At 47.1% G+C, this 115343-nt stretch carries 106 protein-coding genes, 1 tRNA gene, 1 rRNA gene and 1 riboswitch (2 of these 109 running past the window's edge); of the genes, 75 read left to right on the top strand and 33 right to left on the bottom strand.

The window, feature by feature from the left end:
* The 7 genes from hutW to SPSPH_RS21000 form a co-directional block, all read left to right on the top strand.
* On the top strand, positions 1-577 hold the end of the coding sequence (gene hutW, locus SPSPH_RS21030; protein WP_075756155.1) for a heme anaerobic degradation radical SAM methyltransferase ChuW/HutW. It extends 830 nt beyond the left edge of the window; 577 of the gene's 1407 nt are visible here — the last part of the coding sequence; the start codon falls outside the window, past its left edge; its stop codon occupies positions 575-577.
* 94 nt (positions 578-671) lie between these two features.
* Positions 672-2654 (top strand): TonB-dependent receptor plug domain-containing protein, encoded by a 1983-nt coding sequence (locus tag SPSPH_RS21025; RefSeq protein ID WP_075756154.1) that lies wholly within the window; start codon positions 672-674, stop codon positions 2652-2654.
* The gene (locus tag SPSPH_RS21020; RefSeq protein WP_083945550.1) at positions 2651-3541 is read left to right on the top strand and encodes a ChaN family lipoprotein; all 891 of its coding nucleotides are present in this window, start codon (positions 2651-2653) and stop codon (positions 3539-3541) included. The genes SPSPH_RS21025 and SPSPH_RS21020 overlap by 4 nt, the downstream gene beginning before the upstream one ends.
* Before the next feature lie 119 nt (positions 3542-3660).
* Positions 3661-4590, top strand: coding sequence for an ABC transporter ATP-binding protein (locus tag SPSPH_RS21015; RefSeq protein WP_075756153.1), 930 nt, complete (start codon positions 3661-3663; stop codon positions 4588-4590).
* Positions 4590-5339, top strand: coding sequence for an ABC transporter permease (locus SPSPH_RS21010; RefSeq protein ID WP_075756152.1), 750 nt, complete (start codon positions 4590-4592; stop codon positions 5337-5339). Before SPSPH_RS21015 ends, SPSPH_RS21010 begins: the two co-directional genes overlap by 1 nt.
* 31 nt (positions 5340-5370) lie before the next feature.
* Positions 5371-6609, top strand: a complete 1239-nt coding sequence (locus SPSPH_RS21005; RefSeq protein ID WP_075756151.1) for a DUF445 domain-containing protein — start codon at positions 5371-5373, stop codon at positions 6607-6609.
* Positions 6606-7865: a DUF445 domain-containing protein gene (locus tag SPSPH_RS21000; RefSeq protein WP_075756150.1), complete on the top strand. Its 1260-nt coding sequence runs from the start codon at positions 6606-6608 to the stop codon at positions 7863-7865. The genes SPSPH_RS21005 and SPSPH_RS21000 overlap by 4 nt, the downstream gene beginning before the upstream one ends.
* Positions 7866-7914: 49 nt before the next feature.
* Here the strand turns inward: SPSPH_RS21000 and SPSPH_RS20995 are convergent, their stop codons facing one another.
* Positions 7915-9300: a PhoH family protein gene (locus tag SPSPH_RS20995; RefSeq protein WP_075756149.1), complete on the bottom strand. Its 1386-nt coding sequence runs from the start codon at positions 9298-9300 to the stop codon at positions 7915-7917.
* Positions 9301-9630: 330 nt separating this feature from the next.
* Between SPSPH_RS20995 and SPSPH_RS20990 the strand changes: the two genes are divergently transcribed.
* From SPSPH_RS20990 to SPSPH_RS20970, 5 genes are all read left to right on the top strand, one after another.
* Complete coding sequence (locus tag SPSPH_RS20990; RefSeq protein ID WP_075756148.1) at positions 9631-10320, top strand: NAD(P)-binding domain-containing protein; 690 nt, start codon at positions 9631-9633, stop codon at positions 10318-10320.
* Positions 10321-10446: 126 nt separating this feature from the next.
* Positions 10447-12057, top strand: a complete 1611-nt coding sequence (locus SPSPH_RS20985; protein ID WP_269147940.1) for an IS1182 family transposase — start codon at positions 10447-10449, stop codon at positions 12055-12057.
* Between the two features lie 290 nt (positions 12058-12347).
* Positions 12348-13607, top strand: coding sequence for an MFS transporter (locus tag SPSPH_RS20980; protein ID WP_075756147.1), 1260 nt, complete (start codon positions 12348-12350; stop codon positions 13605-13607).
* Positions 13608-13810: 203 nt separating this feature from the next.
* Positions 13811-15769, top strand: coding sequence for a methyl-accepting chemotaxis protein (locus tag SPSPH_RS20975; RefSeq protein WP_075756146.1), 1959 nt, complete (start codon positions 13811-13813; stop codon positions 15767-15769).
* Positions 15770-15950: 181 nt separating this feature from the next.
* Entirely contained in the window at positions 15951-16229 is a 279-nt protein-coding gene (locus SPSPH_RS20970; protein WP_075756145.1) for a hypothetical protein, read from the top strand.
* A 191-nt stretch (positions 16230-16420) separates the two neighbouring features.
* Here the strand turns inward: SPSPH_RS20970 and hsp18 are convergent, their stop codons facing one another.
* The 4 genes from hsp18 to SPSPH_RS20950 form a co-directional block, all read right to left on the bottom strand.
* Entirely contained in the window at positions 16421-16858 is a 438-nt protein-coding gene (gene hsp18, locus SPSPH_RS20965) for a heat shock protein Hsp18 (RefSeq protein WP_075756144.1), read from the bottom strand.
* Positions 16859-16923: 65 nt separating this feature from the next.
* Positions 16924-18537 carry a chaperonin GroEL gene (gene groL, locus SPSPH_RS20960; RefSeq protein ID WP_075756143.1) on the bottom strand — a complete coding sequence of 538 codons (1614 nt, stop codon included), beginning with the start codon at positions 18535-18537 and terminating at the stop codon, positions 16924-16926.
* 19 nt (positions 18538-18556) lie between these two features.
* Complete coding sequence (gene groES / locus SPSPH_RS20955; RefSeq protein WP_075756142.1) at positions 18557-18841, bottom strand: co-chaperone GroES; 285 nt, start codon at positions 18839-18841, stop codon at positions 18557-18559.
* Positions 18842-19197: 356 nt separating this feature from the next.
* Complete coding sequence (locus SPSPH_RS20950) at positions 19198-20910, bottom strand: GGDEF domain-containing phosphodiesterase (RefSeq protein ID WP_075756141.1); 1713 nt, start codon at positions 20908-20910, stop codon at positions 19198-19200.
* Between the two features lie 158 nt (positions 20911-21068).
* Here SPSPH_RS20950 and SPSPH_RS20945 point away from each other — a divergent pair, with 158 nt between their 5' ends.
* The 8 genes from SPSPH_RS20945 (at position 21069) to SPSPH_RS20910 (ending at position 28936) form a co-directional block, all read left to right on the top strand.
* Complete coding sequence (locus SPSPH_RS20945; RefSeq protein ID WP_075756532.1) at positions 21069-21908, top strand: ABC transporter ATP-binding protein; 840 nt, start codon at positions 21069-21071, stop codon at positions 21906-21908.
* Positions 21908-23329 (top strand): CCA tRNA nucleotidyltransferase, encoded by a 1422-nt coding sequence (locus tag SPSPH_RS20940; RefSeq protein ID WP_075756140.1) that lies wholly within the window; start codon positions 21908-21910, stop codon positions 23327-23329. Before SPSPH_RS20945 ends, SPSPH_RS20940 begins: the two co-directional genes overlap by 1 nt.
* Positions 23330-23407: 78 nt before the next feature.
* Positions 23408-23548: a hypothetical protein gene (locus tag SPSPH_RS20935; RefSeq protein WP_158027068.1), complete on the top strand. Its 141-nt coding sequence runs from the start codon at positions 23408-23410 to the stop codon at positions 23546-23548.
* Between the two features lie 273 nt (positions 23549-23821).
* Entirely contained in the window at positions 23822-24919 is a 1098-nt protein-coding gene (gene serC, locus SPSPH_RS20930) for a 3-phosphoserine/phosphohydroxythreonine transaminase (protein WP_075756139.1), read from the top strand.
* 78 nt (positions 24920-24997) lie between these two features.
* A complete protein-coding gene (locus SPSPH_RS20925; RefSeq protein ID WP_198930928.1) occupies positions 24998-25648 on the top strand; it encodes a histidine phosphatase family protein in 651 nt (216 codons plus the stop codon).
* Between the two features lie 296 nt (positions 25649-25944).
* Positions 25945-27027 carry a tetratricopeptide repeat protein gene (locus tag SPSPH_RS20920; protein ID WP_075756138.1) on the top strand — a complete coding sequence of 361 codons (1083 nt, stop codon included), beginning with the start codon at positions 25945-25947 and terminating at the stop codon, positions 27025-27027.
* A gap of 10 nt (positions 27028-27037) precedes the next feature.
* On the top strand, positions 27038-28045 hold the full coding sequence (locus tag SPSPH_RS20915; RefSeq protein WP_075756137.1) for an aldo/keto reductase: 1008 nt from the start codon (positions 27038-27040) through the stop codon (positions 28043-28045).
* Positions 28046-28069: 24 nt separating this feature from the next.
* A complete protein-coding gene (locus SPSPH_RS20910; RefSeq protein WP_075756136.1) occupies positions 28070-28936 on the top strand; it encodes an NAD(P)/FAD-dependent oxidoreductase in 867 nt (288 codons plus the stop codon).
* Positions 28937-29040: 104 nt separating this feature from the next.
* Here the strand turns inward: SPSPH_RS20910 and SPSPH_RS20905 are convergent, their stop codons facing one another.
* Entirely contained in the window at positions 29041-29709 is a 669-nt protein-coding gene (locus tag SPSPH_RS20905) for a uracil-DNA glycosylase (protein WP_075756135.1), read from the bottom strand.
* 211 nt (positions 29710-29920) lie between these two features.
* Between SPSPH_RS20905 and SPSPH_RS20900 the strand changes: the two genes are divergently transcribed.
* The 10 genes from SPSPH_RS20900 (at position 29921) to feoB (ending at position 41394) form a co-directional block, all read left to right on the top strand.
* Positions 29921-30505, top strand: a complete 585-nt coding sequence (locus SPSPH_RS20900) for an HD-GYP domain-containing protein (protein WP_075756134.1) — start codon at positions 29921-29923, stop codon at positions 30503-30505.
* Between the two features lie 379 nt (positions 30506-30884).
* Complete coding sequence (serS, locus tag SPSPH_RS20895) at positions 30885-32153, top strand: serine--tRNA ligase (RefSeq protein WP_075756133.1); 1269 nt, start codon at positions 30885-30887, stop codon at positions 32151-32153.
* Positions 32154-32650: 497 nt separating this feature from the next.
* Complete coding sequence (locus tag SPSPH_RS20890) at positions 32651-33160, top strand: FMN-binding protein (RefSeq protein WP_075756132.1); 510 nt, start codon at positions 32651-32653, stop codon at positions 33158-33160.
* The gene (locus SPSPH_RS20885; RefSeq protein WP_075756131.1) at positions 33160-34884 is read left to right on the top strand and encodes a methyl-accepting chemotaxis protein; all 1725 of its coding nucleotides are present in this window, start codon (positions 33160-33162) and stop codon (positions 34882-34884) included. The genes SPSPH_RS20890 and SPSPH_RS20885 overlap by 1 nt, the downstream gene beginning before the upstream one ends.
* A 334-nt stretch (positions 34885-35218) precedes the next feature.
* Positions 35219-35402, top strand: a riboswitch (cobalamin riboswitch).
* A gap of 110 nt (positions 35403-35512) precedes the next feature.
* A complete protein-coding gene (gene cobI / locus SPSPH_RS20880) occupies positions 35513-36235 on the top strand; it encodes a precorrin-2 C(20)-methyltransferase (RefSeq protein WP_075756130.1) in 723 nt (240 codons plus the stop codon).
* Positions 36232-37287 carry a FecCD family ABC transporter permease gene (locus SPSPH_RS20875; RefSeq protein WP_075756129.1) on the top strand — a complete coding sequence of 352 codons (1056 nt, stop codon included), beginning with the start codon at positions 36232-36234 and terminating at the stop codon, positions 37285-37287. Before cobI ends, SPSPH_RS20875 begins: the two co-directional genes overlap by 4 nt.
* Positions 37288-37298: 11 nt before the next feature.
* The gene (locus SPSPH_RS20870) at positions 37299-38060 is read left to right on the top strand and encodes an ABC transporter ATP-binding protein (RefSeq protein WP_075756128.1); all 762 of its coding nucleotides are present in this window, start codon (positions 37299-37301) and stop codon (positions 38058-38060) included.
* A gap of 18 nt (positions 38061-38078) precedes the next feature.
* Complete coding sequence (locus tag SPSPH_RS20865) at positions 38079-39029, top strand: ABC transporter substrate-binding protein (RefSeq protein WP_075756127.1); 951 nt, start codon at positions 38079-38081, stop codon at positions 39027-39029.
* Positions 39030-39249: 220 nt separating this feature from the next.
* Complete coding sequence (locus SPSPH_RS20860; protein ID WP_075756530.1) at positions 39250-39468, top strand: FeoA family protein; 219 nt, start codon at positions 39250-39252, stop codon at positions 39466-39468.
* A 78-nt stretch (positions 39469-39546) separates the two neighbouring features.
* Positions 39547-41394, top strand: a complete 1848-nt coding sequence (gene feoB, locus SPSPH_RS20855) for a ferrous iron transport protein B (protein WP_075756126.1) — start codon at positions 39547-39549, stop codon at positions 41392-41394.
* Positions 41395-41695: 301 nt separating this feature from the next.
* Here feoB and SPSPH_RS20850 read toward each other — a convergent pair whose 3' ends face one another.
* Positions 41696-42067 (bottom strand): P-II family nitrogen regulator, encoded by a 372-nt coding sequence (locus SPSPH_RS20850; protein ID WP_075756125.1) that lies wholly within the window; start codon positions 42065-42067, stop codon positions 41696-41698.
* A gap of 40 nt (positions 42068-42107) precedes the next feature.
* On the bottom strand, positions 42108-43520 hold the full coding sequence (locus SPSPH_RS20845; protein WP_075756124.1) for an ammonium transporter: 1413 nt from the start codon (positions 43518-43520) through the stop codon (positions 42108-42110).
* Between the two features lie 361 nt (positions 43521-43881).
* Here SPSPH_RS20845 and SPSPH_RS20840 point away from each other — a divergent pair.
* Positions 43882-43978: transfer RNA gene (locus SPSPH_RS20840), tRNA-Sec, on the top strand.
* Between the two features lie 269 nt (positions 43979-44247).
* Here the strand turns inward: SPSPH_RS20840 and SPSPH_RS20835 are convergent.
* The 5 genes from SPSPH_RS20835 to SPSPH_RS20815 all read right to left on the bottom strand — a co-directional run bounded on the left by SPSPH_RS20835 (position 44248) and on the right by SPSPH_RS20815 (position 47624).
* Positions 44248-45213 carry a helix-turn-helix transcriptional regulator gene (locus SPSPH_RS20835; RefSeq protein WP_075756123.1) on the bottom strand — a complete coding sequence of 322 codons (966 nt, stop codon included), beginning with the start codon at positions 45211-45213 and terminating at the stop codon, positions 44248-44250.
* A 102-nt stretch (positions 45214-45315) separates the two neighbouring features.
* The gene (locus tag SPSPH_RS20830) at positions 45316-45783 is read right to left on the bottom strand and encodes a hypothetical protein (protein ID WP_075756122.1); all 468 of its coding nucleotides are present in this window, start codon (positions 45781-45783) and stop codon (positions 45316-45318) included.
* Between the two features lie 66 nt (positions 45784-45849).
* Positions 45850-46263, bottom strand: a complete 414-nt coding sequence (locus tag SPSPH_RS20825; protein ID WP_075756121.1) for a DUF3788 domain-containing protein — start codon at positions 46261-46263, stop codon at positions 45850-45852.
* 60 nt (positions 46264-46323) lie between these two features.
* The gene (locus SPSPH_RS20820) at positions 46324-47085 is read right to left on the bottom strand and encodes an MBL fold metallo-hydrolase (protein WP_075756120.1); all 762 of its coding nucleotides are present in this window, start codon (positions 47083-47085) and stop codon (positions 46324-46326) included.
* 41 nt (positions 47086-47126) lie between these two features.
* Positions 47127-47624, bottom strand: coding sequence for an AAA family ATPase (locus SPSPH_RS20815; RefSeq protein WP_075756119.1), 498 nt, complete (start codon positions 47622-47624; stop codon positions 47127-47129).
* A gap of 478 nt (positions 47625-48102) precedes the next feature.
* On the opposite strand from SPSPH_RS20815, the gene ettA reads away from it, so the two are divergent.
* Positions 48103-49773 carry an energy-dependent translational throttle protein EttA gene (ettA, locus tag SPSPH_RS20810; RefSeq protein WP_198930936.1) on the top strand — a complete coding sequence of 557 codons (1671 nt, stop codon included), beginning with the start codon at positions 48103-48105 and terminating at the stop codon, positions 49771-49773.
* Between the two features lie 516 nt (positions 49774-50289).
* On the opposite strand, the gene SPSPH_RS20805 is transcribed toward ettA, so the two are convergent.
* Genes SPSPH_RS20805 through SPSPH_RS20795 form a run of 3 tightly spaced genes read right to left on the bottom strand, consistent with a single transcriptional unit; the run spans position 50290 to position 53948 of the window.
* Positions 50290-51147, bottom strand: a complete 858-nt coding sequence (locus SPSPH_RS20805) for a 3-hydroxybutyryl-CoA dehydrogenase (RefSeq protein WP_075756117.1) — start codon at positions 51145-51147, stop codon at positions 50290-50292.
* 39 nt (positions 51148-51186) lie between these two features.
* Positions 51187-52368, bottom strand: coding sequence for an acetyl-CoA C-acetyltransferase (locus tag SPSPH_RS20800; protein ID WP_075756116.1), 1182 nt, complete (start codon positions 52366-52368; stop codon positions 51187-51189).
* Positions 52369-52397: 29 nt separating this feature from the next.
* Positions 52398-53948, bottom strand: coding sequence for an acyl CoA:acetate/3-ketoacid CoA transferase (locus SPSPH_RS20795; protein WP_075756115.1), 1551 nt, complete (start codon positions 53946-53948; stop codon positions 52398-52400).
* Positions 53949-54305: 357 nt separating this feature from the next.
* On the opposite strand from SPSPH_RS20795, the gene SPSPH_RS20790 reads away from it, so the two are divergent.
* From SPSPH_RS20790 to SPSPH_RS20740, 11 genes are all read left to right on the top strand, one after another.
* Positions 54306-55781 carry a HAMP domain-containing histidine kinase gene (locus SPSPH_RS20790; protein WP_075756114.1) on the top strand — a complete coding sequence of 492 codons (1476 nt, stop codon included), beginning with the start codon at positions 54306-54308 and terminating at the stop codon, positions 55779-55781.
* 4 nt (positions 55782-55785) lie between these two features.
* Complete coding sequence (locus SPSPH_RS20785) at positions 55786-57186, top strand: sigma-54-dependent transcriptional regulator (protein ID WP_075756113.1); 1401 nt, start codon at positions 55786-55788, stop codon at positions 57184-57186.
* A 398-nt stretch (positions 57187-57584) separates the two neighbouring features.
* Complete coding sequence (locus tag SPSPH_RS20780; protein ID WP_075756112.1) at positions 57585-58907, top strand: TIGR00366 family protein; 1323 nt, start codon at positions 57585-57587, stop codon at positions 58905-58907.
* Between the two features lie 145 nt (positions 58908-59052).
* Positions 59053-60006 carry a 3-hydroxyacyl-CoA dehydrogenase family protein gene (locus SPSPH_RS20775; RefSeq protein WP_075756111.1) on the top strand — a complete coding sequence of 318 codons (954 nt, stop codon included), beginning with the start codon at positions 59053-59055 and terminating at the stop codon, positions 60004-60006.
* A gap of 191 nt (positions 60007-60197) precedes the next feature.
* Positions 60198-62165, top strand: coding sequence for a methyl-accepting chemotaxis protein (locus SPSPH_RS20770; RefSeq protein ID WP_075756110.1), 1968 nt, complete (start codon positions 60198-60200; stop codon positions 62163-62165).
* 219 nt (positions 62166-62384) lie between these two features.
* Positions 62385-63524 carry an acyl-CoA dehydrogenase gene (locus SPSPH_RS20765; protein WP_075756109.1) on the top strand — a complete coding sequence of 380 codons (1140 nt, stop codon included), beginning with the start codon at positions 62385-62387 and terminating at the stop codon, positions 63522-63524.
* Between the two features lie 20 nt (positions 63525-63544).
* On the top strand, positions 63545-64330 hold the full coding sequence (locus SPSPH_RS20760; RefSeq protein ID WP_075756108.1) for an electron transfer flavoprotein subunit beta/FixA family protein: 786 nt from the start codon (positions 63545-63547) through the stop codon (positions 64328-64330).
* A gap of 13 nt (positions 64331-64343) precedes the next feature.
* The gene (locus SPSPH_RS20755) at positions 64344-65540 is read left to right on the top strand and encodes an electron transfer flavoprotein subunit alpha (protein WP_075756107.1); all 1197 of its coding nucleotides are present in this window, start codon (positions 64344-64346) and stop codon (positions 65538-65540) included.
* A 47-nt stretch (positions 65541-65587) separates the two neighbouring features.
* Positions 65588-66373, top strand: a complete 786-nt coding sequence (locus SPSPH_RS20750) for a short-chain-enoyl-CoA hydratase (protein WP_075756106.1) — start codon at positions 65588-65590, stop codon at positions 66371-66373.
* 140 nt (positions 66374-66513) lie between these two features.
* Entirely contained in the window at positions 66514-66666 is a 153-nt protein-coding gene (locus SPSPH_RS20745; protein ID WP_158027067.1) for a hypothetical protein, read from the top strand.
* 249 nt (positions 66667-66915) lie between these two features.
* Positions 66916-67353, top strand: a complete 438-nt coding sequence (locus SPSPH_RS20740) for a VOC family protein (RefSeq protein WP_075756105.1) — start codon at positions 66916-66918, stop codon at positions 67351-67353.
* Positions 67354-67721: 368 nt separating this feature from the next.
* Here the strand turns inward: SPSPH_RS20740 and SPSPH_RS20735 are convergent, their stop codons facing one another.
* Both SPSPH_RS20735 and SPSPH_RS20730 read right to left on the bottom strand, forming a co-directional pair.
* Positions 67722-68672, bottom strand: a complete 951-nt coding sequence (locus SPSPH_RS20735; protein WP_075756104.1) for a 3-hydroxyacyl-CoA dehydrogenase family protein — start codon at positions 68670-68672, stop codon at positions 67722-67724.
* A 13-nt stretch (positions 68673-68685) separates the two neighbouring features.
* Positions 68686-69510: a 3-keto-5-aminohexanoate cleavage protein gene (locus SPSPH_RS20730; protein WP_075756103.1), complete on the bottom strand. Its 825-nt coding sequence runs from the start codon at positions 69508-69510 to the stop codon at positions 68686-68688.
* A 284-nt stretch (positions 69511-69794) separates the two neighbouring features.
* Here SPSPH_RS20730 and SPSPH_RS20725 point away from each other — a divergent pair, with 284 nt between their 5' ends.
* From SPSPH_RS20725 to SPSPH_RS20715, 3 genes are all read left to right on the top strand, one after another.
* Positions 69795-71330: a sigma-54 interaction domain-containing protein gene (locus SPSPH_RS20725; protein ID WP_198930927.1), complete on the top strand. Its 1536-nt coding sequence runs from the start codon at positions 69795-69797 to the stop codon at positions 71328-71330.
* 259 nt (positions 71331-71589) lie between these two features.
* Positions 71590-72921 (top strand): short-chain fatty acid transporter, encoded by a 1332-nt coding sequence (locus SPSPH_RS20720; protein WP_075756102.1) that lies wholly within the window; start codon positions 71590-71592, stop codon positions 72919-72921.
* Positions 72922-73020: 99 nt separating this feature from the next.
* The gene (locus tag SPSPH_RS20715; protein WP_075756528.1) at positions 73021-73854 is read left to right on the top strand and encodes a methyl-accepting chemotaxis protein; all 834 of its coding nucleotides are present in this window, start codon (positions 73021-73023) and stop codon (positions 73852-73854) included.
* A 77-nt stretch (positions 73855-73931) separates the two neighbouring features.
* Here the strand turns inward: SPSPH_RS20715 and SPSPH_RS20710 are convergent, their stop codons facing one another.
* On the bottom strand, positions 73932-75032 hold the full coding sequence (locus SPSPH_RS20710) for a glycerol dehydrogenase (RefSeq protein WP_075756101.1): 1101 nt from the start codon (positions 75030-75032) through the stop codon (positions 73932-73934).
* Between the two features lie 358 nt (positions 75033-75390).
* Here SPSPH_RS20710 and SPSPH_RS20705 point away from each other — a divergent pair, with 358 nt between their 5' ends.
* The 3 genes from SPSPH_RS20705 (at position 75391) to prfH (ending at position 78230) form a co-directional block, all read left to right on the top strand.
* Complete coding sequence (locus SPSPH_RS20705) at positions 75391-76209, top strand: EFR1 family ferrodoxin (protein ID WP_075756100.1); 819 nt, start codon at positions 75391-75393, stop codon at positions 76207-76209.
* Positions 76210-76557: 348 nt separating this feature from the next.
* On the top strand, positions 76558-77625 hold the full coding sequence (locus SPSPH_RS20700; RefSeq protein WP_109298210.1) for an RNA ligase RtcB family protein: 1068 nt from the start codon (positions 76558-76560) through the stop codon (positions 77623-77625).
* Positions 77622-78230: a peptide chain release factor H gene (gene prfH, locus SPSPH_RS20695; protein ID WP_198930926.1), complete on the top strand. Its 609-nt coding sequence runs from the start codon at positions 77622-77624 to the stop codon at positions 78228-78230. Before SPSPH_RS20700 ends, prfH begins: the two co-directional genes overlap by 4 nt.
* A 141-nt stretch (positions 78231-78371) precedes the next feature.
* Here the strand turns inward: prfH and SPSPH_RS20690 are convergent, their stop codons facing one another.
* Complete coding sequence (locus SPSPH_RS20690) at positions 78372-79376, bottom strand: WYL domain-containing protein (protein WP_075756098.1); 1005 nt, start codon at positions 79374-79376, stop codon at positions 78372-78374.
* Between the two features lie 14 nt (positions 79377-79390).
* Complete coding sequence (locus SPSPH_RS20685) at positions 79391-80644, bottom strand: WYL domain-containing protein (RefSeq protein ID WP_083945548.1); 1254 nt, start codon at positions 80642-80644, stop codon at positions 79391-79393.
* Between the two features lie 132 nt (positions 80645-80776).
* Between SPSPH_RS20685 and SPSPH_RS20680 the strand changes: the two genes are divergently transcribed.
* Together SPSPH_RS20680 and SPSPH_RS20675 are read left to right on the top strand one after the other, a co-directional pair.
* The gene (locus tag SPSPH_RS20680; protein ID WP_075756096.1) at positions 80777-82012 is read left to right on the top strand and encodes an RtcB family protein; all 1236 of its coding nucleotides are present in this window, start codon (positions 80777-80779) and stop codon (positions 82010-82012) included.
* A 67-nt stretch (positions 82013-82079) separates the two neighbouring features.
* A complete protein-coding gene (locus SPSPH_RS20675; RefSeq protein WP_075756095.1) occupies positions 82080-82868 on the top strand; it encodes a nucleotidyltransferase domain-containing protein in 789 nt (262 codons plus the stop codon).
* A 64-nt stretch (positions 82869-82932) separates the two neighbouring features.
* Here the strand turns inward: SPSPH_RS20675 and SPSPH_RS20670 are convergent, their stop codons facing one another.
* Entirely contained in the window at positions 82933-83442 is a 510-nt protein-coding gene (locus SPSPH_RS20670) for a metallophosphoesterase family protein (protein WP_075756526.1), read from the bottom strand.
* Positions 83443-83930: 488 nt separating this feature from the next.
* Here SPSPH_RS20670 and SPSPH_RS20665 point away from each other — a divergent pair, with 488 nt between their 5' ends.
* From SPSPH_RS20665 to SPSPH_RS20645, 5 genes are all read left to right on the top strand, one after another.
* Positions 83931-84623, top strand: a complete 693-nt coding sequence (locus SPSPH_RS20665; protein WP_233138980.1) for a Crp/Fnr family transcriptional regulator — start codon at positions 83931-83933, stop codon at positions 84621-84623.
* A 115-nt stretch (positions 84624-84738) separates the two neighbouring features.
* The gene (gene asrA / locus SPSPH_RS20660) at positions 84739-85761 is read left to right on the top strand and encodes an anaerobic sulfite reductase subunit AsrA (RefSeq protein WP_075756094.1); all 1023 of its coding nucleotides are present in this window, start codon (positions 84739-84741) and stop codon (positions 85759-85761) included.
* Entirely contained in the window at positions 85748-86542 is a 795-nt protein-coding gene (gene asrB, locus SPSPH_RS20655; RefSeq protein WP_075756093.1) for an anaerobic sulfite reductase subunit AsrB, read from the top strand. The genes asrA and asrB overlap by 14 nt, the downstream gene beginning before the upstream one ends.
* A 15-nt stretch (positions 86543-86557) precedes the next feature.
* Positions 86558-87520 carry a sulfite reductase subunit C gene (gene asrC, locus SPSPH_RS20650; protein WP_075756092.1) on the top strand — a complete coding sequence of 321 codons (963 nt, stop codon included), beginning with the start codon at positions 86558-86560 and terminating at the stop codon, positions 87518-87520.
* A 184-nt stretch (positions 87521-87704) separates the two neighbouring features.
* Positions 87705-88370, top strand: a complete 666-nt coding sequence (locus tag SPSPH_RS20645; RefSeq protein WP_075756091.1) for a YkgJ family cysteine cluster protein — start codon at positions 87705-87707, stop codon at positions 88368-88370.
* Between the two features lie 108 nt (positions 88371-88478).
* On the opposite strand, the gene SPSPH_RS20640 is transcribed toward SPSPH_RS20645, so the two are convergent.
* From SPSPH_RS20640 to SPSPH_RS20615, 6 genes are all read right to left on the bottom strand, one after another.
* Positions 88479-89423 (bottom strand): tripartite tricarboxylate transporter substrate binding protein, encoded by a 945-nt coding sequence (locus SPSPH_RS20640; protein WP_075756524.1) that lies wholly within the window; start codon positions 89421-89423, stop codon positions 88479-88481.
* Positions 89424-89657: 234 nt separating this feature from the next.
* Positions 89658-90602 (bottom strand): tripartite tricarboxylate transporter substrate binding protein, encoded by a 945-nt coding sequence (locus SPSPH_RS20635; RefSeq protein ID WP_075756090.1) that lies wholly within the window; start codon positions 90600-90602, stop codon positions 89658-89660.
* A 90-nt stretch (positions 90603-90692) separates the two neighbouring features.
* Positions 90693-92192 (bottom strand): tripartite tricarboxylate transporter permease, encoded by a 1500-nt coding sequence (locus tag SPSPH_RS20630; protein WP_075756089.1) that lies wholly within the window; start codon positions 92190-92192, stop codon positions 90693-90695.
* A gap of 15 nt (positions 92193-92207) precedes the next feature.
* A complete protein-coding gene (locus SPSPH_RS20625; RefSeq protein WP_075756088.1) occupies positions 92208-92627 on the bottom strand; it encodes a tripartite tricarboxylate transporter TctB family protein in 420 nt (139 codons plus the stop codon).
* A 21-nt stretch (positions 92628-92648) separates the two neighbouring features.
* Positions 92649-94073 carry an ATP-binding protein gene (locus tag SPSPH_RS20620; RefSeq protein WP_075756087.1) on the bottom strand — a complete coding sequence of 475 codons (1425 nt, stop codon included), beginning with the start codon at positions 94071-94073 and terminating at the stop codon, positions 92649-92651.
* A gap of 170 nt (positions 94074-94243) precedes the next feature.
* On the bottom strand, positions 94244-94540 hold the full coding sequence (locus tag SPSPH_RS20615) for an SH3 domain-containing protein (RefSeq protein WP_075756086.1): 297 nt from the start codon (positions 94538-94540) through the stop codon (positions 94244-94246).
* Between the two features lie 177 nt (positions 94541-94717).
* Here SPSPH_RS20615 and SPSPH_RS20610 point away from each other — a divergent pair, with 177 nt between their 5' ends.
* From SPSPH_RS20610 to SPSPH_RS20600, 3 genes are read left to right on the top strand one after another with little or no spacing between them, the layout of a single operon-like run.
* Positions 94718-95008 (top strand): hypothetical protein, encoded by a 291-nt coding sequence (locus SPSPH_RS20610; RefSeq protein WP_075756085.1) that lies wholly within the window; start codon positions 94718-94720, stop codon positions 95006-95008.
* 50 nt (positions 95009-95058) lie between these two features.
* Complete coding sequence (locus SPSPH_RS20605; protein ID WP_223226109.1) at positions 95059-95637, top strand: ECF transporter S component; 579 nt, start codon at positions 95059-95061, stop codon at positions 95635-95637.
* An 18-nt stretch (positions 95638-95655) separates the two neighbouring features.
* Positions 95656-95892, top strand: coding sequence for a DUF1653 domain-containing protein (locus SPSPH_RS20600; protein ID WP_075756084.1), 237 nt, complete (start codon positions 95656-95658; stop codon positions 95890-95892).
* A gap of 54 nt (positions 95893-95946) precedes the next feature.
* Here SPSPH_RS20600 and SPSPH_RS20595 read toward each other — a convergent pair whose 3' ends face one another.
* Both SPSPH_RS20595 and SPSPH_RS20590 read right to left on the bottom strand, forming a co-directional pair.
* Positions 95947-96504, bottom strand: coding sequence for a guanylate kinase (locus SPSPH_RS20595; protein ID WP_075756083.1), 558 nt, complete (start codon positions 96502-96504; stop codon positions 95947-95949).
* Between the two features lie 83 nt (positions 96505-96587).
* Positions 96588-96773: a YjfB family protein gene (locus SPSPH_RS20590; RefSeq protein ID WP_075756082.1), complete on the bottom strand. Its 186-nt coding sequence runs from the start codon at positions 96771-96773 to the stop codon at positions 96588-96590.
* 661 nt (positions 96774-97434) lie between these two features.
* On the opposite strand from SPSPH_RS20590, the gene SPSPH_RS20585 reads away from it, so the two are divergent.
* Positions 97435-98199: a tRNA threonylcarbamoyladenosine dehydratase gene (locus tag SPSPH_RS20585; RefSeq protein ID WP_075756522.1), complete on the top strand. Its 765-nt coding sequence runs from the start codon at positions 97435-97437 to the stop codon at positions 98197-98199.
* Positions 98200-98296: 97 nt separating this feature from the next.
* Here SPSPH_RS20585 and SPSPH_RS20580 read toward each other — a convergent pair whose 3' ends face one another.
* The gene (locus tag SPSPH_RS20580; protein ID WP_075756081.1) at positions 98297-98491 is read right to left on the bottom strand and encodes a hypothetical protein; all 195 of its coding nucleotides are present in this window, start codon (positions 98489-98491) and stop codon (positions 98297-98299) included.
* Between the two features lie 624 nt (positions 98492-99115).
* Between SPSPH_RS20580 and nifH the strand changes: the two genes are divergently transcribed.
* From nifH to SPSPH_RS20525, 11 genes are read left to right on the top strand one after another with little or no spacing between them, the layout of a single operon-like run.
* A complete protein-coding gene (nifH, locus tag SPSPH_RS20575) occupies positions 99116-99943 on the top strand; it encodes a nitrogenase iron protein (RefSeq protein WP_075756080.1) in 828 nt (275 codons plus the stop codon).
* Between the two features lie 30 nt (positions 99944-99973).
* Positions 99974-100300 carry a P-II family nitrogen regulator gene (locus tag SPSPH_RS20570; protein ID WP_075756079.1) on the top strand — a complete coding sequence of 109 codons (327 nt, stop codon included), beginning with the start codon at positions 99974-99976 and terminating at the stop codon, positions 100298-100300.
* A gap of 15 nt (positions 100301-100315) precedes the next feature.
* Entirely contained in the window at positions 100316-100723 is a 408-nt protein-coding gene (locus SPSPH_RS20565; protein ID WP_075756078.1) for a P-II family nitrogen regulator, read from the top strand.
* A 27-nt stretch (positions 100724-100750) separates the two neighbouring features.
* On the top strand, positions 100751-102364 hold the full coding sequence (gene nifD, locus SPSPH_RS20560) for a nitrogenase molybdenum-iron protein alpha chain (RefSeq protein WP_075756077.1): 1614 nt from the start codon (positions 100751-100753) through the stop codon (positions 102362-102364).
* A gap of 1 nt (position 102365) precedes the next feature.
* Positions 102366-103754, top strand: coding sequence for a nitrogenase molybdenum-iron protein subunit beta (gene nifK, locus SPSPH_RS20555; RefSeq protein WP_075756076.1), 1389 nt, complete (start codon positions 102366-102368; stop codon positions 103752-103754).
* A 20-nt stretch (positions 103755-103774) separates the two neighbouring features.
* A complete protein-coding gene (nifE, locus tag SPSPH_RS20550) occupies positions 103775-105130 on the top strand; it encodes a nitrogenase iron-molybdenum cofactor biosynthesis protein NifE (RefSeq protein WP_075756075.1) in 1356 nt (451 codons plus the stop codon).
* Position 105131: 1 nt separating this feature from the next.
* A complete protein-coding gene (locus SPSPH_RS20545) occupies positions 105132-106463 on the top strand; it encodes a nitrogenase component 1 (protein WP_075756074.1) in 1332 nt (443 codons plus the stop codon).
* Between the two features lie 25 nt (positions 106464-106488).
* Positions 106489-107730: a nitrogenase cofactor biosynthesis protein NifB gene (gene nifB, locus SPSPH_RS20540; RefSeq protein WP_075756073.1), complete on the top strand. Its 1242-nt coding sequence runs from the start codon at positions 106489-106491 to the stop codon at positions 107728-107730.
* A gap of 33 nt (positions 107731-107763) precedes the next feature.
* Positions 107764-108378, top strand: a complete 615-nt coding sequence (locus tag SPSPH_RS20535; RefSeq protein ID WP_158027066.1) for a Fe-only nitrogenase accessory AnfO family protein — start codon at positions 107764-107766, stop codon at positions 108376-108378.
* Between the two features lie 4 nt (positions 108379-108382).
* Positions 108383-109459: a homocitrate synthase/isopropylmalate synthase family protein gene (locus SPSPH_RS20530; protein WP_075756071.1), complete on the top strand. Its 1077-nt coding sequence runs from the start codon at positions 108383-108385 to the stop codon at positions 109457-109459.
* On the top strand, positions 109446-110300 hold the full coding sequence (locus SPSPH_RS20525) for a homocitrate synthase (protein ID WP_075756070.1): 855 nt from the start codon (positions 109446-109448) through the stop codon (positions 110298-110300). The genes SPSPH_RS20530 and SPSPH_RS20525 overlap by 14 nt, the downstream gene beginning before the upstream one ends.
* Before the next feature lie 209 nt (positions 110301-110509).
* Here the strand turns inward: SPSPH_RS20525 and SPSPH_RS20520 are convergent, their stop codons facing one another.
* Both SPSPH_RS20520 and SPSPH_RS20515 read right to left on the bottom strand, forming a co-directional pair.
* Positions 110510-110671, bottom strand: a complete 162-nt coding sequence (locus SPSPH_RS20520) for a hypothetical protein (protein ID WP_158027065.1) — start codon at positions 110669-110671, stop codon at positions 110510-110512.
* 26 nt (positions 110672-110697) lie between these two features.
* On the bottom strand, positions 110698-110868 hold the full coding sequence (locus SPSPH_RS20515) for a hypothetical protein (protein WP_158027064.1): 171 nt from the start codon (positions 110866-110868) through the stop codon (positions 110698-110700).
* Between the two features lie 160 nt (positions 110869-111028).
* Between SPSPH_RS20515 and SPSPH_RS20510 the strand changes: the two genes are divergently transcribed.
* The 4 genes from SPSPH_RS20510 to SPSPH_RS20495 all read left to right on the top strand — a co-directional run.
* Entirely contained in the window at positions 111029-111547 is a 519-nt protein-coding gene (locus SPSPH_RS20510) for a hypothetical protein (RefSeq protein WP_075756069.1), read from the top strand.
* Positions 111548-111575: 28 nt separating this feature from the next.
* A complete protein-coding gene (locus tag SPSPH_RS20505; RefSeq protein WP_075756068.1) occupies positions 111576-112217 on the top strand; it encodes a lactate utilization protein in 642 nt (213 codons plus the stop codon).
* Positions 112218-112363: 146 nt separating this feature from the next.
* Positions 112364-113623, top strand: a complete 1260-nt coding sequence (locus tag SPSPH_RS20500) for a L,D-transpeptidase (protein ID WP_083945546.1) — start codon at positions 112364-112366, stop codon at positions 113621-113623.
* Between the two features lie 604 nt (positions 113624-114227).
* A 16S ribosomal RNA gene (locus SPSPH_RS20495) occupies positions 114228-115343 on the top strand (it continues 439 nt past the right edge of the window).

Below are 115343 nucleotides of genomic sequence, written 5' to 3'. Positions count from 1 at the left end.
ACTGCCGCCGGCAGCTACCACCGCCGAGCAGGCCGAAATGTTTGCCCTGGCTGAGGCCAATTTGTCGGCCGGTATATTTTCCCGGCTCAGCAACTGCCATTGGGGAAAAACCACCCGGGAGCGCAGCCTGTACAATACCCTTACCAAGGCGGGACATAATGTCATTCCGTTTGGCGCCGGAGCTGGCGGCAATGTCGGCGGCGTAACCATGTTTTTGCACCGGAATATGGCTGCTTATATCAAGAGTATTGAGGAAGGGCATAAGCCTGTTGCCGCGATGGCGCTGCAGCCTGACGGCAGTGAGCTGCATAATATGGTTGTCGGCCAGCTGGAGCGGGGATATTTAAGTCTGCCTGTCCTGGCAAGGCACTATGGGGCCGTTGTCTGGGAATTGGAAGCCCTGCTGGATATTTGGGAGTCACGCGGCCTGATTACGCGCCGGGCCGACCTTGTCCGCTTAACGGTAGCCGGACAGTTCTGGCATATGAATATTACGCAATCGGTATTAGAATGCCTGCACGCCCTGCTGGACGGAGTCCATTCGGTGGAAGTGGAACCTATCGCCGCCCAGGGCTGATACCGGGAACATAAGAGAGCCTGTGAGCTCCATGACGGTTTATATCGCATGGAGTTTTATTATTTTTATTCTAATTATATGAGGAGTTGTGGTGATGAAAAACGTGTTTACAAGCCCCAGGAAGCTGACGCTGCTGAGCCTGTCGATATTAACCGCACTGGCTATGCCGGTCTATGCGGAGGAACAGGCCGTTGATACCCGCAATGTAACGATTACAGCCACCAGAACCGAGCAGGAGATTAAAGAAACCCCGTCGGCTGTTGAGGTCATTACCAGGGAGGATCTAGACAAAATCGGGGCGCATAATTTGGCCGATGCCTTGCAGATGGCTACCAGCATCAACGTTTCCGCTCCGGCGATGGCTGGCAGTAATATAACCGTACGGGGGATGTCGACACGACATTCACTGATTCTGATCAATGGCAAACGGTTGGTTTCAGAAGGCAGTTATTCGACTGCCAATTCCTATGAACTGGAACGGATTAACATGGAGAATGTTGAACGGATTGAGATTGTCCGGGGACCAGTCAGTTCTATGTACGGGTCAGATGCCTTGGGAGGTGTAATTAATATCATAACCCGCAAACCAGAGAAGGAAGAGTTTACTTTTTCCCTAAGCCCCCAGCGCTACAGTGATAAATTTAGTGTCGGTAATGAAAATTATTTTCTTCGCTATGATAGTGGCAAAAATAGCAAATGGTCCTGGATTGTCAGTGCCGACCGGACTGAGACCGATGCTTATACTAATGATGATGGTACCGCTGAAAATCAATTCGGGCAGCGCGACAATTTTAACCTGGAAGGTACCTATGATTTATCTGACGATACCTTCCTTGATGTCTCTATTAATTTATTGCGCGAGGATTTAAAGGGACGCACAACCGAAACCTCAGGGGCTCTTCGCAATGACACTTATGATAATACCCGGGACCAATTCAGCCTGGGGCTGCGCGGTAAGGCTAAAAATGGTGATTATCAAATACGGACTTATTATGGGGAACATGAAAAAATTAATAAAAGCTTTTTAGATAGCACCGGACAACTAACAGACTTTGATGTTTCCAAGCGTAAAACCTGGACCCTGGAAGGACATCTTTCAACGCAGATTGCTGATAACCATTTACTGACAACAGGCGGTGAAATTCGAAAGGAAGAATACCGGGGAACGCGAATTGGTACCGGTAATAATATTTTTGACATTACTTACGGCAATATTACCAAACAAGGTTCGGAAGCTGATATGGATTATTCGGCCATCTATGTGCAGGATGAGTGGCTGGTCAATGACCGTCTGCTGGTTATTCCTTCGGTGCGGTATGACGACAGCAACCGCTTTTCCGGCAATGTCAGCCCCAAACTGGGTATGACTTACAAAATGAACGACAATTCCCGTTTAAAGCTAAATGTTGGTAAGGGTTTTAAAGCACCTACTCTGGATGACATGTATATGGAAATGACGAAAAGAATGGCAGGTATGACTGTACATGTAACCGGCAATCCTGATTTGAAACCGGAGAAATCCACCAGCTATGAGCTGGCTATCGAAGGGGAGAGAGGCAACACTTTTGGCAAATTATCGTATTTTGTTAATGATGTGAAAGACCTTATATCTACGAATACAAAGGTGTCTTTTGTTCCGGGGGTAGGAATGCGTGCCGATTCAAAATATTTAAATGAGGACAAGGCCGACATTGACGGTGTGGAGTTTGAAATTGGCCGCAAGCTGACGGACAAGCTGACGCTGAAGCTCAATTACACCTATCTGGATGCCACCGGGACGACCGGGCAGCGGCTGGAAGGCCGGGCCAAGCAGCAGGGAACGGTACAACTACATTATGATGACAACCGGGAAAATGGTATCAGTGCGGTGTTATGGAACGAGTGGAAGAAAGATTATTTGTATTCCTCTAATGATGATATTCATAAAACCTATGCCTTGTGGAATGTATCGGTTAATAAAAAGTGGAATGAAAATTTCAGCAGCCAGCTTGGTGTAAAGAATATCTTTAATAAGAAGGATGCAGAACTTAATTTGATGGGATCCATGGTCCATGCCGGCATGACCTTTACATTATGATGAGTATAATAAAATATATTGTGGCGGTGATAGTGTTGCTGACAATGCCCAATGCTGTGCAGGCGGCTCAGGCCGATTACCGGATTTATACCGTCGCCGGCCAGGAGACGACCGTCGAAGCGATGGCCGGACTCATTCAGCAGTATGATGTCCTGGTGTTCGGGGAGTATCACGATAATGCGGTTTTGCATGCACTGGAGCTGGAACTGCTGCAACGTACCTTTGCCCACCAGCCCGGGCTTGCTGTATCTTTGGAAATGTTTGAGCGTGATGTGCAAGGCCAGCTTGACGACTATCTGGCAGGCCAAATTACAGAACAGGAGTTTCTGGCCAAGTCCCGTCCGTGGAATAATTATCAGGAAGCCTACCGGCCGTTAGTGGCGTTTGCCGGCGTTAACTCGCTGCCGGTTATTGCGGCCAATATTCCCCGCACACTGGCGGCGCAGTATGCCAAAACCGGGTCGCTGACACAAATCGCACCAGAGATGACGGGTTACCTGCCGCAGCTTCATCTTACCCCGGACGGGGAATACCGGGAACGGTTTCTCGCCCATATGACTGAAATCGGTAAAGCGGGAACAATGCCGGTCAGCCCGGATAAACTTGAGGATTATTATAAGGCGCAGTGCCTGAAGGATGATACGATGGCAGAGAGTATTGCCAACTACCGTCAGGCCCATCCTGAGTATAAAATTATCCATTACCAGGGTGATTTTCACAGTAAATGGCGGCTGGGAGTTGTGGAAAAGCTGCAGTTGTTACAGCCGGATTTGCGGATAGCCGTTATTACGCCTGTTTATCTGGAGGATTCTGCTGATATACCCGACTTGCTGAAACAACATCAGCAGGCCGGCGATTGGATTGTGTTTGTACGCCGGCAGTCTTGAGAGGCAATTATAATTGGCAATGTTAGTAAGTAAAACCGGCATAGTGTGGTGAATTTTTGAGAGCAGTGGTATTATTAGAATAATACCACTGCTCTTTTTCTCTATGGAAGGATGATAGCATGAATGAACAAATTGTCAGGGCCGAAAACCTTGGCAAAACATATGGCAGCTTTCGGGCGCTTAAAGGCATTTCCTTCAGCATTCAGGCCGGAGAGTGCTATGGCTTTTTAGGTCATAACGGTGCGGGTAAAACTACGACCATGCGCATGATGTATGGCATGTCCACGGTAGAGGAGGGCCGGCTGTGGCTGTTTCGAGAGCCGGTCAGACTGACGCCGCCGGCGATTAAGGCCCGGCTGGGTGTTGTGCCCCAGGAGGACAATTTGGACGTGGAATTGACTGTCCTTGAGAATCTGGAGGCTTATGGCGTGGTTTTTGGCCTTACCCGCACCGAGTCCAGGAAGCGGGGACAGGAGCTGCTCAATTTCATGGGACTTGAAGATAAGCAGCATAATAAGATCGAAAGCTTGTCAGGCGGCCTGAAGCGGCGGCTGGTCATTGCCCGGGCTCTGATAAACCAGCCGGACATTGTGATTCTGGACGAACCGACCACCGGGCTTGATCCTCAGGCCAGGCATTTGGTGTGGCAAAAGCTCCGCAGCCTTAAAGCCAGTGGTGTGACACTGATTTTGACGACCCATTACATGGAGGAGGCGGTACAGCTATGCGACCGGCTGGTCATCATGCATGAGGGTATTATTTTGGCCGAAGGCAGCCCGCATCATTTGATTGAAACCTATGTTTTGCCTGACGCGATTGAGGTGCATCTGCCGCTAAGCGAATTGCCGGCCGGTTTGGCGGAGAAGGTTACGGCCTGGGGCGGTCAGGTTATCCAGGTGGTGGATGGTCTCTTTTTATATGCTGCCGACGGGAAGGCCTTGTGGCACAGCCTGGAAGAGTGGGGGCTGCCGCAGCATGCCTGCCTGCTCAGACCGTCCAATCTGGAGGATGTGTTTTTGAAGCTGACCGGCTCAGGGGGCGAAGCATAATGGCCATTTTGCGGATTTTTGCCCGCCACCTGGCAGTGTTTAAAAAGATATGGTTTACGAATGTAATGTTCAATTTTATTGAACCGCTGCTCTATCTTACGGCTATGGGGTATGGACTGGGGAGCTTTGTCCGGGATATCGACGGGTTGTCCTATATCCAGTATATTGCGCCAGGAATGGTGGCTTCTTCAGCCATGTTTGCCGCTTCGTTTGAGTGTACGTATGGCAGTTTTGTCAGACTCCATTACCAAAAGACTTTTCATGCTATGCTGGCCGGTCCGGTTACTGTCCGCGATATTGTTGCCGGCGATGTTTTGTACGGCACCTGTAAGAGCATGCTGTTTGGGCTGGTTATTCTGACAGTCATTACCGCCCTGGGGCAAGTCCAGTCCTGGTGGGCATTATTGATTCCGTTGTTTTTGGCTATTCCGGGGCTGGCATTTTCCCTGTTAGCCATTTGTTATACCGGTCTCATTGAGAATATTGATAAATTTAATTACTACATAACCTTGTTTTTAACACCGGCTTATCTCTTTTCCGGCGTATTTTTTCCCATCCATTCCATGCCGGGATGGGCACAGGCGGTAGCCTGGTTTAATCCGATTTATCACAGTGTGGAAGTATGTCGGGCGCTGGTTTTGGGAAACAGTAATCCCAGCCTGCTGGTGCATGCCGGGGTGCTGGTGCTGCTGGCGGCTTTGTTAATGCCGCTGGCCGTAAAGCTCATGACTAAGCGGTTGATTTTATAATTGTTAAATAACTGTAAAGGACGGGAATCGCTTGCGTATTGACAATAGCAGTAAAGCAGGCTTAACCCTGGCTGCTGCCGCTGCCGGGTTTTGCCTGAGTTATCCCTGGCAATACAGTTTTTGGGGCGGGCTGGTGCATAGCGGCTTTGGTGCGGCTATGGTCGGGGGCCTGGCTGATTGGTATGCAGTAACCGCCTTGTTTCGCCGGCCGCTGAATATTCCATTCCGTACCGCCATTATCCCCAAAAATCGTGAACGCATTTTTAGCGCCATTGTTGCTATGGTAGAAGAAGAAATTATTACTGCCGCCAATATCAAAGACACGCTGGCCAAAGCCGGACTGGCCCGGCTGCTGCTGAGCTGTGCCAACAGGCCTGAGGCCAGGCAGCAGCTGCAGGTATTAACTGAAGATGTGCTGCGGGAGGCGGCAACCGGCATCCGGGCAGCAGAACTGTCAGCGGCGCTGGACAGGCTGCTGGCAGAGCACCCGGGGCGTGTGCAGGCAGCACCGCTGGCCGGTCAGGCTTTACGTTGGTCGATAGAGCATGGCTTTGCGGATAAATGCATAGATTTTCTCATTACTGAAGGGAAACGCTTGCTGGGTGAGCCGTATATGACCAAGCTGATTGCCGATATATACCGCGGCGCGCTGAATTCCTATGCCGCCAGGCATGGTGAGCGCAAGCTGGTAAAATGGATATTGCAGGAATTATTAAAGCTTGATCCGGTTAACGTTGCCGTCATCATTCAGAAAAAAACGGCGGCATGGTTGGAAGCAATATACGACCAGGAGCATCCGCTGCGTGAGCGGTTGCGCGACTGGGCGGTCACCCTGGCCGATGGTTTGCAGACAGATCCGGTGTTGGCTGAGAAGGCTGAAATGGAACTCCGCCCACTGGTGGTAAGGATTGCCGGGCAATTGGCAGAACTGCCGGCTTCTCAGCCGGAGATGCTTGCCGGCGGCAGTAAGTGGGCGGTTAGGCAGGCGATGAAGCTGGCCGATGAATTTGTTGGCGACCCGGAGCGTCAGGCCGGTTTTGATAATTACCTGGCTGATTGGATCAGCCGCTGGGTCGGCCAAAATCATGGTGAAATTGGCCGGATTGTCAGCGCTTATTTGGAAAGCTTCAGCAATGATGATCTGGTGCACTATATTGAAGATAAAGTTAAGGATGACTTGCAAATGATTCGCATTAATGGTTCGGTTGTCGGGGGCTTTGTGGGCATGATCTTATTTGTGATCGCCTATGTGGCAGGAGTGACGCCATGAGGCCGGTTAAGCGGCAGGCCAATACGGTACTTGCGGCAGCAGGCGGTTTGTTTGCCGGTGCGTTGGCGTTAAAGTATCATTATCCCGGCAATGAGCTGGCAGCCGCCTTGTTAACGATCAGTGAAGCCAGTCTGGCCGGTGGTGTTGCCGACTGGTTCGCCGTTACGGCATTATTTCGCCGGCCGCTGGGATTTCCTTATCATACCGCGCTTGTTCCCCGCAACCGTGACCGGATTATTGAGGCATTAACCCGTACTATTGAGCAGGATTTCTTTAATAAACAGTCAATTGCCGACCGGATTCACCAGGTTAATATTCTGGATAAACTGACGGCATATGCCGGAACTCATATGAGTAAAGCCGGTGTCAGAACGGTTTTGGATACTTTGCTGGCAGAACTGGCCCAGACGATAGATCCCGGGGCGGTTGGCAAATATGGTGAACGTTTGCTTAAAGTTATATTCAGACGACAGTCGGCTGCCCCGCAGGCTGCTGCCCTGCTTCGCTGGACCCTGCAGGAGGAAAAGGGAGGAGAGCTTTATACGGCAGTGGTTAACGAGCTTGCCGTCAGGTGTGCGCAGGAGGGCACCAGGGAGGCCATTTATAACTATCTGGAGCAGTTAAAACAAAACACGGCTCAGAAGAACTGGCTGGCTTCGCTGGTTACCGGGGTACTGGAGGGCATGGACGGCATTAACCTGGAGGATGCAGCAACGGCTTTGCATGAGGAGCTTATTCGTACAGTTGATGAATTGACCGGACCGGAGCACCCTGTGCGCCAGTGGTTTCAGGAAGAACTTAAGGAGGTGTCCGTAAACCTGGAAACACCTGAGTGGGCGGCCATTATTGATGACTGGAAGAATGGCCAGCTTGCCAGGGCTTCGTTTGCCGGACCTTTGACTGCGGTGGTGCAGGCGATACTGGAGGCGTTTAAGCGGCCTTCGGCTTACCGTGACTCTGTGGCTGACTGGCTTGCCGGCCAACTGGCAAGTTATTGGCAGCAGGTTAAGGAAAGCACTCTTTTGCAGCACCGGGCAGAAACTTATTTGAAAACGTTGCTGACCGACATCTTCAATAAGGAGCATTCGCTTGTCGGCCAAGTTGCCGGCAGTGCGCTGCGTAAGCTTTCCGATGAGGAACTTAACCAATTTATTGAAGACAAGGCTGGCGAAGATCTTGACTGGATTCGGATTAATGGCGTATTTGTCGGTGGTATAGCCGGACTGGTATTGGCTGTTGTCCAGTGGCTGGTCTAATATAAAATCCCGCACCCTGAAAAGGGGCGGGATTTTATATTTTACTCTCTTAGAGTCTTAATGACGCTTCGGCGGCAAGGGGGGAACGCTCGCATTCATCATGGTCTAAGGTTACCTGGAAGCACAGCTTGCTGCCTTTCATTTTCTCGGCCGCATAGACCAGACCGTTGGTGCGGCTGTCCAGGAAGGGATGGTCGATTTGCTCGGGGTCGCCTAAGAGAATGATTTTGGTGCCCAGGCCGGGACGGGTAATAACTCCTTTGGCCTGGCGGGGAGTAGAGTTTTGCATTTCATCAAGAATAATCCAGTATTTTTGTAGTGAGCGGCCACGTTGGTAGGCCAGGGCTTCGGTCTGAATAATGTGTTTATCAAACAGCATTTGCACCGTGTCTTCGGCTTGCTCAATTTCTTTTGGCTCAGTCATGTTGTGACTTGACATGAGGGTAAACAGATTGTCGCGAATAGCGCGCATATAGGGATCGATCTTATCCTGTTCCGAGCCGGGAAGAAAACCAAGATCTTCATCCATGGGTACATTTGGACGGCAGATTAATACATGGTGGTAGGCACGGGGGCGGCAGTCCAGATGGTTATAGAGGCCGACGGCCAGCGAATAGAAAGTTTTAGCCGTACCGGCCGGGCCCTTAATAATAACAAGCGGTGCTTCTTCCGCGCTCAGCATCAGGCATTCTTGCATGAACACCTGCCCGACATTGCGCGGTGAAACACCGAAAGGATTACGGCTGCGGTATTTGAGATGCACGATTTTTTGACCGTCAAAACGCCCAAGGGCGGTATGGCGGTCGTTATCGGTGGAACGAATTAACAAAAACTGATTGGTTACCAGTTCGATGGGCAGCATAGTATGGGTGGCTTCGTCAAAAACCTGGAGCACGCTTGGGTCCAGATAATTGCCGTCATCCTGATGAAACGCATCAATGATGTTGGAGGCGGTATACACTATGGCGCGGCCTGTGTATTGTTCTTCCACGCTGGCGACTTTTTCATTACGGAAATCTTCGGCCTGAATGCCTAATATAGCGGCTTTTACCCGCATATTGGTATCCCGGCTGACTAACACGGTAGGCAAATTGTCCTCGGCAAGCCCTTTGCATACTTGCAGGATACGGTTATCAGCTTTTAGTTTGTCCCAGTGAGGCGGCATATGGGTATCGAGATGATTGGCTTCAATACGCACAAGTCCGCCTTGGTTGTTGAGAGATACGCCCGTCAATAAATTACCCTCGATCCGGAACTTGTCAATCATACGGCTGACCAGACGGCTGTTGGCACCCCGTTCACTGGTTTCGGATTTGAACCGGTCAAGTTCCTCAAGCACTACTTCGGGAATGATTACCATGTGTTCGTTAAAAGCAGTAATTGCATAGGGAGAGTGTAATAACACATTGGTGTCTAACACATAATACTTAATCAAAAAGCAATCCCCCTTCTTTATCTACTCATAATTGAAAGCGAATGTTGATTGGTTTCATGCTGATTGCTGTTTATTAAATTGTACTAATAGCAAGGCGTGAGTATGTTATCAATTTATTAAATATATATTAAGCATGAAGAAAGTTTAATGCCTAACATCCGCCTGCGCTTCACTAATGTTGATGTTGTAAGGACTGTGCCGGCGGTTTTTCTTACTGTAGGCGCAGTTGTGCACCACCTATAGCTTCAAGACATATATTAAAAGAGCTTACTGTATTGTATGAACACACAGCTAGGAAGGTAACCTGATAGACGAGGTGGCTAAAAGCGAATGAAAGAAGTCGGTTTAATTGGTGTAGGACGAATGGGCAAAGTCTTGTCAAGAAAACTATCCGGTCATGTTAAACTTAAAATTTTTGACCGTGATGAAAGCCGGCTGCAGGCTGTGGCAGAGGAGATTGGCATTCCCACCGCCGCCAGTCTGGAAGAGCTGGCAGAATTAGGAACCATTATTTTGGTAGTCCCTGACAGGGAGGTTATCAGTTTAATTAAAGACTTTAATCAAATGGAGCGAGCCCTTATTATTATTAATGTTGCTACCAATGTTGCCCGCCATGTACTTGTGGCAACGGCTTCCCCGCAAGTCCAATGTATTGGAGCCAAGTTTATTGGGCAAGCAAAAGAAATAGCGATGGGGGCTGAGCCGGTGATTCTTGTCGATGAACGGCCTGCCGAGCTTACCGCCTTGGTACAGGAGGTTTTTGCACCGGTGGGTAAAATTGTTACCGGCAATGCTGATGCCGTTACCTATATCAACACACAGGCGGCAGAAAAAGCATTGACGGCTGCCGTACTGATTGAGGAAACATTGCGCTCACAGCCATATGCGAACGCAGATGTAATAAAAAGCGCCATCAGTCAGGTGGCGGCCGGAATACTTAAGGCCTACGCCGAGGATGACCTGGGGCCGTTTGCCCGTGAAATTGTCAGAGCCATCAGGGCTAAACTAAGGAGACCGTAAAGTTATTGTGCCGGTGACTGTTTGGCCGGAATGAAGCAATGGGGCTGTCGCATTAGGAAAGCCTCACAACAAAAAAATGGCAACCGACAGTAGTCGGGAGCCATTTTTTTGTTGTAAAATCAGTTTGTGCTAACTGAAAAATTACAAGCAAATTATACAACAGATGGAAACATATATCAACTAGTCTTACCCATGGACATCGGAGATATAATCCCGGCAGATGATTCGGTGCGACTACTCAGCGCGGTATTGGAAAGGATGGATTACAGCAAATTAGAGGCCGCGTACTCCCGTCTGGGCAGAATCGAGAGATCACCGAAACGTCTATTCAAAATCCTGGTCTATGGCTACATGAACGGCATCTATTCCAGCCGTAAGCTCGAACAGGCCTGTCGGCGGGATGTGAACTTCATCTATTTGTTGGGACGGGAAAAAGCCCCCGATCACGCGACTATTGCCCGGTTTCGCAGTGAACGACTGACTGAGGTGATAGACGACCTGTTCGCCCAGCTTGTCGGACAGTTGGCCGATGCAGGTGAATTGTCACTGTCGAGCGTATTTATCGACGGCACCAAGCTGGAGGCCAATGCCAACCGCTACAGCTTTGTCTGGAAGAAATCAACACAAAGCAATGAACAAAAGATGCAGGCCAAAATGAAAGTACAATTGCCGGTCCTTGCAGCAAAGCTGGGACTGCGCTTTCACGTCGGCCAGAAGATCAAAGCCAAAGACCTGAAAAAGCTGCGCAAACAGCTCAAAGTGCTGCAGGCGCGACAAGGCATCGTCTTTGTTAACGGTAAGGGGCAGCGTAAAAGTGTGCTGCAGCGGGCGGTGGAAACGGTGGAACAATACCTTCTCCGACAGAAAAAATATGACGACTACAACCACAGCTTCGGGGAACGCAACAGCTTTTCCAAAACCGACCGCGACGCCACGTTCCTGCGGATGAAAGAAGACCACATGAAAAACGGGCAGTTAAAGCCCGGCTACAATGCCACCTTGGCAGTGGATGCCGAATATATCGTAGGTGCCACTATCACTCAGGAGCGAAGCGACAGCCAGACCTTAATTCCAATGCTCAAGAAGCTTCAGGGATTGGGCTATACCAAGCCGGTAGCAGACGCAGGCTTTGAGAGCGAGGAAAACTACACCTGGTGCGAAGAAAACAAACTAACCGCGTTCATTAAACCGGCCAATTATGAAAAGGCCAAAACCCGCAAGTACAAGAGCGATATCGGCAGGCGGGAAAATATGCCCTACGCTGAGAGCAGTGACAGCTATCGCTGCCACAAGGGCCACCCAATCCGGGCGGCATATGAGAAAAAGACCCGGTCTAAGGCGGGCTATGCCATTGTGACAACAGTCTACACCTGCACCGAGTGTGCCGGCTGTGAGCATAAGGCCCAATGCATCAAAGGGAAAAGCAAGACACCGCTTGAAGAGAGGAGCAAGAACCTGTATGTATCCAAAACCTTTCTCCGACAAAGGCGGCAAATGCAGGAGCGTATCCAAAGCAAAGCAGGCATCCTGCTGCGCCTAAACCGTTCCATTCAGGTAGAGGGAGCCTTTGGGGTACTCAAACAGGACATGGGCTTCCGGCGATTTCTGCTGAGGAGCAGCATCAAAGTGCAGACGGAATTTCTCTTACTGTGTATGGGGTACAACCTAAACAAACTCCACAACAAGATCCAAAAGGACCGGTGTGGAACCTATTTACATATTCCTAAAACAGCCTGACAAGCATATACATATTTTTTCTTAGGGGGAAAGCTTTCCTCTGTTTTGTCATGCCCATAAGCCCGCCAGTGGGTTTATTTTTCTGCGTTTGTCTGCCTGTTTCTTGCCTGTTTACTCAAAAAAAGGGCGTCGCTTTGCGTTTTTTTGAAAAAACGTTTTGCGACAGCCCCATTGCTGATTGTGATGCAGAAAGGCAGGAGCCGCCCTTTTGTTCATACTCCGCAGTACAGGTTGACTCTGTCTATTTTCTGGAATACACTATTAATTGCCAACACGTTGGGAGGTGGCAAATGGCAGGATTAGCTGTGAGGGAGACCTTTCGGGCACTCAAACACCACAATTTCCGCTTGTTTTACTTTGGTCATGGTATGTCGCTTATCGGTACCTGGATGCAGCGGACGGCTACCGTTTGGCTGGTATATCGTCTGACGCAGTCGCCGGAGGTTTTGGGGAATGTCGACTTTAGCGGACAAATTGCCGGTGTGGTGCTGATTCCTATTGCCGGGGTGCTGCTGGATCGCTGGAATCGATACCGGGTAATTATTTGGACACAGGTACTGAGCATGGTTCAGGCGCTGCTGCTGGCAGGCTTGGTATTTAGCGGCATAGTAGCTGTGTGGCATATTGTTGTACTTAATGCGTTTCTGGGTATTATTAATTCGTTTGATATGCCTGCCAGGCAGGCATTTATTTCTCAAATCGTTGAGGATAAGGACGATTTGGCCAATGCCATTGCCCTCAATTCTGCCATGTTTAATGGTGCGAGAATTATCGGTCCGTCGGTGGCCGGTTTGGCAATTGCCGTGTTTGGCGAGGGGCTGTGTTATTTGTTCAATGGCTTGAGTTATATTGCAATCATTGGGGCGTTGCTGGCAATGAAGATTACGGTAGCGCAAACGGCTGCCGGAACTTCCAGCAACATAGCAGGCGGCTTAAAGGAAGGTTTTGCCTATACCTATAATTCGCTGCCGATTAGGATGGTGCTATTGTTGCTGGCGTTGATGAGTCTGGTAGGCTTTCCCGTTTTGCCGCTGATGCCGCTGTTTGCCGGGGAAGTACTTGGCGGTGGTCCTGATACTTTGGGGTGGCTCATGGCGGCATTCGGTGCCGGGGCCTTTGTGGGAACTATTTTTTTGGCGTCACGTCCAAGTATTGTGGGCATTGAAAAGGTGATTGCCGTAACATCAATTATTTTTTCGGTGGGTTTAATGGCGTTTGCGCTGTCGGTACGTCTCGAACTTTCACTGGTCATTGCTTTTATTATGGGTTTCGGCATTATTGCTCAGATGGCTTCCACCAATACCATCATTCAAACCCTGGTGGATGAGGATAAGCGCGGCCGGGTCATGAGTTTGTATGTGCTGTCTTTTGGCGGTATCGCGCCTATTGGCAGTTTGATGGCCGGTCATGTGGCCGGTATTATCGGGACTTCGTATACCTTTTTGCTGGGAGGGATACTGGCGTTGGCCGGCGCGGTAGCCTTTGGCAGGAAGCTGCATGACTGGCGGTCGGCGGCGCACAAGGTATATCTTGCCAAAGGACTTATTTAATGAGACCTGTTCAGAAGAAACGAAACATTGGATTTAATCAGAGTCTACCCTGGGTGAACTTACGTCCTCCAACATAGGGGGTGTATTAACTCGCCGGTTAAGAAAATTTTTCTAACCTAGAGGATTTTACGATTTTAGTTAGAATTTATTTAATTATAAAAACTAAGTAATAATTGTTTTCCGAACGTGAGGAGGGACTTTTCATGTTTCAAAGTATCCAGTTTAAGCAGTCGCTTTATACCGGTTGTATCATTTTAGCAGTGATTGTTTTGCTGCTGAGCGGGAGTAGCTATTTTTTCACCCGTTATGCCGACAGTGTCAACCGGGAAGCGGCGGTTCAGGGTGTGGCCGGTTTGCGTTTGGAGCTTGACGGCTACCGGGAAGAGACTAATGCGGTGACGGCAATGGCGGCCAGCCGGCCGGATATTGTTCAGGCGCTGGCCGCTCAAGATCCTGCTGCCGCTTTGCGGGCGATTGCCGGTGTGAGCCAGGGACATGTTACTGCTGTTCAGCTGCTGGACCGGCAGGGGCGTATGCTTGCCAGTACAGGCAAGCCTGTTAATCAACAGACAGCTGCAAAGCATATGCAGCGGGGCGCAGCCGCATATTATGAGGCTGTGCCGGGCGAGACCATTATGGTGGTGTCGGTTGTGCCTGTTAAAGATGCGGCAGGCAGTACGATTGGCGCAGTTGTCGCCGGTTCTGCCGTCAATCATGATGCTTTTGTTGACAAAATTAAAGCCATTCACAAGGTGGATGTAACGGTTTTTGCCGGCAATGTCCGGGTAGCTACTACCATAATGCAGGATGGCAAACGGGTAGTGGGAACTAATTTGGATGGCAAAATTGCCGAAATAGTAACCGGCAGCGGTCAGGCTTTTGCCGGGGATGCCAAGATTTTGGGTATACCGTATATTACCTATTATGAGCCGCTTATCGGCAGTAATGAGCAGCCGGTGGGTGTGCTGTTTGCCGGAAAATCAGAAGTCGAAGCGCTGGCTGCGCGGAATAAGATTCTGGTTACACTGGGAACAACAGGCTTGCTTGTTCTCCTTCTCGGGATTGGCTTTTCTGTCTGGTCGGCACGCAAGCTGACCAAGCCCATTCAAACCGTAGAGGCTTTGATGCAGCGGGCTGGTGCAGGCGACCTGACGGTGAAGGCGGAGGTAACTTCCAGGGATGAAATTGGCCGGTTAACGGAAGCGTTTAATACTATGATTTCCAATCAGGCTGAGCTTGTTGCCGCTGTCGGCCGGGCCAGCGGGGAGATAGCCGCGGCATCGGAGCATTTGGCTGCTTCCAGTCAGGAGATGAGCTCTACGGTTACGGAAGTGGCCGGTAATATGGTGCGGGTGGCTGACAATGCTCAGTCCGGGGAAGCGGCAGCCCAGACAGCCGCCGCAGTGGTGTCCGACTTGGCTGGGCTAATAACTCTGGCTAAGGAACGGGCGGTCTCTGCCCAGGGCACTTCTGCCGTTACTTCCCAGGCGGCCATGTCCGGGCAGTCAACAGTAGCCGCTACAGTAGCCAGTATTACGCAGATGCAGACTAAAATCACCGAAACCGAAGGCTTCATCAACCAACTTAACGCTTATTCCAGCCAGATTGGTGTTATTACGGAAACCATTACCGGCATTGCGGCTCAAACCAACCTGCTGGCCTTAAACGCCGCCATCGAGGCCGCCAGGGCAGGCGAAGCCGGACGCGGCTTTGCGGTAGTGGCTGACGAGGTGCGCAGACTGGCCGAACAGTCAAGTCAGGGAGCCCAGGAAGTAGCCGCCCTCTTAGCCAAGGTCACAGATACTACCGTCGCTGCTGTGACAGCTGCCCAACATGGCCGGGCGGGTATGGAGCAGGTGGTGGACTCCACCGGTTCTGTCAGCAATGCACTTGACAGCATCCTGACGGCTGCCGGTGAAACGGTAGTTGATATTGACCAGATTATGAAGGTAGCTGAGGAGGAAGTGGCGACCTCAAGCCGGATTGTGGTGCTGATCAACAGCATGGCGCAAGGGTTGCAGGAGACTGCAGGGCTTAGTAAAGAAGTAGCCGACGGTGCCGAGCAGACAGCCGGCGTCGTGGAAACAGTGGCTGCCAGTGCCGAACAACTGACCAGCATGGCGGCAGAGCTAAAAGATATGATTATGAAGTTTAAGGTATAGGCAAAGAAAAAAACCGATGGATGTTTTTTGGCGTCCGTCGGTTTTTTTATGTCTGGGAGAGGTCGTTTCAACACTGCCTCATAGGATACTGAGAGTTATATTTGGTTATTGTGCTATTCCGGTAGCAATACTGCAGATGTCTGCATATTATGTAGCAAAGGCATGTAAAGGAGGGACTTACTTGAATAATAGAAAGCGTCCCTATTGGGAAGAGCCTGAAATTGAAGACTGGGACGACGATGATGATGACGATGACTGGGAAGCAAAAGAATTCCAAACCAGAGAAGACCGGCAAGTATTGCCTTTTGTAGTTGGTTTGGGGTTAGGCTTAGGTTTTGGCTGCAATCCGCGGCGATACTGTAATCCCCGGTGGAACTGCAATCCGCGCTGGTCCTGCCGACCGCGCCAGTTCTGTCGTCCGCGTCAGGGGTGTTACCCATGGTTGTGTTTCCCACTGTAGGTTAGTTTATTCTTTGGCTTCTCCTGCGAGGGAGAGGCCATTTTATTTAGCTAAAGAAATAGTTCAGGCTGGAAACCGGGGCTGTATTTGTTACGCTGGAGTCGCCGATTCTTATTAATTTAACTGTTAAAGGGGACAAATTGACCTTGTTTTATAAGAAAAGTCAATTTGTCCCCTGACAGTTATTCACGTTAGCGTATAGGAATGTTTCCCGGACGTTTTTTAGTTTTGTCTTGTTTTGGTAAAGTTACCGTAAGTACACCGTCATCAAATTTTGCATCAATCTTATCATCCATAACATTATCTATATAGATGCTTCTCTGAAATTGTCCGTACCGTCTTTCGCGGCGTACATAGCTATTATCTTTTACTTCGCTAGTCTCATCCCGTTTGGCGGAAATAGTCAGATACTGGTTTTCATATTGTAAAGTGATATCGCCTTTTTTGATTCCGGGCAAGTCTGCTTCTACAATATAGGCGCTTTCCGTTTCGCGGAGATCTATGCGGAAGGGATTGCCCATGTTCCCAAACGGGGTGATAAAATCATCATCAAAGAACCCGTGCATAAGCTGGTTAAAATGATCCCGTGCCGGCAAATTCCGGTTTCGGAAGGGTACTAAACCGAACATACGACCATCTCCTTTTCTTTTTGGTAGTAGTTATAGTGTGCACATTACCAAGGTTTATTTGCCGCCTACATCATCCCGTCCATTCCTCCACCGGGCAGCGGGGGTTCTTTTTTCGGTTTGTCAGCGACCAAGGTTTCAGTGGTAAGCACCATGGCCGCAATACTGGCTGCGTTTTGCAGGGCAGAGCGGGTTACCTTTGCCGGATCGACGATACCGGCGGCAATCATGTCAGTGTATTCTTCTGTCAGAGCATTAAAGCCAATGCCCTTGCCGGCTTTTTTGACATTTTCGACGATAACTGATCCTTCGAGGCCGGCATTGTTGGCGATTTGCCGCAGCGGTTCTTCGACGGCGCGTTTTACGATAGCTACGCCGGTTGCTTCGTCGCCGGCAGCAATGATCTTGTCGAGAACAGGAAGTACATCAATGAAGGCCGTGCCGCCGCCAGGGATAATACCTTCCTCAACCGCAGCTCGGGTGGCATTAAGCGCATCTTCAATACGAAGTTTCTTTTCCTTCAGTTCTACTTCGGTGGCAGCACCGACGCGGATGACGGCGACTCCGCCAGCCAGCCTGGCCAAACGCTCTTGCAGTTTTTCCTTGTCGTAGTCGGAGGTAGTTTCGTCGATCTGGGCTTTGAGCTGGCCAACGCGGCCTTTTATGGTATCAGCAGAACCGGAGCCGTCAACAATTGTGGTTTCTTCCTTGGCGACGCGAACCAGGCGGGCCCGGCCAAGATCGCTTAGTTCAACACTGTCCAGCTTGCGGCCAAGATCTTCGGTGATTACATTACCACCGGTTAAAATAGCGATGTCTTCCAGCATAGCTTTGCGGCGGTCGCCAAAGCCGGGGGCTTTTACGGCAACGGCCCGGAAAGTGCCGCGAAGTTTATTGACTACAAGCGTAGCGAGTGCTTCGCCCTCAACATCTTCAGCAATAATTAACAGTTCTTTACCCTGTTTAACGACTTTTTCCAATATGGGCAGCAAATCGGCGATGGCCCCAATCTTACGGTCGGTGATCAGGATGTAAGGCTCGCTGAGTACAGCTTCCATTTTGTCGGTGTCAGTAATCATGTACGGCGATATGTAGCCTCGGTCAAATTGCATGCCCTCCACGACTTCAAGGTCGGTACCCATGGTCTTGGCTTCTTCTACAGTAATAACACCGTCTTTGCCTACTTTGTCCATAGCTTCGGCAATCAACTTGCCAATTTCTTCATCGGACGCTGAAATCGAAGCCACCTGGGCAATGGCATCCTTAGTCTCCACTTTTTTGGCGCCCTGTCTAATTTCATCTACCAGTGCGGTAACCGACCGCTCAATGCCTTTTTTAATGATCATCGGGTTGGCGCCGGCAGCTACATTGCGCATACCTTCGCGGACCATGGCTTGAGCCAGCAGCGTGGCGGTAGTGGTTCCGTCACCGGCCACATCGTTAGTTTTTGTGGCAACCACTTTAACGAGTTGGGCTCCCATATTTTCAAACGGATCTTCTAAGTCAATGTCCCGGGCAATGGTCACGCCATCATTGGTAATCGTCGGCGCGCCAAATTTTTTATCCAGCACGACATTGCGCCCTTTGGGGCCTAAAGTGACTTTTACCGCGTTCGCCAGCGCATTGACGCCCCTTTCCAGTGCCCGGCGTGCTTCTTCGTCAAAAATAATTTGTTTCGCCATGTTGCTTTACCCCCTTTATTTATTCAATAATTGCCAGGACATCCCGCTCGCTGAGAATGAGGTAGTCCTGTCCATCGATTTTGATTTCAGTGCCAGCGTATTTAGAGAACATAACCTTGTCGCCTGCTTTGACGTCGAGGGATACGCGCTGGCCGTTATCCAGAAGTCTGCCGTTGCCGACAGCCACAATTCTGCCTTCCTGGGGCTTTTCTTTAGCAGTATCGGGAAGGACAATACCGCTCTTGGTCTTTTCTTCTCGTTCCAAAGCTTGGATGACTACCCTGTCGCTTAATGGTTTGATCATGGGCAAAACCCCCTTTGTGTATTTTTTTTGTTAGCACTCTCAATCGTTGAGTGCTAACAAGTATAATTATAAAAATTTGTTACTGAAAATCAAGAGCGAAATTGGGCAAAAATAGGCATTTTAGCAAGGTTTTTTTGATTAATTTCATCATTTCTTCTTCTTACAGAATGTAGCTTGAAAAATTTCCCTATTACTTGGTTGTTTTGAAAATATGCTTTTATAGTGCGGTAGTGTGCGAACATGGCCGGCTAAGTAACGTGCATTTGGCAGTATAGCAAGAAACCCCAGACTTACGGCAAATAAGTCTAGGGTTTCTTGCTATGGCTTATGATAAACTGGTATAACGGATTTTTTTGTCATATAACTACCGGCCAGGGGCCGGGCTTACCAATATAGTATCCCTGGGAAAAATCTATATTACAATTCTGAACAGCGTCAAATACCGATTCCGAATGGACAAATTCGGCAATGGTTTTAATGCCCATGTCCTGAGCGAAGGTGACTATGCTTTTGACTATTGTCTGGGAATGGGAATCTTTATCAATATTTTTAATCAGGGAAGCATCAATTTTCAGATAGTCAAAATCCAGGGAGAGGACGTAGGCAAAGTTGGAGTAGCCTGAGCCAAAATCGTCGACAGCCAGTTTGCAGCCGGCGGCTTTTAGTGTTTGCAAAAACTGGACCGCCGCAGTGTGGCCTTCAAGACGATGGTTTTCCAGCACCTCAAAAACTACTCTGTCAGCTATATTATATTTTGCCAGCTGCTCTTGAATCAAGCTGGTGGTTGGGAGGTCTTCCATATCCTCAACATCAAGGTTTATCGAGATTTCGCCAGGCAGATCATGAAAGAGGGCAAAGGATTTTTCAATAATAGCCTTGGTAATAGCCGGATATTGTCTGGTGGTTTTGGCAATGTTGATAAATTGAAACGGCGAAATAATATTGCCGTGATTATCAATAAGGCGGGCCAGCACCTCATAATGCTGGTTATGCGGGTGTCGATGGTTATAGATCGGCTGAAAATAAGGCACGATACGATCATGTTTAATCGCATCCTGCAGTAAATTGGCCCATTTGATGTTATCCTGATAGCGGGCATCAATGCCTTCCGACTCTTTAAAGAACAGATAGGGTTTCCGGTGGCTGCGAGCTTCGCGTAAGGCGATATCTGCCTTTATGACCAGCTTTTCTGGATTGTCGCTTATCGTAAAGGCTATGCCCATGGTTACCCTAAGCTGCACTTCCTGCTGGTTGTTCGTGAACTTGTTGGAAGGTATGATTCCGGTAACTTGCTTGGCCAGCTGTTCAAAACTGTCTAAAACGTCCGGGAGGTTGGCCGCCCGCCGGGCATCCAGGAAGATGGCATATTCGTCGGCATGCACCCGGTAAAGCTGGTAGGCGGATGTAGGCAGTATATCTGCCAGCAGGTGCGCCAGGTGGACCAGAATAAAATCGCCTTTGGCATAACCATAAAAATTGTTTATTTGTTCAAAATCGTCGATATTGATGAGTGCCACTACCGGTACCTGGGATTTTTCCACATCCCGCAGCAGCCGCAAACGGTTAGGCAGTTTGGTGAGTGAGTCGGTATACAGCATATGAATAAGCTGAGCTTCACGGTCTTTGAGTTCTTGCGTCCGTTCATTTACTCTTTTTTCTAAGGTTTGATTGAGGGTTATTAATTGTTGTTCCAAACGCTTGCGTTCGGTGATGTCTTTAAGATTTTTTACGATACCAATTAATTGGCCGTCGGCATTAAATAGTGGTGTGACTGTTAGAATGTAATATTTTTGTTCATTAGTACCAGCAGTCATAGTAATGTCGGTGGAGAAGCCTTTGCCTGTGATTAATAGCTGGTTCAACGGGCAATGCTTAATTTTGCAGGCAGTCTTGGGCATTACCTCGAAGCACTTTTTACCGGGTGAAGTTTCGCGTGAAATCCCTGTCATGGCGCTAAATGCGTCATTCATTCTCAGTATGGTAAACTCCCGGTCAATAACGCAAATGCCGTCAACAGTGGCGTTAAATATTTGCTCTAATTCATCAAAATTAGCTTTAAACTGAGTCACACCCGGATTTACCTCCTAAATATAGACTGATAAATGTATAATACCATTTATGATGACAGTTTCCATATAGGACTTTTGACCTATGGACAAAATAGGCAGGAGGACTTTTCAGGGAATTGTTGAAAAAATATAACATAAATGTATTAGGTGAGGTTGTTATGATTGCTATAGAGGGTTTGGTAAAAAAGTTTGGCGAGCGTACAGCAGTTGATAATTTGAATCTAACCATTGAGCAGGGAGAAACCTTCGGCTTGCTTGGCCCTAACGGTGCCGGGAAAACGACAACAATAAGAATTCTAACCATGCTTACCCGGCCGACTGCCGGTGCTGTGACCATCAACGGCTGGCGTCTGCCGCATGATGAAATCGCCATTAAGTCGGTTATCGGCGTTGTTCCCCAGCACTTTAATCTTGACAGTGATTTAACTGCCAGGGAAAATCTTGATCTGCATGGGCGGCTGCACCATCTGCCGTGCGGTGAGCGGGAAGCGCGCCGGGAAGAGTTGCTGGAGTATGTGGAGCTAAGAGACCGGGGCAACGATATGGTTAATACATTTTCCGGCGGGATGAAACGGCGGTTAATGATTGCGCGGGCGCTCTTACATAAGCCAAAAGTCCTATTTCTTGACGAGCCGACGGTAGGACTTGACCCGCAGGTCAGACGGCGGCTGTGGGACCTCATCAGGCACTTGAATGCCGATGGTTTGACCGTGTTATTGACTACCCATTATATTGAAGAAGCCCAAAATCTTTGCCGGCGGGTGGCTATTATGGAAAAGGGCCGGCTGATTGCGCTTAACAGCCCTACCGCACTTTGCGAACGACTGGGCAACTATGTTGTGGAGTGGGCCGAAAGCGAAGGCACACAATACCGTTTTTTTGCCAGCCGGACAGACGCAGCGGCGTTTGCCGGAACACTGGCAGTTAATGCGACGCTGCGGCATACCAGTCTGGAAGATGTATTTGTAGAATTAACCGGCCGCCGGGTGAGCGGCTAATGGAAACGGCCCGGAACATTATGGCGGCGCTGGCTGCTGCCGGCCATGAAGCCTATATTGTGGGCGGTGCTGTTCGCGATCTTTTGCGCGGGGTGCCGCCGGTTGATATTGATATTGCTACAAGTGCAGTGCCTGAGCGTATTGCCGGCATCGCTGAAAAACAGGGCTGGAAGGCTGTTATGGTGGGGGCGGCCTTCGGTGTGGTGGCCGTTGTTGCCGCCGGACACAGCTATGAGATAGCCACTTTCCGCAGTGAAAGGTATGGTGCCGACAGTCACCGGCCTGAGTCGGTCGAGCTGGGAGTTGGCCTGGCACAAGACCTGGCCAGACGGGATTTCACCATAAATGCTATGGCGCTGGCTGCTGACGGCAGCGTGATTGACCTATTCGGCGGGCGGGAGGATTTAGCTGCCGGGATTATCCGGGCAGTAGGCGCACCCAGAGAACGTTTTGCCGAGGATGGGCTGAGAATGTTCCGGGCTGCCCGGTTTGCCGCCAGGTTCAATTTTACGCTGGAAGCCGCTACTTTCCAGGCAATTACCGATAATCTCGAACGGGTTAGCGGCTTATCGGTCGAACGGGTTCGCAACGAACTAGAGAAAATTCTGCTGGCCGATTTTGCGGCCCAGGGTCTGGATATTCTTTTAAAAGCCGGGCTGTTGGCCGTCTGCTGCCAGATGCGGAACCAGCAGCAGGTACAGGCTGTTCCCATTCTGCCGGAGCTTTGCCACCTTGACGGGTTGCCGCAAAATCCGCGCTATCATTTGTATGATGCCTGGCGGCATACCCTGGACGTTGTCGGCCTGGCACCATGTGACCCTGTGCTGCGCTGGGCGGCGTTGTTGCATGATATTGCAAAAGGCTGGCCGGGAGTGCGGACAGTCAATGGCGAAGGTCAGCCTTCCGACCCGGGTCATGACAAGGTTGGTGCTGAAGCGGCAGCGATCATTTTGCGTCGTCTGCGGGTAGAGCGTCATACAGCTGAGCGGGTAGTATGGCTTATCCGGCATCATCTGATTTTCCCGGCAGTGGCGGAGAAGGCTGTGTTGAAATGGCTGAAACGTCTGATAGGAGGGTTTAAAAGCCAAGGTCAGTTCGAAACTGCTTTGTGGCAGTTGTTTGCCTTACATGAGGCTGATCGTCTGGGTGGGCATACACAACCGGATTGTAACGGTCTCTATGCCGTAAAGGAGATAACCCGGACTATTTTGTCAGAGATTCCTTTTTTCCCGGAGCAGCTTGCGCTTAGCGCCCGGGATATTGCGGCGAAATTGGGCAGTGGGCCTGAGGTAGGCCGGTTTCAGCAGAACCTGTTGCTAAGAATTCAGGCCGGACAATTACTGAATGAACCTGTCGCACTGACGGCGGCACTTAATGCCCGTGGGCAGCGGTTGGCCAAAAAACAGGAAGAATGTCTGTAAACGTTTTTGTCAAGAATACACTTGACTGTAGCCAGGGTATAATGTATAATCAAAACCAAGTTAAATAGCAGCAGCACGATGAGCAGGAAGTTGATTGTATACAGGCTTCAGAGAGCCGGCGGCAGGTGTGAGCCGGTGCAGGTAACAGTTGATTCCGCCTGGGAGTGGCTGATGATGAATCTGACGGGTCCGCCCGGTATAGCGGCAAAAGTTGGCTGAAAGGCAACATGGGTGGCAACGCGGGAAAATAGCTCTCGTCCCTGGTGGGGATGAGAGTTTTTTGATTTACGCAACCCATGCCGGCTGTTTTGGCTAATTGGGTGGTACCGTGGGATGCTTGTCCCGCCCCAATATCTATATGGGGCGGGACTTTCTTTTTTGTCCTGGGACTAACCCTGCTCTAGGACGCCGGTTTTGCTGCCGGCGGCGTGCAAAGGTGAGCGGCTAAGTCCCCGGGCTTGGGGCGACTAATCTTATTATGAGGTGATGTAAATGGAAAAGAATGTAACAAGAGCACACAACTTCAATGCCGGACCGGGGGCTCTGCCGCTGACTGCACTGGAGCAGGCCCAAGCGGAGCTGCTGAATTTTAACGGTACAGGGATGTCCATTATGGAGCACAGTCACCGGGGCAAAGATTATGATGCCGTACACAATCAGGCCATTGCCCTGGTAAAAGAACTGTTGTCCGTACCTGAAGGGTATGAGGTGCTGTTCCTGCAAGGCGGTGCCAGCCTTCAGTTTGCCATGGTGCCGATGAACTTTTTACCGGCAGGTAAACAGGCCGGCTATGTTATGACCGGTGTCTGGTCGGAAAAAGCGTATGAGGAAGCCGGGAAACTGGGCAAGGCATTTATCGCTGCCTCTGCCAAGGAAGGCAACTATTGCCGGATACCGGCCTTTGATGAGATAACCTATGATGCTGCCAGCGCGTACTTGCATATTACTTCCAATAACACCATCTATGGCACAGAGTGGCAGGCTTTTCCCGATAGCAAAGGCGTGCCCTTGATTGCCGATATGTCCAGTGATATTTTGTCCAGGCCGATTGATGTAAGTAAATTTGCGCTGATTTATGCCGGTGCCCAAAAAAATCTTGGCCCGTCCGGCGTAACGGTGGTTATTATTCGCCGTGATTTGCTGGAACAGGCCAACCAAAACCTGCCGACAATGCTTAAGTACGGGACATATGCCAAAGACAATTCCATGTATAATACGCCGCCAACCTTCAGTATTTATATGGTAAAGCTCATGCTGGAATGGGTGAAAGCCCAGGGCGGCGCGGTGGCCATGGAGAAACGCAACCGGCAAAAAGCGGCGCTGCTTTACGATATCATTGATGCCAGCAATGGTTTTTACCAGGGGCATGCCCGGCCTGATGCCAGATCGTTAATGAATGTGACCTTCAGGCTGCCTAACCAGGAATTGGAGAAAAAATTTCTTGAGCAAGCCAAACAGGCAGGCTTTGTCGGCCTGAACGGTCATCGCTTAGTTGGCGGCTGCCGTGCGTCGATCTACAATGCCGTGCCTTATGAGTCCTGCCAGGCGCTGGGAGATCTGATGCTGGCTTTCCAAAAGAAAAATGGTTAAAGTCCAATCTTGATTATGGTAAAATTAAATGAGTAGCCGATACCTAATATTATTCAACTACAGTCTTAAGGAGGAAATATGGCAATTACCCGGTTTATTTTAGTTCGGCATGGTGAGACCACCTGGAATAAAGAAGGACGTTATCAGGGGCAGATTGATACACCGCTTACCGTCTTTGGGCGGGAACAGGGCGAGTTGGCCGCCAAGGCCCTTAAGGATGTCCCTATCGATGTTTGTTATGCCAGCCCTCTTAGCCGGGCGGTGGATACCGCGAAGATGTGTGTGGCAGCCCATGGCTTGAATGTCAATACCGATAAGCGCTTGCTGGAAATTAACCATGGCGAGTGGGAAGGGCTGCTGAGTGATGAGGTGGGCAAAACCTATCCTGAATTGCTGGAGAAGTGGAAAACCACGGTAGTGGGCGTTACTATGCCGGGGCCGGGCGGGGAAGATATTACCGCTGTCAGGGACCGTTCCATGGAGGTTTTTCGTGAGTTGGCGGCAAAACATCAGGGACAGACGGTGCTGGTGGTAGCCCATGACGCGGTTAACAAGGCTGTCTTATGCGATATCCTGGATATTGATTTGTCGCATTTCTGGCAGCTCAAGCAGGACAATACCTGTATTAATGTATTTGAGTACCAGGATGGCAAGTGGCGGTTAGTGCTGATGAACTCAACCACTCACTTAGGTTTTCTGTACAGCGGTATCGAGCAAAAAGGGTTGTAATTTTTGCCCCGGGCGGGATTGCCACATATTGTTGCCTTCGCAATGACCTATCGGTTCTGGTCAGCGCGGGAGTGGCGGCGACAAGGCAGTCTCGCCTCTTTGTTTTTTACAGGTAAACAAAACCAGTGCGTTTTTGTAGTGCCGGATGATAAATTTGGAAATAATAGCAGGTATTAGACGGAAAGTCGCGAAATAGGGTAGTAGTTAATAACGATTACTCGTGGTTTGCCTGCGCTTTCCGTGCAGTCGGACCACGAGAACCATGCTTCGTTAAATTCGGTGAGGGAGTTGTTACTATGGATAAAGATAAGGTTTGCAATGAGGCGGCTTGCTCTCAGGAATGTGACTGCGGTTGCTCCGGGTGCGGCAGTGCGGGTACCAATATGGAAAGTCAGTTCAGTAAAGAGATGCGGGACCTTTATGAATCCGGTCAGACAGCAGACATGCTCACCGCATGTGATAAGGCTTTGAATGAGAACCCGGAAAATAGTGATGCTTATTTCTGGCGTGGCGTAGTAGCCGCCGTGGCCGGCAATTTTGAGCAAGCGCTGACAGACTATACGAGTGCTATTGAGCGTAATGAAAAACAGGCTGCTTACTATTCCTACCGTGGCAGTGCCTATGCCATGCTGGATGATATCAAAAATGCCGTACTGGATTATTCCAAAGCCATCCTGTATAACCCGGGAGACTGGGTTAACTATGCCAACCGGGGCGTAATCTATCTGAACAATGCCGCTTATGAACATGCCATTGATGATTTAAGCAAAGCTATCGAGTTAGAACCTGAAGATATGGGGGCATATTTACACCGGGGCGATGCTTTTACCGCCCGTAACCTGTATTCGGTGGCCATTGCCGACTATAATAAGGTACTTGAGCGTTTTCCGGAGGAAAGCGCTGCACTGATGAAACGCGGGCAGGCTTATTTTGAATTAGGCATGAACGAGGAGTCGCTGGCCGATTATAATAAGGTGGTTGAGCTTGAGCCTGATAACATCCAGGCGATTGCCATTCGGGCGTCCATCTATTTGGGGCAGGGAAAATTTGATGAAGCCGTTGCCGACTTTACTAAGGCTATTGAACTTGACCCCGGTGATGCCAGACCTTACTTCTTCCGTGGCATGGCCTATGCAGCCCGGAAATCCTATGATGAAGCCATTGCTGATTTCACCCGTGCGATTGAGCTTGATTCCACCAACGCCCTGGCCTATCACAACAAGGCGCTTTGCTGCGAAATCCTGGAGCGTACCGGTGAAGCGATTGCCACCTATAAAGAATTTTTAAGCAAGGCCGACCCTGAATCGCCGGAAGCTAAACATGCCCTTGAGCGTTTAGCGGTGCTGGTTCCGGGGGAAGGTGAAACTAAACTACAGTAGGAGGACAAATATGGAGAAGAGACGGTTAGGCCGCACCGGCCTTATGGTAACACCAATCAGCTTTGGCGCACTGCCCATGCAGCGCTGCACCATGCCGGAAGCAGGCGAAGTGCTTAAAGCTGCCTTGGATGCCGGCATAAATTTCATTGATACAGCCAGAGCATACACCGACAGTGAAGAGAAGATCGGCAGATATATAGCTGACCGTCGCAGTGAATATTATCTGGCAACCAAGAGTATGGCCAGAACCAAAGCGGCTATGCTCCAGGATATAGATATCAGCTTAGCCAATCTGCAGGCAGATTATATTGATATTTATCAGCTGCACAATGTTAAGACCGAGCAGGACTGGGAAACCATTATGGCTCCGGACGGAGCGCTGGAGGCCCTTAAAGAGGCGCAGCAGGCCGGCAAAATCCGGCATATTGGGATAACCGGCCATAACCTGGATATGTTGATAAAGGCGGTAAAAACCGGGGAATTCAGCACCATTCAGGTGCCGTTTAATTGTGTGGAACAAAAAGCTATGGACGAGCTGTTTCCGCTCGCCAGAGCACAGGATATTGGCATTATTGTCATGAAGCCCCTGGGCGGCGGCTTGATTCCCTATGTGGATTTAGCGCTGCGGTTTATTTTACAGCAAGAAGGCTTGGTGGCCATTCCCGGTATGGATAAGATCGAGCATGTGACGGAGAATTTGGCTCCGACACACGACTTTAAACCGCTTAATGACGAGGAAGCGGCTAAACTGGCTGCCGAGGCCGAGGCGCTTGGTGCTAACTTCTGCCGCCGCTGCGGGTACTGTATGCCTTGTGTTGCCGGAATTGATATTCCGCAGATGTTTATTTTCTACTTACAATACACAAGATATGGTTTAACGGAAGCTATTCCGGGACGCTATAAAGGCATGAAGGTAAAAGCTTCCGCCTGTGTCGAGTGTGGTGAGTGCGAGGCACGGTGTCCATACAATTTGCCTATTCGTGAGCGCATGAAACAGGTAGCCGCAGACCTCGGGTAGGATATAAGGCAAGGAGGAATACACATGGGCGAAGCTGCGAATTTTGACATTGCCGTTATCGGCGGCGGCCCGGCAGGGTTGTCGGCGGCGCTGACAGGGCGTATTCGTAATAAAAATATTGGATTGTTTGAGCATCTCGATTTTAGCCAGAAGCTGCAAAAAGCCCATCTGGTAGATAATTACCTGGGTTTGCCGGAGGTTACCGGTAAAGGCATGATGCAACACTTTTCCGCACATGCGCTGGCCCATGGCCCGCAGCTTATTAAGGAAAAAGTAATTACCGTGTTTCCCGGAGATAACATGTTTACCCTGCTTACGCCGGGTAACACGTATGAAGCTAAGGCTGTCATTTTTGCTACCGGTGTGGTAAGCACACTGTTGTTTGCCGGCGAACGCGAGCTGCTTGGCCGGGGAGTCAGCTATTGTGCCACCTGTGACGGGCGCATGTTTCAGGGGCGGGATGTCGCGGTCATCTCCTATACCGAAGAAGGTGAGAATGAAACAGCTTTCTTAGGCGAGCTGTGCCGCAATGTGTATTATCTGCCCCAGTATAAGGGCGATTTCGGTGAGCTGCGTGCACCCATTACCGTAGTATCCGGCAGGCCCAAGGCTATTGTCGGCGACGGGCAGGTGGAAAAACTGGTCACCGACAAGGAAGAGCTCAAGGTGCATGGCGTATTTATCCTGCGTCATTCCGACCCTGTTGAAAATTTGCTGCCAGGCCTGGAATTGGATGGCGAGGTTATCAAGGTAAACAGGGATATGTCAACCAATATTCCCGGTGTGTTTGCCGCCGGTGATTGTACAGGGAAACCGTGGCAGATAGCCAAGGCGACCGGCGAAGGGCTTGTCGCTGTGCTGAGTGCCATTACGCATATTGACAAAAAGTAAAATAAAAGCAAGATTGCCTGGCCTGTTCGTCAGCGGCCGGTGAAGCAATCTTGCTTTCTTTTTTTAACAAACAGTAATAAAAAACGGTACTCAGTCAGTGACTGTTACCGTTTGGCGGCTTGGCGCTGTTCGCGCCGCTGGCTGTAGAGTGCCAGTAAATCTGGCGGCTCAGCGGACTTGAAAATATATTCAGGCGCCAGCTCCTGACATTTTTCTACGGCTGCTTTCAGATCGTAATACACTTCCCATTTAGCTTTTACCAGGTCCTTGCCGACAAGGCGGAGCAGATAGGCCGGATGGTAGGTGGCAATGGCCGGAATACCGTATTTGGTAGTAAACCACTGACCGCGGTCTTTGGTGATCCGGGCCGTTGGCGAGAGCAGATACTTTAACGCCACACTGCCTAAAGCAATAATAACCTTTGGCTGAACAAAGGTCAGTTCCTGGTCCAGCCAGGCTGTGGCACAAAATTCCCCTTCCTCTATGGTGGGGGTACGGTTATTCTTCGGACGGCATTTAATTACATTTGTAGTGTATATGCGGTCTCTGGTAATGGCGACACTGGCCAGCGCTTTGTCCAGCAGCTGACCTGACGGACCGACCAAAGGCACGCCATATTCATCCTCGACGCCGCCGGGTCCTTCACCGACAATTGCCAACGGGCTTAGCGGCGAGCCGTTATAGGATGTCGGGCCAATGGCGCTCTGACGAAGCGGGCAGGCGGCGCAGGTTAGGAGCGATTGTTCCAGTTGTTCATGGGTAGAGTATGTCATGGTCTCACCTCACTACATATATTCGCTTAATAATTGAAAAAATCCTTTTGACGCAACACAAATTCCCGTTCCGGCAGTCTGTTGCAATGCTGTACTTGTCAGATTTTTATAAAAAATATAGAATAGTGTAATAAATTTCCTTGACGGTTGCTGGCGCCGCAACTTAGAATATATAGTGGTAGAGCCATACGCCAAGAGGGGAATTTAAACTATGACTGTAACTCAGGCCGTTTGCCGGCTGATTGGCAAGCGGGACCGTTATACCGTTGAACACAGCAAAAATGTAGCCCGGCTAATGTCTGCTTTTGCCAAATATGCTGAACTGTCAACAGAGGATATCACCTTGGCCTATATTGCCGGTGCTGTTCACGATGTGGGCAAAATCAGTGTGCCTGATTATATTTTAAATAAGCCGGGGCGTTTGACTGAGGAAGAATTTGCCGAGATAAAAAATCATCCGATTGTTGGCGCCAATATTCTGGCTAAAGTGCCCGGTTTGGAGAAGGTAGCGGAAATCGTGCGTTATCACCATGAATGGTATAATGGCAGCGGCTACGGTGCCGGGCTGTCCGGGGAGGAAATCCCTTTTATCAGCCGGATGCTAGCCGTGTGCGACAGCTTTGATGCTATGACCACCATTCGTTGCTACCGGCAGCAGCCGTTAAGCAATCATAAGGCTTTGGCGGAAATTATCAACTGTGCCGGCACACAGTTTGATCCGGTAATATCCCGTTGTTTTGTGGATTTTATTGAGTGCTGCCAGGATTATCATAACCGCTTTACGTTTAACCCTTAGTACCTGGGCTGCCAGTACTTTACAATTTACCTTGAATAAGGTATAATTTTATATTGCATAATATATTGTATATCTATAGCGTTTAGATGCAATGACAGGGCCGCGCATAATTCAGGGTTTTCAGAGAGCCGGTGGCAGGTGTGAGCCGGTAACACAATTATGTAATCCACCCTATGAGCATGCGGTGATGAGCCGCACGGTTCCACGCCCGTTATGCGTGCCGAGCGGACTGGCAAGCAGTCAATCAGGGTGGCAACGCGGGAGAAAAATACAGCTCTCGTCCCTATATTTGTGGGACGAGGTTTTTTTATGTGACAGACCTACTGAATTCTCTCAGGTGGAGAAGCTGCTATTGATTATATAAGGGAGGAATACATACATGCTAGACATTAAATTTTTACGGGACAACCCTGAGAAAGTAGAACAAGCGCTGCAGAACCGGGGTGCCGCCATGAGCTTGGACGAGTTTCTTGGCCGCGAGAAAGAGCGCCGGGAACTGTTAGCTGAAGTTGAGGTACTCAAAAACAAGCGGAATACGGTTTCTCAGGAAATCAGCAAGAAGAAAAAGGCCGGCGAAAATGCCGATGACATGATTGTTGAAATGCGGGAAGTGGGCGACCGCATTGGTGTTATTGACGCCCGGGTGAAAGAGACTGAAGCTGCGCTGGCGGCTATTCTTATGAATATACCCAATGTGCCTCACCAATCGGTTCCTGTGGGCAAAGACGAGCAGGATAATCCGGAAGTACGCCGCTGGGGGACGCCGCGCGAGTTTGCCTTTGAACCCAAACCACACTGGGAAATCGGCGAAAAGCTGGGTATTCTCGATTTTGAACGGGGTGGCAAAGTAACCGGGGCCAGATTCACCTTTTATAAAGGACTGGGCTCCCGGCTGGAGCGTTCGCTCATCAACTTTATGCTTGACCTGCACACGAAAGAGCATGGTTATACAGAATTTTTCCCGCCGTTTATCGTCAATGAAGCCAGTATGATTGGCACAGGTCAATTGCCTAAGTTTGCTCAGGATATGTTCAAACTGGAAGGGCTTGACTATTATCTCATTCCCACTGCCGAAGTGCCTATTACCAACCTGCATCGCCAGGAAATCCTGGATGCCAAAGAACTGCCGCTTAACTATACTGCCTACAGCGCCTGTTTCCGGGCTGAGGCCGGTGCTGCCGGGCGGGATACCCGCGGCCTTATCCGTCAGCATCAGTTTAACAAAGTAGAAATGGTTAAATTCTGTCTGCCGGAAGAGTCTTATAACGAGCTGGAAAAGCTGACTCTTAATGCTGAAAAGGTGCTGCAACTGTTGGGGCTGCCGCACCGGACAATTCTGTTATGCACCGGTGATATGGGCTTTTGCTCGGCTAAAACCTATGATCTGGAAGTATGGCTGCCCAGCTTCAATACCTATCGCGAAATTTCATCCTGTTCCAATTTTGAAGACTTCCAGGCCCGGCGTGCCGAAATCAAGTTCCGCCGCGAGCCCAAGGCCAAGCCGGAGTTCGTGCATACCCTGAACGGCTCCGGGGTAGCCATCGGCCGGACCGTGGCTGCTATTTTAGAGAACTATCAGCAGGAAGACGGTTCAGTAATGATCCCTGAACTGCTGCGTCCCTATATGGGTGTTGATGTAATCAAGTAAGATTACTATTTAATCATTTCTCAGGTACCATGGACAGAGACAAAGGGAATTATTCCGCTTTGTCTCTGTTTTTTTTATTTTCTTTATTTCCGGAACAGGGCGGTTGACGAGACAATTGCGGAAATCGCTGGCAGCATGGCAGCAAAGTTTTAGTGCTGGGCCGCATGAGTAAGCAACTGCCGAGATTGAGTTAAATGGCAAAAAAATGACAAAATACCAGTAGACAGGAAAATGTTTTTTGGCGTATAATGTATTTATAAATAATTATCATTTATTAATTATTAAGCTTAATTATCCATTTGGGATAAAAAATATGACCGCCAGTCCGCCATTCTGGTAAGGAGTGGATTTGGCGCTTTTTTTTATTTGCTTACTGAAAGGCTTTTGGTTTGGGACAGGTTGGTGTGATAGTAAGCTTTCTGTCTGTTCAGCTGTCCCGTTGGTAGTATCATGGCTGTCCTATTGACATGGCAGGCCTCTAAAATAGGAGGGATTGAGTGAAACCGTATGCTTTATTATTCATTGTTTGTGTGTTGACCGGAGGGCTTTTTGTTTTTTTCGCAGGTGATGATGTTCAGCAGCAAGCTCCGGAAGCTGTCTCAAAGCTGAAACCCGGAACTTACAAAGTAGAGTATGATCAGCCGGATTTTAGAGGCTGGAAGGCTTTTTTCGTTATGGAAGTCAATGCAACGGGAGAAATGGAAGAGATTACCTTTGACTATATCAATTCGTCGGGGGGCTTGAAGACACAGGATGTGGAATATAATAAGCGGATGAGAAGCAAGAGTGGTGTTGGTCCCAGCGATTACTGCCCGCGATTCGTAAAAAATCTGCGGGTGTACCAAAATCCTGATGAGGTGGATGGTATTACCGGAGCAACCCATTCCTCTCATGATTTTAAGGATTTTGCCCAGGCAGCTTTCAAAAATGCTCAAATTGGCAATCAATCCACTATTTACATACCTCAACCGGAATTAGTTGCCCCCGATGCTAAGGAGAAGAAGTAATGCGCGATTTATTTACAAATTTGAAAGTAAGCACCAAGTTATTGCTAAGTTTCGGGTTAGTGGCAGTCGTGTCGTTACTGGTAGGGATTGTCGGTATCTTCAACATCAACCGTTTGCAGGATATGGATAACGAGCTTTACCGGTACCAGACCCTCCCGCTGCTGGAACTGCGGGTGATCAACGGGGCTTTTGAGCAGAACCGGGCGTATATGCGGGATATTATTTTGGAAAACGATCCGAAAAAAGTGGAAACAGCCATCCGGGCTATGGAGGAGAATAGCAAAAAAATTGATAGTTCCCTGCAGGTCTTTTCGCAAAGCCTGCTGACCCAGGCCGAGAAAAAGGAGTTTGAATATTTTTCTAATGTGTTAGAGAATTTTGGCTACCACCGGGATCAGATTGTGGAGCTTTGCAAAACAGGCAATAAAGAATTCGCGCGTACTGTGCTGATGAATGACGGCCCCAAGCTGTCTGCTAATTTTTCCAGGGCTATTGACAAATTATCACAAATGAAGGCGGACAGCGGCAGGCAAACCGCGGAGCTGAATGCAAGCCGGTCACAGGCGGCCATTGGGGTAACCGGCTTTTTGATCGTGCTGGCAGGTGTGCTGGCGATCGGGCTTGGTATTGGTATCTCGCGGATAATCAGTGTGCCGCTGGTAGCGGTAGCGGCGGCAGCCAATAAAATTTCCCAGGGGGATCTTACCGGCAATATTCCCGCTCGCTACACTGTGGCCAAGGACGAGATTGGCCAGCTTGGTATGTCCTTCAGCGTAATGGCGGCCAATTTGAAAAGCCTGGTGACTCAGGTTGGCCAGTCTTCCGGTCAGGTTGCCGCATCGTCGGAAGAGCTTACTGCCAGCATTGACCGATCCGCTCAGGCGTCTGAGCAAATTGCCGGAACAGTAGCCGGGATAGCTCAGGGGGCGGAGCAGCAAATGCAAGCCCTGATGGATACGGTGGCAGTGGTTGAACAAATGTCGGCCGGAGTGGACAAGATTGCGGTTAATACTGCCACCGCCACTGCTACTGCCGACAGGGCGTCAAGCTCGGCCGAGGACGGCAGTCAGGCAATTTCACTGGTCATCAGCAAAATGAATGATATCAAGCAGAGTGTGGACAATTCCGCCGCTGTTGTTGCCGAACTGGGGGCCAGGTCCAAAGAAATTGGCCAAATTGTATCCACCATTGACGGGATTGCCGCACAAACCAACTTGTTGGCGTTGAATGCCGCGATCGAAGCGGCCAGGGCCGGTGAGCAGGGAAGAGGATTTGCCGTTGTTGCGGAGGAAGTCCGGAAGCTGGCTGAGCAATCCCAGGCAGCCACTAAACAAATTGAGAACCTGATCAGTAGTATTCAGCAGGATACCGGTCATGCCGTTATTGCGATGAGCCAGGGGACACAGGAAGTAAATGCCGGCGCGGAAGTAGTCGGTGCTGCCGGCGATCATTTCAGGGAAATCGCAGCGTTTGTCGTGGAACTGTCCGGACAAATCAAAGAAATTGCAGCGGCAGTCGGTCAAATAGCTGCAAGCAGCCGGCAAATTGCCGGGTCGGTAAGCGCAACAGAAGCAATCAGCCGGGATACCTCGGCTGTGACGCAAACGGTTTCGGCTGCCACGGAGGAACAGTCGGCGACTATGACGGAAATGGCAGTTTCCAGTGAGAAATTGGCCAAACTGGCAGAGCAGTTGCAACAGGTGTTACAACAATTTAGGCTGTAATTTTTTAGCATCATGGAGCGACCATGATGCTAAAAAAATTACTTCATTAAATTACCTCACAACAGGCAAGGGAGTTGTCTGGGTGTTCTACAATTCAATGTTCACCATGGCACCAGGTGCCTGCTGCACCTTTGCCAGCAGCTACTGCCACTCTTCCAAAGTCAAATCCACTTGGCCGGACTCAATAACATCGGCCGGGACCCGGAAGTTTACGGTGTTGCCGTAGCTGCAAGTTATTTTATATATGTAATGGCTATTTGGTTATTTGCCATGCTTTGAGACCGGGGCAGACATAATCTGCTTGACTTTTTGCACTTTTAATCATACAATTTAAATAACTTAATATGGAACAGGTGCCCGATTGGGCTTAATAGGGAAGCCGGTTGAAATCCGGCACGGTCCCGCCGCTGTGAAGGGGAGCTGCCTGCAACAAGCCACTGAAATAGCTTGCTATTTTGGGAAGGCGCAGTTTGGCTATGAACCTGAGTCAGAAGATCTGCCTGTTTGACAATCACCGGTTTTCACCCACGAGCGATGGGGAGGGGATTTGCGCGTTAGTCTGGGCAATTTCTCTGTCAACCCTTTAGAGGTGACAGAGATTTATTTATTTTAAGGAGTTGTTTTGATAATGTCAGGGATTTTTTACGGCGTCGGCGTAGGCCCCGGCGACCCCGAATTACTTACTTTGAAAGCCATTAACGCCATTAAATCATCCGATGTGGTTATTGCTCCCCGTACCGAGAAAAAGGATGAAAGCACGGCACTTTCCATTGCCCGTCCCTACATCCAGGAGGGGACTGAGGTTCTTGAGCTGGTATTTCCTATGAACTACAATGCTCAGGCTTTGTCCGATGCCTGGGTGAACAACAAAGAGATCATTCTTGGATTATTAAACAGCGGCAAAAAAGTAGCTTTTCTTACCCTGGGCGATCCTATGCTATACAGTACTTATATGTATGTTTTCCGCCTGTTGGAAGCCTCCGGCCATGAAATTGTCAATATTCCCGGCGTAAACTCCTTCTCGGCAATTGGCAATCGCTTAGGGGTGGCCCTGGCTGAAGGCGGCGATATTCTGAGCATCGTACCGGCTACCATTGATGATGAGCGGCTGGAAAGAGTGCTGGCTGCCTCTGATAATGTGGTGCTGATGAAAGTGTATAAAAATTATACCGAAATTGTTGAAAAACTGCATAAGCACGGTATGGTAGAAAATGCTGTAATGGTCTCAAAATGCGGCCTGGAAGGCGAAGAAATTATTCGTGATTTGGCGGCTGCCGGTAACCAGAAGGTAAATTACCTCTCAACCATTCTGACCAAACGTTCAAAAGTGAGTAAGCACGCATTGGCATGAGCAGTACGTTAACCGCGCTCTTGAGCCGCCAGAAGGCCAAAACCCGTCTGGCGGCTATGGTGCTTTTGGTGGTAATGGTTCTGTTTACTTTAGCTGCCGTAGGTTTTGGCCGGGCGGATATCGGTATCGAGGACGCTGCGGTTGTTATTTATGGAAAAATTACCGGCAATGCTGACAGCTATAGCCACGTAAATGGGGCTATCACGGCCATTATCTGGGATATCCGCCTGCCGCGCATTCTGGCTGCCATTGCTGTTGGCGGCGGCTTGGCGGTGGCTGGTGTTGTCTTTCAGGCGTTGCTCAGGAATCCGCTGGCAGATTCCTATACCATGGGTGTATCGACAGGTGCAGCCTTTGGGGCCAGTATAGCTATCTATCTTAATATTCTTGCCCAGAGTAGCCTGCCTGTCACGCTGTTGGCCTTTGGCGGGGCGGTGGCCACCCTGCTTGTTGTCATGTCTATGGCCCGGGTAGGCGGCTATGTGTCATCTGCCAATCTGGTTATTGCCGGGATTATTGTCAGCAGTATTCTGTCAGCCGCCATCAGCATGGTTAAGAGTCTGGCCGGCGAACAGGTATCGGCCATTGTTGCCTGGCTGATCGGCAGCCTGGCAGCTAAAAGCTGGGAGCATGTGGTATATGGCTGGCCGCTTATTCTGGCTGCTTGCTTCGTATGCTATTACTATGCCGAAGATCTCAATGTTGTATCCCTGGGGGACCGTGAGGCCCGCAGTCTGGGCATTAACGCTTCCCGCCTGCGTATGATACTTTTGGCGGCCGGAGCCCTGATTACTGCCGTATGTGTGGCTATCAGCGGTATTATTGGCTTTGTCGGCCTCATTGTGCCGCATATGGTCAGGATGTTGACCGGTTCAGATAACAAGGCGCTTATTCCGCTCAGTGGCCTCACCGGCGGTATTCTGCTGCTAACGGCCGATACATTTGGCCGTTCTGTCGGCAATATTGAGATTCCGGTAGGGGTGTTGACTACCCTTTTAGGCGGTCCTTTCTTTGTCTATATTTTCAGGATGCGCAACAAGACGCTGCAATAGGAGCGTTATTTATGATAAAAGTAGAGAACGTAAGTTTTAAATATGCTGCCAAACAGGTATTGCAAGACATTAGTTTCAACATCAGGCAGGGCAGTTTCAACGGCATTGTCGGGCCTAACGGCTCAGGCAAAACAACCCTGCTTAACATTATTACCGGCCAGCTTGCGGCGGCAGCAGGCAGGATAAGCCTGAGAGGGCGGGATATCGGTTCTTACCGGATTGAAGAACTGGCCCGCCATATTGCTGTTGTGCCGCAAAACATGGATATCCGGTTTCCTTATACCTGTCTGGAGATTGTCGGCATGGCGCGTACCCCCTTTAAGACCAGGATGCAGGGGCTTAGTGACGGAGACCTGGCGATTATTGAAAATGCCATGCGACTCACGAACACACTGGATTTTGCCGGGCGTTTAGTTACCGAACTTAGCGGCGGTGAACGGCAGCGGGTACTGTTTGCCAAAGCCCTGGCCCAACAGCCGGAGATTTTGTTTTTGGATGAGTCTTTTTCCAATATGGATATTTATTATAGTATTACCTGCCTGAATTTGCTGCGGGAGCTGTGTGCCAAGCAAGGGCTGACAGTGGTGTCCATTATCCATGACCTGAACTTAGTCAGCGCTTTCTGCTCGGATGCTATTGTGCTTGCTTCAGGCAGCCTGATTACACACGGTCCGGCACCTGCCGTACTTACACCTGAGCTTATTAAGGAAATATTCCGCATCCGGGTTGTGAGGGCAGGTGAAACCGGTCTTGCCGTGCTTTCCGACATATAGTAAGGGAGAAGAAAGCCGATGAAAGCTAAATTGCTAAGTGTTGTAGCTGTAGTCCTGCTGGCAGTGGCGCTGGCCGGCTGCGGCTCATCCAAGCCTGCCGCCGGTTCTGTTGACGGCAATATAAAAATCACCGATGACTTCAATCAGACCATTGTGCTTAAGGCTCCGGCCAAACGCATTATCTCGCTGTACTCGGCCCATACGGAAAATCTCCTGGCCCTTGGTCTTGAAGCCGAAATTATTGGTGTGAGTCCGGCTGAATCTGCGCAGGCAGCCAAGGACAAGCCGGTGTTTGATTACCGCGCCGACCCGGAAAAGGTATTGGCGGCGCAGCCTGATGTTGTTATTATCCGGCCGTTTATCAAGCAAAGCCATCCTGACTTTGTCAAAACCTTAGAGCAAGCCAATATTAAGGTGGTTTGTCTTTATCCGGAGAGGTTTGAGGAGTTTGACGGCTATATTAAAAAGCTGGCTGTTTTAACAGGCAGGGAGCAGCAGGCTGGTGAACAATTGGCTGCTTTTCATGCCAGGTTAAACGCCGTAGCTGAACATACTGCCAAAGCGCAGGTTAAAAAACGGGTGTATTTTGAGGCAACCACTACAGAATACCGGACCATAACTCCTGACAGTATGCCTGGCAGGGTATTGCAGCTGGCCGGAGGCGTAAATATGGCTGCCGATGCTCAGCCGCTCAAGACCTCCGGCAGTATAGCTGCCTATGGCAGCGAGCGCCTGTTGATGAAGGCTGAGGAAATTGACGTTTTTCTGGCCCAGCGCGGTCCGATGAATCCGGGGGTAACGCCGGAGGCGATTAAGCAGCGTCCGGGATTTGACAAAATAAAGGCCGTGCGTGAGGGCCAGGTCTATATTGTCGATGAAAAGCTGGTGTCCACTCCGTCTTTCCGTTTGGCCGACGGTGTGGAACAATTGGCCAGACTACTGTATCCGGAAGTTTTTTCCGTCCAATAAAATAGGGGGATTGGCTGCAATAGGGATCAGAAGAGCGCATCGCTCTGTTTGGTCCTTGTTTGTTTTGCTAAAGCTGCGCAGTGCTTAATTCCTCCTTGACAAGTCATGACTAATTTTCATATAATGTGCTTGAAAATAGATAGCAGTTATCGCCAGTTAGGTGGCGTAATTTTTTATTTAAATATTGATAATGATTATTGCTATTGGAAGGGGAATATATATGACACTTGCTCAAGCTACACGCGGTCAGCGTCTTTTGATTGCTGCTATTCCAGATGCTGCCATCAGAGCACAGGCTATCCGGTTTGGGATTGCAGAGGGCGCTGAAGTGGAATGTTATGAGAAATTGCCTGCCGGGCCGATTGTTGTCGGCAGAGGCAAACAGCAAATCGCCATTGGCCGCCGTCTTGCCGAGAATATTGAAGTGAAGCCAGCCTAAAAGCTTGGTTATTTGGTTATATAGAGAAGGCGGTACATAGCGCCTGTAGCAGGTTGTTATTAGTCATTGGAGGAGAAAATGAGTCATTGTCATAATAGCTTAAGTCATATGGACATCCCTGAGGGAGCCAGGAAGATTGTACTTGTTGGTAACCCAAATGTCGGCAAGTCTGTGTTTTTTAACGCATTAACCGGCATGTATGTGGATGTATCCAACTTTCCAGGCACTACTGTTGATATTTCGCATGGACGTTACAAACAGGATGTGGTAATTGATACACCTGGCGTGTATGGCATTTCTTCCTTTAATGATGAAGAGATTGTAGCCAGAGATGTTATTCTTTCCGCTGACTTAATTTTAAATGTAGTTGATGCGGTACACTTAGAACGCGACCTGTTTCTGACACTGCAGGTCATTGATACCGGAATCCCTACTATTGTTGCCATCAATATGATGGACGAGGCTGCTGCCCAGGGGATTAAAGTGGATCTTGATTTGCTGGAGCATCTTCTGGGGGTGCCGGTGATCTCAACCGTAGCGGTAAAGGGAAAAGGTCTTGATGAGGTTAAAAACCGGCTTTTTGAAGCCCGGACAGGTCTGATAGAACCTGAACTGAAAAGTAAGCTGCAAGGCATGCTTAACCGGATTGGCTCCTGGGGTGAAGCACTGTTAGTGCTGGAAGGAGATCCCCATGTGGCAGAACGTCACGGCATACCTGCAGGCGATATGCGGGAAGAAATTTACCATGCCCGCCGCCATAGGGTCAATGATATTGTCAAGCATGTGGTAAAAGAGACACAAGAAGGTACTACGTTTGGTACTAAATTAGGACGGTATATGCTGCGGCCCTGGACCGGTATCCCCATTTTTGCCCTTGTGCTGTATGCTATGTATTATCTGATTGGTGTCATTGTCGCCCAGGACATTGTCGGTTTTACCGAAGAGACGGTCATGCAGGGGATGTATGAACCGGCGGTGCGGGATCTGATAGGGAGATTTGTCAGCGAGGAATCGGTGCTTGGCATAATCCTGATTGGTGAATTCGGCGTCTTAACCATGACGGTAACTTATATTCTGGGATTGCTGCTGCCACTGGTTGTGGGCTTTTATTTTGCGCTTTCCATCATGGAGGACTCAGGCTACCTGCCGCGTCTGGCCACCCTGGTTGACCGGGCTATGATCAGCATCGGCTTAAACGGACGAGCTATCATTCCCTTGATTTTAGGTTTTGGCTGTGTAACCATGGCCACCATTACTACCCGGATTTTAGGAACCAAACGTGAGCGGACAATTGCTACCGCCGTACTCGGTTTAGCTATACCCTGCTCGGCCCAGTTGGGAGTTATTGCCGGGATGCTGGCAGGCATTGGCGGCAAATATATTGCCATTTATGTTGGTGTCATTCTCCTGGTATTGGGTATAACAGGTAAAATTCTCAACAAAGTATTGCCAGGCCAATCCTCTGACCTTCTCATTGATTTACCGCCCATTCGTTTACCGCGTGGAGAAAACGTCCTGAAAAAGACGGTTACCAAATCCTATGCATTTCTTTTGGAAGCATCGCCGCTGTTTATGCTGGGTGCGCTGATTATTTCCGTCTTGCAGGTTACCGGACTGCTGGAGGCTATCCAGGCAGCGCTGGCTCCTGTGACCGAAGGCATGCTCAAACTACCGAGGGAAACAGCTACCGCTTTTATCATGGGTCTTATCCGCCGTGACTTTGGCGCTGCCGGGTTAAGCGATATGGATCTTACGGCGGCTCAGACCTTAGTGTCGCTGGTAACCATTACTTTATTTGTCCCCTGTGTTGCCACCGTAATTGTCATGTTTAAAGAACGCGGCAGCAAAGAGGGTGGCTTGATTTGGCTTAGCTCCTGGGTATTTGCCTTTATTATCGGTGCTATTGTGGCGGCGTTCGTAATGTAGCCGCTTATTGAGGTGATTGCCATGCAACAGCAAATTTGCCCGCAATGCAAAATGGTCTGTGAACAGGGTGAGGTACGCTGCCCGCGCTGTTACAAACTATTATTAACCCAATGTAATGGAAATTGCAGCAAGTGCAAAGAAAAGCATAAATGTTCCTGAAAGCGACAAAAGACCGTCACAACGGGATGAGCAAAGAGACCTTGGAATTCACTGAATTCCAAGGTCTCTTTATCGCTGTTATCTGACGCAGGGTATCCTGCATATACCTTGTCGTCGATAGCGCAGCTTTTAGGAAACAAATTTATTTCGGCATGTCAGCCGGGTCCATAATGGCGATATCGCCTTCCTCACCGGTACGGATGCGCACGGCGTTGGCAACCGGGTAGACGAAGATTTTGCCGTCGCCAATTTTACCGGTACGGCAAGCGGCCTTGACGGCTTCCAGCACAAGTTCTACCGGGACTTCACAGACGACAATTTCGACCTTTACCTTAGGGACCAGGTTGATACTGTATTCCTGTCCCCGGTATACTTCGGTATGCCCTTTGGTTAGGCCACAACCGTAGACTTGCGTCACTGTCATACCGGTAACACCAATTTTTCTCAGAGCTTCTTTGAGTTCTTCCAACTTTTCCGGACGGGTAACAACATCAATTTTGGTTATTGGTCGCATGATTTTTCCTCCTTTTCCTCAAGCGCACAGTACCTGCCGCTTATGCCAGCGTTGTCTTTTTGACAGTGATTTCTTGAGTGGCAGCGTTTACCGCAGAGCCAAGACCAACCGGTGAACCTGCCATGAAGTCCTGGTAAGCGTAACCGCGTTCGCCATGTTCGGTGATGTCAAGGCCTTGCGTTTCCTGTTCAGGGTTAGCGCGGACCTGCATGAACATACCGATGGCTTTAAGAATAATAAAGGTCATAATGGCAGCAAATATCCAGCTGGCGCCAACACCGATGAGCTGGTTGACAAGCTGGCCGGGATTGCCGTAGAACAGACCATCGGCACCGGCAGGGTTAACTGCCGTGGAGGCAAACAGGCCGGTAGCGATAGCCCCCCAGGTGCCGCCAATACCATGCACGCCAAAGGCATCAAGCGAATCGTCATAACCCAGTCTCGTTTTGAGGACAGCTACCGCCAGGAAGCAGATAATGCCGGCACCCAGGCCGATAATGACGGCTGGAATGAGGCTGACAAAACCGGCAGCCGGAGTGATGGCAACAAGACCGGCAACACAACCGGAGGCAGCACCCAGGATCGTCGGCTTTCCATGCTGAAGCCATTCGGTCAATACCCAGGATACGGTGGCAGCCGCTGCGGCTGCATGGGTAACGACAAAGGCACTGGCCGCAAGGCCGTTGGCAGATAAGGCGCTGCCGGCATTGAAGCCGAACCAGCCAAACCAGAGCAGCGAGGCGCCGATTACCGTCATCGGCAGATGATGGGGCATCATAACCTCAGTGCCATATCCTTTGCGTTTGCCAATCATCATGGCGATAACCAGGCCGGAAACACCGGAAATAATATGAACAACCGTACCACCCGCAAAGTCAAGCACACCCAGTTCACGAATCCAGCCACCTACACCCCATACCCAGTGGGCAATAGGGTCGTAGACAAAGGTAGTCCAGAGTAAGGCAAATACGACAAAAGCGCCGAATTTCATCCGTTCGGCAAAAGCGCCGGTAATTAAAGCGACAGTGAGAACCGCAAACATACTCTGAAAAATCATAAAGGCCTGATGGGGAATGGTGGCGGAATAATCGGCATTTGGCGCCTGACCAACACCGTTTAAGCCTATCCAGTCCAGTGAGCCGATAAAATGGCCGATGTCAGGCCCAAAGGCTAACGAATAGCCGAAGAGTGTCCATTGCACAGTTACCAGACCGATGACAAAAAAGCTCTGCATGATGGTGCTTAAGGCATTTTTAGTTCTTACCATGCCGCCATAGAATAAGGCCAAACCAGGAGTCATAAGCATAACAAGTGCAGCACATACAAGAACGAAGGCCGTATCACCAGTATCAACAGCAGCCGGGGCGGCAGCAGTTTCATTAGCAAAGGCTGCCGGTATGAATGTGAGCATTACTAACAGGCACACACTGAAAATAGTCCATAGTTTTCTCATTTTGCATCCCTTCCCTTATCTAATAATATTTTTACGATAAAAGCAAATGTATGGATAACAACATCCCTCCTTGTGAGGCTCCAATACAAAAAGCGCCCTAAAAGCCGCAGCTTTCAGGACGCCATTGTCCGGAACCGTAGACAGAAAAAGCCTTCGCAAATGAATTGCGAAGGCTTCGTTGCCTAACGTTATTTGGTTGATGTAGTCACTATAGCAGAGGCAATACGCCAGTGTCAAGTAACATTTTTTTACTAAAAACCCTATGTACTCTCAAATAAGGACATTAAAGGTTTGTGTTTGCGGACGGTGAACCTTGAATAATAAGAAGCCTCATGATATATTATATATGTAAAGTTCATATGGGAGTGGATGGGGCCTGGTGGCTCCTGCAGTCTTCAAAACTGTCCGTTCGGCATTAACCTGTCGATGGTGGGTTCGATTCCTACACACTCCCGCCAAAGAAAATACCATCTATTGATAAAAAGATTTTTGTCAGCAAATTATTTTTCGGTGTGTACTTCACATACGGGTGCGCCTACGCTCCCCCTACGCAGAAATACCATATTTCATAATATTACGTACAAATTGAATATATCAAGACATTGAGCAGGCTATATTTCTCCGATATAATAAATCGTGAAATATAGCCTGCTCGCTTGGGATTTTTAAGGAATATGCCAATTTGGTTTCCCGTCAGAAACGATAGTGGATAGGCAGTCGTATCAACTTACTTCCGTACCGGCCGAATATATTTAAAAAATCGCTCCGGATCATGATACATATAAATGATTCTGCTAGGCGTTGTATCAAAGCAATACCCTGTGCCTGAAAAGTCAAACGCTGACATAGCAGTTTCTATCTTTTCCTCCACGCTACGGTTTTCCTGCTCGTAATCGAACGGCCCATGTTCAAAAACGACATACTCTGCTTCGGGAATATCAATCATCAGCATTTGCGACGGTACTTCGCCCCGGTAATCAGCAGGAAGGCGCACACCATAGCACTCTGTGCGTGGAAAACCCCAATCGCAGAGCCTGCCCTCCGGATCGCTGATATACGCCATAAGCTGGCCGCTCCCGCTGTTTGCATCGCTTCCGCCGTCATCATCCAGTTTCCCCTTGATGCTTTCCAGCAAGCCGCAGATGGTTTCGCAGTCCTGCCCCGGAATCTGACTTTGCTTTTGCCAAAAATCCCAATATCCGTTGCTTTCGTAGTTTTTAATATGCAGAAACTTGTGTGCGGGAATGGTTACGAAATAAATTTTAACATCCTCTGTTGATTTTATCATGCCAATCTCTCCAAATCCGAAAAAGTAGCGGTCGAAAGGGTTGATTTTTGTACGAAGAACCACAGGCACAGGCTTTTTCCTGTATTCACTTGGCGTTACCCCATAGGTTCCCTTAAAAGCTCTTGTAAAAGCCTCGTGAGAGGAAAAGCCGTAATCAAAAGCAATATCCAAGAGGCTTCTTTCATGATCCCGAACCTCTTTGAGCGCAAAGGTCAGCTTTCTAAGCCGCAGATAATCCCGAAACTGCATACCCGATATTTCCTTGAACTTTCTGGTGGTATGAAATTCTGAATAACCCAGCTTGCGGGAAAGAAACCTCAGTGTCAGGGCTTCATTGTGATAGTGTCTGATACACTCGTCTATTTCATCAACGATGATTTGAATCTGCTTGTGCCACTCGTACATTTGTCTGTTCACCCCGTTTCTACTGCCCTGCATTTATTATATAGGAGCAGAGAGCGTACGGCTTGATTTTACTTGCTCTGATTCAATTACCCGCATTTTTTATCAAAACTTCGATTTTTCATAATTATATGGAATGCTGGTTCCGACAACCACGTCTTCAATTTTTTCGATAATCAGCCAGTCGTCCATATTGCCCTGATGGTCAAATGCCAACGCAGGCTCAATCGCTTCCACCTGTTCAAACTCCACCAGACACAGGCATTTTTTATGCCAGCGCGTGCGCTGTTTATCGGTCAAATTCAGCTTGTCCTGATGATCATCAAAGGTTTTTACAATTTCATCTTCCGTCAGCTTCACGTAATTTTGTACGGATTTCACAACGGCTTTTGCCGCAATAAGAGCCGTGCCTTTTTCCATAAAGTACAGGCTTTCGCCCTTAAAAACACGGCTATGCGGAATTTTACGTCCTGCCGCACCCCTGACAATCATTGTTTTTGTTCCGGATAAGATTTTATCTAAAACATGCTCGCCCTTTTTGCCGGTGTTATCGCAATAAACTAAATGTACCATTGGTGTTTTCTCCTTCTCAAGTATGGATTATTTGACAGCCTGTTATGACACAACATCGCCAAAACATTATTTTTTATTAGGCTTTCGTTTAATCATTAACAGCTTCTCCATGTCTGAAAACAATGATGTATCAGTTAATTCAAAAATGACCCATTTTCCGTCATGGTAGGTGGTCGCCTCGTCGTAAATACGTTGTGTTTCGGGCGACAAATCACTGCGGATTGCTTCAACTTTTTCCCGCTCCGCCTTGCCGAAAATAATCATAAAGCCGAATACATTTTCCTTTGCGTACAAAGCGCATAAGGATTTCCCGCCTCTTCGGTATTTATACTCATAGGTCCATTTCTTCCCGCCGTTGTTCCAAAGACGATCCATATCATATTTTGATTCAATAAAATCGGTCAGCTTCGTCCATACATCAAATAAGGGTTGTCCGATTAGAATAATCATTTCTTCATTCGTTGGTACTTTTTCAAGCATAGCCATCCCTCCGTTGTGTTATCTATATTTCATCTTGAATTCATATTACGTTCTATATCATTACAACCAAACAGCCCAATCACCGTAATCAAAGGTGCCGCTGCCATGATGTAGCTTTCCATCAACTTTCAGTTGACGAAAAGTGTTCCGCATACGGATCAAAATTTCGGGCTGAATGTCTAGGCTGTGATGTGCGGGGAACACATTTTTTACGGGTAGAGCAGAAACCTTTTCAAGTGACGTGAGATATTCCTGCGGATCGGTGGAAGGGTAATATGCAAACAGTGTGTCTTTATAGACAAGATCACCGGTGAATAAGTATCCATGTTGCGGTTCCCAAAAGCATAGATGCCCCGGAGAGTGCCCCGGTGTATGCAGCGCCGTGATTACGAGCCCACCCAGATCAATGGTGTCACCGTCTTTCAGTACCCGTGTCGGAACTCCCTGAAAAAACTTATAAGTGTTGACATCATAGCCCTCCGGTAAATCGCACCGGTCGATCACCATACCCCGGATGGTATCCATCGTCAGTGGGAACTCACCACACAGCCAGTTTAATTCTGCTTCATGAGCATAGAAATCTGGGTAGTATTCATGCCCGCCGATGTGATCCCAATGGATATGTGTTGCCGCGGCAATTACCGGCTTGTCCGTCAGTTTTTTCACTTCTTCGGAAATATTGCAGATGCCTAGCCCTGTATCGATGAGCAAACACCGCTCGTTACCTTCAAGCAGGTAGCAATGTGTTTCCTCCCAATGGCGGTATTCACTGATTATGTGAGTATATATATCAATTTGATCAAGCGTAAACCAGTTTTCCATTTTTTAGTCCTCCTTCGTGGTGCTTGTTTGCATATTGGAATTCAACAATTCTGAATAATAAATTCGGCTGTTTGCTCCGGTGTGATTTTCGATACATCAAGCTTATATGTGTCCAGTTTTTCATAAAGAGCGATGCGTTCTATGCTTCTACAAACTATATCTTCCACTCGGATACCGGAATCTACATCCTTGCTCAGTCGGGCTTGTAGCGACTGTTTATCGCAGACTAAGGATATAAGATGAACACGGCAATTCGCCGTATCAAGATGTGAAAGAATGTCGTCAATAATGCTTTGTTCATGCATAACCCAGCAAAATACAATATGTTCATAAATAGAGCACTTGATAAAATTATTCAAAAGAAAGCAAATATTCTCCATGACCATTTGTTTTGTTTCTTCGGTAACTTGAAATGGGTACATGTCCCAGCACCAATCCCCATCAAGAAAAATGCTGTTGTTCAATTTTTTCTTCAAAATTTGGCAAGTAGCTGTTTTCCCTACGCCCATTGTACCGCCAATCAAAAAAACATCTTTCATTCTCAACCCTCGCTAGATTCCTATTTATCTGCGTGATATACTATTTCACTGATTTATTGCACAGGCCTAAACTCATGCAAAACACTGTATTTGAACAACAAATAGCTCTATTATAATTATACTTATTTAAAAGAGAATAAAAAGGAGAATGTATCTAGCAGTTGAAGAACATAAATATTTTTTCAGTGTGTACTTGACATATGGGTGCCTTAGGCCATGAAAACGCAATTAGTTGATTTTTGCTTATACCTCCTGTTACTCTAGGGGTATAACTTTCCCGCAAAACCCTACTTTCGCCAATCTGTACCACGTTTCTATCAAAACACATGTTGAGTGTGTTGCGATGACGGGATGTGCTATAATTATATGTAGACAATTGCACTTGTTTTTATTTGCCCGTAAATTTGATAGTATTATCAAGAAATTTATTATTACTTTTAACTAAAAATTTTTAAGAGGTGAGTATATGAGTCAGGAAATAGACAAAATTATTTATTCCATGATCCGTGTATCTAAAAAACACGGGCAGAAAGAAGTCCTCAAGGACATTTCGCTCTCTTACTTTTACGGAGCAAAAATCGGTGTCCTGGGTCTGAACGGATCCGGCAAAAGTTCGCTCCTCAAAATACTGGCCGGAGAAGATCAGAGTTTTGACGGTAAGACCGTTATCGCCCCCGGCTACACCATCGGTTACCTCCCACAGGAGCCGTTGGTGGATGAAACCCGCACCGTGCGCGAGGTGGTGGAAGAAGGCGTACAAGAACTGGTTCAGATTCGTGATGAGTACGAAGCCATCAACGCCAAATTTTCCGAGCCCATGGAACCGGACGAAATGGACGCGCTTATCACCCGCCAGGGTGAAGTGCAGGAGCTTATGGACATCAAGGGCGTCTGGGATCTGGACTCCAAGCTTGAAATGGCCATGGACGCCTTGCGCTGCCCTCCGCCCGACTCATCGGTTTCGGTGATTTCGGGCGGTGAACGCCGCCGTGTGGCCTTGTGCCGCCTGCTGCTGAAAAGCCCGGACATCCTGCTTCTGGACGAACCAACTAACCACCTGGACGCTGAATCGGTATCCTGGTTGGAACATTTTTTGAAAACTTTCCCCGGTACTGTAATTGCCGTAACCCATGACCGTTACTTCCTTGACAACGTGGCTGGATGGATTCTTGAACTTGATCGCGGTCGCGGCATTCCCTGGAAGGGCAACTACTCTTCCTGGCTGGAACAAAAGCAACAACGTCTGGCCAACGAAGAAAAAAGCGAAGACGAACGGCAGAAGACCCTGGCCCGCGAACTTGAGTGGATCCGCATGGCTCCCAAAGGACGCCACGCCAAGAGCAAAGCCAGGATCAACGCTTATGAAGCCATGCTTTCACATGAGTCTGAGCGCTTGGGTAAGGATTTGGAAATATACATTCCACCGGGACCGCGCTTAGGTAAGATCGTCATTGAAGCCGAAAATGTCAGCAAAGCTATGGGCGACAAGGTGCTCGTGGAAAACATGAGCTTCATGATTCCGGCTGGAGCCATCGTCGGTATCATCGGCCCAAACGGAGCCGGTAAAACCACTCTCTTCAAGATGATCACCGGACAGGAAAAGCCCGACAGTGGTAACCTGAAAGTCGGCGAAACCGTTAGTTTGGCTTACGTGGACCAGAACCGCGACTCCCTTGAGCCCGAAAAAACCGTCTACGAAGTTATCAGCGACGGCTACGACACTATCAAGCTAGGCAACCGCGAGATTAACTCTCGGGCTTACTGCGCGCGCTTCAACATCATGGGACAGGACCAGCAAAAGAAAGTGGACGTGCTATCCGGCGGTGAACGCAACCGCGTTCATCTGGCCAAGATGCTGAAAACCGGGGCCAACGTAATCCTCCTTGACGAACCCACCAACGACCTGGACGTGAACACCATGCGTGCCCTGGAAGATGCACTGGAAAACTTTGCCGGTTGCGTGTTGGTCATCAGCCACGACCGCTGGTTCCTTGATCGCATCGCGAGTCACATCATGGCTTTTGAGGGTGACTCCGTCGTGACCTTCTTTGAGGGTAACTATTCGGACTACGAAGCCGAACGCAAAAAACGCCTTGGCAAAGAAGCCGATCAGCCGCATCGACTGAAGTTCAGAAAACTCACCCGCTAGGAAGCTACTGAAAAACCCGGATTTTTGGGCGTTTAGAAAGGTGGGGTATTTAAAATAATAATAAACCATTTTAAAATATGTATAAATAGGGTATAATAAGCATAGAAACTAAATGAACGCCCCTGTTGGCGCAGGGACGTTCGATGGATACCGGAGGTTAGCGGAACCAGACAGTGATTTTATCCGGTTTAAGTGCGATTATTGTTAGCGCAATAATCAACCAGACAATCACCTGTGGAGAAATCCACATGAAATCACCTCCCGTATTCAGTTTAGGACGGGCCGTAATCCCGTCCTTTACATATTATACCATAACCGTCCTTTGGGGGCGGTTTTTCTTATGCCTTTTTCCTCTTAGCATGTGACAACATAAAAGAGGCGGTTAGTCCGCCTCTTTGGGGGTGGAAATAAAAGGGGCTGGGTTACTGCGACAGCCCCTTTTTTGACATATAATTTTACATATACCGTAATTGCAACTATTCTAACTAAACCGATAGAAGCGCGGAATAAACCCTTCTAGGCATTATAATCATAAAAGCCTTTGCCGGTTTTACGTCCCAGATATCCGGCTTCCACCATTTTCTTAAGCAGCGGGCAAGGACGGTATTTTTGGTCACCGTATTCCTTATACAGCACTTCCATAATATAGAGGACAGTATCATTGCCGATAAGGTCGGAAAGAGCAAGTGGCCCAATGACATGGTTAAAGCCAAGTTTAGCGACAGTATCGATATCTTCTGCGGTGGCGACGCCTTCTGCCAGCGTGAAGATAGCCTCATTAATCATCGGAATCATGATGCGGTTGCCGACAAAGCCGGGTGCATCAAATACTTTTACCGGACTTTTGCCTAATTTTAGTGCAAGTTCTTTTATAGTATTGAAAGAGTCCTCACTTGTTGCCAGGCCGTTAATGACTTCAACAAGCTTCATAACAGGAGCGGGATTAAAGAAATGCATGCCAATAACCTGGGACGGGCGTCTGGTAAAGGCACCGATTGCCGTGACTGACAAAGAAGAGGAATTAGTTGCCAAAATAGTATGTGCCGGAGTCAATTCGTCCAATTGTTCAAAGATACTCTTTTTGATGTTCATATTTTCAACAGCTGCTTCAATTACCAAATCAACATTACATACTGCAGAAGTAAGCTCAACTGCGCCGGAAATGCGTCCCATAATGTCAGCTTTGTCAGCAGCAGTCAGTTTACCTTTTTCCACGGCTCTGGCCAAATTTTTGGCAATACCCTCAAGCCCTTTTTGCACAAATTCCTCTTTAATATCACGAATGATAACGGTTAAGCCGCTTTGAGCCATAACCTGGGCAATACCGCTGCCCATTTGGCCGGCTCCGATAATTAAAACCTTTTTGATATCCATCTAAAATCCTCCTGATAAATTTATATAACATGTATGGTATTAGTTGTAGCTTTCGATAATGGTGGCAATGCCCATGCCGCCGCCAATGCAGAGTGTAGCTAAACCGCGGCGCAGCTTTCTTTGTTCCAGTGCATGTAAAAGAGTCACAAGAATACGGGCACCGCTTGCACCGATTGGATGTCCCAACGCGATGGCGCCACCGTTTACATTTACCTTTTCTTTTGGCAGCTTGAGATCCCGGCCGGCGGCAATAAACTGAGCAGCAAACGCTTCGTTTGCTTCGAAAAGATCGATATCATTAACGGACAAACCGGCCTGCTTCAGGGCTTTAGTGGCTGCCGGAACCGGGCCAATTCCCATTATGCTCGGATCGACACCGGCGGTGGCAGTGGCGATGATGCGGGCTAACGGTTTAATGCCCAGCTGTTTTGCTTTGGCTTCGGACATAAGGACAAGGGCTGCGGCACCGTCATTGATTCCTGAAGCATTGCCGGCAGTGACGGTGCCGTCTTTTTTGAAGGCAGGTTTTAATTTTGCCAGACTCTCGGAGGTAGTGCCGGCGCGCGGGAATTCGTCCACAGCAAAAATTATGTCCCCCTTTTTACTCGGAATGGTGACAGGACAAATTTCTTTTTTAAAAGCGCCTGATTGTATAGCCTGGCTTGCTTTGGTTTGCGATTCGTAGGCCGCTTGATCCTGTTCCTCACGGGTGATTCCATATTTTTCAGCTATATTTTCGGCGGTAATACCCATGTGATAGTTGTTAAATGCATCCCATAGGCCGTCATTTATCATGACGTCGGTTACGGTACCGTTACCCATACGATAGCCCCAGCGAGCCTTATTCAAAACAAAGGGGGCATTACTCATGCTCTCCGTACCGCCGGCTACCACTATGTCGGCGGCTCCGCTGGCAATACTCTGAGCAGCCAAGGCCACAGTCTTCATTCCTGAACCGCAGACCAGGTTTACTGTGTAGGCTGGAACCTCAACAGGTATGCCGGCGCCTACTGCACACTGACGGGCTGGGTTTTGACCCAAACCGGCCTGCAGAACATTGCCAAAGACAACCTCGTCAACTGAAAATTTTTCGATGCCGGCGCGGCTAATTGCTTCACTGATAACGGTAGCGCCAAGTTTAACTGCAGATATGGGAGCCAGAGAACCGTTGAAGCTGCCAAGCGCTGTCCGAACGGCACTTACGATTACGATATTAGTCATATGTATTACCACCTCTATGATTTTACTTGTTAATCAATTTTCAAATTCATTGGTTCATCACGGAAAATACGTTCGTCCATAATTTTCAGGCTAGGAGAGATGATAGGTTTAAAATCCATATAAGCCAGCACATCTTTTTCTAAATCTATACCGGGTGCTATTTCGGTAATTGTCATGCCTGCCGCTTGTAACTCAAAAACGGCTCTTTCCGTGATGTACTTGACTGTTTGTCTGGTTTTTCTGGCATAATTGCCGCTGAAAGTAATTTGCTCTACTTCTTTTAAGAACTTTTTGGCTTTACCTTCGTGTACGATAGAAAGCTTATTATCGGCAACCTGGACTTTTAGCCCGCCGGCGGTAAAGGTTCCGCAGAAAACTACTTTCTTAGAGTTTTGGGTGATATTAATAAACCCGCCGCAGCCGGCAACGCGGCCTTTGAATTTGCTTACATTGATATTGCCCAGTTCATCGGTTTCGGCAAGACCCAGAAACGCGATATCAAGTCCGCCGCCATCATAAAAGTCAAATTGATAGGGTTGATCAAGAATGGCTTCGGCATTGGCAGCCGCACCAAATTCCAATCCGCCGGCAGGAACGCCGCCGATGGGGCCAGCTTCTACTGTTAAGGTCATAGTATTGCTAATACCTTCCTCGGCAGCAACCATGGAAACGCCCTCCGGCATCCCAATTCCTAAATTCACTCTGGCGTCGGGAATTAATTCCATTGTTGCTCTTCTGGCAATAATTTTACGCTCATTGAGTGGCAGAGCCGGCAATGATGATAAGGGAATACGGGTTTCGCCGGAGTAAGCCGGGTTATACTGCTGGACAAATGTCTGCATATGTTCATCCGGATTGGCGACAACGATGTAGTCTACACTAATAGAAGGTACCTTTACCAGCATCGGATGTATCGTTCCGTTGGCTACGATTCTTTCAACCTGGGCAATTACTATACCGCCGCTGCTTTTTACTGCCTGGGCAATGGATAAGGATTCAGGGGAAACCGCTTCGCGTTCGATCGAAATGTTGCCTTTTTCATCAGCGCTTGTGCCACGTATTAAAGCAATATTTACAGGAAAGGGCTTATACCATAACCATTCTTCGCCGTCTAATTGAATGACTTCGACCAGATCCTGGGTAGTGATACCGCTGATCTTGCCACCCTCAATGCGAGGGTCTACAAAAGTATTAAGACCAACTTTGGTAATAACACCGGGCTTGTGTCCCGCCAACTCTCTGAACCAATGTGTTAGTGTTCCTTGGGGAAAATTGTAGGCCTCAATTTGGTTGTCAACCGCCAATTGGCCTAATTTGGGTGCTAAGTTCCAATGACCGCCAATTGCCCGTTTTACCAGACCGGCATGGGCTAAATGGTTTAACCCTCTATCCTTACCATCCCCCTGTCCGGCACAAAAGATTAATCCAAGATTACGGGGCGTTTTTTCTTTGAGAAAACGTCTTTCCAGCGCAGCTGTTAAGGCTTCGGGATGTCCGCTGCCGACAAAGCCGGTCGTGGCCACCATATCTCCATCTTTTATGAGTTTTACAGCTTCAGCGGCTGTGATTACTTTAGCCAACCTTTTCACTCCTTTTGATTGTATTGTCTTTTTTCACACAAAGAATTAATGCAAAAATTGTGCCAAACTTTGAAATAAAAGAAGATTTTACGAAAGACACTATATGGACGGATATATATGCTTATAATAGATGAGAACAAAAAAAAGTCGTAGTTGCGCAATTTTTTGCGCAACTACGACTTTTTTTGCTCATTTCATTGTTTTAATTTACTTTACATGTTAGTAACATCAAGCAAAATGCGCTATTTTCTGATAAAATAATAAGTAATTTGACAGTATCTTGAATTTAAATATGGCACGAAACTTGCAATTGTGATTATTAAGGTGACATTGTACGAATACACAGGAGGTTATTGGATGATTCCTAAAAGTCTTAAGAGCTGGCTTCTTATATTAGTAATTATTGTAGCCGGGCTGCCTGTTCTCTTGTCTAGTTATTATATTGTTAATACGGTGACAGAAGGTATGATGGAGGAGAAACAGCAGAAGTTGTTTGGCGCGGCAAAGATGCTGGATTATTATCTTGCCGGTACATATGACGATATATTGCGAAAAAATGGCGTGCAGGATGCTGACAAAGCTACCCAGATTACAATACTCAATCAAGAACTTCGAGCTTATACAAATGATGTAGCGCGTGCTTATCCCGGAATTGGGGTTGGCTACTATTGCCGGGAGTTAGAGGCAATTATAACGTATGGGCCGAGTGATATATATGATAATAAAGTGGGTTTGCCAATTAGTGATACTCATGAAGGCCGGATCGTTATGACAACCGGGATACCCCGGATACAGGAGGGAGACTTAGTTAGGGGGCCAATTATGAATGCCATGGTTCCGGTTATTCGCAATAATACAATTATCGGTTACGTTTGGGCCAATGAATTGACGGAAAATGTTGAAACCCAGGTTAATGCTATAACGAGACATATTTACTGGGCAATGGCTGTTAGCTTAATTGTGGGCATTACCGGTATCGCATTTCTGTTAATTCATCTAATGCGGGATATAAAACGCATTAAAAAAGGACTTATGAATATTAAAGAAGACTTATCATACAAAATAGTACCGCCCAGCGGCGAAATTGGTGAAATTGCTATGGCTATCAATGATATGGCTCATGATTTGGAAGAAAAAAAGATACTGGAAGAGCAGGTACAGAGAGCCGATCGTCTGGCCGTAATTGGCGAGATGGCTGCTGGCCTGGCTCATGAAATTCGCAATCCGTTAATGGCCATCAAAGGATTTTCGCAATTGCAAAATGAAGATATCACGCTTAGTGAGCGACAGGAATATAACGACATTATCATCCATGAGGTAGACCGGATGAATCACCTAACGGAAGAGTTGTTAGGTTTTTCCCGGCCGATTTTGGATTTGGTGACCCGCACAAATGTTAACGAGGTGTTGAAAAATACGCTGGTATTGGCTGAAATAAGGGCCCACGGAACAGAGGTGGTGTTTAAGCATGAACTGACACCGCTTTTGCCTGATGTTATGGCCAATGAAGAGCAGTTAAAGCAAGTATTTTTAAATATTTTAATTAACGCGATCCAGGCAATGGACAAAATAGGGACAATTACTATTTCTTCGGGTTATGAGGAGGCTGCCGGCAAAGTTCGCGTAAGCTTCACCGATACAGGACCGGGGATTGAGCCCGGGAACATCAAAAAGATGTTTGACCCTTTTTTCACTACAAAGGCAAACGGAACCGGACTTGGTTTAACGGTTGCCAATCATTTGATGCTAAGCTGGAACGGAGTTATCTTAGTTGAATCCAAAGTAAATCAGGGAAGTACGTTTACGCTGATTTTTCCGGCAGTAAAGGGGTGAGAAAATGCCAGAAGCGCCGATTCATAATTCTGTATTGATAGTGGATGATAAGCTTACTGTTCGCCGGTTGATTTTCGATATTGCGACGAAAGCCGGATATCAGGCTTACTTGGCGGAAAACGGGTTGAAAGCTCTGGAAATGACAAAGCTTAATATGCCTTCTGTTATTATTATGGATATAAAAATGCCTGTTATGGATGGCTTAGAGACATTTAAGATAATTCATCAGGAGTATTCCGAAATACCGGTTATCCTCATGACTGCATATGGAACTATTGATACCGCCATTGAAGCCATGAAGATGGGAGCCTTTGATTATTTGGTTAAACCCTCAAACGTTGATGAGATCCGTAACGTATTAGCCCGGGCGCTGCAAATGCGACGCATGAGAGATGAGGAAACGGTTTTAAAAGAAGACCATCCCAATAAATATCAACTCAATAATATTATTGGGAAAAGCGCCTTAATGCAAAATGTTTATAAAATTGTAGGGCGTGTTGCCCAGACCAATGCTACTGTTCTAATTACCGGCGAAAGTGGCAGCGGGAAGGAACTGATTGCCAAGACCATTCACAATAACAGCGTACAGCGGGATGGTCCCTTTATCAAGGTGAATTGTGGGGCGTTGCCGGAGGGACTGGTAGAAAGCGAGTTATTTGGTTACGAAAAAGGAGCTTTTACCGGCGCCACAGCCAGAAAGCCCGGCCGCTTTGAACGTGCTAACAAAGGTACCATTTTTTTGGATGAAGTCGGGGAACTGCCGCCACTCATACAAGTGAAACTATTGCGTGTTCTGCAAGAAAAGGAGTTTGACAGGGTCGGAGGTACCGAGACCATTAAAGTGGATGTAAGGATTATTGCCGCCACCAACCGTAATTTGGAGGAGTCGATTCGCAAGGGAGAGTTCCGGGATGACCTTTATTACCGGCTAAAAGTTGTACCCATACATGTGCCGCCCCTACGGCAGCGTGCGGAGGATATTCCGTTGTTTATTGACCATTTTATCCGTCGATTTGCCTTCGAAGCTCATTTGGAAGTGCCGTTGATTACTTCTGAAGCGATGAATCTGCTTTGTCAATATTCGTGGCCGGGAAATGTGAGAGAATTGGCCAATGTGCTTGAACGTGCCGTTATTTTGTCACAGGGAATTATTGATGTTTCCGATTTGCCGGGACTTTTATCTTCCCCTGAGCAAGGGGTAGTTCCGCTTGCCGCTACAAATACATTAAAAGACAGTATGCGCCGGGTGGAGAAGGAAATTATCGCCAAAATGCTAAAGCAACATAACGGCAACAAGGTCAAAACGGCGCAAGCGCTGGATATAAGCCGTCGTGCTCTTCTGTACAAAATAGTAGAACACGGTTTAGGGAAAAAATCACAAGTCGATAATCAAGAATGTGAGTAAACTATAGATTGCCAACAAATTATTAAGCGAAAATGTCGATATTTTCAGAACTGCGAGCGAGAAGTGATACTATCCGGGGTTATTTCGGATAGTATCACTTCTTCTTTTGTTTGGAGGAGGGGATGTAATACGGACAAAAAGTAGTCAATTGCGCAAATTTTTGCGCAGTTGGCTGCTTTTTAATGTGAATAATTTGTCAAAAAAATGTAACGTTTAGTACAAATTCGAGTATTCAGCGTATTTGGCATATTACTTGCAACTAGTAAGGAATGAAAGTTTGATCAGAGCCATATCGTGGGGGAGGTGCAAACATTTCAATACATGTAAACAACCATGTTGTAATGATAATGGCAGATCAACGGTATATGCAAACTACATACAGGAGGAGATAAGGATTTATGATCAAGACAATTTCACGGTTTCTCACTCTAATGGTTCAGCGTTATTTGCCTGACCCGCTTGTTTTCGCAATATTCCTGACGATAATTGTATTTGTCTTAGGTATTGCCATAACGCCCAACGGTCCCTTGGCAATGGTTAAAATGTGGGGCGACGGTTTCTGGAACTTACTTGCATTTTCTATGCAAATGGCCATGGTGCTCGTGACCGGACACGCACTGGCAAGCTCGCCGCTATTGCGCCGGGGCATGAGAAATCTTGCCGGCGTTGCCGCTACTCCGGCTCAGGGCGTTATGCTGGTGGCCTTTATGTCGGCGGTGTGCAGTGCCATTAACTGGGGTTTCGGTCTGGTTGTCGGCGCGCTATTTGCCCGTGAGGTAGCCCGCAGGGTTGCGGGGTCCGACTACCGTCTGCTTATTGCCAGTGCCTATATTGGTTTTATTACCTGGCATGGCGGTATGTCCGGCTCAGTACCGCTGGTTGCCGCCACCAAAGGCAATCCGATGGAAGCGACAATTGGTCTTATTCCCATTAGCCAGACGATATTTACCCCGTACAATATTTTTATTACCCTGGCCCTTATTGTAGTAGTTCCTTTTCTGTGCAAGTCGATGCTGCCAAAACCTGAGGATGTGGTTGCCGTAGATCCCAGCCTGCTGGCAGAAGAGCCGCCCACGTCAAAGGTTTTGGGACCAAACGCCTCCTGGGCTGAAAGAGTTGAGGAAAGCACCTTTCTGGCGATACTGGTTGGTGCTCTCGGATGCGTGTACCTTGTGATGTATTTTGTCAAGAATGGATTTAATATTAACGTTAATACCGTAAATTTGATTTTTTTCACCGCCGGTATTCTATTGCATAAAACGCCAATGTCCTATATGCGGGCCGTGGTAAATGCCGCCCGTGGCACTGCCGGTATTTTGGTTCAGTTTCCCCTGTATGCGGCCATTCAGGTCATGATGGAGCATTCCGGCCTGGGCGGCATTATTACCAACTGGTTTGTCAATATATCTACCAAAGATACTTTTGCGGTGCTGACCTTCTTCAGCTCAGGTCTGGTTAACCTGGCGGTTCCGTCCGGCGGCGGCCACTGGGTTGTTCAAGGACCGTTTGTCATGCCGGCTGCCCAGGCCCTTGGAGCTGATCTGGGGAAGGCGGCTATGGCCATTGCTTATGGGGAGGAATGGATGAATATGGCGCAGCCGTTCTGGGCTCTGCCTGCCCTGGCTATTGCCGGCCTAGGCGTGCGTGACATTATGGGCTATTGTGTTACCGCTTTAATTTGGACGTTGCCAATCTTCCTCATCGGGCTGCATTTTCTGTAATTGCCGGGTAACCGCTTTGTAGCTGTTCTAATAATGCACATTTCTTTATCTGGTTAGCACTAACCGGATAAAGAAATGTTGTGCATTGGCATGTTTTTTGCGATAAAAGGTTATAAGCAATAGTAGACAAATAGGGGGAATTTGGATGAAAGTCGAAAACATCAAAACTATATGCAACTTGGGAACCGGGACCATGGGGTTTGGAACAGCCGTAATGTTTGCGATGGCAGGCTATCATGTAAAAATGTATGGACGTTCTGACAAGAGTGTTGACAGAGGTTTTGCGGGAGTGAAAGCCGCTCTGGCAACTTATCAGGAAAACGGCCTGGTAAAAGCAGCTGATATTCCGGCAATTATTGCAAAGATTGAAGGTGTTACCACCCTTGAGGAAGCAGCAGCCGATGCGGATTTCGTTATTGAATCTATTGCCGAGGAATTGCCAATTAAGCAGGAGGTATTTACCAAGCTCGATAAAATATGCCGGCCCCATACTATTTTTGCCACAAATACATCTGGTTTGAGTCCGACTAAGATTGCAGAGGCAATTGGCCGTAAGGATAAATTTGTGGTTGCCCACTTCTGGAACCCGCCGCATATTGTTCCGTTGGTCGAAGTGGTGCCAGGTAAGCATACCTCTCAGGAAACTGTGGATGTAACCTGGCAGTTGATGGAGAAGATCGGGAAGAAGCCGGTCGCTTTAAACCGTGAGGCGCTGGGATTTATCGGCAACCGCCTGCAGCTTGCCTTGCTGCGTGAAGCTTTATATATAGTAGAGTCAGGTATTGCCAGTAAAGAAGCGGTTGACACCACTATGAAGTATAGTCTGGGAAGGCGTTTATCTACGACAGGGCCATTAGAAAGCACTGATTTGGGCGGGTTAGACATCTTCTACAACATCTCCGGTTACCTTCTGGAAGATCTGTGCAATGACACGAAGATTTCGCCGCTGCTCAAAGCAGCTGTGGAGCAAGGCAAGCTGGGTGCCAAAACAGGAGAAGGTTTCTATACCTGGACGCCTGAGGCATTGGCCAAAATTAAAAAAACTCGTGAGACTATTCTGCTGGAATGGCTTCATAAAGATAAAAAGATGGAATTTTAAAGACAAGTAGTGACTTCAGTCTGCAGTCCGACTGCAGACTGAAGAATTAAGTTATTTCTGTGTGGCGGAACTATGAGCTTACAAGTCACAAAAGAACAGGTATTAGAAGTTGTTAAACAATATGAGCAAATATAGCAGCTATCCCCAAAACTCAGCCCCGATTAAATTCAATAATCAAAGGGGAAAAGAATGTGAGAAGTATTCGATTCATTTTTGTATTATTAACCATTATTGTACTGGTAATAACATCAGGAATTTTAACGGTTGTCAATTATACCAAAACACATGATGTAATTATTCAAAGCGTGGAGCAGAACCTGACAGATACAACAAAAGTCGCGGCAAATGAGATTAGCTATTGGCTGCAGATACGCAAAGCCGAAATGGAGGCCATAGCAAACTCACCAATATTAGTAAGCGGTGATCGGTCGGCGATTATTTCATACTTGTTAACGGAAAGCAAACGTATGACGTTATACAGCAGCTTTTGGGTATCAGATCCTCAGGGAGTCTGGTATTCTCCTGCCGGAACCTCCGGCAGCATTAGTGAACGAAGTTATTTCAAAGAGCTGCTGGCAACCGGTAAAACGGTCATTTCCGATCCGTTGATTGGGAAGGCCGATGGGAAAATGGCTATCGTAGTGGCCGTTCCAATAATAAATAATGGTCAAATAGTCGGTATATTAGGTGGTAATGTCAAGATCGACGAATTACTTCAGGTAGTGAAATCCATCCAAATTGGTCAGACAGGCTATGCGACATTATATCAGTTTGACGGTACCGTTGTGGCAGATAAGGATGAAAATAAGATTTTAAAATATAATGCCCTCCAGGATGAAGGCAGTGCACTTGCAGGCATTATTAAAAAAATCCAGAATGAGGAAGCCGGAATTCAAGCTATTACAGAAAATAACAGGGACAAATATGTTGCCTATTCGGCTTTGCCAGGCGTGAAGTGGGCTATTATTTCTACAGCATTTACCGACGAATTTAAGGGACCGTTACTTTCTATAGGCATGTGGTCAACTGGTTCGGCCGCTGCTTTGGTAGTGCTGGCAGCCTTTATTGTTGCATTAGTAACGCGGCGCATTGTACAACCTTTAGAGCAATTGCAAGGTGTTGCAGAAAAAATTGCACAGGGAGATTGCACCACTGTGATTGCTGTTCAGGAAAAAAATGAAATTGGCAATTTAGCTGACTCTTTCCGGGCAATGACGGTAAATATTCAAAACCTGATTGGACATATTCGGAATTCGTCATTGCAGGTGGCCTCATCCTCAGAGCAGCTTACTTCAAGTGCTGAACAATCTGCGCAAGCGGCTGCCCAGGTCGCCGGGGTTATTAATGAGGTAGCGCAAGGGGCGGAGATTCAGGCTAGAACCGTGGATAAGGCAAATGACGCGGTTGCAACGATGGTGGCAAGTATACAGCATGCGACCGGAAGTGCCGGCAGTGTCGTTACGGTTGCCAATCAGGCAACCAGTGCGGCCCAGGAAGGTGACAAGGCAGTACATATAACGGTAACCCAAATGAAACAAATAGAAATTGCTGTAGATAATGCCGCACAGGTAGTCGCTAAATTAGGGACGCGCTCCACAGAAATCGGACAAATTGTTGATGCTATTTCCGGTATTGCCGGGCAGACCAATCTATTGGCACTTAATGCTGCTATTGAGGCAGCTCGCGCCGGTGAGCAAGGAAAAGGGTTTGCCGTAGTTGCCGAAGAGGTAAGAAAATTGGCAGAGCAATCTCAAAATGCTGCTAAGCAAATCGCGCAATTAATTGGAGAAATTCAGGAAGATACCGCTCAAGCCATTGCTTCTATGGATGCAGGTACCCGCGAGGTCAAAGTAGGAACTGAGGTTGTCCATTCTGCAGGTCAGGCATTTAAGGAGATTGTCAGGCTTATTGAGCAGGTATCCATACAAGCCGATGGAATTACTGCAGATGTCGAACAAATGGAACAGGGCAGCCGGGAGCTGGTTTTTTCTGTACAAGATATTGAAAAAATTAGTAAAAATACATTAGGTCAGACACAAAGTGTTTCGGCTGCCACGCAGGAACAATCGGCCTCGATGGAGGAAATTGCCGCTTCCAGCCAGGCGTTGGCACGAATGGCAGAAGAATTACAAAAAACAGTAGAAAAATTTAAGGTATAAGCTCAAAACTGATGATGTTTTGCATCATACAGCTGATAATTTTCATCAGTGAAAAGATGTGATTTTTCAGGAAAATCTTGTTTAGGTGATGAATATTTTCATCAATATCCCTAAAAGGTGATTTTACTTAACATTCAATTGCTGAGTTTTTATTGGCATGATTTTTGCGATAGCATGTTAAGTATGCTCATAATTTATTTACAAAGGAGATGGAGTTTTATGCAGTTTCAACTTACAGAGGAACAAAAAATTATGCAAAAGTTAGTCCGTGATTTTGCTGAAAAGGAAGTAGCGCCAGGGGCGGCTGAACGTGATGAGAAAGAGGAATTTTCCCGGGAGATTGCTGACGCAATGGGAGAAATGGGTTTTGCAGGTATTTGTTTTCCGGAACAATACGGTGGCGCTGATGCCGACGTGTTAAGCTACATCTTAGCCGTAGAAGAATTATCCAGAGCTGATGCCGGGGTCGGCATTACTTTATCGGCCACTGTTTCGCTATGCGCCTGGCCAATCTTTAATTTCGGCACAGAGGAACAAAAACAGAAATATCTTGTTCCCTTGGCCGAAGGCACAAAACAAGGTGCTTTTGGTTTAACAGAACCTAATGCGGGAACCGATGCGGCTTCACAGCAGACTGTGGCCGTATTGGATGGCGACAATTATATTTTGAACGGCAGCAAGATATTTATTACCAATGCCGGTGAAGCAGAAATTTACATTGTTTTTGCTATGACGGACAAAGCAAAAGGCGTAAAAGGGATTACGGCATTTATCCTGGAAAAAGGCATGCCCGGATTCACTTTCGGTAAGAAGGAACATAAAATGGGCATACATTCTTCTCTAACAAATGAGTTGATTTTCCAGGATGTAAAAGTGCCTAAGGAAAATATGCTGGGTCAAGAGGGACAAGGCTTTAAAATTGCGATGGCTACCCTTGACGGCGGACGCATTGGGGTTGCAGCCCAGGCGCTGGGAATCGCACAAGCAGCTCTGGAGCATGCTGTGAAATATGCTAAGGAACGCGTACAATTCGGCAAGCCCATTGCCAACAACCAGGCCATTGGTTTCATGCTGGCCGATATGGCAACAAAAGTAGATGCTGCCCGTCTGCTGGTTTACCGTGCCGCTTACCTGAAAGATCAAGGCTTGCCTTATTCACAGGAAGCTGCTATGGCAAAAATGTATGCTTCCGATGCGGCTATGGCGGTTGCAACCGATGCAGTGCAGATTTTTGGCGGCTATGGTTACAGCCGGGAATATCCGGTAGAACGGCTCATGCGCGATGCGAAGATTACGCAAATCTATGAAGGTACCAACCAAGTGCAACGCATGGTTATTTCCGGCAGCTTGTTGCGGTAAGAAATAGGAGGGTTTATCCAATGAAAATTGTTGTTTGTGTCAAGCAAGTGCCTGACACCACCGAAGTAAAAATTGATCCGGTTACCAATACGCTTATCCGTCAAGGGGTACCAAGCATCGTTAACCCTTTTGATAAAAATGCGGTAGAAGCGGCTTTGCAATTAAAAGAGAAGCATGGCGGCAAGGTCACTGTTATTACCATGGGGCCGCCCCAGGCTAAAGCTGCTCTTAAAGAATGCCTGGCAATGGGTGCTGATGAAGCCTTGTTAATTAGTGACAGAGCTTTTGGCGGCGCGGATACTTTGGCTACCAGCTATACACTGGCCTGCGCCATAAAAAAACTGGGACACATAGACATGATTATCTGCGGCAAACAGGCGATTGACGGTGATACTGCCCAGGTAGGGCCCGAGATTGCCGAACATCTTGGTTTGACCCAGGTAACCTGTGTTTCCAAAATCGAAGTGGAAGGCAGCACTGTCAAAGTTGAGCGGGAACACGAAGAAGGCTATGAAATCATTGCAACGAAGATTCCGGTTTTGCTTACGGTGCTGAAATCCATTAACGAACCAAGACTCCCGACGGTTAAAGGAACCATGAAAGCTAACCGCAAAGAAATTCCTACCTGGACAGCCGGTGATATGGACGTTAATCCGGAGCAGCTTGGCCTTAAAGGTTCACCCACCCAAGTACGCCGCATCTTTACCCCGCAGCAACGCGTACAGGGGGAACTTATCCAGGCTGGTTCGGCTCGTGAAGCCGCAGCCAAGCTTGCTGGCAAATTATTAGCAGCAAAGATTGTATAACGGAGGCATTGACATGGCGGTAATAATTGATAAAGAAGATTGTATTGGCTGCAGTGCATGCATAAGTTCCTGCCCCTTTGGTGCAATGGTTATGGAGGATGGCAAAGCCTGCATAACCGATGCGTGCACCGTGTGCGGAGCATGTGTTGATGCATGTCCTGTAGGTGCAATTACCAAAGAAGCCCAGGCAAGCTCGGTAAAAATTGATAAAGAAGCTTATACCGATGTATGGGTATTTATCGAGCAGGTGGAAGGCGAAATCAGAAATGTAAGCCATGAACTTTTGGGTGAAGGCCGGAAATTGGCTGACGCCAAAGGGCAAAAACTGGCCGGAGTGCTAATCGGTGACGGCGTGGAGGCGCTGGCTAAGCAAGTGTTTGCCAGCGGCGCCGACAAAGTGTACTTGATAGAAGCTCCTGAGTTAAAACAATATAGTACTGATGGCTACACGGCTGTATTTACTGACTTAATTAATACTTACAAACCATCGGTAATTCTTATCGGTGCAACTAACGATGGGCGTGATCTTGGTCCCAGAGTGGCCTGCCGGGTTGGCACTGGCCTAACTGCAGATTGTACCGATCTTGGCATTGATGAGCAGACCGGACTTGTGGCCTGGACGCGACCTGCTTTTGGCGGCAATATTATGGCCACAATTCTTTGCCCTGAGCATCGTCCGCAGATGGGGACTGTACGGCCGAAAGTATTTAAGCGGCCTGAACAGGATTTTGCGCGCAGCGGAGAAATTGTGCGGGTTGCAAGCAAGGTAAGGAGCCAGGATATCCGTACCGAGCTGCTTGACCTTGTAAAAGTTTGTACAACTTCCTGCAACCTGGAGGAAGCTGAGGTTATTGTTTCCGGCGGGCGGGGAATGTGCAAGCCTGAGAACTTTTGTCTGATTGAGGAACTGGCTAATGTTCTTGGCGGTGTTGTCGGAGCATCCCGTGCTGTTGTCGATGCCGGCTGGAAGCCGCATTTCCACCAGGTAGGACAAACCGGAAAAACAGTTGGCCCCAAGGTTTATTTTGCCTGCGGTATTTCCGGTGCTATTCAGCATGTAGCCGGCATGTCATCATCGGATGTGGTAATTGCCATCAATAAAGACGCCGATGCACCGATCTTTAAGGTTGCGGATTACGGCGTAGTTGGTGATGTAATGGAAATTTTGCCTGCTTTAATTGAAGAATTTAAAAAGGTCAAGGCAGGCTAGGGTGTTTGTCCGGTAAGAAAGCAATTTTGCAACGGGAGGTGTCAAGGGTGACAACATATAATAACGTACTGTATCAAACTGACAATGGGATTGGAATGATTACCTTAAACAGGCCGAAGGCGTTAAATGCCCTGAACTCTGAGCTTCTGACAGAATTGAATGGTCTGCTGGATGAGATTGCGCAGGATGATAGTGTGAAAGTAGTAATAATTACCGGCAGTGGTGATAAAGCCTTTGTGGCTGGCGCCGATATTGCAGAAATGCAAAATATTTCGCCGCTGGAAGGGCGGGCCTTTGGGAAATTTGGCCAGGCTATCTTCAATAAGCTGGAAAATATTCCGCAGCCGGTAATTGCGGCTGTTAATGGTTTTGCCCTGGGTGGCGGTTGCGAGCTGGCTATGGCCTGTGACATACGCATAGCATCAGACAAGGCTAAATTTGGCCAGCCTGAGGTGGGCTTGGGGATTGTACCGGGATTTGGCGGAACGCAGCGCTTGCCACGGTTGATTGGTAAAGGCCGGGCCAAAGAACTGCTGTATACTGCCGATATGATTAATGCGGAAGAAGCTTACCGGATTGGATTGGTTAATAGAATTGTTGCTGCTGAAGAATTGCTGAGTACGGCTAAAGAACTGGCTGAAAAGATTATGGCACGCGCGCAGGCAGCTGTTCAGTTGTGCAAAGCGGCGGTAAATACCGGCATGGATACCGATTTGGAATCCGGTATTGCTTATGAGGCGGAAGTTTTTGGCTTATGCTTTGCCTCTGCTGATCAAAAAGAAGGTATGAGTGCATTTATAGGAAAGCGGAAACCGAATTTTTCCAATAAATAAGTAAAAAGCTCAAAATAAGTGACCTCAACTTCTAACCAGGAAAATACTGGGATTATTGCTAAATAGGTGCTGTTTAATCCATGATATGGTAATTGTCTTAATTAAAGTGAAGCTGTATACTGGCGGTAGGAGGTGGCAGTATGCAGAAGCAGGAAGCAGTTGCTGCTCGCCTTACTCTTTTGGCTAATTCAATTTGCAGGAAGTGTCTGATGAGTGAGGCTTGCGACGGTATCCCAATGTGCGGAGATATTAAGCTATTGAAAGAGGCCGCAAAACTCCAGGAAAACCACTGATATCTTTATGAGTTGCACCCGCTTGGGTGCAATTTTCTTTATTTGTTGTTTGCGGACGGTGAACCTTGAATAATCAGAAGCCTCATGTTATATTATATATGTTAAGTTCATATGGGAGTGGATGAGGCCTGGAGCATGTTAGCAATGGAAGCATAATTTTGCCTGTGGGCAAGGTTATGCTTTTAAAAATTTGCGCAGGAAAATTACCACCACTAAGCCGGGAGGCTGGTTATACAGGGAGGGCTACTTATGAATAGAATTAATCTTATTGCATTAGGTGTGCGTGACATTAAAAAATCCCGTGCTTTTTACCGGGATGGACTGGGATTTGCTACATGTAATAATGAGGAAGATCCACAAATTGTATTCTTTAATAATGGCGGTACAAAACTCGAATTATATCCACTTGAGGAATTGGCAAGAGACATTAACGAAGCCAATCCTCCCGCAATTAGCAACGGCTTTTCCGGAATTACCTTAGCCTATAATGCCAAGAGCAAAGAAGAAGTCGATAGCATATTCAGCAAGATTGAAGGTATCGGTGGCAGTATCGTCAAACAACCACAGCTCGTCTTTTGGGGCGGATATAGTGGCTATTTCAGAGATCTGGACGGGTATTATTGGGAAGTGGCCTATGCAGACTCATGGAAGTTTGATGAAAATGACATGCTGATTATAGAAGGATAGTGGTTACATCGGTGAGCCGATCATAGACAGTATAAAACGAATTCCTAGATAGGCCGCTTCTAATTCAAGTAAACATCCAAATGAGTACCCTGATTTGAAAAAGCCAGGGTACTTTTTTGCTTCTTGGCTATTTATAATTTCGTTTTCGCACAGCCTTCTGCTACTCCTTGACATACAATCGGTGATTTTACTTTACCATTAGAATGTTGAGTTATTATTGGCATAATTTTTGCAATAGCATGTTAAGAATACTCATACATATTTTACAAAAGAGATGGATTTTTATGCAATGAAAAGTTTATACGTTTTTCCGATAATAAAAACAGGTGCCACATGAGCGTAGGCACCTGCTTGGTATTGGCGAAGGGTTATTTTTGCGTATAGTATTCCGATGCTTTAAGCTGGTGAATTAGCTTTTTCATAAACTCCTTCTTAATACCGGGAATTTCATCCGGGTTATATTTATAGAAACCCTCGCCGGATTTAAGGCCAAGTTTCCCCTCTGCTACCTTTTGTTTTAAGAGGTCATTGGCCTCCTTGCGATTGTCCATTTCTTTCAGGAGATTATTGCCGACGATGCACCAGATATCAAGTCCCCCAAAATCGGCAACTTCCAGTTGTCCGGTGGTTGCGTAGCGAAAAGCCGGTCCAAATTTGAGTGCTTTATCAATGTCGGCAGGTTCGGCGACTCCCATTTCGATCAGGGAGAAAACCTCGCGGGCAACACCTTGCTGGATGCGGTTGGCAACCAGGCCGGGAACATCTTTAAGCACTTTGACGGTTTGTTTCTTAGCAGTGGCAAACATGGCTTCCACTTCGTTATAAATATCTTCCGGCATGTTGCCAAAGCAGGACAGTTCCACAATTGGCATTAAATGTGCAGGGTTATACCAGTGATTAACAAGCATGCGTTGCCGGCGTTCCGGGGGAACCAGTGCCATCATGCCATCAAGGGGAAGACTAGAAGTATTGCTGGCCAAAATAGTGTGTTTTGGACAGAATTCATCAAGCTGCTTAAAAAGATTTTGTTTAAGCTCCAGATTTTCGGGAGCGGCTTCGATTACAAAATCTCTGTCTTGAACTGCTTGACGCAGGTCGCCATAGGTTTTAATTCTGGCAAGAGTGGCTTGTACGGCCTCAGGCTCAATGAAGTGTTCTTCAACTAATAAGGCAAGTTCATCGGCTATATCAGTCAGTGCTTTTTTTAGCTGGTTCTCGTAAGCATCATATAAATTTACATTGTAGCCATACATGGCAAAGGATAAGGCAATACCGTGCCCCATAGTACCTGCGCCGATGACACCAATATTCTGTATCATGTTTTTCACCTGCCTATTTCTTTTTTAGTCCCAAAATTTCTCTGGCCTCATCGGGCGTAGCGACTTCTTTGTTGGCTTCTTTAATTAAGCGGGCAGCGCGGGAGACAAATTGGGCATTTGAGGCTGCCAACTGTTTTTTTGCATAATATACATTATCTTCCATGCCTACGCGAATATGACCGCCTAAGGCGAGGGTTGCAAACAGAATCGGTAGATGACCTTGTCCGATACCGAAGGCCGACCAGGTTGAATCCTGGGGAATTAAGCTCTTGAGGTATACGAGGTTTTCCACTGTGGCTGCAGTGCCGCCTGCGGCTCCCAAAACAAATTGGAAGTGTGCGGGCGCCGCAATAACGCCTTTTTTCATATAATAGAGGGTGTTATAAATCATACCTGCGTCAAAAATCTCGATTTCCGGTTTTACGCCATTTTCAAGCATGGTTTTACCGAGATTTTCTAAAAATTGCGGAGGATTAAGGAAGAGTCCGCTGTGCATCCAGTTCATAGAACCGGCATCATAGGAAGCCATTTCCGGTTTTAATTCAATAAAATGCGCCATCCTGGTCTCGTCAGTCGCGTGTAAATCACCCGAGGTGGTCAGGTTGAGGATAATGTCGCATTTGCTCCTGATAAGCCCGACTGTCTCACGGAACTTGTCTTTGGACATAGTGCCGTTGCCATTTTCATCCCTCATGTGCAGATGGGCCACAGCAGCGCCGGCCTGCCAGCATTCATAGACATCGTTGGCGATTTCTTTAGGTGTTAAGGGAATGTTAGGATTATGCTCTTTAGTTGGAAAAGCACCTGTTGTTGCAACTGTAATAATTGTTTTGTTCATGATAGTTCACCTCATAAGTTTTTTTGTTTTTTTACTGTGGTAGCGATTCCCGGGATCGCCGCCGTAACAATGGCTGCCAATTTTTTTGGCTTGTGGTACTGCATGCGTATCCTTGTGTGGTGTTGTAAGGCTCAATAAAAACATAAAGCAATTTTCGTGCCAAAAGTAAAAAAAGAGGAGGTTGTTTAAAAAACGTTACATTTTTTGCTGAGCGAATTATTATTAAAAAAGACACACGGCTATTATTACGGCAACTTTCTAAGGCCATACAGGAGGTGGAGGCGTTGAAAAATAAAATAGAAAATAGAGAAGCTGTTTTATTAGAAAATTTGGTAGAAAAAATTCAAAAAGCTGATTTGGAAACGGCGATATGCCAAGAGATTGTTGGCAGTTTGCAGAAGGTGTTTAGTGAGCTAGCTGACCTTAGAGATATTGGCGATTATTTGTATGATGGAATTTATATCACTGACGGTAAAGGAAAGACTTTGTATGTAAACAAGGCATATACCAGAATTACCGGTATTCGAGCTGATGAAGTAGTCGGAAAATATGTCGATGACCTGTTGGCTGAAGGCGTTTATGTAAATGCAGTAACACCGGAGGTAATTCGCTGCAAAAAGCAAGTAAACGCTGTGGGGGCAAGTCTGAAGAACAGGACGAAAATGCTGATTACCGGAATTCCCGTTTTGGATGCGAAGGGTAATGTTAAAAAAGTCGTGACCATTGATCGGGAAATCACCGAATTATTACAAATGAAAGACGAACTGGAAGCGTCCCAAAAAAAGATGAAAGCAGTGGAAAAGGATAAGGTGAGAAGTGCTTTAGAAGTGGAACACCTTAGAAAGCTGCAGATCAATGATAATATGATTGGCAACAGCCCGGAGACTCATAAAGTTATGAAACTCATTAGGCAAGTGTCCGATCTTGATGTTACTGTACTGATAACAGGAGAAACCGGCTCAGGCAAAGAGGTGGTTTCCAATGAAATCTATGCACACAGTACGCGCAAGAAGGGGCCATACATAAAGGTTAATTGTGCGGCAATTCCCGCCAACCTATTGGAAGCAGAACTTTTTGGCTATGCCAAAGGCGCATTCACAGGCGCAATTAGCTCCGGTAAAATAGGATTGTTTGAATTGGCAGATAAAGGGACAATATTGCTTGATGAAATCGGTGATATGCCCATGGAATTGCAGTCGAAGCTGCTAAGAGTAATTCAGCATAAGGAAATAACCCGCATTGGTGGTACTAAACCTATTAAATTGGATGTACGAATTTTGTCGGCAACCAATTGTGATCTTAAAGAGCTTGTGAAACAAGGGCGGTTTCGCGAAGACTTGTACTACCGGCTGCATGTATTTCCGATACATATTCCGCCGCTGCGGTCACGGACGGAAGATATTGAGACCTTAGCCCGGCATTTTTTTGGAATATACAATGCAAAATATGCAAAAAATGCTGCTTTGGATAAGAAGGGATATGCAATTTTGCAACAGTATTCATGGCCGGGAAATATTCGCGAACTGCAAAATATAATTGAAAGACTTGTTATTATATCAGAACCAAATGGAACCATTAACAGTGAACAATTAGGTGCTTTGTTAAATATAAACCCGGCCTATGTGGCTGAACTTGATGTCGAAGCAATGGGGCTAAAAGAAATTGTTAATAATGTCGAGAAAAAGACCATTGAAAAGGTATTGGCTCAATATGGCAGTACGAGAAAAGCTGCTCAAGTATTAAAGGTTGATCAATCAACCATTGTAAAAAAAGCCAAAAGGCTCGGAATTGTGTTAAAAGATGAAAAGATGCATCACTAGTGATGCATCTTTTCATCTTTTAACAATAGCTCGGAGGCAAGGCAGTAATGGAGTTCATTCAATTCTTTTGATGAATATTGTCATCAAAAGAATTGAATGACACCGAATTTTGTCACAATAGAATAAGTTTTTTATATTGGCATGATTATTGCGAAAGAATTAAGTGTGGAGTTGAAGGCTACATTGTTAGAAAGTGAGGAGAAAGCAATAAAAGATAGATTTGGCATTCTAAAATAACACAGAAGAATGGAGTGGGATAATGATAAATCGCATACTTATGTTCTTTGTAAATTTGATGCAAAAGTATTTGCCGGATCCGTTTACCATTGTTTGGATTATTACTTTGTTTGTTGGTGCGCTGGCTATATGTATAACGAATAAATCGCCGTTGGAAGTAGTTGAGTACTGGGGTAAAGGCTTTTTTGATATCTTAGCTTTTGCTATGCAGATGTCTTTGGTTTTGATAACCGGCTATGCTTTGGCTTCAGCGAAAATTGTACGCAAGCTGCTGCAAAAGATTGTACTAATTCCGCGTACGCCAAAACAAACTATATTATTTATTGGTTTTGTCTCAATGGGCCTGTATTATCTTAACTGGGGACTAGGATTGATTGCCGGTGGTTTTTTGGCTCGCGAAGCGGCAAAACAGCATACCGATACTGACTTCCGCGTATTGGTAACAGCCGTATTTTCGGGAATTATCATAACCCATGGGGGGTTATCGGCTTCGGTTCCGCTGGTCATTAACACCAAAGGCCATTTTCTTGAAAGTCAGATGGGACTTGTTCCGTTAACGCAGACTATATTTCACCCCCAAGCATTATTTATCACAATTACTTTGGCAATTCTAATCCCCATCGTTTGTATGTTTATGCTTCCTAAAAAAGAAGATACCGTTATCGCCGATCCGGCGTTATTTCAAGATGAAATGGATTTGGATGCAACTGCTTCCGGTTCTGAACTGCAGTTGGCAGATAAAATGGATCAAAGTCCTATTCTCAACTATACGTTGGGATTAGCCGGTCTTGCTTATCTTATTGCCTACTTCATGAAAAATGGATTTAACCTTAATGTTAATATTTTGATTTTTATGTTTATTGTATTAGGCATATTGGCTCATGGTACTTTGTATAATTATGCTAAGGCTATCAGTAAAGGTACTTCTACTGCCAGTGGAATTATTCTGCAATTCCCCTTTTATGCCGGTATTATGGGCATTATGCATGGCAGTGGATTGGTTCATGTTATTTCTGACGGCTTATTAAGTATTGCTACCTATGATACTTTTGAACTGGCCTGTTATTTTTCATCGCTGATTATTAGCATATTTGTTCCTTCCGCTGGCGGTCACTGGGTCGTTCAGGCGCCGTTTATGCTGCCTGCAGCAGCAACCTTGGGAGTAGAGCCTTGGAAGGTTGCGATGGGGGTAGCCTGGGGCGAAAGCATTTGGAATATTGTTTGCCCGTTCTGGGCTTTGCCGCTGCTTGCTATCGCTAACATGAATCTCCGTGATTTAATGGGATTTTCTGTACTTTTGTTCATCATCGGCAATATAGTTGCAATTGCAGGTATTCTTTTAATACCCCATTAAAGAGTAGTTATTTGGATTAAAATAGAAAAATCCTCCGCCTGGGGGGATTTTCTATTTGGCCATAGTTCTGCCAGCAAAATGAGAAAGGATTACCGGTTTATGACAGACACAGAATTGCTGAATTGTTTTCTCTATGTTGCCCCTCTTTTGCCCGATTTGCTGCCAAATGATTTTTGCGTTGCCGTTACTGACAGAGAAAAATATTTATTAGCAAAACCAAGCAAAAAAATTAATTTGAACATTTCCCCAGGAACCTTATTAAAACCTGGAACATCGGTATTTACTGCTATGGCGGAAAATCGACGGGTTGTTGTCAAGGCTGATAAGTCTCTTTTTGGTGTTCCGTATATCGCTTATGCGTACCCAATTATCAATAAAACTGGGGAAGTAATAGGCTGCATATCGGTTGCCGAGCCGGTTGACCGCCAGGAAAACCTAAAAAAAATGGCGGAAAACTTAGCGGACAGTATCAGTATGCTGGCCAGTACCTCAGAAGAGATTTCGGCACAAGCACAGGAGATTGCCGCTGTTAGTAACAAGTCTTCCCAGAGGATGAGCGAATCAATGAAATATGTTCAGGAAACTGAGGCTGTATTAAATTTGATAAAAAATATATCAACCCAGACCAACCTTCTGGGGTTAAATGCGGCTATCGAAGCGGCCAGGGTTGGTGAGCAGGGCCGTTCCTTTGCGGTGGTTGCTGCGGAAATACGCAATCTTGCGGTTTCGTGTGCCGAGTCGGTAAAAAAAGTTGAGACAGTGGTCAAGATGATACAAGCCGACAGTGAGGAAAACTATCGCCAGGTTAACAGCATTGAAAATATGATCGGTCAGGTATCTGGTGCTATAACTGAAGTGGCCCGAGAAGTTGAACAGGTGAATATAATGGCTGGAGAACTTGATGGGTTAGCAGTAAAGTTATTTCAGGAGTAGCATCAATAAAAAGTAAAAGCATTATTTGTCTAAAAAAGACGACAAATAATGCTTTTACTTTATAGATAATATTGTGGTTACTTTTGTTTCAGATAAGCATTGCCAATTGCGTCGGCGGCCAGAATGGCAGCATAAACAGTGTTGGGGCTAACGCTAAAAGGCTGGTTATGGATGGTTTCGCCAGGAGCGCAGGTCGCCTCGGCTACCTGACGGATTTTTTCCGGGGTGATCTGTTCGACACCGATTTCTTTAAGGGTAACAGGCAGGCCAACAGATTTGCAGAAATGCAGTACTTCCTCCAACTCGCGGGATGAGCGATTTTCAAGTACTAATTGGACAAGCGTACCGAAAGAAACCTTTTCGCCATGATAGGCATGATGGGTTTCCGGCAATACGGTCAAGCCATTGTGTACTGCATGAGCTGCTGCAAGACCTGAACTTTCAAAACCAAGTCCGCTCAGCAGTGTGTTAGCCTCTACTACTTTTTCCACAGCCTCGGTGGCGACACCTTGTTCCAGTGCTAATTTGGCATGTAAGCCGTATTCGATTAAAATATCATAACAGAGCTTGGCAAGACACAGGGCGGCGGAGGTGGATAAGCCGCCGGGGAGATTGCCGGCAAAGGCTTTGGCGCAGGCATCGGCTTCAAACCAGGTAGCCAGTGCGTCGCCCATTCCTGATACAAACAGGCGGACAGGAGCCTGAGCAATAACGGCAGTATCCACAAGTACCAAATCAGGATTTTTCGGCAATACCAAATAGGAATCAAAAACTCCTTCCGGGGTGTAAATGACAGATAAAGCGCTGCAGGGTGCATCGGTTGCAGCAATTGTCGGAACAATAGCAACCGGGATTTTTGCTGTGTACGCGGCGGCTTTAGCAGTATCCAGTGCTTTGCCACCACCGGCGCCAACGATGATATTAACATCATTCTGCCTGATGTTGGCTACTATCCGGTTGATTTCGGGTTGTGAGCATTCGCCGCCAAAGTGTTCAATGATATAGCTGACCTTGTGTTCTTTAAAACTGGTTTCCAGCACTTTTTGGATGGTGTCAAGGCCGCGTTTGCCACCAAGGACTAAGGCTTTAGTTCCCAGACCGGCAACATGTTTGCCGATGTCATCCAGAGCGCCGGCGCCCTGTACATAACGGCCTGGAGAAATCATGATTTTGTTCACATAAACCCCTCCTCTTTATTTCGAAAGGCTATATACTGACTTTAACTAGTAGTTTCACTTTGGCGGGCAGTTACCTGCCGGTAATTTTGCTCTAATAAGGTAGAATTTTGCTGTTTAATCATTTGCTGATTATGCAACTGCCAATTAGGAGTTTAAAGTCTGCTGGCAAAAGCGCAGTAACCGTTATTGCCGGTTTATTCCCGGCTGTTCAAAGCCTACTGTGGCAGCAGAAGAGGAATCGTGCGCCATGAAAGCGAATAAATGCGCAAGCAGGTGGCGGTTTTGAATCGCCGTAGAAATGGAATTTATGGAAGCAAAAAGGGTGTTTATGTTGCTTCTTTTGGGGGAGGTTTAACATTTGGATTGGAAAGTTACAGCGATGTATTTTAGTGCGACTGGAACCACGAAAAAAATAATAGTTGGTATAGCTGAGAAGCTGTCTGAGAATATCAACGGAGAGCGAAAAGTAACTATTCAGGATTTCACATTGCCGGACAGCAGACAGGAACCAAAGCAATTTACCGCAAATGATATTGTGGTTTTTGGTGTTCCCGTCTACGCGGGAAGAGTCCCGAATGTCTTACTAAAATACCTGAATTCGGTTGCTGGCAATGGCGCACTGGCTATTGCAGTCACTGTTTATGGAAATAGGAATTATGATGATGCTCTCATTGAATTAACGGATATTCTGCAGGCAAACGGTTTTACGGTTATTGCCGGCGGTGCTTTTATCGGTGAGCATTCATTCTCCAAGACTCTGGCAAAAAACAGGCCGGATGATCAGGATATGGCCATAGTTAAGGAGTTTGCGCATCAACTAAAAGTAAAGCTAATTGATCAAAACAGCGTTGAGCCGGTCGAAGTCAGCGGTAACAGGCCTTATCGCTACTACTACATTCCTAAAAATGAGCAGGGCGAGCCTGTCGATATTAGGAAGGTAACGCCAAAGACAAATGACCGGTGTACCAATTGCGGGTTATGCACGCGCCTCTGTCCGATGGGATCTATTGATAGCGAGGAGGCAAGCAAGATGAAGGGAATCTGTATTAAATGCGGTGCCTGTGTGAAAAGCTGTCCTGTGAATGCCAAGTACTATGATGATAAGAACTATATCCGGCATAAGGAAGAGCTGGAAATTGATTTTTCCCATCGCCGGGAACCGGAGCTTTTTATTTAGCGGAAGCAAGGTGATATCTGCTGAATTTCAGGCAGGTATCACCTAAAAAAGGTTTCAGTGCACTTTTATTTTAAAGATTCACTTGACAAATGTATCCAGCATGATATAGTAGTATCGATACAGATATTAGGCTAAAGGGGTGTTTGTTTATGTTTGCAATTTTTATTTTTAAGGTGAACAGAATTTAATAGCTTGTTTTTGAGACAACCAAACGCCTAATATTTAATTGACGGCACGATAGGTTATCGTGTTTTTTTGTTGCCTTTTTTAGGGTAACTATAGGGCCGCAGCTTGGTTGCTGCGGCCTTTTTATGTCTGTTTGCAAATTGAATTATGAAGGGGAATTGCATGAGCAATATAACAATAATCACAAGTGAAAAGAATTGGATAGAGGATACCGCGATAACTCAACTAAAGGGGGTGGCAGCTTTACCGGGTGTAGTGCGCACCGTAGGCTTGCCGGATTTGCATGCGGGAAAATCACCTGTTGGAGCTGTAGTGGTAACCAAGGGGGTTATCTATCCGCACATAATCGGTGGCGATATTGGCTGCGGGATGGGGCTGTATTCTACCGGGGTTGAGTGCCGAAAGTTTAAGCTTGAACGCTGGGTGACAAAGCTTAATAATATACGGGAATTGTCCGATATTCAGACCGTTAATCCCTATGAGGAACCAAGCCCGATCTACGACCTGGGAACCATTGGCGGCGGCAACCATTTTGCAGAATTTCAGGTTGTTGAAAAGGTTTATGACCAGGAAACCTGCGCAATGCTGGAACTGGACGAAAGCCAGGTAATGCTGCTGCTGCACAGTGGGTCGCGCAGTTACGGGCAACGGATATTAAATGAGTATAAGGATTGCCATGGACTGGCGGCAGGGAGTGAAGCTATGCAGAGCTATCTGGCAGACCATGATCAGGCATTGCTGTGGGCCGCGAGAAACCGGGAAATCGTTGTGAACAAGCTGCTCGGCTACTTGGGGTATACGTCGCAAATCCAAAAGCTAATTGATTGCCAACACAACTTTATTGAACAAAAAGGAGATGTCTATATTCACCGGAAAGGTGCTGTGTCTGCCGAACTGGGGCCGGTCATTATTCCCGGGTCGCGAGGTTCGCTTACTTATATTGTAAAACCTGCCGGCAATACGGAAGTGTCTGCCTTCTCGTTATCACATGGAGCCGGACGGAAATGGGCCAGGAGTTTGTGTAAATCCCGAATTCGCAATAAGTATGATCGGGATACCATTCGCCAAACAAAGTTAAAGAGCAGGGTGGTCTGTCACGATACCGACCTATTGTTTCAAGAAGCACCTGAAGCCTATAAAAATATTGATACTGTGATTGCCAGCTTGCTGCAATTCGGGCTAATCCATGTTGTTGCAACCCTGCGGCCGGTATTGACCTATAAGGGGTGATTGATATATTAATTCAAATAAGTTCTGGCAAAGGTCCTTTAGAATGTGAATTGGCAGTGGGAAAATTTCTGAAGGCATTGCAAACGGAATTCGCTGACCTGGAAATAGTAAGTCAGGTACAAGGCAGTTATATTGATTGCTTCAAATCAGTAGTTATCAAAACACCAGCAAGGGTGGGAGGGATTGTTGGCACAATCAAATGGATTGTTCAGAGTCCGTTCAGACCAAAACACAAGCGCAAAAACTGGTTCATTGGGGTAAGTGAAATTCAGGAAAACCAAAAGCAGGTTTTTGATGCAGAACTTGTCCGCTTTGAAACATTCAGAAGCGGGGGCAAGGGCGGACAACATGTTAATAAGGTTGAGACAGCGGTGCGGGCCATACACATTCCTACCGGTGTTAGTGTTGTATCTACACAGGGACGCGATCAGCATACCAATAAAAAGCTGGCGCTAATCCGGCTGAACGAAATTATCATGGAGCAAAATATTGCACAAGAACTGTTGCTGAAGCAAACAATGTGGATTCAACACGAATTACTGGAGCGGGGAAAACCGATCAGGGTTTATGAAGGGATGGAATTTAAACTGCGTAAAGCCGATTAATAAAAGTTGCAGGAATGAATCTGCATAAGTTAGCGTAAGGTTTGCTTTAAACAAAAGCCACTATTGCCGGCAGGCAATAGTGGCTTTGAATTTGACGATAGGCAGAGGTAGGGCATATAAGTACTTGCTTATATGATCATCTCACCGGGGGTACACGCTGTTAGCAGTTTCTGCAAATAGCCGTTTTTGGCTTACTATGCGTTCGATAATTTGCTTCTTAAAATCTGCCGGACCTAATACGCGAATAACCGGCCCAAAGGAAAGCAGCGTAATTAATAGCTCCATTTCATCAACTTCATAGTAATAAATTTTCATATGACAGGTTTTGGTTTGTTCGTCATATTCTGAAATACGTTCAAAATTGGATAGCTGGGTAAAAATGCGCTCAAAGCCGTTGCGTTCGTTGGTAATCTCGATTTCAACCGGCTGGGGCATACGCAGGCTTTGAATATAGCAGGCCAGGTCTGTGGGGGCATTCCAATCCATTACCGTTACCGAAGTAATGCGGGCAAGGTTTAATTTGTAGAGGCTTTTTAATTTCTTTTGGCGCATTCTAACGCCAATCAGCCTGAACTTATCGTCTTTCATCGAATACTCAAGTTTGTAAGGGGCGATATAAGCTGAAAGACGGTTGCCTTTACCGCTTTCGTAGGTAATCAGCAATATTTTGGACGCTTGTATGGCAGTAAGAATCGTCGCGAAGATATACTTGTATTCGTTGTTGTCATAGGCATCACCATCATTAGCCATATCAACAGGCAGGAGGCAGTCTGGACAGTAGAGCGGTTCAACATCGGCAAGCAGGGAACTGTATAAATCATATTGGTTCCCGTTGGTAAAAAGCTTAAACCGCTTATCTGCCAGTATGGTTTTTAGCCAGCGTTTTTGTAATGTTGTCAGCATAGGGGGCGGAAGGTTTTGGGGAACAGGCTGAGAATAACCGGAAGGCCCATTGATTAGCAACCGGTAATTATTCTGGCCGGTATTGAGCAAGGCCGGAGTGAGGTTTAGGGAAGTTTCGGCAAAACCAAGCTCTGAAACAATGGCGGCGATATCGCGGGTTGTAAGGCTGCGGCTGGAGGCTGCTTGCAAGACTTGGCTGATGATGTAGTAGTATCTGCTATGAATTTCGCTAAAAAGCTCCATCCGGTTTTCCCTCTCTAGTCTTCATACATGTGTGTCATGCACTCGATGTCCTCATGAAACTGCTTCATTATCCGCTGGTTAGAGCCGGTTAGGGAGATGATCCGTCCGATAAATGTTCGCAGCCAGGGTACCATTTCCTGCGTATCAGAGACTTCAATGCGGTAGACGAAGCGATTGTCAGCAAGTTTTTCGACTGTGCCGTGTTTGCCTTCCCGTTGCAGCCGTGTAAGAACATACGCTTCGGACTCTTCATCGATAGCCAGTACCATTTCCAGTTGTTCAATATGATTTTTTCTGCCAAGATAGACGCCCCAGGTACGGAGAAGCCTGGTTTCCAGTTCAGACAAGTGTTTGGTAAAAACACTACTTTGCTCCAGTACTTTGACTTTTTTAAGATAATCCAGACGGTAGGAGAAAAAGTTGTGCGTCCGGCTGTTATAGGCAAGTAAATAGCGCCGCCCGTGCTTGACATTGATTGCAATTTTTAGCGGTAAGATTGTCTGGCAGGAAGGGTTTTTTGACCGGTTGCTGCAGGTCTCAAGCTGGATGCTTCTTTGCTCTTGGATGGCTGACAATATTTTCAGCAATACCTCGTCATCAAGGGTATGGGAAGCAAAAAAATGTCTAAAGGAAAAGATTCCGGGATTCTGGCCGGTATCACGGCGGATGAAATACCCCAGAACGCCTGCCGGCGTAATATTTTCGAAAAAATGTATAGGGACGGCGAGTTTGTTTATTATCTCAGGCAAGGCGTTATCCAGCTTACTGTCACTAATAAAGTAATGAAGCGTTTTACCGTTTTTCTGTTTTTGGAATAAGCCGGCTGCGACATATTCGTTAAGCTTATTGCGGACAGTCATGGTATCCGGCATTTCACAATCGTCAAAACACGACAGGTACTGCTCGTAAAGGAGAGCGGCAGCCGTCTGAGCAGTTGAACCGGGATGGTTTTTAAGTATATCAAAAAGGCAAAAATGCAGCAGGCAGTCATTGGCGGTAAAAGATTTTGTCTCCCATACTGAAAACAGCGGATTTTGGGAGAGGTCGCCGGTATCGGTACTGATAAACAGATTTTTCCCGCGAGCGCTGGTTTCCCAGTGAATATAGCCGGCAAGATAGCTTTCTATTCTTCGCCGTTCATTATCATAACTCCGGCTGCTTTTGTGCGTGTAGTCATTACGGCATTTATAGCCGTACACTAAAAAATCCCGGGCATAGTCTCGGATTTTATCAAAGTTTTTAATGAGTTCTGTAAATGCGGCCATCATATCACCCTACAATATAATCGTTGGGTTTAGCATTTTAAAATAGCATTCTTAGTGAAATGTTGCAAGCTCGCAAACTTTTTTTAATGATAGCTGAAGCATAATTTGGTAAATTATACACGAGGAGATGATAGTATGTATGTTATTTATGACCAGGAAAAACAGCAACATCCGATAAAGGTTTGGCTGCAGGAACAGGACCGGTTGGAAGAGGGCTGCCTCCAACAAGCCACCAACCTGTCTAATCTGCCTTTTATACATAAATGGGTTGCACTTATGCCTGATACCCATATGGGGAAAGGAATGCCTATCGGCGGGGTTATTGCCGCTGACGGTGTAGTGATTCCCAATGCGGTCGGGGTGGATATCGGTTGTGGGATGGCTTATATTCAAACCAATATTGAGGCCGCTTTACTTAAAAATACAAATACGGCAAGCGGATCGCTCCTGCAGGTTCTCATCGGCGACATCCTGCGGAATATTCCCGTGGGCTTCGCCCATCATAAACAGCGGCAGGCATCTGCTGTCATTGATGAGGCCATGGCCAATAAAGAGCATTATGCATTTGCCGCAAAACTTCTGCCGGAAATAGAGGATGGGTATTACCAAACCGGAACGCTTGGCGGCGGGAACCATTTTATTGAGTTGCAGGAAGATGAAAATGGCCTCACCGGTATTATGCTGCATTCGGGCAGCCGGCATCTTGGACACCAAATCTGCCGCTTTTTCCATGAGGAAGCCCAAAAGAACAACAAAAAATGGTTTGCCGCAGTACCTGCTGAATATCAACTGGCCTTTTTGCCTGTTGACAGCAAAGCGGGGCAGGCTTATATCGACTGGATGCAACTGGCGCTGGCTTTTGCCAAAGAAAATCGCGACCATATGATGGACGCGATAACAGGCCTGTTGGATAAATGGACAAACCGCTTGCTCGGTTGCCGCCCAGAGTATTCGAATTACATTAACTGTCACCATAATTATGCCGACCTGGAGCACCATTATGGGAAAAATGTCTGGGTACACCGTAAAGGAGCTATCCGTGCGAGAAAAGGCGATATTGGCATTATTCCCGGTGCTATGGGCTCTTATAGTTATCTTGTTGAAGGAAAAGGCAATGCGGAAAGTTTTCATTCCTGTTCTCATGGGGCGGGACGGCTTATGTCGCGGACCAAAGCCAAAGGGACATTTGCGGTGGAAGCGGTTATGAACGATTTAAAAAGCTGTGGTGTGGTTCTGGGCAAGAATAACAAGAGTGATGTGGCCGAGGAATCAAGATTTGCCTACAAAGATATTGATGCTGTTATTGAAAATGAGCTTGACCTGATAACGCCGGTAAAGAAACTGCGCACCCTTGGCGTGGTCAAGGGTTAATTTTGAAAGTATGTTCTGAGAGATTCTTGGAGTTATTCGGTGCCTGCAGGGTGTTGGGAGTGATAGTATGAGAGCGGCAATTCTTGCTAAATTAACAGATATTGAAACTGAAGAAAAAATAAAAATACTGTTTGCAGTTGAATCAGGGAGCCGGGCCTGGGGTTTTCCTTCGCCGGATAGTGATTATGATGTTCGTTTTGTCTATATCCACAGACCGGAATGGTATCTGTCCATTGAAAAAAAGCGTGATGTGCTTGAGTACCCCATTCATGATTTATTAGATATAAACGGCTGGGATATACGGAAAGCATTGGGGTTATTGCGCAAATACAACCCGGCGCTTATGGAATGGCTGGACTCACCCATCGTTTACCGGGAAGAAAATGAAATAAGAGAACAGATGAAAGCCATCCGTTCTGCCTATTTTGCACGCAGAACATCAATGTTCCATTATTTAAGTATGGCGGTATCCAATTATAGAAGCTACCTGAAGGGGGAGACAGTCAAAGCCAAAAAGTATTTTTATGTCCTTAGGCCACTGTTTGCATGCATGTGGCTGGAGCGTGAAAATACTCATCCACCCCTCTCCTTTCATACACTTTTGGCAACACAAATGCAAGGAAATCCGTCGCTGCAAGAACAGCTGGAAGCCTTGCTTGCCCGAAAGATGGCCGGAGACGAATTGTCAATGATCCCGCGTATGGAGGCTGTGAACCGTTTCATCGAAGAGAGACTCACATACTTTGAGGACTATGCCAATAGACTGCCGCCAGACCATTTTTGCGATATGGAGCAGCTCAATTCATTCTTTAGGAGTCTATTACATAAGATTTGGGCATTTGACCCGCACCTATGAACACTTATCATTCCGATATTCGTTAATTTTGCTCATCCCTGCTGCGCCGGATAAATAAATGAGGCTACAGGCTTAATGATTGAAGATTATCGAATAGTACCAAACGGGCTTCGATCGAGGCAGCGTTAAGGTCTAAAAGAATGAAAGTAAACCATTTTTGGGTTCGCTTGCTGGTCGGAGAACCGGGATTAAGCATCAAAACTTTATTTTTGGTCGTAATAGACGGCTGGTGGCTGTGTCCGAAAACAATGATGTTGACATTGTCGTTCTCAAAGGCGGCGTAAGCCCGGTCAAGTGTAGATTTTCCTTTTCCATGGCCATGAAAGATACCTAACCGGTAAGAACCCAGCGTAAGTAATTCCTTCTCTTTAAGCGTATTCTGAATCCCGGCCGTATCGCAGTTGCCCCATACGCCGTGAAATCCAGGGATCTTTCTTAATGTATCGACAACGGCGTCATTTATGTAATCACCGGCATGGATGATCAGGTCTACTTCACCGAGCTTGTCTAACAATGTTTTAAGCATATCAGTTTCTTTATTCAGATGGGTATCGGCTAAAATCACGATTTTCATGGTAAAACCGCCTTTCATTTACCATAGTGTATTCCAAATGTATGCCTGATATAAACGGCAATAGCCCTCGCCCTGCCGGGTTAGTTCCGGACGGTTATTTGCAATATTTTCCGGCATAAAAACAAATCCTTCCTCATATATTAAAATATTCTTTGTTTTTTAAAGGAGGGGGATTAGTTATGTTTTGGGATATTGCTTATGGATTAATTTCTGTTGGTACCATTACCTTATGTTCTTTGGGGTATGCTTTTAATTGGCTACCATAAAGCGGATTAGCTGTTGGCCGGATGGTGGAGATATGTGGGTAATTGTGAATGTAGAGTTTTAGTTTAGTATGTTATCAATGGGAGCATAATTTTGCCTGTAGGCAGAAGGATGCTCCTGTTTTAGATAGCAAAGAAAATGCTGAAACCATGCAGGATTTTTGCAGTTTATGGGAAATGTACTCCAATAGCGGGTTTGCCTGACTAACAATAAAGATACTGGTGATGATGATGAATATAAGTGAGGCAGTGGCGCTGGTGGAGGCCTTTCAGCAGGCAGCTCCCCGGTCTGTCAGAGTATTGTCCGCCTGTGGCACGGTGCGCCGCCTGGTTAAAGGGGAACATTTATTTTTTGATAAAGAGCCGGTAGAGATGGTTTATATTGTTATCAGCGGCCTTGTCACCCTCTATACGGTTGACGCGCAGGGGGAGAAAAAGGTCATCTTTATTTTAGATAAAGGCAAACTGATTAACGAAGTGGTTTTGCAAGGAATTCCTGCCTCCATCAATTGCGAAGCATTTGAAGAGGCCCAGATTCTTTGTTTTGACAGGCAGGATTTCCTGCGTGTCATGGAACAGGATTTTTCACTGACTAAAAGTGTATTGGCCTCTCTGGCCATGAAAGTTCGGCGCCTTTACCGGCAAATGAAGAATACTCCCAACTCTGTGCGCGGTGATAAACGCATTGCCGCCAAACTGTGGAAGCTGTCCAGAGATTACGGTGTTCCCGGTCAAGGGGGAACTACGATTAACATTGATGTAAGTATTACCTATCTTGCGGAGATGCTGGGATCACGGCGTGAAACTGTATCACGCCAACTGAAAATTTTGGTCAGTCAAGGATTGATTCGGATTAATGATGGTCAAATAACGATAGTAGACCGTGATAAACTTTCAGAATATTTTAAGCTGCCGTGATTTTAGTCACGGCAGCCTTTTTTTGCCCACGCTACAATTAACTTGTTAAAAAATACACAAGGAACGTAAGTATCATTATTCCATACTACATCAATTAAAAGAAAGAGGTGTAAACATGGGCTACTGCTTAGAACAAACGGGCTTCAATCAGATATTGCAGGAGTGGTCTAAAGACTATTTTATCTATGCTCCTAAGCGTTTCAAAGATGGAGGTGGTTTCTCAGATACTGACCGTATTCGTTACGGGGAAATTCATACAGTGGAAGAAATCGTTTTTGATCTAAAATCAGAATTTTCCTTTAAAGAAGTGCTGTTGCCTCTGTCGCAGACTTTGTTTTTCTTTACCGAAGAGGTTGTCAAAGAAGCAGACCCTCCTAAAAAAGGGGCAGTAATTTTTCTGCGCAGTTGTGATCTGCATGCAGTAAAACGGCTTGACGCGATCTATCTGGAAAACGGTTGTGAAGACTATTATTATCAGCGGCTGCGGGATAAAGTAAAGTTTGTGCTGCTTGGCTGTCAGTATTCCTTTGAAAACTGTTTCTGTGTTGATATGGGAACAAATCGAACAGATGCGTATGATGCTTATCTTGAAATTATAAATGGCAAGGTATATGTGGATAATCATAATGAAGCATGGGAGGCCTTATTGGCTGCTCGCAGCGCAGCAACACCGGCTGTAGTTCCCGCCTGCGTAACCCGGAATGAAACCTGTGTCCATATTCCGGCGGGGATTACGCTGGAGGTAATGGGTGCAACTATGTGGGATGAGTATGACAGCCGCTGTATTAACTGCGGCCGCTGCAATTTTGTCTGTCCCACCTGCACCTGCTTTAGTATGCAGGATATATTTTACACCGATAACGGCAAGGCGGGAGAGCGGCGCCGGGTGTGGGCCTCTTGTATGGTGGACGGCTTTACCGAGGTTGCGGGCGGCGGTTGTTACCGCCAAAAGAACGGACAACGCATGCGCTTTAAGGTACTGCATAAAGTATATGATTACAAAAAACGCAATGGCTATCACATGTGTGTAGGTTGTGGCCGTTGTGACGACATCTGCCCGGAATATATATCGTTTTCGCATTCGATAAATAAACTGGCTGACGCTATCGAGGAGGTGGCTGCAAATGGCGGCAAATGAGTATCTTCCCTTCCGGTCCGAGATAAGGGATGTTATTAAGCACACGGAGCTTGAATATACTTTTCGCCTTACGTATGAGGGTCAGGTAAAACCCGGACAATTTTTTGAAGTTTCCATCCCGAAGTATGGGGAAGCTCCTATTTCTGTCAGCGGTATTGGCGACGGCACCGTAGATTTGACCATCCGCCGGGTGGGTAAGGTTACTAATGAAATTTTTGAGCATTATGTTGGCGACAAATTATTTATGCGCGGTCCGTATGGCAATGGCTTTGATATCGACAACTACAAGGGAAAAGAGCTGGTGGTCATTGCCGGCGGCACCGGCCTTTCCCCGGTAAAAGGGGTAGTGGATTATTTTTGCAGCCATATGGAAGAAACAATAGGCATGACGCTGGTAGCAGGATTTAAGACGCCAAAAGATATTTTATTTATAGAAGAGTTTGGTCACTGGCAGAAAAACCTGGATGTAATTTTGACGGTAGACTGTGCACAAGACGATACCGCCTGCCAGATTGGTCTGGTTACACAGTATATTCCGGAGCTGAAGCTGAAAAATGTTGCTAAGGCGGTGGCCATTGTGGTTGGGCCGCCAATGATGATGAAGTTCGCTGCCCAGGGGCTTTTGCAGCGTGGCTTTCACGAGGAAAATATCTGGATTTCCCATGAACGGAAAATGTGCTGCGGTATTGGGAAATGCGGGCATTGTAAAATTGATGACACCTATGTTTGCCTGGAAGGGCCTGTATTTAACTATGTAAAGGGTGCTCAACTGCTTGATTAGAAGGGAGGGGTTCTAATGGATGTAAATACCAAAATGCTGAAGAAGAATGCGTTTCGTGTGACTAAACACAGAGGTTTGACCGCTTCACGGATTCGTGTTCCCGGTGGCTATCTGGAGGCAAAATATTTAGCGGTCATCCAAACTATTGCTGAAACCTATGGTAACGGTATTGTCAATATTACCACCCGGCAGGGCTTTGAGCTTCCGGGGATTAAATTTGCAGATATGCCTAAGGTTAATAAATTGCTCCAGCCTGTTATCGCAGGCTTGGACATTAATCAGGAGCTTCCGGGGAAAGGCTATACCGCTTCAGGTACAAGAAATGTTACGGCCTGCGTGGGGAATAATGTATGTCCTTATGCCTGTTATAATACCTCTGCTTTGGCGAAACGGCTTGAAAAAGCAATCTTCCCCAACGACCTGCATGTTAAGGTAGCATTGACGGGTTGTCCGAATGATTGCGCCAAAGTAAGAATGCATGATTTTGGGATTATGGGTATGACCCTGCCCCAGTATGACTCAGACCGCTGTGTTAGCTGCGGGGCTTGTGTGAAGGCTTGTACCAGGAAGTCGGTCAGTGCTCTGGCGACGGTAAATTTCAAAGTTGTGCGTGATACCGGGAATTGTATCGGTTGCGGGGAATGTGTGCTGAATTGCCCGACAGGGGCATGGACCCGCAGCCGGGAGAAATACTTCCGGCTAACCATTTTTGGCAGAACCGGCAAGAAAAATCCCCGTCTGGGCGAAGATTTCATCAAATGGGCCGATGAAGCGAGTATTACGAAAATCATTTGCAATACCTATGACTATGTGAAAAAGTACATTGACCCGTCTGCGCCCGGCGGCAAAGAGCATATCGGCTACATTGTGGACAGAACCGGTTTTGAGGAATTTAAAAAATGGGCATTACGAGAGGTTCAGCTTCCCGCAAGAGCCGAAGTATGTACCCTGGTTTACTGGAAAGGTGTTACCTATTGAGACCTGTTTATCAGTATTTTTGCTGATTGGCAGGAGAATTAGCCCAAAAAGAAGAATGTAGAGCCATGATTCATGTGCACATGAATCATGGCTCTTTATCTTGACAGAAAGCATACTTTCTCCGCCGTTGCCAAAGGCTCGCACAAGCCATGTATTGTACCTAATAAGATATAATATTGAGAGGATGGTCAAACTGAAACTATTCTTTAACCAAGCCGGCGAAGTCGATATTACCGGATTAAACCATACATCTACGGTGCAGGACTTTTTTGAGGCTGTCGATGAGTTTCTAACAGAGAATCCATTGCCCTGTGACGCCTGTAAAGAGCATTGCTGTAAAGGCAGATTCAAAATCAATATGGACAGTATCAGCGCTAAGAAAATATCCAAAGGTAAGCTTGAGCGGATTATTCCCAAACTGTTTGTTGATGTGGGCGAAAATAAGCTGGAAATATTTATGGTTGCCGGACACAAAAAATGCCGCCATCTGGACGGCTTGGGAAGATGCCTTATTTATAAAGAACGGACGGCAAGCTGCCGGACATATATCTGTATTCCGCAAAGCGCATGTTACCGGATTCTGGATGCAGCGATTGTTGCGGAAATGCATCATGCTATGCGGGCAGAATATCTTAATGCGGTGATAAAAGACCCGGCCACCCCGCCGGCGGCTATTGAGCCGGCAAAAGCGTTGTGTCAGGAAATAATAAACACCAGTATCGCTTACGGCTGCAGCAATTATAGTGAAATCTTAATTAAGGATTGCGTAAGGTCCGATTTTGCTCATTCCAACGTATCGCCGGCAGAAGTCTGCTTATTTAATGATCTCATCTGCAGAGAGGATTTGTAGCAGTATGCTAATTCTCCCCGGGAGGGATAGGGTTACCGCATCCCTGCGTGTCCCAAAAGAATGTGCTGTTCCTTTATCAGGAACAGCACATTTCTTGCGTTAGTATGGCTATTTCTTTTGTGCTTTGATTACATCGGCTATACCGGTTTCTTTTATCATTTTCGTCAGCTTTTCATTATCAGCTATCCATCTGTCCTTGAATTCAACCGGCCCTAAATATTCGACAACCATTCCCAGTTCCTGCATATTTTTATTAAACTCGGGGGCATTGATCATTTCTTTTAAGCCAGCAGCCAGCTTAGCTTTTTCAGCCGCCGGAATGCCCTTGGGAGCTACCACGCCAATCCAAAAGTCAAACGCGACATTGACTCCCTGCTCTTTGAAGGTAGGTACATTCTCAAAGCCGGAGATGGTTAGCCGTTTATCCTCCGCAACCCCCAGTACCTTTATTGTGCCGCTTTTTACATGTTCTCTTAAGGCAGACGGATTACCCAGCATAAAATGGATATGGTTTCCCAGCAAGGATGCAAGGGCTTCTGATTCGCCCTTAAACGGAACCTGGACGATATTGATATTAGCTTCTTTGGCAAACATTTCACCGGTGAGATGTATTGTCGTACCCAAACCGGCATGGCCAAATTTGATTTTTCCGGGATTTGCTTTAGCGTAGCTGACCAAATCATTCAGATTCTGCCATGGCTTATCAGCCAGAACAGCCAGGACTGTGGGAGAGGATACAACTTTTACCACCGGTTCCAGTGCGGTGGGGTAGTGATATCTGGTTTCACCATAGAGTGGCTGCAATATTACGTTTACGCCAATTACCCCGATTGTATAGCCGTCAGGCTTGGCGCCGGCCATTTCGTTCATGCCGATGGTGCCTGCGCCTCCAACCATATTAAGCACAACCAACGGTTGGCCCAGGTGTTTCTGCGCAGACTTTTCCAGTGCCCGCGCCATTATATCCGCACCGCCGCCAGCCGCAAACGGGACAATTACATTGATTGGCTTAGCCGGGTATTTTTCCGGAGCGGTACTTTCCTTCGCCCCCATATTACAACCTCCCAGCAATAATGTCATACACAAAAAGACGGCAAGCAACGGCAAAACAATACGCTTATTCTGCATTTAGCAACCTCCTCTTATATTTGTGCACCTGCTTGTCCTCAAGAAGCTGTTTGCCGCATGGAAAACCAGCAAAGCAATCTCACGCAAAAGACTGGTATTTGAGATAAATCGCCGGGATAACGGCACCGGTTCACCAACCTGCCTGTTTCGTTAATACGGCTATTTCTTCTGTGCTTTGATTACATCGGCGATACCGGTTTCTTTTGTTACTTTCGTCAGTTTTTCATTATCAGCTATCCATCTGTCCTTGAATTCAGCCGGCCCTAAATATTCGGCAACCATTCCCAGTTCCTGCATACTTTTACTAAACTCAGGGGCGTTGATCATTTCCTTCAAACCAGCAGCTAACTTAGCTTTTTCAGCCGCCGGAATACCCTTGGGAGCTACCACGCCAATCCAAAAGTCAAATGCGACATTGATCCCCTGTTCTTTGAAGGTAGGCACATTCTCAAAGCCGGAGAGGGTTAGGCGCTTTTCTTCAGCAGCCCCGAGTATCTTTATTGAGCCGCTTTTTACATGCTCTTTTAAGGCAGGCGGAGTACTCAGGATTAAATGAACATGGTCTCCCAGCAAGGATGCAAGGGCCTCAGAATCGCCCTTAAACGGAACCTGGACGATATTAATGTTAGCTTCTTTGCCAAACAGCTCACCGGTGAGATGCGTTGTCGTACCCAAACCGGCATGGCCAAACTTGATTTTTCCGGGATTGGCTTTGGCATAGCTAACCAAATCATTGAGATTCTGCCATGGCTTATCAGAGCGAACAGCCAGGACTATCGGTGAGGACACAACCTTTACCAAAGGTTCCAGTGCGGTGGGGTAGTGGTATCTGGTTTCGCCATAGAGCGGCTGCAATATTGCGTTTATGCCAATTACCCCGATCGTATAGCCGTCAGCCTGGGCGCCGGCCATTTCATTCATGCCGATGGTGGCTGCGCCTCCTGGCATATTAAGTACAACCAACGGTTGGCCCAGGTGTTGTTGCGCAGATTTTTCCAGTGTCCGTGCTATTATGTCCGCACTGCCGCCAGCCGCAAACGGAACAATTATGTTGATTGGTTTAACCGGATATTTTTCCGGAGCGGTACTTTCCTTTGCCCCCATGTTACAACCTCCCAGCATTAGTGTCATACACAGAAAAACGGTAAGTAACGATAAAACAATACGCTTATTCTCCACCCAACAACCTCCTTTTTATATTTGTGTGCTCTGCTTTTTCTTCAAGAAGCTGCTTACAATATGAAAAACCAGCAAAGCAATACCACACCAAAGAATGGTACCTGAGATTGGTCTTGAGAGGAAAAACCAGGGGTTGCCGTCGCCGATAATTAAGCCCTGTGCCAGCCCGGTTTCCAGGGTAGGCCCGAGGATAAGGCCCAGAGCTAACGGCGCCGGTTCATAACCCGTCTGTTTCATGGCAAAGCCAAGTATCCCAAAACCAGCCAGCAGCACCAGGTCGAAGATACTGTGATTAAGCGAATACGCCCCTGTTATGGTAATGATCAGGACGACCGGCATCAGAATATGTATGGGAGTTCGCAGCAGATAGGCGAATAACCCTACCAGCGGCAGATTTATAATCAGCAATAGCACATTGCCAATATACATACTGGCAATAAGACCCCAGAATAAATCCGGATGCTGTGTGACTAAAGTCGGGCCGGGGATGACACCGTGGATCATGAACCCGCTTAACAAAATGGCGGAAATGGCAGAGAAGGGCAGACCTAAAGACAATAGCGGAATCATGGCGGCGGAAGCTGCGGCATTATTAGCGGATTCCGGACCGGCGACTCCTTCAATCGCCCCGTGGCCAAACTCCTCGGGGTGTTTACTTTTTTTTCTTTCAACGGCATAGGATACAAAGGTTGAAATCGTGGCAGACGGTCCTGGAATTAAACCCACTAAAAATCCAATAATTCCGCCACGGAAAATCGGCATAACCGAACGCCGGATTTCTTCTTTGTCCGGGTATAATTCCCGCAACCGGAATGATTGTACTTTTCGTTGATTTGTGGTGGTAACAAGTGTATCCAATATCTCTCCGATACCGAACAGTCCCATTACCACAATGGAAAATTCCAAACCCCGCTGTAATTCATCCACTGCAAATGTAAACCGGTTGATACCGGTTAAGCTGTCCAGGCCTACTGTGCCAAGCATAATGCCGACGGCGACCATCAGGCCTGATTTGAGCATGGAAGTACCTGTTAACTTCATCAGAATTAACAGGCCTACTGTCGCAATCGCGAAATATTCCGGCGGCCCAAAGGTTACAGCAAGCCTGGACATAACCGGTGCAAAAAAGGTCAGGCCGATAAGCCCTATGGTTCCGGCAATCAGCGAGCCGACAGCGGCAACCGCCAGAGCTGCGCCTGCCCGTCCCTTTTTGGCCATAGCATACCCATCGATACAAGTAACCACCGAGGAGGCCTCGCCGGGAATATTCAGTAATATCGAAGTGGTCGAGCCGCCAAATAAAGAGCCATAAAAAATTCCTGCAAACATTATGAGCGAAGTCGTTGCGTCCATGGTAAAGCTAAAAGGCAAAAGCAGTGCGATAGCTCCTATCGGCCCGATTCCAGGCAACACCCCTACCAGTGTTCCGATCAGAACACCTATTAGGCAGGCTAACAGATTGGCAGGTGAAGTACTGATAACAAAACCATGGATGAGCATGTCTACAATGTCCACTATCGTCACTCCAGCTTATGGCAATTTAGAGCCTAAAAATTTTTCGAAGATGAAATAGAAACTTAACGCAATTCCTGCTGAAAATAACCCTGGAGCCAGCCAGCCCGGTGTTTCCGCCATTTTTAACAAATAGAACAGGATGATGAAGGTGGCTGCCAGGTAGCCGGCTAATTGCATAATAATGATGTAAGCTACTATACCGATGATAATAAAAATGAGTTTTCTCCAGTTGACATTTCCGGTTTTGCCGGTGGCTTTCACCGGCCATGACCGCATAACAATAGTCAAGGCTAAACAAATGGCGATACCGCCGGTTAAGAGCGGCAGAAATCCGGCTTTGGGCGCCATGAAGCTGCCGAAGGATAAATTGCCGGCATAATAGGTGTAGCCAATACTAATTGCTAAAAAGAAGACAGATAGTAGTCTTTCCGCCATTCTCCACCTCGCAGCGTACTTTTATATTGTAAAGGTAATGGTAAATTTGGTCCCCCTTTCCGGTTGGCTCTCCACCGACATTGTGCCATTGTGCCGCTGAACCACGCGATAACAAATAGCAAGTCCCAGGCCAACACCGTTTTCTTTGGTGGTGAAAAAGGGTGTTCCCAGCTTGTCGATGAGTTCAAGGGGAATGCCTGTTCCCTCATCGGCAAAAGTGAGAAATACTTGAGAGTTATGACAGTAAGTGGTAATCGTCAGCGTTCCGCCCTGCGGCGTTGCTTCAATGCCATTGCGGACAATGTTTAAGATGAGTTGGCGGATACTGCTTTTATCTAAGCGAATGGCCGGAAGATCCTGCAGCTGCCTGTTAATTTGGCAGTTATAACGCAAAGCATCGGCTTCCAGCAGCGGTGTCATTTCCTGGATAATGTCGTTTAGGTCACAGTACTGAAAATTCATAGCTTTGTTTTTGGCTAACGATAGAAATTCGGTAATGATACTGTTGGCACGGTCAAGCTCGGTAATCATTAACGCAAACTGAGGCTTATAGTTTTCCAAGGCTGGCTTATTTCCTAAATATTGCAGAAATCCCCTGACGGTTGTCATGGGGTTGCGGACTTCATGACCGATACTGGCGGCCATTTCGCCGATGATGTTTAACCTGTCAAGCCGGGCCATTTGTTCGGTTTGTTCATTGATATACCGCAAAATAGGATTAAGTTCGGTAATTTTACTTTCAAAGTTCCGGCCGCGGCCATTTACCGTAGCTTCAGCAAATAAAATGAGTTCTTTTCTTAAGCGAACGAAAATTTCCTGGAATAATATGATGACAATCAATAATGCCACCAGGCTGCCAAAAATTGACCGCTGAGATGTCTGCCACTCTTCTTCCATAACTTTGTCGATATTCATGCAGACAAAGACATAGCCGACAATTTGGCTGTCAATTTTGATTGGCTTAACAACATAGGATGCCGGTGCGCCATACCACAGCACAGATTGCTTTTGTTGTCCAAATTTTACTGTATCTGTGTGGAACATGTCGTTAAACAATTTGGATTCTGTATTCAAAAGCAGGGTTTTATCTAAATCCGGGCCAATTGCCACAATTCGTTGCAATTGGCTGGAATACACCCCGAATTTTATGATATCCAGCGGCACAAAGGTATTGTCCAAAATAGGCTGAACCTTATTATTGACAGCAAGTATTTGATTTTCCGGAGACTGGATTTCGGCAGTTGGCTTGTCCCCGTAATCCACCAACAATTTGGCAGGAACAACGCTTTCCAGATGATGGGCAAAACACTCCATATGCCGGTTATATATACCTTTTTTTTCCTGAAAAGATATCCAATGATTGTATATTATAAAAAACAGCATAAATACTGAAATAATACCTATAGCCTTGATGTTTAACCTGGTAGTCAGATTAGATAACTCCATGATATCCTCAATCTTTCGCTATAGTTTTGCTTTTGCTTTTTTATATAGTTGTCAATTACTGCTATATTCTGCTTAAAAAAACAAAATCCTTCATTTTTGTATAAATATGGCAGGAAGATTGTTTGTTAAACTATTTTCAAATAACATGGCAGAAGATGCGGGAAGCTCTATCAAAAATGAGAAGGCTGCCGGTGATCTTTTGGGCTGAGGAAGTGAATCATAATCCAGCCGTGACTGCCTTTATGTTCCACTTCCCAAAATTGGCCATCCGGTGATTTTTCATAGACTTTAACAATATCGCCCAATTTCAGTACTTTAACAACGGCAGCCGCAGCGGTTGGTTCGGATAATAACTTTACCTTATCGGTGTTAGTCACTGCAGTGAAGATAGCCTGCGCCGGCAGCATAGCGCAGGTAATCAGTGCAAATAGGAACAGTACCCCGGCCAGAACTTGTAATTTTTTCATTGGTTATTCCTCCCGTCAGATAGTTTTAGGATGGTTATTCAACAAGTTATTGCGTAAGTCCTATGGCGCCGTATAATTTTGGCAAAATTTTAACGTGTTATCCAACCATCAGCAGGTAGGGTTTTCCGGTTGGATTCGCGAATACATGCATAGATAGAGAATGCAGGAGGCGCCACTATGGATCTGATAGAAGATTACAAGTACTTGCTTGCAGTGCATTTGCGCGATATTAGCAAACGGTATGGGGTATTGTACTATGACGTGCTTAGGGGAAAAGTACCGGCCGAGGTGCAAGAGGTGTATGCCGAGGGGTTAGCGCGGGTATTCGAGTACATGACGCTCCGGCACGGCTTGGATTTAACAGATACAATGGCAATTCATGAAACCATTATTGAAATAGTGCTTACAGAATTTATTGATAAGTCATTAAGTATGACTACATTGGACAATACTCAGCTGCTGCACTAAATTACAGCCGCAGTGGCCTGAGAAGCACAGACAAGGAGGCACCAACTGATTTGCAGACCAAGATGGCCTATACAACACGCATCGCAGTTCTGGCCAGTGCTGCCGCGATTTTAATGGCAATGGAACTTCCGGTTATTTTTATGCCAGGTTTTTTGAAACTGGATTTTAGCGAAATTCCGGCAATTATTGGCGCTTTTGCGCTTGGCCCGCTGGCCGGCTGCTTGATTGTGTTTATTAAAAATCTGATTCATGTGAGCAATACCCAGACAGCCGGTATTGGTGAGATGGCTAATTTTTTTGTGGGCACATGTTTTGTTGTGCCGGCAGCTTTTGTTTATCAGTACAAAAAGAACCGGGCAGGGGCGATGTGGGCGCTGCTTGCCGGTACCTTTTCCATGACGCTGATGGCAGCGGTCTTAAATTATTGGGTGTTATTGCCTTTATACCAAAAAGTCCTGCATTTTCCGGCAGAGGCCATGATTGCTATGGGGAAAGCCGGCAATCCGTTTATTGTGGATATCAAGACATTTATTGTATTTGCCATAATACCGTTTAACCTGTTTAAAGGTATTGTTGTCTCCGCAATTACGTTGCTGGTATATAAAAAACTATCTCCTATTTTGCATTAACAGTAAGAGGTGTATAGTATGAGCAAGTCTGGAGCAGCCAAAATAAGACCCGGGATTTACCGCCATTACAAAGGGGCAAAATACCAGGTAATCGGGGAGGCGAAGCATAGCGAAACGCTGGAACCGCTTGTTATCTACCGGGCGTTATATGGAGAGTTCGGGTTGTGGGTACGTCCCAAAACTATGTTCTGCGAGCAGGTCCGGCTGGACGGCAGGAATGTTCCCCGCTTTGCCTTGGAAATAGAGATTGATTAATAAACACAAAAAGGATACCGCCAACGAGAGGTTGGCGGTATCCTTTTGCTAACCCTATTCCATTTTAGGCGGTAGTGTTACTTTGCCGATAATAGCCAGTACCTGATGTACGGCAATGGTAATTGATCCGGTATTTTTTACCACATAGGTGGCTGATTGCCAGTTGTTGAATTCTCCGGCACTGGTAGCATGCTCAATCCGACGGTTAATTAGGGCATGATCGTCGCCGCGCTCTAGCATGCGGCCAATGACTGTATCTAAATCTGCCATGATGAATATTGACTCCAGCCGGTTGCCGAGCAGCTTTTTTAGCTGAGTTAGTCCCTGGATGTCGACGGCAACTGTGCTTAGCGGATAGGTATTGACTTTTTCAAGTACCTCTGTTTTGCTCAAACCGTATAAGTTGCCTGAATACTCGACCCGTTCAATCAGCTCGGTTTTTTGGAAATCCTCTTTGGTAACAAAATAGTAATGAATACCATCAATTTCCTCAATTCTTGGCTTTCTGGTGGTGTGGCTGACCATCTCAGGAATACCATATTGCGTAAGTTCTTTGAGAATGCTGGTTTTACCTGAAGCCGGGGGACCTATAAGTGCGTAGAGTTTGTTCATAAATCCTCCCTATCCTGAAGTTAGTTGTTATTGCCGGTGGTTGGGAAAAAGCTTCTGAGAATATCTCAGAAGCTTTTTTTATATTAAATAGAAATGTCAATAGTATTGCCTAAATGGGCTGGAGATAGCGCTGGTCCTGCGCCCATTAATTGAAGCAGACTTTGACTTTGGTCTGTCGCGGTATCCATCACCTTTTTCATCATGAGGATACTGGCTTGTTGACTAACATTGGCTTGTGCAGCCACCGTGGCAAGTGCGGCAATGTCCATATTGCTTCGCCTCCCGTGCTATTATATGTAAATTATACTATCTTATGGCATAATTAGTCAACGTATGCCTTACTTTGACAGGTTATGTAGCGCGAGAGCAGTTTATAGCGGAAACCGTTTGCAGTAAATGCAAACTGCGAAAGTGTAATATTGTGTTAATTGCAAATAATATTACGGTATGATACAATTAATTTGTATATTTTAGTTTTTACATAAAGGACAATTGTACGGGTAGATATTGTTGAACGGGAAATGAATGTATTATAGTACTGGCTGCATCTGCGAGCGGTAACATCATGTACAAATCAGCTTTCCGACAGCACGGGAGGCTTTTTTTTCTATAGTACCCCAAAATAATGGTCTAAAATATCTTAAACCTCATATACTGTTTAATGCAGTATTGAAGCTAGACTTTACTTGAGCAATAGTCGCGTTTATTCACCAGGGAATAATTTAGGAGGTGGCAGAATGTTGGTGCATATTCAATGTGGAGCTGTTATGGAAATTGATCAGGAGGGCAATCATATTTGCCCGAAATGCGGTAAGGTAATTAAACCACGCATTTCCCGTAAATAGCTGGCAATAGAGCTGTTGACTGGTCTGGGTGATTTTGTTACACTAATACAATATGGCAGACAAGGTAAAAGGTAAGGGTGACAATATGCTGCATGAGTTTTCCCGGACAGAGTTATTAATTGGTGCAGAAGGCCTCGAAAAACTGGCACAAAGTAAAGTAGCTGTTTTCGGCATTGGCGGCGTCGGTACGTTTGTGGTGGAAGGGCTAGTGCGTTCAGGCGTTGGCAAGTTTGTGCTGGTGGATGATGATTGTATCTGCCTGACGAATATTAATCGGCAACTGCATGCTACCAGAAAGACTGTTGGCAAACCTAAGGTTGAGGTTATGCGTGATCGCATTCTCGAAATTAATCCTAAAGCCGAAGTGACTGTCTTTCAGGAATTTTACATGCCAGATACGGCAGCAGGCTTGATTGCTGATGATTATACGTATATCGTTGATGCTATCGATACGGTTACTGCCAAGCTGGACTTGATTATCCAGGCTAAGTCCAGGAACATTCCGGTGATCTCCTCCATGGGAGCCGGTAATAAGCTGGACCCGACTCAGTTTGAAGTAGCGGATATTTTTAGCACTTCGGTGTGTCCTTTAGCTAAGGTAATGCGGCAGGAATTAAGAAAGCGCGGTGTAGCTTCCCTGAAAGTGATTTACTCCAGGGAACAACCGCGTAAGCCTGTGGAAACCGAGAGTTCGAGCTGTAGTGTTGGTTGTGTGTGTCCGCAGGGGACGACACGTAAATGTACGACCCGTCGGCAAATTCCGGGCAGTATTGCTTTTGTGCCATCTGTTGCCGGTCTCATTATTGCCGGTGAGGTAGTCAAGGATATTATTAACAAGCAAAGTGAATAAAAGAAGCTTTATGGGCTATCCCCATAAAGCTTCTTTATATATATGCCGGTTCAACCTGTACAGGCATATTGAGATATTTGTGTTGCGGGAAACGGGCTTACTTCTTTTCGGCACGTTTTTGGTTATATACTTCCCAGGCGGTCATGACTTTTTGGCGGGAATATTCCAGACGCTTGGCAGTTACTTTACTGCCGCCTCTTTCACTTTCAGCAGCAAGGTCATAAAGCGTGTTGTTGATAGAACCTACTATGGCTGTAAGCAGTTCGTGTATTTCATCTTTGGATGATTCCATTAACAGGGCCTCCGTTCTTAAAAAAAATTATCAGCAGCCTGCTGGTGGGCGGCAGGCTTTTACTAGCTTTTGCCGGATTTCATTTAGATTATAACGACATATTTATGGAAAAGCAAGGATGCGGAAAATTTTTAAGCTATCAATAATTTAATTTTCCGAATTCATCCAGAACCTATTGCAGGGGGCTACTATCTATGGTATAGTTCTTTTAAACAAATATGGTTTTCAGCAATGGCGCTATGGGAGCAGAATTTTTTTGCCCCATAGTTTTTGTTTTTTAAGCTGAAAAACCATGTAACATAATATGTTTAAAAAGCAATGAGGCTTACTGCATGGATGCGTGCGGTAAGCCTTTGTCCTTTTTAGGCAGTATAAGGAGGTGAGAGAGTTAACGCATAAGGAAGGCTTCACAGGTATTACGAGTACCTGTGAAGCCGGGGGCCATCGCATTTCCCAAGTGTCGGCAAGGGTTATTTGATATGCCCAACTTCATTATATTTCATGCACTGACAATTTTCAATAGAATGTGGGAGTATACCAAGGCTTGGTTGAACTCAGTCAGGGCGAAATAACCCGGCAGCCGGAGAAACTCATTAGTTAGTGAATAAAGAGGAGGCGTTTTTAATGAGACAGGTTGCTATTTATGGTAAAGGTGGTATTGGTAAATCGACTACCACGCAAAACACAGTGGCCGCATTGGCTGAGGCTGGAAAGACAATTATGGTAGTTGGCTGTGATCCTAAGGCGGATTCTACCCGCTTGCTGCTAAACGGTTTGTGTCAAAAGACGGTACTGGATACGCTGCGTGACGAAGGCGACGATATTGAACTGGAGGATATATTAAAGCCAGGGTTTAAAAACACCCGCTGCGTGGAATCCGGCGGACCGGAACCAGGCGTAGGCTGCGCTGGCCGTGGCATAATCACCTCGATCAATATGCTGGAATCACTGGGAGCATATACTGATGAAATCGATTATGTATTTTATGACGTATTGGGCGATGTTGTCTGCGGCGGGTTTGCTATGCCTATCCGCGAAGGCAAAGCCGAAGAAATATATATTGTAGCCTCAGGTGAACTTATGGCCTTATATGCGGCCAATAACATAGCCAAGGGCATTCAAAAATATGCGGTATCAGGTAAAGTCCGGCTTGGCGGCATCATTTGCAATAGCCGGAAAGTAGATAATGAATTACCACTCTTGCAAGCCTTTGCTGAAGAACTGGGTTCGCAGTTGATTCATTTTGTCCCCCGGGATAACTTGGTGCAGCGTGCAGAAATCAACAAAAAGACAGTTATTGATTTTGATCCCGGGGCAAATCAGGCTAATGAATATCGGGCACTGGCAAAGGCCATTGATGAAAATAAAATGTTTGTTATTCCCAAACCCATGACCCAGGACCGTCTGGAAGAGCTTATGATGCAGCACGGCTTTCTTGATGCCATTGCCTGAGCAAAGTGACGAAAATGAGGAGTGATTGTAGTGATATTAATCAGAGCCATTATTAGACCGGATAAGAAGGACGAAGTGCTGGCCGAACTGTCGCAGGCTGGATTCAATGCGGTCACTGTTATGGATGTTGTAGGCCGGGGCAAACAAAAAGGCATCAAAATCGGCGGTGTTGTGTATGATGAAATCCCTAAAACGCTGTTGTTAATGGCGGTACGGGCTGAATATAAACAAGAAATAATTAAAGTTATCATGGAAGCCGCCAAAACAGGTGAAAAGGGAGCTTATGGCGACGGCAAGATTTTCGTCAGCCCTGTTACGGAAGTCTATACCGTATCAAGCGGCATGAAAGAACTGTAAAGGAGGGCAATCGCCATGAAGGAAATATTTGCCATTGTGCGCATGAACAAAACAGGTGCTACCAAGAAGGCGCTGGTTGAGGCCGGTGTGGCCGGTTTTACTGCCGTCAAGGTAAGCGGGCGGGGTAAGCTGGTAGATGATCCGGCTGTGGTCGCCGGGCGGAAAGCGGCGATGATGGCTTTGGCCGATGCCGATGAAGCGGGTGCGGAAGCGCTGATTGACGGTTTTTTGGATGGACACCGGTTATTCCCCAGACGGCTGTTTATCATCCTGGCTCATGATGAAGATGTGCCTAAAATTATTGAGGCCATTATGCAGGCCAACCGGACGGAGCACAAGGTAGGGGATGGAAAAATATTTGTTATGCCCATGCTGGATGCCATTCGGGTTCGTACCGGTGAAGCCGGTAAAGACGCGGTGTAAAAGCAAGGAAAAAAGGGGGGAAGCAGCATGGCTGTTACTGAAAAAGAATTACAGGAAATTCTTGAACAATATCCGTCCAAGGTACAGAAAAACAGGAAAAAACACATTCTTATCAAGGACGCAGCGCAAATGCCCCAGGTAATTGAAGCAAATACCCGGACTATTCCCGGCATTATTACTAATCGCGGCTGTGCCTACGCCGGTTGCAAAGGTGTGGTGCTTGGCCCGCTGAAAGACATGGTGCATATCACCCATGGACCGATCGGCTGCGCCTATTATACCTGGGCTACCCGCCGCAATAAGGCCAAGTCTGAGGAGTCAGCGCAAAACTTCATTAATTACAGCTTCTCTACCGATATGCAGGAAAGCGATATTGTATTTGGCGGAGAAAAAAAACTGGCCAAAGTCATTGATGAGGTGGTGGATATCTTTCATCCCAAGGCAATTACCGTTTCAGCTACCTGTCCGGTAGGACTCATCGGTGACGATCTGGGAGCTGTGTCCAGAGCGGCCGAAGCCCGGCATGGCATTCCGGTACTTGCTTTTAGTTGCGAAGGGTACAAAGGGGTCAGTCAGTCAGCCGGACACCATATTGCCAATAATATTCTTATGGACCGGGTTATCGGCGCAAGTGACCTGGAGGAAGCTGCCGGCAAGTATCCTATCAACATTCTGGGGGAATACAACATTGGCGGCGACAGCTGGGAGATTGAACGGATATTGAAAGAAATCGGCTATACTATCATTTCAGTTATGACTGGTGACGGTTCGTATGAAGAACTCCGGAATGCGCATGTTGCCGAACTCAATCTGGTACAATGCCATCGTTCAATAAACTATATTGCCGAGATGCTGGAAACCAAGTACGGCACACCCTGGTTAAAGGTAAATTTTATTGGAGTTAACGGTACTGCCGAGTCTCTCAGAAACATGGCTGTGTATTTTGGAGACCCGGCGCTTATAGAAAAAACCGAAGCAGTGATCTCGCGGGAACTGGCACGGATTGAACCGCTGATGGAGCAGTACAAAAAGATTTGTGAAGGCAAGACCGCTTTTTGCTTTGTCGGCGGCTCACGCGGCCATCATTATCAGGGCTTATTTGCTGAACTGGGAATCGAGACAATACTGGCAGGCTATGAATTTGCCCACCGGGATGATTATGAAGGACGGCAAGTCATTCCTACCATAAAACTTGATGCCGATACCAAAAACATTCCCGACCTGCATGTTAGTGCCGATGAACGGCGTTTCCGGCTGAAGCTGTCTCCGGAAAAAATGGAAGAATTAAAGCAGAAGATACCGCTTAGTTACTATGCGGGTATGAATATTGAAATGAAAGATGGCAGCATTATTGCCGATGATCTTAACCACTTTGAAACAGAAGAATTTATTAAAATTCTGAAGCCAGATATTTTTGCTTCCGGTATCAAAGATAAGTACGTTGTGCAGAAGATGGGTATTCCCGCCAAGCAATTGCATTCTTATGATTATAGCGGTCCCTATGCCGGTTTTAACGGGGCAGTGAATTTTGCCAGAGATGTAAGTATGGGATTTGCCTCCCCTACCTGGAACTACATTGTGCCACCTTGGCAGGATGAACCGCTTTTAACCGGCACGGTAAATGAGGAAGGAGTGGGCTGATATGCTGGACTGTACACCAAAAGAACAAAAAGAGCGTAGTAGCGGCGGCATCATAAACCCGGCGAAAACCTGTCAGCCAATCGGGGCTATGTATGCAGCCCTGGGGATTCATAGCTGCCTGCCTCACAGCCACGGCTCGCAAGGCTGCTGCTCTTTCCACCGGATGCACTTATCCCGGCATTTCCGGGAACCGGCGATGGCATCGACTTCGAGCTTTACCGAAGGAGCTTCGGTTTTTGGCGGCGGTGCTAACTTAAAAACAGCCATCAAAAATGTTTTTTCTATCTATAATCCGGAGGTCATGGCCATTCATACCACTTGCTTGACGGAAACTATTGGCGATGATATTCCGAGCATTATCAAATCTGCTGAAATTCCTGAAGGTAAGTTGGTTATCCATGCCAATACCCCCAGTTATCAGGGGTCGCATATTACCGGATTTTCCAATATGACTAAGGGGATGGTCAGTTATCTGGCAGAGGCCGCTTTGACGGTAAAGAAGGAACAGGTCAATATTATTCCCGGTTTTGTCAATCCCGGCGACATGCGGGAAATTAAACGGATAGTAAAGGCTATGGGCATTACCTTCATTATGTTTCCCGATACTTCGGGGGTTCTGGATTCCCCTTTAACAGGTAAGTTCTCCATGTATCCCAATGGTGGGGCTACCGTTGATCAAATCAAAGACAGTGGTAACTCCAAACTGACACTGGCGTTCGGCCGTTTTGCTGCCAGCGATGCGGCTGAACTGCTTGCGAAAAAATGTCAGGTTCCGGCCACCGTGTTAAAGACGCCCATTGGGATAAAGGCCACCGATGCCATGCTTATGGCTTTGCGCCGGGCCTTTTCTCAGGAGATTCCTGTCGAGCTGGAAGAAGAGCGGGGTCAACTGGTCGATATTATGACAGACACGCATTTTCACTTTCATGGCAAACAAGTAGCTATATTTGGTGACCCCGATATTGTTACCGGCTTAACGGAATTTGTTCTTAGCCTGGGTATGAAGCCTGTTCATATACTGACAGGCACACCTGGTGGGGCTATTGGCTCAGGCATGGGAAGTTTTGAGGAAGATATTAACGAAATGGTGTCAACGGCAGGCATTAAGGCCAATGTCAAAGCAGGCGGCGACCTGTTTACCTTCCACCAGTGGATTAAAAATGAGCCGGTAGATCTGATCATTGGCAACACATATGGTAAATATATTGCCCGGGCTGAAGACATCCCCTTAGTGCGGGTTGGGTTCCCGGTGCTTGACCGCAGTGTTCATTCCTATTTACCGATTGTTGGGTACCGGGGAGCCATGCGATTGATCGAGAGTATCAGCGGGGCGCTGTTAGACCGGGCTGATCGTGATGCGTCTGACGAAGATTTTGAATTAGTCATGTAAGAGAACTGGGGGTGGAGCGAATGAACGAGACAGCTGCAGCTATCAATGAACGAGAAGATTTTATTGCCACCAAAGGCCGGCGTAAAAATACCTTGAAATGTGACGCTGACAGCATTGCCGGTTGCATCAGTCAGCGGGCTTGTGTGTATTGTGGTGCCAGAGTGGTCCTCAATCCGGTGACAGATGCGATTCACCTGGTACATGGGCCGGTAGGCTGTGCCAGCTACACCTGGGATATTCGCGGCAGCCTTTCCAGTGGCTCCGAACTGTATCGTAACAGTTTTTCCACCGACTTACGCGAACAGGATATTATCTTTGGCGGGGAAAAGAAACTGGCCGGAACGATTGATGACCTTGTGGCCAAATACCGGGCCAAGCTGGTATTTGTGTATTCTACCTGTATTGTCGGTGTTATTGGTGATGATTTAGCGGCCGTGTGCAAGGCGGCGGCCGACCGTCATAATATAGAAGTTATTCCAGTAGAATCAAGCGGCTTTATCGGCAACAAATCAGCCGGTTACCGGGCAGCATGTGAGGCCTTGCTGAAAATCATTGATCCGGTTGACCGGCACGACGCGGCCGCCAGCTTTGCTATCAATTATTTGGGCGATTTTAATCTGGCCGGTGAGGCCTGGATTATCAAAGACTATCTGGCCCGGATGGGGATAAAAGTTAATGCTGTATTTACCGGTGATTCTACCAGCGCTACTATCAAACAAGCGGCCAGGGTATCGCTCAATATCGTGCAGTGTGCCGGGTCTATGAACTACCTGGCAGGCAAGCTGCAGGAACTGTATGGCATCCCTTATCGTCAGGTCTCCTTTTTGGGGGTAGAGGACACCGCCCGATCGCTGCGCAGTATTGCTGATGCTATGGGTGGTGGTGAGGTCAGGGCCAAAGCCGAGGTGCTCATTCGTCAGGAAACAGACCGGGTAATGCCGGTTATCAAGCAATACCGGGAAAAACTTGCAGGCAAAAAAGCAGCCGTCTATGTCGGCGGTGGCTTTAAGGCCATCTCGCTCATTAAGCAGTTTAGGGAGATTGGCATTGAGGTAGTTATGGTGGGTACTCAGACCGGGCGGCAGGAAGAATATGATACCATTCATGAGCTGGTCACCGATGGAACGGTTATCTTAGATGATGCCAATCCGGCAGAATTGGAGCGGTTTATGACCGGTCAGGGCGCGCACCTCTTGGTTGGCGGCGTCAAGGAGAGACCGCTGGCATACAAACTGGGGCTGGCCTTTATTGACCACAATCATGACCGCAAACATCCCTTGAGCGGCTATGACGGTGCTATAAATTTTGCCCGGGAAGTGTATTCAACGGTGTGTTCGCCGGTATGGAAATATACTGTGCAGAAAGGAGGTGTCTGAGATGGAAAATCCTTGCCACATGTGTATGCCGATGGGCGGGATTCTGGCGCTTAAAGGCATTGAAGGCGCTATGGTTATGGTACACGGCTCGCAAGGCTGCAGTACTTATATGCGGCGGCATATTGCCGAACATTTCAATGAACCTGTTGATGTCGGCTCTTCCTCGCTTAACGAAAAAGGAACAGTATATGGCGGGGAAGCCAATCTGCGGCAGGGACTGGATAATATTATCCGCGTGTATCAGCCCGGATTGATCGGAGTTATTACTACTTGTTTGGCTGAGACCATCGGGGAAGACATTATCAGAATTGTAAATGATTACCGGCAGGAACACCGGTTGTCACTGCCTATTGTTGCCGCTAATACACCTGGATATGGCGGCAGTCATAGTGACGGCTACTGGCTAACCGTGCGGCGCCTGGTTGAAACTTTGGCCACCGGGGCTGAGCGGCATAACAAAATAAATATTATTGTACCCAACATCAGCCCGGCAGATATCCGGGAGCTCAAACGTCTGCTAGCTGTAATGGAGTTTGAGTATACTCTGTGCCCGGACATCTCGGAGACGCTTGACCGGCCTTATCTGCCTTCCTACAGTAAGCTGCCGGCAGGGGGGACGCCAATCGGCGCGCTTTGCCGCATGGGTGGAGCGCCGGCTACCATTGAATTTGCAGTGACGATAGAGAAGGATGTTTCGCCAGGCCAATACCTGCAAGACACCTTTGGTGTACCGTTGTATTCGATACCTATTCCGATTGGTATGGAAAACACCGATGCTTTTATGGCTGTGCTTGAGACCATTAGTGGCCGCAGACGGCCGCCGGTATTGGCTGATGAACGGGGACGGCTTATTGATGCCATGATTGATTCGCACAAGTATAATTTTTCCGGACGCAGCGCAATTTTCGGAGATCCGGAACTGGTCTATGCGCTGACCCAAACGTGTCTGGAAAATGGTATTTGTCCAATCGTGGTCACCGGGGACAAAGGCGGAAAGCTGGCAAAGCTGCTGCCGCTAAACGAAATGACCAACGAAACTGTAGTGCTGTCAGATCCTGATTTTAATTTAGTCAGAGAACAGGCTAAGGCCGGTGCTGTCAATATCGCCATCGGTCATTCTGATGGCCGGTTTCTTACCGAACGGGACGATATCCCGCTGGTGCGGCTGGGTTTTCCTATTCACGACCGGGTAGGCGGCCAGCGTCTGTTATCTATAGGGTATACCGGTACAACGCTTGTATTAGACCGGATTACCAATACACTGCTGGCAGCAAAGTACCAGGATTATCGTAAAACTATGTTCTCTAAGTATTATAAGCAGTCTCAAGTTTAACAGGAGGAAAGGGGGTGGCCGCTCTATGTCGAGCGTGCTTACCGATAAACATCCTTGTTTTTCCGCTCAAGCTCAGCATCAATATGCCCGTATGCATTTGCCGGTGGCCCCCCGGTGCAACATTAGCTGCAACTACTGCAGCCGCAAGTTCGATTGTGTTAATGAAAGCCGTCCGGGCGTAACCAGTGAAATACTGTCTCCCCAGGAAGCCAGAGAAAAATTTGAACAGGTGAAAGCGGCAATCCCTAACCTTAGTGTTATCGGGATTGCCGGTCCGGGCGATGCTTTGGCCAACTGGGAGGAAACCCGCAAGACGATTGAACTGATTAAGCAGGAAAATCCCGAAATTCTTGTGTGTCTGTCAACAAATGGGCTATTACTGCCTGAATACGCTCCGGAACTTATTAAACTCGGTGTACGCCATGTCACCGTTACTGTTAACTGTATTGATCCGGTCGTGGGAGCACAAATCTATGGCACTATCAATTACGAGGGCAAACGCTATATGGGGGTGGAAGGCTCTAAAATCCTGATACATAATCAGCAGGAAGGCATTATGTATTTGGCCGGTCATGGTGTAAGTGTCAAGGTAAATATTGTCATGATGAAGATAGTTAATGACTGGCATATACCTGAGGTAGTAAAACGAGTCAAGGAGCTGGGCGCATGCATGACAAATATCATGCCGTTTATTCCGGCACCTGGCAGCGTATTTTCCGGTTTACCGCAAACCAGTATGAACGAGGTCGCCGCTGTCAGGTCAGTCTGTGCCGGTGAAGTAAAACAGATGACTCACTGCCGTCAGTGCAGGGCGGATGCCATTGGTCTCTTAGGCCAAGACCGTTCTTCGGAATTTAGGCGTCGCCTAAGAGAGACTGAGCCGGTTGAACATAAGCCAGTCCCGTTTACCGGATATTGCAAGGTTGCCGTTACAAGTAAATTTGGCAAGCTGGTTGATCTGCATTTTGGGCAGGCGGAAGAGTTTCAGATTTACCATGTTAGTGGCAGACGATATGAATTAGTGGAGACGCGCCGGTTGGAAAAATACTGTGGCGGCACTGCCGAGTGCGTTACCGAAGATCAACGGCGGGATGGGATTCTGGCAGCATTGGCTGACTGCCAGGCGGTGTTGACCATGCGCATTGGCTATCCGGTACAAAAGCGTTTGCTGAAGCGGGGGATTATGTCGGTAGAGTATTGTTATACCGTTGAAAGCGGACTTTTATATACGGTAGAACAGCTTGCATTAAGAGCTGCTGTTGGTTAGTGCTGCAGCACTAGGCGAAAGGAGGGGGATGTGGTGCGGGAAATCGCAGTGTTTGTTGGCGATAATGGCAGTACTGCTGCTTTGGCGGAACCGGGAAGAGTGATTGTATACCAGCGGCAACAAGGAAAATGGAAGCCTGTGCGTGAGATTCTTTTTTCCCTGGAATGTTCCCTTGGTATGCCGGAGGTGCGGCGGCAGTTAGCCGCTATGCTTGAGGCTTTGGGGAATTGCCGGGTGTTTGTTGCCCGGACGGTATCCGGCCTTTTGTACAAGGAGCTGGAACAAGCAGGATTTAGTATCTGGGAGTTTGCCGGACGGCCAAGTAGTTTCCTGGAATATATTCTGGTTCAGGAAGAGTTTACTGTACGCCAGCCTGCAACGCTTCAAACGGTAATCCCTGCCAGCATGGAGACAGAACCCGGGTGCTACCAGGTATCTTTAAAGGAAATTCAACAAAGCGGCAGTGGTTTGACATCCAAGCAAGTATTACAGCCGCTGTTAAACGGGAACTTTTATTGTGTTGAGGTTGTTTGCAGTCATATTCCGCCCTGGTTGGAAGCCGAGTGTGCGTGTGGACGGTTTGACTGTAAGGTTGAGCGGTTGGCTGAGGGTATTAAACTGATAATAAAAAAGCAAATTTGCGGGTGAGGATATGAGGCGGTTAACTTGGCATGATCAGACGCTGAACACAGCTATTCACTGGCAGTGCAGTGACAGACAATTGGAAGAACTGGCACGTCTGCTGGCCGGATTAGGCATTAGACAGGCCGACATCTGCCTTGACGGATGGAGACGGTACTGTCCGGACTTGAAGGGAGTGCAAAAGTATCTTCACTTACGGGGCAGAACCAGCTTAGCTGAGCCCGAACTGGGACTGGCCGAACAGCTTGGTATGAAAGGGGTGGCTTTAGTTTGTAATGCAGCCCGGCAAGACCGGTTTAATTTATTGCTTGCGTCTGCTATGCGTGATGCTGACAGGCGTTGTTTGCAAAGCTCACTTCAACTGGAAGACATAGCTGTGTTGAGCGCGCCGGAACTGGCAGCTATTGCTGAACAGGTTAATGGCTATGATGTTGCCAGTATTATTTATGATGACAGAAAAGCAAAGGGCGACCCATTGTCTGCCTTTGAACAGCTGGTTATTATTATCCGTAAGGTGAACTGTCCGGTAGAGGTCTGCTTAGGCAATGCCTTTGGTTTGGCAACCGCCAATAGTTTGGCCGCCGTAAAAGCTGGTATCACTCACATTACGACAGCAGTAGCCGGTATTGGCGGTTATGCCCCTTGGGAGGAAGTAGTTTTCGCAGTCAGGCAACTGCTCGGTTTTGACTATGAATTGCCGCAAGACATGGCCGGTATCTGCCGGCAAGCGGCTGCGGTACTGGAACTTAGCGTACCTGAGAGCAAAGCTATTATTGGGCAGTCTATTTTTGCCCATGAGTCTGGGCTGCATGTTGACGGAGTTATTAAGTCCCCGGAACTGTACGAGCCTTTTTCCCCGGAGTTAGTGGGACTGAAGCGTCAGTTGATTATTGGCAAACATTCCGGCAGTATTGCTATAAAAACAAAATTTTCCGCCTGGGGGATTGGGCTGGAGGATGTTGAATGCAAACACCTGCTTGACCGTGTGCGCACATTGGCTGTCAAAAAGAAAGCAGCCATTACGGATACTGAGTTACTGCAATTGTACCGGTCAAGCTTAAAGGAGCAAAACTATGCAAGAACTTAAACAGGCAGTTATTGTTGATACAACCCTGCGGGATGGTGAGCAGGCTGCCGGAATTGCATTTACGGCCCAGGAAAAGCTGGCCATTGCCACGGCGCTGGCTCAAGCTGGCGTAACTTGGATTGAGGCAGGCACTCCGGCTATGGGGCGGGAGGAAGTCGAAGCACTGCGGCTGATTGTTAACGCCCGCCTAAAGGCTATTGTGTTTGCCTGGAACCGTGCCTGTCGCGGGGATATTGAGGCTTCGCTGGCTTGTGGATTTGAGTTTTTGCATATTTCTGTACCTGTATCTGATCTGCACATTTACCAGAAATTGAAGAAAAGCCGGGAATGGGTATATCAGCAGCTAAAAGAAGCGGTACTTTTTGCCCAGAGTCATGGCTGCTACATATCAGTGGGCGCCGAAGATGCTTCCAGAGCTACTCCGAAACAATTCCTGGAGCTTGCTGAATATAGTGCCCGGCTGGGAGCGGTACGCATCCGTTATGCTGACACCATTGGGAGGCTCGATCCTTTTAGTACAAGCAGCATTATGAAGTATCTTGCAAGATATTGTCCACTGCCGATTGAGTTTCATGCGCACAATGATTTGGGGTTGGCAACCGCAAATACCCTGGCGGCCATGCAAAGCGGCGTCGTGTTTGCCAGCGTGACGGCCGCCGGTATTGGCGAGCGAGCAGGTAATGCTGCACTGGAAGAAGTGGCAGCGGCTATGAAAGAAATATATGGAATATCTAGCGGTATTGATATAGCAGCAGCAAAAAAAATAGGCTGCCAAGTGGCAGCCCTGTGCGGCAGAAACATTTTTCCGTATAAACCGGTTATCGGGACAGCATTTTCTTGAGCCTGCCAGAATGTATAACTGCATTCTGTTGATAGGAACCACTAAGGCTTCTGCCGTGACGCACCTGGATGGCATAGCAATTCGGCCCGGCCTGAGAGCCTTGGCACAAGCCAAGGCTTTTTCTTATAACCAAGCCGGGTAAGACTCGTATTTCTAGGTTAGCAGCAGTTAAGTCGTCTCCATATTATTCTCTGATTCTTATGCCCATATTAAAAGAATTGAGGAGACTGTCTGTTGCGAATTCTTTGCGGATGGGCCTTTTGAATATTTTCCTGGATTTCCTCATTGGTTCTCGGGCTGGCTAGTACTGTAACTGAGGAAAGGTTTTTGCTGAATCCTTTACCATGAGCATACTTAATGGTAGTTTTCACGGCAGGACCTCCTCTGACTGTGACTATTAATTGGAGAAGCGCTGATAAAATTCCCGGTACTTTTTAAAGGCGGGATCTGATTCCAAGTCTTGGTCAGGACTAAGCTCAAGTGTAGCTTTCGGGCAAAACTCTGAGGAAAATTCACAGGAGTTGCTTTCGATGCAACTATCGCAACCCAATGATTTGCGCTGCAGCATAAAATACCTCCTGAACGAGTATTGACGTAACATGCTAACGCCTATTACTAGTTTCCGGAAAAATGGGTGTAATTATTACAAGTATTTATAATAATTTTGTTGGAGTCCATCTAGATGGTATAATATAGTAATAAAACGGTATAAGAAAGTGGTGGAATGGATGCAAACAGGCCAGGTTGGTCAATTATATGAATACGGTCAGGACAAGCTTGAAGAAAAAATTGTTTATCGTTTAGATAGAGATGGTCATGGCCTTGTGATTATTGAAGCAGGAATTGCTGCCCGGGAAGTAGAAAGCATTGCATATGGCAGTGTCGAATTAGGTTTATATATTGATGGCCCCATTATATTTTTGCTTTTCAAATTTGGTACAAGCAGTTGGAACGATGCACCTTACTCCTGGCATACCGTACCAAGGGACTTGCGCGCGTATCCGGTGGAAGTGGCAGATGCAGATATACTAAAAGTTACTTTGGTTGACGCTGAGGACGGCCTTATCCGGGCTGTACGCAAAGTGGCGCTGGCTCCCGCATTTGCCGATGCACTGAATGCGGCGATAACGATTCAGGCAAATGGCAGTTTTAACGGACTATCTTATGCCAAACATATAAACAGCGTGTACAACCAGTATACGGCTGAAGACATGGCTGATCTGGCCGCTATGCACATGGTTTCCTGAACTCACATAATAAATGGAGGGATGTACAATGAGTGAATTTACAAACTGGCACAACCAAACCATTGGGGAAAAACTTGTAAAAGCACTGGAGAAGAACAACTTTATCGCTAGCTATGTCAACACCAGGCAGGAAGCTTTGGACAAACTCGCGGCACTCATTCCGGCTGACGCCACTGTTGGTATTGGCGGCTCATGGACAATTAAAGAAGTAGGAATTGACACCTTGTTGGAAGAACGGGGAAATACGGTCTTCAATCACAACAAGCCGGGTTTGTCCAAGGAAGAATCGATGGCGCTGCGGCGTAAACAAATGACTTGCGATATTTTTTTGACAGGTACTAACGCCCTTACCTTACAAGGCGAACTTGTTAATGTTGATGGTTCTGGCAACCGTGCGGCTGCTATGATTTTTGGCCCCAAGAAAGTCATTGTTATCACCGGTATTAATAAGGTTGTAACAAATACCGATGCCGCGATGGAACGGATTGAACTCTATGCTGCTCCCATCAATAACAAACGTATAGGTCTTCCCAATCCATGTACCACGACCGGCCAATGTATGGACTGTCAAGGGCCGACCCGGATCTGTAATGTTACAACAATTATGCACAAAAAGCCGTTAGGTACCGAGGTTGAGATCATTATTATCGGCGAAGAATTAGGCTTTTAGGGATAACGCAAAAGGTATAATTAGGCGGGAGTACGCGGGTACTCCCGCAATTTTTTTAGGCTTGTACAACTAATTAACGCATACTGCCAGGATTCCTCTCATATATGTTATTGTCATAGGCATTTGTCATATGAGGGGATGACTGCATGGGTATGCGCATGTGTAGAAGGGTTCTTTGGGTAATTTTTTGTTTAGCTTTATTTGCTCTGCCCGGTTATGCTCAGGCTATGGAGCAGGAAGCTTTATCAAAGATCATTATCAATATCCCGAGCCGTACGTTGGAACTATATAAAAACAATACACTTGTTAAGGAATATCCAGTAGGCGTAGGCAAGCCTTCCATGCCGACACCTACCGGAGAATTCTCCATTATTGAGAAAGAAGTTGATCCCTGCTGGTATCCTCCCGGCAAAGATTTTATAGTGCCGTCAGGCCCGGATAATCCGCTGGGGTATCGTTGGATAGGTTTTGCCCCTTTATATGGCATTCACGGCACCAATGCTCCCTGGTCCATTGGTTTGGCCGTTTCCAATGGTTGTGTGCGAATGCAGGAAGAGGACGTAGAAGAATTGTTCGAGCTTGTCGACTGTGAGACTTCTGTTTCCATAGAATACGAGCGGATTAAGGTGCGGGTGGATGCGCGCGGCAGAGGCTCTATCGGTATTTACTCCGATATATATGGACGGCAGCCGGTAACTCTGGCAAGTGTTAAACAAGCTTTAGCGCAAGCCGGGTTAGACGGATTGGCGGATGAATCATTTTTGCGGGCATTAATTCGGGATATTCCCGAAAAACAGGTGGTTTTTGCCCAATTTCATAATCTCAAAATAAATGGGGTATTGCGACCGGAACGCATTGTCTCCAGAGAAGGGCAAAAACAAGTGCCGGTACTGGCGCTGGCTGAGAGTCTGAACACCTTCGTGAACTGGAATGAAGATCAACAAACTCTGACCCGGCAAAATAAGACTGTACCAGGCATTAAGCACGGTACTACCGTGTACGTTAACGCCGAACATTTGCCAGACTTGGTTGGCGGGCGCGGCATCTGGGATGAAAGTGAAAATTGTTTAGAGTTAATGCTGCCGGTAGCCAATTTTGACGGTCAACTCTTATCAGGCGACATTGTGCGTGTCGGCAATCACTTTGCCATTCCGGCCCTAACGCTTGCCAAAGCATTAGGTGAACGTGTAAAATGGCAGGCTGATACCGGTCAATTGTTTGTGCAGGGCAGACCGGCGTCAGTTATGGTAATAGCGGGACAGCCGTTTGTTACCAGCGATACTATAGGGAAAGTATACAATGTGGCCGCTGCCTGGGACGATCAAACCCAAACGATGAATCTGTCATATCCACTGCATCCTATCGATTATTCCATGTACCTCAATCCTGGTGATGAATTTTTTTGACGATAAAGTAGACTTAACTTCAGGTGGGGTTTTAACCCCATCTGAAGTTAAGTCGTCCTTATCCAGGGGCTTAACTGCTCGCCTGTGCCCGTAGGGGTATAACTCCCGCTTGCAGAAGCGGAGTCTTAGAGCGGGTTAGTGATCGGATAATTATTTATGGTTAAGTAGATTGACATAAGGGGATGAGCATGCTAATATAGACAAGCTGCCTCACTACAAGTGACAGTTAATTAGTAGTTGTGCGGCGAAAAAAACAAACAAGATTATGTTGACACGATAGAATAACCGTGATAACATATAGAAACGTCATCGCGCTGAAAACAGCGCAAAACACTCCCGGACAAGCGTAAGCAACGGCATGTCCGAGAGACATCGTTCCCTGAAAACTGAACAATGTAAGTAATGCATCATAAAAAGCCAGATGTGCGGTGCTCAATGAGCACTTTAAATAATTTCTTTAAATTTTATGAGCCACAAAAGGCTCCATAAATAAGGTAGTCACGTGTGACTTTGAACTTTTTTCTGTTGCGTCTGATAAAGTGAATCATTCACACTATCAAGATGGCAACGGTAAGAAAGCTCGTAGGCATATGGACGAAATACTTTTATGGAGAGTTTGATCCTGGCTCAGGACGAACGCTGGCGGCGTGCCTAACACATGCAAGTCGAACGGAGAGTTAGCAATAACTCTTAGTGGCGAACGGGTGAGTAACGCGTAGACAACCTGCCTCTAAACTGGGGACAACACCGCGAAAGTGGTGCTAATACCGAATGTGGTAACTTGGCTGCATGGCTAAGTTAAGAAAGATGGCCTCTACATGTAAGCTATCGTTTAGAGATGGGTCTGCGTCTGATTAGCTAGTTGGTGAGGTAAAGGCTCACCAAGGCGACGATCAGTAGCCGGTCTGAGAGGATGAACGGCCACACTGGGACTGAGACACGGCCCAGACTCCTACGGGAGGCAGCAGTGGGGAATCTTCCGCAATGGACGAAAGTCTGACGGAGCAACGCCGCGTGAGTGAAGAAGGTCTTCGGATTGTAAAGCTCTGTCGTTTGGGACGAACGTGGATTGTGTGAATAATGCAATCTAATGACGGTACCAAAGGAGGAAGCCACGGCTAACTACGTGCCAGCAGCCGCGGTAATACGTAGGTGGCAAGCGTTGTCCGGAATTATTGGGCGTAAAGGGCGTGTAGGTGGATTCTTAAGTCGTGTGTCTAAGTGCGGTGCTCAACACCGTATGGGCGCAGGAAACTGGGAATCTTGAGTGCAGGAGAGGAAAGTGGAATTCCCAGTGTAGCGGTGAAATGCGTAGATATTGGGAGGAACACCAGTGGCGAAGGCGACTTTCTGGACTGTGTCTGACACTGAGGCGCGAAAGCCAGGGGAGCGAACGGGATTAGATACCCCGGTAGTCCTGGCCGTAAACGATGGGTACTAGGTGTAGAGGGTATCGACCCCTTCTGTGCCGGAGTTAACGCAATAAGTACCCCGCCTGGGGAGTACGGCCGCAAGGTTGAAACTCAAAGGAATTGACGGGGGCCCGCACAAGCGGTGGAGTATGTGGTTTAATTCGACGCAACGCGAAGAACCTTACCAGGGCTTGACATTGAGTGAAAGATCTAGAGATAGATTCCTCCCTTCGGGGACACAAAAACAGGTGGTGCATGGCTGTCGTCAGCTCGTGTCGTGAGATGTTGGGTTAAGTCCCGCAACGAGC

Origin of the sequence: Sporomusa sphaeroides DSM 2875 (genome assembly GCF_001941975.2) — a bacterium.
Classification (GTDB): domain Bacteria; phylum Bacillota; class Negativicutes; order Sporomusales; family Sporomusaceae; genus Sporomusa; species Sporomusa sphaeroides.
This window is presented reverse-complemented; position numbering and strand designations above follow the sequence as displayed.

Bases quoted from the DNA above. Each gene is read 5' to 3' on its own strand.
- SPSPH_RS20765 (WP_075756109.1), top strand. From the start codon at position 62,385: ATGCAGTTTCAACTTACAGAGGAACAAAAAATTATGCAAAAGTTAGTC.
- serS (WP_075756133.1), top strand. From the start codon at position 30,885: ATGCTAGACATTAAATTTTTACGGGACAACCCTGAGAAAGTAGAACAA.
- SPSPH_RS20745 (WP_158027067.1), top strand. From the start codon at position 66,514: ATGCAGAAGCAGGAAGCAGTTGCTGCTCGCCTTACTCTTTTGGCTAAT.
- SPSPH_RS20790 (WP_075756114.1), top strand. From the start codon at position 54,306: ATGATTCCTAAAAGTCTTAAGAGCTGGCTTCTTATATTAGTAATTATT.
- SPSPH_RS20945 (WP_075756532.1), top strand. From the start codon at position 21,069: ATGATTGCTATAGAGGGTTTGGTAAAAAAGTTTGGCGAGCGTACAGCA.
- SPSPH_RS20615 (WP_075756086.1), bottom strand. From the start codon at position 94,540: ATGAAAAAATTACAAGTTCTGGCCGGGGTACTGTTCCTATTTGCACTG.
- SPSPH_RS21015 (WP_075756153.1), top strand. From the start codon at position 3,661: ATGAATGAACAAATTGTCAGGGCCGAAAACCTTGGCAAAACATATGGC.
- SPSPH_RS20720 (WP_075756102.1), top strand. From the start codon at position 71,590: ATGATAAATCGCATACTTATGTTCTTTGTAAATTTGATGCAAAAGTAT.
- SPSPH_RS20635 (WP_075756090.1), bottom strand. From the start codon at position 90,602: ATGGGGGCAAAGGAAAGTACCGCTCCGGAAAAATATCCGGTTAAACCA.
- SPSPH_RS20505 (WP_075756068.1), top strand. From the start codon at position 111,576: ATGAGTGAATTTACAAACTGGCACAACCAAACCATTGGGGAAAAACTT.
- SPSPH_RS20990 (WP_075756148.1), top strand. From the start codon at position 9,631: ATGAAAGAAGTCGGTTTAATTGGTGTAGGACGAATGGGCAAAGTCTTG.
- groL (WP_075756143.1), bottom strand. From the start codon at position 18,537: ATGGCGAAACAAATTATTTTTGACGAAGAAGCACGCCGGGCACTGGAA.
- asrA (WP_075756094.1), top strand. From the start codon at position 84,739: ATGGGCTACTGCTTAGAACAAACGGGCTTCAATCAGATATTGCAGGAG.
- SPSPH_RS21010 (WP_075756152.1), top strand. From the start codon at position 4,590: ATGGCCATTTTGCGGATTTTTGCCCGCCACCTGGCAGTGTTTAAAAAG.
- SPSPH_RS20685 (WP_083945548.1), bottom strand. From the start codon at position 80,644: ATGATGGCCGCATTTACAGAACTCATTAAAAACTTTGATAAAATCCGA.
- SPSPH_RS20525 (WP_075756070.1), top strand. From the start codon at position 109,446: ATGCAAGAACTTAAACAGGCAGTTATTGTTGATACAACCCTGCGGGAT.
- SPSPH_RS20690 (WP_075756098.1), bottom strand. From the start codon at position 79,376: ATGGAGCTTTTTAGCGAAATTCATAGCAGATACTACTACATCATCAGC.
- SPSPH_RS20865 (WP_075756127.1), top strand. From the start codon at position 38,079: ATGAAAGCTAAATTGCTAAGTGTTGTAGCTGTAGTCCTGCTGGCAGTG.
- SPSPH_RS20585 (WP_075756522.1), top strand. From the start codon at position 97,435: ATGCTGCATGAGTTTTCCCGGACAGAGTTATTAATTGGTGCAGAAGGC.
- SPSPH_RS20665 (WP_233138980.1), top strand. From the start codon at position 83,931: ATGATGATGAATATAAGTGAGGCAGTGGCGCTGGTGGAGGCCTTTCAG.
- SPSPH_RS20940 (WP_075756140.1), top strand. From the start codon at position 21,908: ATGGAAACGGCCCGGAACATTATGGCGGCGCTGGCTGCTGCCGGCCAT.
- SPSPH_RS20980 (WP_075756147.1), top strand. From the start codon at position 12,348: ATGGCAGGATTAGCTGTGAGGGAGACCTTTCGGGCACTCAAACACCAC.
- SPSPH_RS20835 (WP_075756123.1), bottom strand. From the start codon at position 45,213: ATGTACGAGTGGCACAAGCAGATTCAAATCATCGTTGATGAAATAGAC.
- SPSPH_RS20595 (WP_075756083.1), bottom strand. From the start codon at position 96,504: ATGAACAAACTCTACGCACTTATAGGTCCCCCGGCTTCAGGTAAAACC.
- SPSPH_RS20600 (WP_075756084.1), top strand. From the start codon at position 95,656: ATGAGCAAGTCTGGAGCAGCCAAAATAAGACCCGGGATTTACCGCCAT.
- serC (WP_075756139.1), top strand. From the start codon at position 23,822: ATGGAAAAGAATGTAACAAGAGCACACAACTTCAATGCCGGACCGGGG.
- SPSPH_RS20620 (WP_075756087.1), bottom strand. From the start codon at position 94,073: ATGGAGTTATCTAATCTGACTACCAGGTTAAACATCAAGGCTATAGGT.
- SPSPH_RS20515 (WP_158027064.1), bottom strand. From the start codon at position 110,868: ATGCTGCAGCGCAAATCATTGGGTTGCGATAGTTGCATCGAAAGCAAC.
- SPSPH_RS20785 (WP_075756113.1), top strand. From the start codon at position 55,786: ATGCCAGAAGCGCCGATTCATAATTCTGTATTGATAGTGGATGATAAG.
- SPSPH_RS20740 (WP_075756105.1), top strand. From the start codon at position 66,916: ATGAATAGAATTAATCTTATTGCATTAGGTGTGCGTGACATTAAAAAA.
- nifB (WP_075756073.1), top strand. From the start codon at position 106,489: ATGTCGAGCGTGCTTACCGATAAACATCCTTGTTTTTCCGCTCAAGCT.
- SPSPH_RS20875 (WP_075756129.1), top strand. From the start codon at position 36,232: ATGAGCAGTACGTTAACCGCGCTCTTGAGCCGCCAGAAGGCCAAAACC.
- SPSPH_RS20590 (WP_075756082.1), bottom strand. From the start codon at position 96,773: ATGGACATTGCCGCACTTGCCACGGTGGCTGCACAAGCCAATGTTAGT.
- SPSPH_RS20545 (WP_075756074.1), top strand. From the start codon at position 105,132: ATGGAAAATCCTTGCCACATGTGTATGCCGATGGGCGGGATTCTGGCG.
- SPSPH_RS20870 (WP_075756128.1), top strand. From the start codon at position 37,299: ATGATAAAAGTAGAGAACGTAAGTTTTAAATATGCTGCCAAACAGGTA.
- SPSPH_RS21000 (WP_075756150.1), top strand. From the start codon at position 6,606: ATGAGGCCGGTTAAGCGGCAGGCCAATACGGTACTTGCGGCAGCAGGC.
- SPSPH_RS20580 (WP_075756081.1), bottom strand. From the start codon at position 98,491: ATGGAATCATCCAAAGATGAAATACACGAACTGCTTACAGCCATAGTA.
- SPSPH_RS20920 (WP_075756138.1), top strand. From the start codon at position 25,945: ATGGATAAAGATAAGGTTTGCAATGAGGCGGCTTGCTCTCAGGAATGT.
- SPSPH_RS20730 (WP_075756103.1), bottom strand. From the start codon at position 69,510: ATGAACAAAACAATTATTACAGTTGCAACAACAGGTGCTTTTCCAACT.
- SPSPH_RS20900 (WP_075756134.1), top strand. From the start codon at position 29,921: ATGACTGTAACTCAGGCCGTTTGCCGGCTGATTGGCAAGCGGGACCGT.
- nifE (WP_075756075.1), top strand. From the start codon at position 103,775: ATGAACGAGACAGCTGCAGCTATCAATGAACGAGAAGATTTTATTGCC.
- SPSPH_RS20715 (WP_075756528.1), top strand. From the start codon at position 73,021: ATGACAGACACAGAATTGCTGAATTGTTTTCTCTATGTTGCCCCTCTT.
- SPSPH_RS20830 (WP_075756122.1), bottom strand. From the start codon at position 45,783: ATGGTACATTTAGTTTATTGCGATAACACCGGCAAAAAGGGCGAGCAT.
- SPSPH_RS20565 (WP_075756078.1), top strand. From the start codon at position 100,316: ATGAAGGAAATATTTGCCATTGTGCGCATGAACAAAACAGGTGCTACC.
- SPSPH_RS20645 (WP_075756091.1), top strand. From the start codon at position 87,705: ATGGTCAAACTGAAACTATTCTTTAACCAAGCCGGCGAAGTCGATATT.
- SPSPH_RS20820 (WP_075756120.1), bottom strand. From the start codon at position 47,085: ATGGAAAACTGGTTTACGCTTGATCAAATTGATATATATACTCACATA.
- SPSPH_RS20775 (WP_075756111.1), top strand. From the start codon at position 59,053: ATGAAAGTCGAAAACATCAAAACTATATGCAACTTGGGAACCGGGACC.
- cobI (WP_075756130.1), top strand. From the start codon at position 35,513: ATGTCAGGGATTTTTTACGGCGTCGGCGTAGGCCCCGGCGACCCCGAA.
- hsp18 (WP_075756144.1), bottom strand. From the start codon at position 16,858: ATGTTCGGTTTAGTACCCTTCCGAAACCGGAATTTGCCGGCACGGGAT.
- SPSPH_RS20680 (WP_075756096.1), top strand. From the start codon at position 80,777: ATGTATGTTATTTATGACCAGGAAAAACAGCAACATCCGATAAAGGTT.
- SPSPH_RS21025 (WP_075756154.1), top strand. From the start codon at position 672: ATGAAAAACGTGTTTACAAGCCCCAGGAAGCTGACGCTGCTGAGCCTG.
- SPSPH_RS20910 (WP_075756136.1), top strand. From the start codon at position 28,070: ATGGGCGAAGCTGCGAATTTTGACATTGCCGTTATCGGCGGCGGCCCG.
- feoB (WP_075756126.1), top strand. From the start codon at position 39,547: ATGAGTCATTGTCATAATAGCTTAAGTCATATGGACATCCCTGAGGGA.
- SPSPH_RS20885 (WP_075756131.1), top strand. From the start codon at position 33,160: ATGCGCGATTTATTTACAAATTTGAAAGTAAGCACCAAGTTATTGCTA.
- SPSPH_RS20530 (WP_075756071.1), top strand. From the start codon at position 108,383: ATGAGGCGGTTAACTTGGCATGATCAGACGCTGAACACAGCTATTCAC.
- SPSPH_RS20510 (WP_075756069.1), top strand. From the start codon at position 111,029: ATGCAAACAGGCCAGGTTGGTCAATTATATGAATACGGTCAGGACAAG.
- nifH (WP_075756080.1), top strand. From the start codon at position 99,116: ATGAGACAGGTTGCTATTTATGGTAAAGGTGGTATTGGTAAATCGACT.
- SPSPH_RS20925 (WP_198930928.1), top strand. From the start codon at position 24,998: ATGGCAATTACCCGGTTTATTTTAGTTCGGCATGGTGAGACCACCTGG.
- SPSPH_RS20640 (WP_075756524.1), bottom strand. From the start codon at position 89,423: ATGGGGGCGAAGGAAAGTACCGCTCCGGAAAAATACCCGGCTAAGCCA.
- SPSPH_RS20850 (WP_075756125.1), bottom strand. From the start codon at position 42,067: ATGCGACCAATAACCAAAATTGATGTTGTTACCCGTCCGGAAAAGTTG.
- SPSPH_RS20670 (WP_075756526.1), bottom strand. From the start codon at position 83,442: ATGAAAATCGTGATTTTAGCCGATACCCATCTGAATAAAGAAACTGAT.
- SPSPH_RS20815 (WP_075756119.1), bottom strand. From the start codon at position 47,624: ATGAAAGATGTTTTTTTGATTGGCGGTACAATGGGCGTAGGGAAAACA.
- SPSPH_RS20805 (WP_075756117.1), bottom strand. From the start codon at position 51,147: ATGGATATCAAAAAGGTTTTAATTATCGGAGCCGGCCAAATGGGCAGC.
- SPSPH_RS21020 (WP_083945550.1), top strand. From the start codon at position 2,651: ATGATGAGTATAATAAAATATATTGTGGCGGTGATAGTGTTGCTGACA.
- asrC (WP_075756092.1), top strand. From the start codon at position 86,558: ATGGATGTAAATACCAAAATGCTGAAGAAGAATGCGTTTCGTGTGACT.
- SPSPH_RS20935 (WP_158027068.1), top strand. From the start codon at position 23,408: ATGAGCAGGAAGTTGATTGTATACAGGCTTCAGAGAGCCGGCGGCAGG.
- SPSPH_RS20975 (WP_075756146.1), top strand. From the start codon at position 13,811: ATGTTTCAAAGTATCCAGTTTAAGCAGTCGCTTTATACCGGTTGTATC.
- SPSPH_RS20915 (WP_075756137.1), top strand. From the start codon at position 27,038: ATGGAGAAGAGACGGTTAGGCCGCACCGGCCTTATGGTAACACCAATC.
- SPSPH_RS20860 (WP_075756530.1), top strand. From the start codon at position 39,250: ATGACACTTGCTCAAGCTACACGCGGTCAGCGTCTTTTGATTGCTGCT.
- SPSPH_RS20825 (WP_075756121.1), bottom strand. From the start codon at position 46,263: ATGCTTGAAAAAGTACCAACGAATGAAGAAATGATTATTCTAATCGGA.
- SPSPH_RS20845 (WP_075756124.1), bottom strand. From the start codon at position 43,520: ATGAGAAAACTATGGACTATTTTCAGTGTGTGCCTGTTAGTAATGCTC.
- groES (WP_075756142.1), bottom strand. From the start codon at position 18,841: ATGATCAAACCATTAAGCGACAGGGTAGTCATCCAAGCTTTGGAACGA.
- SPSPH_RS20800 (WP_075756116.1), bottom strand. From the start codon at position 52,368: ATGACTAATATCGTAATCGTAAGTGCCGTTCGGACAGCGCTTGGCAGC.
- SPSPH_RS20760 (WP_075756108.1), top strand. From the start codon at position 63,545: ATGAAAATTGTTGTTTGTGTCAAGCAAGTGCCTGACACCACCGAAGTA.
- SPSPH_RS20625 (WP_075756088.1), bottom strand. From the start codon at position 92,627: ATGGCGGAAAGACTACTATCTGTCTTCTTTTTAGCAATTAGTATTGGC.
- SPSPH_RS20735 (WP_075756104.1), bottom strand. From the start codon at position 68,672: ATGATACAGAATATTGGTGTCATCGGCGCAGGTACTATGGGGCACGGT.
- SPSPH_RS20780 (WP_075756112.1), top strand. From the start codon at position 57,585: ATGATCAAGACAATTTCACGGTTTCTCACTCTAATGGTTCAGCGTTAT.
- SPSPH_RS20500 (WP_083945546.1), top strand. From the start codon at position 112,364: ATGGGTATGCGCATGTGTAGAAGGGTTCTTTGGGTAATTTTTTGTTTA.
- SPSPH_RS20700 (WP_109298210.1), top strand. From the start codon at position 76,558: ATGAGCAATATAACAATAATCACAAGTGAAAAGAATTGGATAGAGGAT.
- SPSPH_RS20905 (WP_075756135.1), bottom strand. From the start codon at position 29,709: ATGACATACTCTACCCATGAACAACTGGAACAATCGCTCCTAACCTGC.
- asrB (WP_075756093.1), top strand. From the start codon at position 85,748: ATGGCGGCAAATGAGTATCTTCCCTTCCGGTCCGAGATAAGGGATGTT.
- SPSPH_RS20755 (WP_075756107.1), top strand. From the start codon at position 64,344: ATGGCGGTAATAATTGATAAAGAAGATTGTATTGGCTGCAGTGCATGC.
- SPSPH_RS20675 (WP_075756095.1), top strand. From the start codon at position 82,080: ATGAGAGCGGCAATTCTTGCTAAATTAACAGATATTGAAACTGAAGAA.
- nifK (WP_075756076.1), top strand. From the start codon at position 102,366: ATGCTGGACTGTACACCAAAAGAACAAAAAGAGCGTAGTAGCGGCGGC.
- nifD (WP_075756077.1), top strand. From the start codon at position 100,751: ATGGCTGTTACTGAAAAAGAATTACAGGAAATTCTTGAACAATATCCG.
- SPSPH_RS20610 (WP_075756085.1), top strand. From the start codon at position 94,718: ATGGATCTGATAGAAGATTACAAGTACTTGCTTGCAGTGCATTTGCGC.